Source organism: Streptomyces sp. NPDC091271 (assembly GCF_044757505.1).
Taxonomy (GTDB): Bacteria; Actinomycetota; Actinomycetes; order Streptomycetales; family Streptomycetaceae; genus Streptomyces.
In genome coordinates this window covers 321802-435525 of record NZ_JBIVVD010000004.1, presented here as the reverse complement: position 1 = coordinate 435525, position 113724 = coordinate 321802, and the positions used below count along the sequence as shown (strand labels likewise).

Annotated in this window: 101 protein-coding genes (1 of these 101 only partly in view); 26 read left to right on the top strand and 75 right to left on the bottom strand. The window is 71.1% G+C overall.

Annotation, left to right across the window (positions count from 1 at the left end; all coding sequences use genetic code 11):
* Positions 1–179: 179 nt before the first annotated feature.
* The 6 genes from ACIQM3_RS18530 to ACIQM3_RS18505 form a co-directional block, all read right to left on the bottom strand.
* Positions 180–1946, bottom strand: a complete 1767-nt coding sequence (locus tag ACIQM3_RS18530) for a discoidin domain-containing protein (RefSeq protein WP_401625224.1) — start codon at positions 1944–1946, stop codon at positions 180–182.
* A gap of 87 nt (positions 1947–2033) precedes the next feature.
* On the bottom strand, positions 2034–3167 hold the full coding sequence (locus ACIQM3_RS18525) for a DUF1996 domain-containing protein (RefSeq protein ID WP_401625221.1): 1134 nt from the start codon (positions 3165–3167) through the stop codon (positions 2034–2036).
* A gap of 203 nt (positions 3168–3370) precedes the next feature.
* A complete protein-coding gene (locus ACIQM3_RS18520) occupies positions 3371–4354 on the bottom strand; it encodes a phosphotransferase (RefSeq protein WP_401625219.1) in 984 nt (327 codons plus the stop codon).
* A 211-nt stretch (positions 4355–4565) separates the two neighbouring features.
* On the bottom strand, positions 4566–5027 hold the full coding sequence (locus tag ACIQM3_RS18515) for a hypothetical protein (RefSeq protein ID WP_401625216.1): 462 nt from the start codon (positions 5025–5027) through the stop codon (positions 4566–4568).
* 250 nt (positions 5028–5277) lie between these two features.
* Complete coding sequence (locus ACIQM3_RS18510) at positions 5278–6411, bottom strand: S1 family peptidase (protein ID WP_401626451.1); 1134 nt, start codon at positions 6409–6411, stop codon at positions 5278–5280.
* Positions 6412–6588: 177 nt separating this feature from the next.
* The gene (locus ACIQM3_RS18505) at positions 6589–8103 is read right to left on the bottom strand and encodes a carboxylesterase/lipase family protein (protein WP_401625213.1); all 1515 of its coding nucleotides are present in this window, start codon (positions 8101–8103) and stop codon (positions 6589–6591) included.
* A 211-nt stretch (positions 8104–8314) separates the two neighbouring features.
* On the opposite strand from ACIQM3_RS18505, the gene ACIQM3_RS18500 reads away from it, so the two are divergent.
* Both ACIQM3_RS18500 and ACIQM3_RS18495 read left to right on the top strand, forming a co-directional pair.
* Positions 8315–8962 carry an HD domain-containing protein gene (locus tag ACIQM3_RS18500; RefSeq protein WP_401626448.1) on the top strand — a complete coding sequence of 216 codons (648 nt, stop codon included), beginning with the start codon at positions 8315–8317 and terminating at the stop codon, positions 8960–8962.
* Between the two features lie 79 nt (positions 8963–9041).
* Complete coding sequence (locus tag ACIQM3_RS18495) at positions 9042–9536, top strand: hypothetical protein (RefSeq protein ID WP_401625211.1); 495 nt, start codon at positions 9042–9044, stop codon at positions 9534–9536.
* Here ACIQM3_RS18495 and ACIQM3_RS18490 read toward each other — a convergent pair.
* The 11 genes from ACIQM3_RS18490 to ACIQM3_RS18440 all read right to left on the bottom strand — a co-directional run bounded on the left by ACIQM3_RS18490 (position 9518) and on the right by ACIQM3_RS18440 (position 22565).
* Positions 9518–11020: a UDP-N-acetylmuramoyl-L-alanyl-D-glutamate--2,6-diaminopimelate ligase gene (locus ACIQM3_RS18490; protein ID WP_401625209.1), complete on the bottom strand. Its 1503-nt coding sequence runs from the start codon at positions 11018–11020 to the stop codon at positions 9518–9520. The two genes, ACIQM3_RS18495 and ACIQM3_RS18490, sit on opposite strands and share 19 nt — an antisense overlap.
* A gap of 307 nt (positions 11021–11327) precedes the next feature.
* Entirely contained in the window at positions 11328–12875 is a 1548-nt protein-coding gene (locus ACIQM3_RS18485) for an ABC transporter ATP-binding protein (RefSeq protein WP_401625206.1), read from the bottom strand.
* Positions 12872–13681 carry an ABC transporter permease gene (locus ACIQM3_RS18480; RefSeq protein ID WP_401625203.1) on the bottom strand — a complete coding sequence of 270 codons (810 nt, stop codon included), beginning with the start codon at positions 13679–13681 and terminating at the stop codon, positions 12872–12874. Before ACIQM3_RS18480 ends, ACIQM3_RS18485 begins: the two co-directional genes overlap by 4 nt.
* On the bottom strand, positions 13678–14631 hold the full coding sequence (locus tag ACIQM3_RS18475; RefSeq protein ID WP_401625200.1) for an ABC transporter permease: 954 nt from the start codon (positions 14629–14631) through the stop codon (positions 13678–13680). The genes ACIQM3_RS18480 and ACIQM3_RS18475 overlap by 4 nt, the downstream gene beginning before the upstream one ends.
* Positions 14628–16223, bottom strand: a complete 1596-nt coding sequence (locus tag ACIQM3_RS18470; RefSeq protein ID WP_401625197.1) for an ABC transporter substrate-binding protein — start codon at positions 16221–16223, stop codon at positions 14628–14630. The genes ACIQM3_RS18475 and ACIQM3_RS18470 overlap by 4 nt, the downstream gene beginning before the upstream one ends.
* Positions 16220–17059: a class I SAM-dependent DNA methyltransferase gene (locus ACIQM3_RS18465; RefSeq protein ID WP_401625194.1), complete on the bottom strand. Its 840-nt coding sequence runs from the start codon at positions 17057–17059 to the stop codon at positions 16220–16222. The genes ACIQM3_RS18470 and ACIQM3_RS18465 overlap by 4 nt, the downstream gene beginning before the upstream one ends.
* Positions 17056–18330, bottom strand: coding sequence for an MFS transporter (locus tag ACIQM3_RS18460; protein ID WP_401625191.1), 1275 nt, complete (start codon positions 18328–18330; stop codon positions 17056–17058). Before ACIQM3_RS18460 ends, ACIQM3_RS18465 begins: the two co-directional genes overlap by 4 nt.
* Positions 18327–19394, bottom strand: a complete 1068-nt coding sequence (locus tag ACIQM3_RS18455) for an enolase C-terminal domain-like protein (protein WP_401625188.1) — start codon at positions 19392–19394, stop codon at positions 18327–18329. The genes ACIQM3_RS18460 and ACIQM3_RS18455 overlap by 4 nt, the downstream gene beginning before the upstream one ends.
* The gene (locus ACIQM3_RS18450) at positions 19391–20476 is read right to left on the bottom strand and encodes a PLP-dependent cysteine synthase family protein (protein ID WP_401625185.1); all 1086 of its coding nucleotides are present in this window, start codon (positions 20474–20476) and stop codon (positions 19391–19393) included. Before ACIQM3_RS18450 ends, ACIQM3_RS18455 begins: the two co-directional genes overlap by 4 nt.
* Positions 20473–21312 carry a Rossmann-like domain-containing protein gene (locus ACIQM3_RS18445; RefSeq protein ID WP_401625182.1) on the bottom strand — a complete coding sequence of 280 codons (840 nt, stop codon included), beginning with the start codon at positions 21310–21312 and terminating at the stop codon, positions 20473–20475. Before ACIQM3_RS18445 ends, ACIQM3_RS18450 begins: the two co-directional genes overlap by 4 nt.
* Positions 21309–22565, bottom strand: coding sequence for an ATP-grasp domain-containing protein (locus ACIQM3_RS18440; protein ID WP_401625180.1), 1257 nt, complete (start codon positions 22563–22565; stop codon positions 21309–21311). The genes ACIQM3_RS18445 and ACIQM3_RS18440 overlap by 4 nt, the downstream gene beginning before the upstream one ends.
* A 214-nt stretch (positions 22566–22779) precedes the next feature.
* Between ACIQM3_RS18440 and ACIQM3_RS18435 the strand changes: the two genes are divergently transcribed.
* From ACIQM3_RS18435 to gndA, 3 genes are all read left to right on the top strand, one after another.
* Positions 22780–23256: a DUF5709 domain-containing protein gene (locus ACIQM3_RS18435; protein WP_401625177.1), complete on the top strand. Its 477-nt coding sequence runs from the start codon at positions 22780–22782 to the stop codon at positions 23254–23256.
* A 510-nt stretch (positions 23257–23766) separates the two neighbouring features.
* Complete coding sequence (locus tag ACIQM3_RS18430; protein ID WP_401625174.1) at positions 23767–25599, top strand: ABC transporter ATP-binding protein; 1833 nt, start codon at positions 23767–23769, stop codon at positions 25597–25599.
* Between the two features lie 199 nt (positions 25600–25798).
* The gene (gndA, locus tag ACIQM3_RS18425; RefSeq protein ID WP_401625171.1) at positions 25799–27238 is read left to right on the top strand and encodes an NADP-dependent phosphogluconate dehydrogenase; all 1440 of its coding nucleotides are present in this window, start codon (positions 25799–25801) and stop codon (positions 27236–27238) included.
* A 232-nt stretch (positions 27239–27470) separates the two neighbouring features.
* On the opposite strand, the gene ACIQM3_RS18420 is transcribed toward gndA, so the two are convergent.
* Both ACIQM3_RS18420 and ACIQM3_RS18415 read right to left on the bottom strand, forming a co-directional pair.
* On the bottom strand, positions 27471–28550 hold the full coding sequence (locus ACIQM3_RS18420) for an alcohol dehydrogenase catalytic domain-containing protein (protein WP_401625168.1): 1080 nt from the start codon (positions 28548–28550) through the stop codon (positions 27471–27473).
* A gap of 271 nt (positions 28551–28821) precedes the next feature.
* On the bottom strand, positions 28822–31314 hold the full coding sequence (locus tag ACIQM3_RS18415; protein WP_401625165.1) for an FUSC family protein: 2493 nt from the start codon (positions 31312–31314) through the stop codon (positions 28822–28824).
* Positions 31315–31405: 91 nt separating this feature from the next.
* Here ACIQM3_RS18415 and ACIQM3_RS18410 point away from each other — a divergent pair, with 91 nt between their 5' ends.
* Positions 31406–31873: a MarR family winged helix-turn-helix transcriptional regulator gene (locus tag ACIQM3_RS18410; protein ID WP_401625162.1), complete on the top strand. Its 468-nt coding sequence runs from the start codon at positions 31406–31408 to the stop codon at positions 31871–31873.
* Between the two features lie 59 nt (positions 31874–31932).
* The gene (locus ACIQM3_RS18405; protein ID WP_401625159.1) at positions 31933–32688 is read left to right on the top strand and encodes an SDR family NAD(P)-dependent oxidoreductase; all 756 of its coding nucleotides are present in this window, start codon (positions 31933–31935) and stop codon (positions 32686–32688) included.
* Between the two features lie 537 nt (positions 32689–33225).
* Here the strand turns inward: ACIQM3_RS18405 and ACIQM3_RS18400 are convergent.
* From ACIQM3_RS18400 to ACIQM3_RS18385, 4 genes are read right to left on the bottom strand one after another with little or no spacing between them, the layout of a single operon-like run.
* A complete protein-coding gene (locus ACIQM3_RS18400) occupies positions 33226–34359 on the bottom strand; it encodes an FAD-dependent oxidoreductase (RefSeq protein ID WP_401625156.1) in 1134 nt (377 codons plus the stop codon).
* Entirely contained in the window at positions 34356–35393 is a 1038-nt protein-coding gene (locus ACIQM3_RS18395) for a fumarylacetoacetate hydrolase family protein (protein WP_401625154.1), read from the bottom strand. The genes ACIQM3_RS18400 and ACIQM3_RS18395 overlap by 4 nt, the downstream gene beginning before the upstream one ends.
* A gap of 26 nt (positions 35394–35419) precedes the next feature.
* Positions 35420–35707 (bottom strand): hypothetical protein, encoded by a 288-nt coding sequence (locus ACIQM3_RS18390; RefSeq protein WP_401625151.1) that lies wholly within the window; start codon positions 35705–35707, stop codon positions 35420–35422.
* Positions 35707–36567 (bottom strand): extradiol ring-cleavage dioxygenase, encoded by an 861-nt coding sequence (locus ACIQM3_RS18385; RefSeq protein WP_401626445.1) that lies wholly within the window; start codon positions 36565–36567, stop codon positions 35707–35709. Before ACIQM3_RS18385 ends, ACIQM3_RS18390 begins: the two co-directional genes overlap by 1 nt.
* Before the next feature lie 239 nt (positions 36568–36806).
* On the opposite strand from ACIQM3_RS18385, the gene ACIQM3_RS18380 reads away from it, so the two are divergent.
* A complete protein-coding gene (locus ACIQM3_RS18380) occupies positions 36807–37712 on the top strand; it encodes a LysR family transcriptional regulator (RefSeq protein ID WP_401625148.1) in 906 nt (301 codons plus the stop codon).
* Positions 37713–37889: 177 nt separating this feature from the next.
* On the opposite strand, the gene ACIQM3_RS18375 is transcribed toward ACIQM3_RS18380, so the two are convergent.
* Genes ACIQM3_RS18375 through ACIQM3_RS18360 form a run of 4 tightly spaced genes read right to left on the bottom strand, consistent with a single transcriptional unit; the run spans position 37890 to position 41935 of the window.
* Complete coding sequence (locus ACIQM3_RS18375) at positions 37890–38471, bottom strand: NADPH-dependent FMN reductase (RefSeq protein WP_401625145.1); 582 nt, start codon at positions 38469–38471, stop codon at positions 37890–37892.
* Between the two features lie 5 nt (positions 38472–38476).
* Positions 38477–39475, bottom strand: coding sequence for an amidohydrolase family protein (locus ACIQM3_RS18370; protein ID WP_401625142.1), 999 nt, complete (start codon positions 39473–39475; stop codon positions 38477–38479).
* Between the two features lie 9 nt (positions 39476–39484).
* On the bottom strand, positions 39485–40615 hold the full coding sequence (locus tag ACIQM3_RS18365) for an LLM class flavin-dependent oxidoreductase (RefSeq protein ID WP_401625139.1): 1131 nt from the start codon (positions 40613–40615) through the stop codon (positions 39485–39487).
* Between the two features lie 27 nt (positions 40616–40642).
* Positions 40643–41935, bottom strand: a complete 1293-nt coding sequence (locus ACIQM3_RS18360) for an MFS transporter (protein ID WP_401625136.1) — start codon at positions 41933–41935, stop codon at positions 40643–40645.
* A gap of 143 nt (positions 41936–42078) precedes the next feature.
* On the opposite strand from ACIQM3_RS18360, the gene ACIQM3_RS18355 reads away from it, so the two are divergent.
* Complete coding sequence (locus tag ACIQM3_RS18355) at positions 42079–42990, top strand: LysR family transcriptional regulator (RefSeq protein ID WP_401625133.1); 912 nt, start codon at positions 42079–42081, stop codon at positions 42988–42990.
* Between the two features lie 22 nt (positions 42991–43012).
* On the opposite strand, the gene ACIQM3_RS18350 is transcribed toward ACIQM3_RS18355, so the two are convergent.
* The 3 genes from ACIQM3_RS18350 to ACIQM3_RS18340 form a co-directional block, all read right to left on the bottom strand.
* On the bottom strand, positions 43013–44137 hold the full coding sequence (locus ACIQM3_RS18350) for an LLM class flavin-dependent oxidoreductase (protein WP_401625130.1): 1125 nt from the start codon (positions 44135–44137) through the stop codon (positions 43013–43015).
* A gap of 105 nt (positions 44138–44242) precedes the next feature.
* Positions 44243–45418: an LLM class flavin-dependent oxidoreductase gene (locus tag ACIQM3_RS18345; RefSeq protein WP_401625127.1), complete on the bottom strand. Its 1176-nt coding sequence runs from the start codon at positions 45416–45418 to the stop codon at positions 44243–44245.
* Entirely contained in the window at positions 45418–46350 is a 933-nt protein-coding gene (locus ACIQM3_RS18340) for an amidohydrolase family protein (RefSeq protein WP_401625124.1), read from the bottom strand. Before ACIQM3_RS18340 ends, ACIQM3_RS18345 begins: the two co-directional genes overlap by 1 nt.
* 146 nt (positions 46351–46496) lie before the next feature.
* Here ACIQM3_RS18340 and ACIQM3_RS18335 point away from each other — a divergent pair, with 146 nt between their 5' ends.
* A complete protein-coding gene (locus ACIQM3_RS18335) occupies positions 46497–47150 on the top strand; it encodes a helix-turn-helix domain-containing protein (RefSeq protein WP_401625121.1) in 654 nt (217 codons plus the stop codon).
* A gap of 84 nt (positions 47151–47234) precedes the next feature.
* Here ACIQM3_RS18335 and ACIQM3_RS18330 read toward each other — a convergent pair whose 3' ends face one another.
* From ACIQM3_RS18330 to ACIQM3_RS18315, 4 genes are all read right to left on the bottom strand, one after another.
* Positions 47235–48398: a thiolase gene (locus ACIQM3_RS18330; RefSeq protein WP_401625118.1), complete on the bottom strand. Its 1164-nt coding sequence runs from the start codon at positions 48396–48398 to the stop codon at positions 47235–47237.
* Positions 48395–48772: a Zn-ribbon domain-containing OB-fold protein gene (locus ACIQM3_RS18325; RefSeq protein ID WP_401625115.1), complete on the bottom strand. Its 378-nt coding sequence runs from the start codon at positions 48770–48772 to the stop codon at positions 48395–48397. Before ACIQM3_RS18325 ends, ACIQM3_RS18330 begins: the two co-directional genes overlap by 4 nt.
* Positions 48773–48818: 46 nt before the next feature.
* The gene (locus tag ACIQM3_RS18320; protein ID WP_401625112.1) at positions 48819–49961 is read right to left on the bottom strand and encodes an acyl-CoA dehydrogenase family protein; all 1143 of its coding nucleotides are present in this window, start codon (positions 49959–49961) and stop codon (positions 48819–48821) included.
* Positions 49962–50154: 193 nt separating this feature from the next.
* The gene (locus ACIQM3_RS18315) at positions 50155–51189 is read right to left on the bottom strand and encodes an Lrp/AsnC family transcriptional regulator (protein WP_401625109.1); all 1035 of its coding nucleotides are present in this window, start codon (positions 51187–51189) and stop codon (positions 50155–50157) included.
* Between the two features lie 139 nt (positions 51190–51328).
* Between ACIQM3_RS18315 and ACIQM3_RS18310 the strand changes: the two genes are divergently transcribed.
* Positions 51329–52768, top strand: coding sequence for an MFS transporter (locus tag ACIQM3_RS18310; protein WP_401625107.1), 1440 nt, complete (start codon positions 51329–51331; stop codon positions 52766–52768).
* 33 nt (positions 52769–52801) lie between these two features.
* Positions 52802–53995 carry a M20 family metallopeptidase gene (locus ACIQM3_RS18305; RefSeq protein WP_401625104.1) on the top strand — a complete coding sequence of 398 codons (1194 nt, stop codon included), beginning with the start codon at positions 52802–52804 and terminating at the stop codon, positions 53993–53995.
* A 124-nt stretch (positions 53996–54119) separates the two neighbouring features.
* On the opposite strand, the gene ACIQM3_RS18300 is transcribed toward ACIQM3_RS18305, so the two are convergent.
* Together ACIQM3_RS18300 and ACIQM3_RS18295 are read right to left on the bottom strand one after the other, a co-directional pair.
* Positions 54120–56585 (bottom strand): beta-glucosidase H, encoded by a 2466-nt coding sequence (locus ACIQM3_RS18300; RefSeq protein WP_401625101.1) that lies wholly within the window; start codon positions 56583–56585, stop codon positions 54120–54122.
* Positions 56586–56701: 116 nt separating this feature from the next.
* On the bottom strand, positions 56702–58012 hold the full coding sequence (locus ACIQM3_RS18295; RefSeq protein ID WP_401625098.1) for an MFS transporter: 1311 nt from the start codon (positions 58010–58012) through the stop codon (positions 56702–56704).
* 162 nt (positions 58013–58174) lie between these two features.
* Here ACIQM3_RS18295 and ACIQM3_RS18290 point away from each other — a divergent pair, with 162 nt between their 5' ends.
* Both ACIQM3_RS18290 and ACIQM3_RS18285 read left to right on the top strand, forming a co-directional pair.
* Positions 58175–59185 carry a LacI family DNA-binding transcriptional regulator gene (locus tag ACIQM3_RS18290; RefSeq protein WP_401625095.1) on the top strand — a complete coding sequence of 337 codons (1011 nt, stop codon included), beginning with the start codon at positions 58175–58177 and terminating at the stop codon, positions 59183–59185.
* Positions 59186–59282: 97 nt separating this feature from the next.
* A complete protein-coding gene (locus ACIQM3_RS18285) occupies positions 59283–59936 on the top strand; it encodes a TetR-like C-terminal domain-containing protein (protein ID WP_401625092.1) in 654 nt (217 codons plus the stop codon).
* A 34-nt stretch (positions 59937–59970) separates the two neighbouring features.
* Here the strand turns inward: ACIQM3_RS18285 and ACIQM3_RS18280 are convergent, their stop codons facing one another.
* Positions 59971–60579, bottom strand: a complete 609-nt coding sequence (locus tag ACIQM3_RS18280; RefSeq protein ID WP_401625089.1) for a TetR/AcrR family transcriptional regulator — start codon at positions 60577–60579, stop codon at positions 59971–59973.
* A gap of 146 nt (positions 60580–60725) precedes the next feature.
* On the opposite strand from ACIQM3_RS18280, the gene ACIQM3_RS18275 reads away from it, so the two are divergent.
* Positions 60726–62900, top strand: a complete 2175-nt coding sequence (locus ACIQM3_RS18275; RefSeq protein ID WP_401625086.1) for an acyl-CoA dehydrogenase family protein — start codon at positions 60726–60728, stop codon at positions 62898–62900.
* Between the two features lie 148 nt (positions 62901–63048).
* Here ACIQM3_RS18275 and ACIQM3_RS18270 read toward each other — a convergent pair whose 3' ends face one another.
* Genes ACIQM3_RS18270 through ACIQM3_RS18225 form a run of 10 tightly spaced genes read right to left on the bottom strand, consistent with a single transcriptional unit; the run spans position 63049 to position 72788 of the window.
* Positions 63049–63867 carry an SDR family NAD(P)-dependent oxidoreductase gene (locus ACIQM3_RS18270; RefSeq protein WP_401625084.1) on the bottom strand — a complete coding sequence of 273 codons (819 nt, stop codon included), beginning with the start codon at positions 63865–63867 and terminating at the stop codon, positions 63049–63051.
* Between the two features lie 4 nt (positions 63868–63871).
* Positions 63872–64279, bottom strand: a complete 408-nt coding sequence (locus tag ACIQM3_RS18265) for an aconitase X swivel domain-containing protein (protein ID WP_401517816.1) — start codon at positions 64277–64279, stop codon at positions 63872–63874.
* Entirely contained in the window at positions 64272–65558 is a 1287-nt protein-coding gene (locus tag ACIQM3_RS18260; protein ID WP_401625080.1) for an aconitase X, read from the bottom strand. The genes ACIQM3_RS18265 and ACIQM3_RS18260 overlap by 8 nt, the downstream gene beginning before the upstream one ends.
* A gap of 7 nt (positions 65559–65565) precedes the next feature.
* Positions 65566–66909, bottom strand: coding sequence for an FAD-dependent oxidoreductase (locus ACIQM3_RS18255; protein ID WP_401625077.1), 1344 nt, complete (start codon positions 66907–66909; stop codon positions 65566–65568).
* Complete coding sequence (locus tag ACIQM3_RS18250; RefSeq protein WP_401625074.1) at positions 66906–67682, bottom strand: alpha/beta fold hydrolase; 777 nt, start codon at positions 67680–67682, stop codon at positions 66906–66908. Before ACIQM3_RS18250 ends, ACIQM3_RS18255 begins: the two co-directional genes overlap by 4 nt.
* Entirely contained in the window at positions 67679–68476 is a 798-nt protein-coding gene (locus ACIQM3_RS18245; protein WP_401625071.1) for an ABC transporter ATP-binding protein, read from the bottom strand. The genes ACIQM3_RS18250 and ACIQM3_RS18245 overlap by 4 nt, the downstream gene beginning before the upstream one ends.
* A complete protein-coding gene (locus tag ACIQM3_RS18240; protein ID WP_401625069.1) occupies positions 68476–69252 on the bottom strand; it encodes an ABC transporter permease in 777 nt (258 codons plus the stop codon). Before ACIQM3_RS18240 ends, ACIQM3_RS18245 begins: the two co-directional genes overlap by 1 nt.
* Positions 69252–70088 carry an ABC transporter permease gene (locus ACIQM3_RS18235; protein WP_401625066.1) on the bottom strand — a complete coding sequence of 279 codons (837 nt, stop codon included), beginning with the start codon at positions 70086–70088 and terminating at the stop codon, positions 69252–69254. Before ACIQM3_RS18235 ends, ACIQM3_RS18240 begins: the two co-directional genes overlap by 1 nt.
* Positions 70085–71797, bottom strand: coding sequence for a dihydroxy-acid dehydratase (locus tag ACIQM3_RS18230; RefSeq protein ID WP_401625063.1), 1713 nt, complete (start codon positions 71795–71797; stop codon positions 70085–70087). Before ACIQM3_RS18230 ends, ACIQM3_RS18235 begins: the two co-directional genes overlap by 4 nt.
* A gap of 1 nt (position 71798) precedes the next feature.
* Positions 71799–72788: an ABC transporter substrate-binding protein gene (locus ACIQM3_RS18225; protein ID WP_401517834.1), complete on the bottom strand. Its 990-nt coding sequence runs from the start codon at positions 72786–72788 to the stop codon at positions 71799–71801.
* 211 nt (positions 72789–72999) lie between these two features.
* Between ACIQM3_RS18225 and ACIQM3_RS18220 the strand changes: the two genes are divergently transcribed.
* Entirely contained in the window at positions 73000–73788 is a 789-nt protein-coding gene (locus ACIQM3_RS18220) for an IclR family transcriptional regulator C-terminal domain-containing protein (protein WP_401625060.1), read from the top strand.
* 575 nt (positions 73789–74363) lie between these two features.
* On the opposite strand, the gene ACIQM3_RS18215 is transcribed toward ACIQM3_RS18220, so the two are convergent.
* From ACIQM3_RS18215 to ACIQM3_RS18190, 6 genes are all read right to left on the bottom strand, one after another.
* Positions 74364–75026, bottom strand: coding sequence for a TetR/AcrR family transcriptional regulator (locus ACIQM3_RS18215; protein WP_401625057.1), 663 nt, complete (start codon positions 75024–75026; stop codon positions 74364–74366).
* 127 nt (positions 75027–75153) lie between these two features.
* Positions 75154–75957 (bottom strand): SDR family NAD(P)-dependent oxidoreductase, encoded by an 804-nt coding sequence (locus ACIQM3_RS18210; RefSeq protein ID WP_401625054.1) that lies wholly within the window; start codon positions 75955–75957, stop codon positions 75154–75156.
* Positions 75954–76376, bottom strand: coding sequence for a carboxymuconolactone decarboxylase family protein (locus ACIQM3_RS18205; RefSeq protein WP_401625051.1), 423 nt, complete (start codon positions 76374–76376; stop codon positions 75954–75956). Before ACIQM3_RS18205 ends, ACIQM3_RS18210 begins: the two co-directional genes overlap by 4 nt.
* Positions 76373–77584, bottom strand: a complete 1212-nt coding sequence (locus ACIQM3_RS18200) for a cytochrome P450 (protein ID WP_401625048.1) — start codon at positions 77582–77584, stop codon at positions 76373–76375. The genes ACIQM3_RS18205 and ACIQM3_RS18200 overlap by 4 nt, the downstream gene beginning before the upstream one ends.
* A 35-nt stretch (positions 77585–77619) precedes the next feature.
* Positions 77620–78819, bottom strand: coding sequence for an NAD(P)/FAD-dependent oxidoreductase (locus tag ACIQM3_RS18195; RefSeq protein ID WP_401625045.1), 1200 nt, complete (start codon positions 78817–78819; stop codon positions 77620–77622).
* Positions 78816–79010 (bottom strand): ferredoxin, encoded by a 195-nt coding sequence (locus ACIQM3_RS18190; protein ID WP_401625042.1) that lies wholly within the window; start codon positions 79008–79010, stop codon positions 78816–78818. Before ACIQM3_RS18190 ends, ACIQM3_RS18195 begins: the two co-directional genes overlap by 4 nt.
* Positions 79011–79178: 168 nt before the next feature.
* On the opposite strand from ACIQM3_RS18190, the gene ACIQM3_RS18185 reads away from it, so the two are divergent.
* Positions 79179–79832 carry a TetR/AcrR family transcriptional regulator gene (locus ACIQM3_RS18185; protein ID WP_401625039.1) on the top strand — a complete coding sequence of 218 codons (654 nt, stop codon included), beginning with the start codon at positions 79179–79181 and terminating at the stop codon, positions 79830–79832.
* A gap of 227 nt (positions 79833–80059) precedes the next feature.
* Here ACIQM3_RS18185 and ACIQM3_RS18180 read toward each other — a convergent pair whose 3' ends face one another.
* Together ACIQM3_RS18180 and ACIQM3_RS18175 are read right to left on the bottom strand one after the other, a co-directional pair.
* Positions 80060–80863 (bottom strand): FadR/GntR family transcriptional regulator, encoded by an 804-nt coding sequence (locus tag ACIQM3_RS18180; protein WP_401625036.1) that lies wholly within the window; start codon positions 80861–80863, stop codon positions 80060–80062.
* Positions 80864–80925: 62 nt separating this feature from the next.
* Positions 80926–82122, bottom strand: coding sequence for a CaiB/BaiF CoA transferase family protein (locus ACIQM3_RS18175; protein ID WP_401625034.1), 1197 nt, complete (start codon positions 82120–82122; stop codon positions 80926–80928).
* 235 nt (positions 82123–82357) lie between these two features.
* Between ACIQM3_RS18175 and ACIQM3_RS18170 the strand changes: the two genes are divergently transcribed.
* Both ACIQM3_RS18170 and ACIQM3_RS18165 read left to right on the top strand, forming a co-directional pair.
* Positions 82358–83389, top strand: a complete 1032-nt coding sequence (locus ACIQM3_RS18170) for an LLM class F420-dependent oxidoreductase (RefSeq protein ID WP_401625032.1) — start codon at positions 82358–82360, stop codon at positions 83387–83389.
* A complete protein-coding gene (locus ACIQM3_RS18165; RefSeq protein ID WP_401625029.1) occupies positions 83386–84930 on the top strand; it encodes a class I adenylate-forming enzyme family protein in 1545 nt (514 codons plus the stop codon). The genes ACIQM3_RS18170 and ACIQM3_RS18165 overlap by 4 nt, the downstream gene beginning before the upstream one ends.
* A 79-nt stretch (positions 84931–85009) precedes the next feature.
* Here the strand turns inward: ACIQM3_RS18165 and ACIQM3_RS18160 are convergent, their stop codons facing one another.
* From ACIQM3_RS18160 to ACIQM3_RS18150, 3 genes are all read right to left on the bottom strand, one after another.
* A complete protein-coding gene (locus ACIQM3_RS18160) occupies positions 85010–85687 on the bottom strand; it encodes a TetR/AcrR family transcriptional regulator (protein ID WP_401625026.1) in 678 nt (225 codons plus the stop codon).
* Between the two features lie 139 nt (positions 85688–85826).
* On the bottom strand, positions 85827–87134 hold the full coding sequence (locus ACIQM3_RS18155; protein WP_401625023.1) for a class I adenylate-forming enzyme family protein: 1308 nt from the start codon (positions 87132–87134) through the stop codon (positions 85827–85829).
* A 50-nt stretch (positions 87135–87184) separates the two neighbouring features.
* Positions 87185–88003: an enoyl-CoA hydratase gene (locus ACIQM3_RS18150; protein ID WP_401625020.1), complete on the bottom strand. Its 819-nt coding sequence runs from the start codon at positions 88001–88003 to the stop codon at positions 87185–87187.
* Between the two features lie 211 nt (positions 88004–88214).
* Between ACIQM3_RS18150 and ACIQM3_RS18145 the strand changes: the two genes are divergently transcribed.
* Complete coding sequence (locus ACIQM3_RS18145; RefSeq protein ID WP_401625017.1) at positions 88215–89693, top strand: aldehyde dehydrogenase family protein; 1479 nt, start codon at positions 88215–88217, stop codon at positions 89691–89693.
* A complete protein-coding gene (locus ACIQM3_RS18140; protein ID WP_401625015.1) occupies positions 89690–90472 on the top strand; it encodes an SDR family oxidoreductase in 783 nt (260 codons plus the stop codon). Before ACIQM3_RS18145 ends, ACIQM3_RS18140 begins: the two co-directional genes overlap by 4 nt.
* 118 nt (positions 90473–90590) lie before the next feature.
* Here ACIQM3_RS18140 and ACIQM3_RS18135 read toward each other — a convergent pair whose 3' ends face one another.
* The 8 genes from ACIQM3_RS18135 to ACIQM3_RS18100 form a co-directional block, all read right to left on the bottom strand.
* A complete protein-coding gene (locus ACIQM3_RS18135) occupies positions 90591–90902 on the bottom strand; it encodes a hypothetical protein (protein WP_401625012.1) in 312 nt (103 codons plus the stop codon).
* Positions 90903–91011: 109 nt separating this feature from the next.
* Positions 91012–91785 carry an enoyl-CoA hydratase/isomerase family protein gene (locus tag ACIQM3_RS18130; protein ID WP_401625010.1) on the bottom strand — a complete coding sequence of 258 codons (774 nt, stop codon included), beginning with the start codon at positions 91783–91785 and terminating at the stop codon, positions 91012–91014.
* Positions 91782–92936, bottom strand: a complete 1155-nt coding sequence (locus ACIQM3_RS18125; RefSeq protein WP_401626443.1) for an acyl-CoA dehydrogenase family protein — start codon at positions 92934–92936, stop codon at positions 91782–91784. The genes ACIQM3_RS18130 and ACIQM3_RS18125 overlap by 4 nt, the downstream gene beginning before the upstream one ends.
* Before the next feature lie 84 nt (positions 92937–93020).
* Positions 93021–94076 carry an MBL fold metallo-hydrolase gene (locus tag ACIQM3_RS18120; protein WP_401625007.1) on the bottom strand — a complete coding sequence of 352 codons (1056 nt, stop codon included), beginning with the start codon at positions 94074–94076 and terminating at the stop codon, positions 93021–93023.
* Positions 94073–94633, bottom strand: a complete 561-nt coding sequence (locus ACIQM3_RS18115) for a DoxX family protein (RefSeq protein WP_401625005.1) — start codon at positions 94631–94633, stop codon at positions 94073–94075. The genes ACIQM3_RS18120 and ACIQM3_RS18115 overlap by 4 nt, the downstream gene beginning before the upstream one ends.
* Positions 94630–95511: an enoyl-CoA hydratase-related protein gene (locus ACIQM3_RS18110; protein WP_401625002.1), complete on the bottom strand. Its 882-nt coding sequence runs from the start codon at positions 95509–95511 to the stop codon at positions 94630–94632. The genes ACIQM3_RS18115 and ACIQM3_RS18110 overlap by 4 nt, the downstream gene beginning before the upstream one ends.
* Before the next feature lie 82 nt (positions 95512–95593).
* Complete coding sequence (locus ACIQM3_RS18105; protein WP_401624999.1) at positions 95594–96622, bottom strand: phosphotransferase family protein; 1029 nt, start codon at positions 96620–96622, stop codon at positions 95594–95596.
* A complete protein-coding gene (locus ACIQM3_RS18100) occupies positions 96619–97824 on the bottom strand; it encodes an acyl-CoA dehydrogenase family protein (RefSeq protein WP_401624997.1) in 1206 nt (401 codons plus the stop codon). Before ACIQM3_RS18100 ends, ACIQM3_RS18105 begins: the two co-directional genes overlap by 4 nt.
* Before the next feature lie 205 nt (positions 97825–98029).
* On the opposite strand from ACIQM3_RS18100, the gene ACIQM3_RS18095 reads away from it, so the two are divergent.
* The 4 genes from ACIQM3_RS18095 (at position 98030) to ACIQM3_RS18080 (ending at position 102506) form a co-directional block, all read left to right on the top strand.
* A complete protein-coding gene (locus ACIQM3_RS18095; RefSeq protein WP_401624994.1) occupies positions 98030–98803 on the top strand; it encodes an SDR family NAD(P)-dependent oxidoreductase in 774 nt (257 codons plus the stop codon).
* Positions 98804–98885: 82 nt separating this feature from the next.
* A complete protein-coding gene (locus ACIQM3_RS18090) occupies positions 98886–99515 on the top strand; it encodes a PaaI family thioesterase (protein WP_401624991.1) in 630 nt (209 codons plus the stop codon).
* A 275-nt stretch (positions 99516–99790) separates the two neighbouring features.
* Positions 99791–100897 (top strand): NAD(P)-dependent alcohol dehydrogenase, encoded by a 1107-nt coding sequence (locus tag ACIQM3_RS18085; protein WP_401624988.1) that lies wholly within the window; start codon positions 99791–99793, stop codon positions 100895–100897.
* A 97-nt stretch (positions 100898–100994) separates the two neighbouring features.
* Positions 100995–102506 (top strand): aldehyde dehydrogenase family protein, encoded by a 1512-nt coding sequence (locus tag ACIQM3_RS18080; protein ID WP_401624985.1) that lies wholly within the window; start codon positions 100995–100997, stop codon positions 102504–102506.
* Positions 102507–102621: 115 nt separating this feature from the next.
* On the opposite strand, the gene ACIQM3_RS18075 is transcribed toward ACIQM3_RS18080, so the two are convergent.
* The 3 genes from ACIQM3_RS18075 to ACIQM3_RS18065 form a co-directional block, all read right to left on the bottom strand.
* Positions 102622–103029: a Zn-ribbon domain-containing OB-fold protein gene (locus tag ACIQM3_RS18075; RefSeq protein ID WP_401624982.1), complete on the bottom strand. Its 408-nt coding sequence runs from the start codon at positions 103027–103029 to the stop codon at positions 102622–102624.
* Between the two features lie 61 nt (positions 103030–103090).
* Positions 103091–104272 carry a thiolase family protein gene (locus tag ACIQM3_RS18070; RefSeq protein ID WP_401624979.1) on the bottom strand — a complete coding sequence of 394 codons (1182 nt, stop codon included), beginning with the start codon at positions 104270–104272 and terminating at the stop codon, positions 103091–103093.
* A 63-nt stretch (positions 104273–104335) separates the two neighbouring features.
* Entirely contained in the window at positions 104336–107569 is a 3234-nt protein-coding gene (locus tag ACIQM3_RS18065; protein ID WP_401624977.1) for a crotonase/enoyl-CoA hydratase family protein, read from the bottom strand.
* A gap of 283 nt (positions 107570–107852) precedes the next feature.
* Here ACIQM3_RS18065 and ACIQM3_RS18060 point away from each other — a divergent pair, with 283 nt between their 5' ends.
* The gene (locus ACIQM3_RS18060; protein WP_401624975.1) at positions 107853–108767 is read left to right on the top strand and encodes a LysR family transcriptional regulator; all 915 of its coding nucleotides are present in this window, start codon (positions 107853–107855) and stop codon (positions 108765–108767) included.
* Between the two features lie 57 nt (positions 108768–108824).
* Here the strand turns inward: ACIQM3_RS18060 and ACIQM3_RS18055 are convergent, their stop codons facing one another.
* The 6 genes from ACIQM3_RS18055 to ACIQM3_RS18030 all read right to left on the bottom strand — a co-directional run.
* Positions 108825–109055 carry a biotin/lipoyl-containing protein gene (locus ACIQM3_RS18055; RefSeq protein WP_401624973.1) on the bottom strand — a complete coding sequence of 77 codons (231 nt, stop codon included), beginning with the start codon at positions 109053–109055 and terminating at the stop codon, positions 108825–108827.
* A complete protein-coding gene (locus ACIQM3_RS18050) occupies positions 109052–110074 on the bottom strand; it encodes an alpha-ketoacid dehydrogenase subunit beta (protein WP_401624971.1) in 1023 nt (340 codons plus the stop codon). The genes ACIQM3_RS18055 and ACIQM3_RS18050 overlap by 4 nt, the downstream gene beginning before the upstream one ends.
* Positions 110071–111063 (bottom strand): thiamine pyrophosphate-dependent dehydrogenase E1 component subunit alpha, encoded by a 993-nt coding sequence (locus ACIQM3_RS18045; RefSeq protein ID WP_401517927.1) that lies wholly within the window; start codon positions 111061–111063, stop codon positions 110071–110073. Before ACIQM3_RS18045 ends, ACIQM3_RS18050 begins: the two co-directional genes overlap by 4 nt.
* Positions 111060–112706: an FAD-binding protein gene (locus tag ACIQM3_RS18040; RefSeq protein ID WP_401624967.1), complete on the bottom strand. Its 1647-nt coding sequence runs from the start codon at positions 112704–112706 to the stop codon at positions 111060–111062. The genes ACIQM3_RS18045 and ACIQM3_RS18040 overlap by 4 nt, the downstream gene beginning before the upstream one ends.
* Positions 112707–112786: 80 nt before the next feature.
* A complete protein-coding gene (locus ACIQM3_RS18035) occupies positions 112787–113131 on the bottom strand; it encodes a 2Fe-2S iron-sulfur cluster-binding protein (RefSeq protein ID WP_401624964.1) in 345 nt (114 codons plus the stop codon).
* Positions 113128–113724: the end of an SRPBCC family protein gene (locus ACIQM3_RS18030; protein WP_401517932.1), read on the bottom strand. It continues 738 nt past the right edge of the window; the window shows 597 of its 1335 coding nt (coding positions 739–1335); its start codon lies off the right edge, out of view — the gene reads right to left on this strand; its stop codon occupies positions 113128–113130. The genes ACIQM3_RS18035 and ACIQM3_RS18030 overlap by 4 nt, the downstream gene beginning before the upstream one ends.

The following is a 113724-nucleotide window of genomic DNA, read 5'->3' as shown; positions in this document are numbered from 1 at the left end:
GGCCGGGGGGGGGGGGGCCCCCGGGCGGGGGGCGGGCCCGCCGCCTCCCGCCGCCCCCCCCCCCCCCCCCCCCCCCGCCCCGGGGGGGGGGGGGGCCCCCGCCCCCCCCCCCCCCCCCCCGGACTCCCCGGCCGCACCGACGGCGGGGAGTGGGACGGTGCGGTGGATCCTGCGGGCGGTCAGCTCCGGTAGACGCCGAACTCGTAGAGCGAGTAGCCCCAAGGGGTGCCGCGCACGGTGGTGTTCACCCGCACGTAGCGCGCTTCGCCCGTGACGTCGATGTCGTCGATGCCGCCGTTGCCCTCGGCGACGGTGTGGACGGTGGTCCAGTTCTGGCCGTCGTCCGAGGTCTGGAGGGTGTATCCCTTGGCGTACGCGGTCTCCCAGGCGAGCTGCACATGGTGGAACGCGGTCTTCGCCCCGAGGTCCACCTGGATCCACTGCTGGTCGGCCCAGTCACTGGCCCAGCGGGTGTCGAAGGACCCGTCGACGGCGTTGCCGGCGGGGCAGGGGCAGCCGGTGCTGTCCGGCTGGAAGGTGGACGCGGTGGCCGGCTTGCCCGCCGCCACGTTCGTACCTCCGACCTGGGGCGGGACGACCTGGAAGGACTTCGTCTCGATGCCGACGTTGCCCTTGCCGTCCGAGCTCTTGATGTAGACCTTCCACACGCCGAGGCGGTCGGGAGCGGTGACCTCGAAGGTGCCGTTGCCCTTGTCCGTGAACTGCGCGTCGTTGAGCTGCCCGCCGTCGTCCACGTACTTGCTGCCCAGCAGCACCTGGTGCGTGAGCTGGTCACCGTCGGGGTCGGAGACCGACGCCTTCACGGTGAAGGGCTTGCCGGCCTGGACGACCGAGGCGTTGTCCACCGTCATGCCGGTGATCACGGGCGGTGTGTTGTCGCCCGAGGTGTCGGCCCCGTACGCCTTCTTCACCGCGTAGTACGAGAGCCTCTTCTGGCCCGCCGGGAGCAGGTTGAACCAGACCCCGCCGAAGTCGTACTCGGTGCCGTAGTGGAACAGCGTCGCGCCGAGCGCCACTCCGGTGTGGTCAGTGATGCACTGCCACGCCTTGCCGTAACCCTCAGCCTTCGCGACATCGGTCGGCTCGTCCGGTACGCCGTTGGCGTCGTCGGGCACCTCCCACTCGCCCGCGGGGCCGCCCTCCGTCACGATGTAGGGCTTGTCGAAGCCTCCCTCTTCCCAGGTCTTGCGTATGTCGCACACCGCGCCGTAGGAGTTCACCGCGTAGAGGTCGAGATCGGGCGCGTTCTTCTTGTAGTACGGCCATGCCCCGGTCCACGCGTCGGTCGAGGTGACCGGGTGGTTGGCGTCGACGGCGTGGATCTTCTTCGTGATGTCGTTGACGAACGTCGTGTAGGCGTCGCGCTGCTGTTCGAGGGCGTCACCGCTGTAGCAGTTCTGCAGACCGAGCACGGACTCGTTGCCCACGTTCCACATGAGAACCCCGGGGTGGTCCTTGTAGGTCTCCACCCACTTGGGGAACTCGGCGAGCATGTTGTTCTTGTAATCGGTGTCCGTCAGGTAGTTGACGCACCCGCCGCTGCCGGGGCCGCCGCCGGGCTGCAGCCAGAAGCCGGCGACGACCTTGATGCCGTTGTCGGCCGCGCTGTCCAGCAGCGGCTTCGTCGTGGCGTCGGTGCCCCAGGTCCGGATGGTGTTGACGCCCATCGACTTGACGTCCGGCATGTACTTCCCTGCGTCGGCGACAGCCGGGCCCCAGGTCAGGCCCTTCACGGTGTACGGAGAACCGTCGACGGTCAGCTTCCAGGCGCCCTGCGATCCCTCGACCTTCACCACGCTGCCGGCCGCCTGCGCGGCGGGCACGGGGAGGGTGGCCGCTCCTGCGGCGACAAGGGCGGCGACGGCGAGACGTGCCGTCGTACGTCTGCGGCCACGGGCCGAGGGGGTGGGACGTGACAGTTTCATGGGGGTGACAGCTCCTCGTGGGGGGAGTAGCAGGAGAGCGCTCTCCCTCATGGGCGCGGTACACCCACGAGGGAGAGACGGGGATGGTCAGGGCAGTTCGTAGTTCTCGTCCAGAGCGGCCCCCTCACCGGGGTTGTTCTGGTCGTAACCCCGGGCGTCGCACTGCAGGCCGCCGACGATGCAGTGGTCGACCATGGCGTCCAGGGTCGCGTCGTCCCAGGCGTTGAAGAAGTCGTAGTGGAAGGAGTGGCCGGTGCCGCTGGCCAGCCTCACCTGCGACATGTCACCGTTGACCGGCCAGGCCATCTTGAACTCGATCATCGGCAGGGCGACCGGGTGACTGGCCGGGCAGACGTCCTGGTTGGCCCCCATCACGATCGGGTAGGCCATGTGGGCCTGGTGGTCCGGGGTGTCCAGGTTCTTGCCGTCCCAGCAACTGGGCGCCTGCATGCGGAGGTTGAGCTGCGTGTCCTGACTGGTCGGGCACGTGGCCGGGAACTCGTAGTTGTGGTAGCTCTCGCCGCACTCGTATCCCTCGACCATGCCCGGGTGGTCACGGAACTGCTGGGCGGTCTGCATCGGGCTGCCGACGACGAAGCGCAGCCCCTTGGGGAACGGCCGCACGGTCCGGTAGTCGGTGACACCCGCCTTGTAGTAGATGGTCTGCGGACCGACCGGGCGCACCTCCTGGTCTCCCTTGTAGAGGGTCGGCATCCAGTACGCGGACAGGTCACCGGGCGCCTTGCAGGCCGTGCCGCCCGCACCGAGCGAGGCGGTGGTGCTGTTCTCGTCCGTGGTGTCGTTCCCCATGAACGTGTGGTTGTGGGACTTGCCGGTCTGGCCGGGATAGACGATCGGGTCGACGGATCCGGTGTGGTTGACCGAGCAGTTCGCCTGGAACTCGTGGAAGTACCGGTGGGGCGGGATCTCGGTGGACGGCTCCACCCCGGTGACCGGCGGGTCCGCCGGAATGTATCCGTCGCCGTCGGGGTCGTCCCCCGAAGGGACCGGGACGGCGGCCGCCATGACGTGGCCCTGCGTGTGCTGTGTCCCCTGCATGGCGTGTGACGCCACGGCCGGCTTGCCGGCGGCCTTCGGGGCCGCCCCTGCCGTCGGAGCACCGGCGCTGGTGATCGCCGTGAACCCCATGACGACCAGGGCCAGTGCGGTGGCGACGACGAGCGCGGACACCAGGGTGGTTCTGCTGATTCTTTCGGCCATGCGGACCTCCATGCCGCTCTGCGTCCGCGCACATCGGGTGCGCGGTGGGGGGAGAGTGGAGCTGGATGGTGCGTTGTACGGAACGCTGTACGGAACCTTCGGGAGAGCGCTCTCCCGGCGCGGTGCCAGTGTTACGCCGTGGCTGAGAACATGTCAATAGTTCGTGAACGGAACACACCGCGAGGGGAGTTGACCGGAGGGCGTTACGGGAGCGCGGCCAGCGCCTCACTCAGATTGTGTTCGGCGATCCCCCGCATGAACTCCCGGTCGGGAAAGTCGCCGTCGAGCAACCTGAGGGGACCGGCGACCAGGGAGAGGCGCATGGCCTGGGCGTAGAGGCCGATGCGCAGGGGGTCGAGACCGGGACGGGACAGCGCCGCGTAGCGCCGCCCGAAGCGGATGCGGAGGAAGACGTGCTCCCATTCGACGTCGAAGTACATCAGGCCCTCGATGTCGATGAGGACGGTGTCCCCTTCGGGGCTCACCAGGACGTGGTCGGGGCCGAGTTCTCCATGGACGAGGCCGTACGAGGTGCGGGGGCGCACCATGTCCCGCAGCTCGTCCAGCTGCCGCGCGAGCCGGCCTCGGGCCGCCGCGACCCGTGCGTCGCGTTCCGCCGCTTCCGCGAGATCCCGCAGCGCACGGTCCAGCACTACCTGTTCGCAGGAGCTCCCGGGGGCCACGCCACCTCGCTCCAGCAGGTCCATCCGCCCGTATCGCGACGATTTCTGACGCTGCATCAGGTCAAGGGTGCCGGCCAGGTCGGCCAGCGCGGAAGCGGCGCGCACCGGGTCGGTCCCGAAGAGCTCCTCGAGCGTTCCACCCGTGACGTCCTCGACCACCGCGAAGTCCGTCGCGTCCACCGTGCTGCCCGAGGACAGCACGCGGGGAGCGCGTGCGCCCACCCTGGCCAGCTCGCGCTGTGCGGCCAGGAAAGGCGCCAGGCCCGAGGCGGGGGCGAACGGGTCCGCCGACGGCTGCCCGGCGCCGGTGGCCGGCCAGAAATTCTCCCCCTCGGCCCACCTGTAGACGATCACGCTCGGGACCGGGGATCCGTCGACCCGGACCCGGTACACGCCCTTCTTGCTCCCGCCGCGCAGGCGCTCCACCCCGAGGATGCGGCATCCCGCCCCCAGGGCATCGCGTACGACACCGGACAGGTCCTGGGCCGCCGGGAAATCACGCATCTCGGGTACACCCTCCTCGCGGCCCCCCGCGGGCCCGGTCAGGCGTCCCTTCCGTTGCCTGCGGAAACACGGCAGCGGGTGCGCCAGGGAACGTACGGGCGAGCTGGGACGCGGTGGTCGACCGCCTGATCGTACGCGGGCGAGACACGGCGGCGGGGCCCCCTTCCGGTGGCGTCACGACCCGGAGCGCGCGGCACGCTCGCCCCGGAGATCAGACCGGCGGATCCTTGAGGTCGCCGATGACGAGGTCGGCCGACCGGACCGCGAACCAGACGTCGTGGGTCGCGCCGCTCCCCCACTTCTCGGTCACCACCACGGTGGCGTGGCCGGCGCCACTGCCCTCGTAGCGCGACGACCAGCCGGTGGGCACGTTCTGTGCGCGGAACACAGGGTCCGCGCCGTGCTGCGCCGCCCACGCGTCCAGCCGGGTGTCCAGCTCGGCAGCGAGGTAGCGGGCGCGCACCTGCTCCGGGGTCCGGTCGCCCCGGCCGAGGACAGCCTGACGGTAGGCCCGGAAGAAGGCGTCGACCTGGGCCTCCGCCCGGGTCTCCCGGAGGAACGTGCCGGCCTCCGTCGGCGAGGCGGCTTCGTGGGCGGCCACCTGTCCCGCCGGAGCGGTGACGAGGACGACGGCCGCGGCCGCGAGGGCGGCGAGGGCGGGGCGCAGTTGCACGCGACTCTCCAGGCTCGGGTAACACTTCCGCCACCAGGCAACACCACGGGGCGGGGGCGGTGGCGTTCCGACGCCGCCGCTTCACCCGCACGGGGAGGGGGCATGGCGAGTGGCGACAGCGCCGCGAAGGGCCACGAGCCCGGCACGAGCCGGACTGGAGGCCATGGGTCTGCTGCGGCAGCAGGGGGCCACCCTGCTGCCGCAGCAGACCGGTCGCGTCCCGCCGGGCCGGGGCCCGGCGGGTTCACCGTCAGGCCGTGTGGAGGGTCAGACCGTAGCGGTTGAGGATCTCGTTGATGGGCTGGTGCCAGGTCTCGCCACCGCCGCTGCAGTTGCCCCAGCCGCCCGACGTGACGCCCTGCGCCTGGTCGCCGCTGATGAACGAGCCGCCGGAGTCGCCCGGTTCGGCGCAGACGCTGGTCTTGGTCATCTGGTGCACGGCGCCCTGGCTGTAGTTCACGGTCTCGTTCTTGGCGAGGACGTTGCCGCAGTGCCAGTGGGTGGTGGAACCCGAGCGGCAGATGGACGCGCCGATCGGCGCCTCGTTGGAGCCGCGGACCAGTTGGTCGGACACGGTGCCCCAGCCCAGGACCACGGGCACGGTCCACCAGCCGCTGCCCACGTTCACCCAGGCGTAGTCGTTGTCGGGGAAGGACGAGCCCTGGAACGAGCCGATGGCGGAGTTGTCCCAGCCCCGGACCGCTCCGCCCGCCTGGCCGCAATGGCCCGCCGTGACGAATCCGCCGTGGACCGAGAAGCCTATGGAGCAGCGGACGTTGCCGGTGTAGTACGGGTCGCCGCCGACCGTTCCCGCGGCGAAGGTCTGTGGGGCCTCGGCGGTCTGCTTCACCGTGACGGGGCCTGCCTTGCGCGCCTTCGCGACGAACGCCCGGACATCGTTGTCACCCTCTTCGGAGGCGACGACGCTCACCACGACGCTGTTCGTCCGGGGATCGACGTGCCAGCTGCTGACGCCGCTGGGTGCGGACAGCGCGTCCAGCTTGTTCTTGACCGCGTCGAGCTCGCGCGCCGTGTGACCGACCACCCGGACGTCAACGCCGGTCGCCCGGACGGCGCCGGCCTTGTCGCTGTCCGTGACGGCGACGGTCAGCCGGCCGCTGCCCGCGTCGAACCAGGAGCCGCCGAACGACGTCCCGGCGGCGTCCCGCGCCGTTCCCTGCAGAGCCGTGGCCGCCTTCTCCGCCGTGAGCCGCGCCTCCGCCTGACGTTTCGTCAGCCCGAGGTCGCGCTGCATGGCCGTGATGATTCCGGCCGACGCCTGAGGTTCGGCGGAGGAAGCGGAGTCCGCCGCGGAGGCCTGGGTCAGGCCGGCTGTCGCCCAGGTGCCGATGATGAGCAGTGCGGAGAGACCGGTCCGCACCATCGTCGTGTGTCTCAAGGGAGTGCCCCTTCTGTTGTTCCAGCATCGTGGGGGTGGAACAGGAAGCATCCGAGAGCCGTCTGAGAGCGCTCTCAGAGCTGTCGCCACGGACTGTAGTCCAGTTCGACGGGCAGGTCCATGCCAATGACAGCCTCCGAATGCGGCGGCCGCTCCGCAAGGTCAGGGCGTCAGCAGCGGCAGTCCGGAGGTGCGCCAGGGCGCACGGAACGCATCCCACCGGCCCGCGGGAGCGGTGTCCGTCGAGGTGTCCCAGATCCGCACGGGCCCGCCTCCCGTGGTGAGCGGTGGCCAGCCGGGGTCGCCGGTGGCCGCGAACTCCGCCCAGGCGCGTGTCATGCGTGAGGCTAGTTCGCGGTCGGCTGTTCCCGGAGGCCCTCCGATGAGGAAGTGGACGTGTGCGTCGTCCACGGTGCCGAAGGCGAACGGGATGTCCGCGCAGTGCCAGGCCCTGACCGGCCTCCCCCGGCCGTCGCGCTGCCGGACGAAGCGGGAGAGCCGGCTCCGCCCGCCTCCCCGTGTGTGGGTCTCGGCCAGTCTGCAGCTGTACTCCCCGAACAGCAGATCCCCGTACACGGCCAGGTAGGTGTCGTGTACGGAGGCCCCCGGCTGGAGACCGCGATAACCGTCCAACACGGCTTCCGGGATCCCGAAGTCCGCTGCGAACGCTTTGAGTTGCTCCTTCTCGGTGACGTTCGCACAGCTGCCGACCTCGTCCAGCAGCCGGTACTCCTCCGCGGTGTGACAGACGAGCAGTTCGATCTCGCGGCCGGCGCCGCGGGCGAACGCCGTGAGCGGGTCGAGCGGGAGGGTGGCGCCCCCGGCAACGGGGCCGTAGATCGCAGGGTCGTAGTGCCGCGCTCCGGATCCGGGGTCGCGCCGGTATCGGTCGGTCACCCGGTCGGAGGCATCGACCAGCGCCTTCGGGGAGGCGGACACCAGCTCTCCGTACGTGGCGGAAAGACCGGCCTCGGCGGCGACCTCCGCCGTGGTGCGGGCCGCGGATTCCGGGGAGGCGCAGGCGTTCACAGCGCTGTGCGCGATGGCGCGGCGGAACAGGCCGCGTGCCCTGTCCATCACCATCAGGCAGGCGACCGAGGTCGCTCCGGAGGACTGTCCGGCCACGGTGACACGGCCGGGGTCACCGCCGAACGCGGCGATGTTGTCCTGCACCCACCGCAGAGCGGCGATCTGGTCGAGCAGGCCTCGGTTGTCGGGACAGGGTTCTTCGCCGTCGGCGGGCGGGACATGACCGAACCCCTCGAAGCCCAGACGGTAGTTGAGGGTGACGACCACGAGTCCATGACCCGCCAGGGCCGTTCCGTCAAAGTCCGGCTGGGCGGAGGAGCCGAAGGCGTAGGCGCCGCCGTGGATCCAGACGAGCACGGGGAGCATGTCGCCGCCACCGCCGGTGGTCCAGATGTTGAGGCTGAGGATGTCCTCGTCCCCCGGTGACCAGGCCGGAGATCCGGGCAGCTCGGCGGACTGCGGGGCGACGGGTCCGAATCCGGCGCAGTCCCGGACTCCGTCCCAGGGGGCGGCGGGGCGGGGGGCGCGAAACCTTCCGGCCCCGAACGGGGGCGCGGCGTAGGGAATTCCCCGCAGTGCGACGACCCCCGGAGCACGGCCGGCCCGCCGTCCGGCGACCACTCCGGCCTTCGTCCTGAACTCTTCCATCGGTGCTCCCCGTTCCGCCCCTGTCAGGGCCCCGGTGTCAGCCTCGCACCGGGCGGGCGGTCCGGGCCAACACCTGAACGGCGCCGATCCACACGTCCGCGATGTGAATCAGTCGGGCGATCCACGGCCTGTCGGTACCGGCGCCGCCACCCGAAGAGCCGATCCTGGAGGCGCCCGCCCGACACGTCGCACAGGAGGCTCGGTGACACCCATGGCAAGCGGCCCGGCCCCGGCAGCCGGCGTACACGTACCGGATACGAAGCTCGCGTCCGAGGCTACCGAGCTCGTACGCGACACGACCGGCGAACTCGTCTACCACCACTCGCGCCGGGTCTTCCTCTTCGGCGCTCTGCTGGGACGCCGCCGCGATCTCTCCTTCGATCCGGAACTGCTGTACATCGGCGCCATGTTCCACGACCTGGGGCTCGGTCAACGCTTCCGTTCCAGCGGTCGGCGCTTCGAGGTGGACAGCGCCGACGAGGCGCGTCGTTTCCTTCATTCCCACGGGGTTCCGGAGGACAGTGTGCGGCGGGTGTGGACGGCGATCGCCCTGCACACCACGCCGGGCATCCCGGCCTTCATGGAGCCCGAGGTGGAGCTGGTGACCGCCGGTGTGGAGTACGACGTCCTCGGCATCGGTTACGAGGACGTCTCCGACGCCGACCGCGCGGCGATCGTGGCGCTCCATCCACGGCCGGACTTCAAGCGGCGGATTCTCGCCGCGTTCACCGAAGGGGTCGGCCCGAAGCCGGAGACGACGTTCGGGAACGTCAAGGCCGATGTTCTCCAGCACTACGTTCCCGGCTTCGAGCGCGGGGACTTCGTACGCACCGTTCTCGAATCACCCTGGCCGGAGTGAGGGCCGTCGTGGCAGGCAGAGCATCGGACGTATCCGTGAGAGGGACCAGGACGCGCGGCGTCGGAGCGGAGAGATCGTCATGACCGGGGACAGGCCGGACGCACTGGCACGCCTGGATGTCTTCGTCGGCGAATGGCATCTGGAACCGCGCTTCCCAGAGGGCCGCCCGTCACCGCACGGTCCGGCGCGGCACGGCCCGGGCAGCGAGGTGCCGGCGGCGCGTACCTGGTTCGAGTGGGCCCTCGACGGGCATTTCCTGGTGCAGCGCACGGAGATTCCGGTGCCCGAGGCGCCGGACGGCCTCATGGTCGTACGCGCCGACCCCGGGACCGGCGCGTACACGCAGCACTACTTCGACTCACGCGGCGTGGCCCGCCTCTACGCGATGAGCTTCGACGGCGGGGTGTGGACGCTCACGCGGGAGTCGCCCGACTTCACTCCCCTGGAGTTCCGCCAGCGCTTCACCGGCACGTTCAGCGAGGACGGCGACACCATCACCGGTGCCTGGGAGGTCCGTTTCGACGGCGGTGGGTGGGAACACGACTTCGCCCTGACCTACCGCAGGGCGGGCTGAGTCCGTGCGGCCGGGATGTCGGCGAGTTCCCGCACGGTGGCCATGTCGCTGAAGGGCAGCAGCCGGTCACCGACGATCTGGTAGGGCTCGCTGCCCTTGCCCGCGATCAGGACGATGTCACCGGGTCCGGCTTCCGAGAGCGCGAAGGCGATGGCCCGGCGGCGGTCGGCGAGGCGTTCGTACGGGGTGCCGGTGGACTCGATCCCGGGGGCGACCTGGTCCAGGATGGCCTCGGGGTCCTCGTCGCGCGGGTTGTCCGAGGTGAGGACGCACAGGTCGGAGTAGGTGCCGGCGATCGCACCCATCTCCGCGCGCTTGGTGGTGTCCCTGTCCCCGCCGCAGCCGAAGACGGTGATGACCTTGGACCGGGCGAAGCCGCGGATGGTGCCGAGCACCTTGTTCAGCGAGTCCGGGGAGTGGGCGTAGTCCACGATCACCGAGGTGCCGTCGACGGTCGTCACACGTTCGAAGCGGCCCGGGATCTGCGGCATCCGTTCGAGCGCGGAGACGAGCCCGGCGAGGTCGTGCCCCAGGGTGTGGCAGGCCGCCACCGTGGCCAGCGCGTTGGAGACGGAGAACCTGCCGGGTGCGGGGATCGCGGCCGGGTACTTGCGGCCGTCGTGATGCAGCGTGAAGCGGGTGCCCGAGGCGTCGACGACCAGATCGGTGGCCCGGTAGTCGGCCTCGGTGTCGAGGGCGTACGTGGTCACCGCGCCCGGCATCATCGTCGTGATCCCGGCCCCCACGGGGTCGTCCGCGTTGACCACGGCGTGCTCGCAGAGCCCCTGGAAGAGCCGGAGCTTGGCGTCCCGGTAGTTCTCCATCGTGCCGTGGTCGTCCAGGTGGTCCTGGCTCAGGTTGGTGAAGACCCCCACGTCGACGAACGTGCGGTCGACCCGATGCGTCAGCAGGCCCATGGACGTGGCCTCCAGCACGACGGTGCCGGCACCGCGGTCACGCATGCACCCCAGCAGGTACTGCAGATCGGGGGACTCCGGGGTGGACAGCACCGACCGGGGCATCGGGATCACCTCGTCGCCGATGCGGCTGCCGGCCGTGCCGATGACCCCGGCACTCGCCCCCTCGGAGATCCGCAGCACGGACTCGACCATGTACGAGACGGAGGTCTTGCCGTTGGTGCCGGTGATCGCCACCATGTCCATCCCGCGCCCCGGCTCGCCGTAGTAGCGGGAGGCGGCCACGGCGGCCGCGGCCCGGGTGTCCGGCACCCGCACGACACAGGCGTCATCCGCCGCCGCCGGCAGTACGCAGCCTTCCTCCACCAGGACCGCGACCGCGCCCCGGGCCAGGGCGGGGGCCACCGCTCCGGGGCCGCCCTCCAGGTGTCCCGGCACCGCGATGAAGAGCGATCCCGGCGCCACCCGGTCCACGTCGAACGCCGTTCCGGCGGTGATGCGCGTCCGCTCCGGGTCACCCTGGAGGATGTGGTGGGTCTGTCCGGCCAGCAGCTCGCTCAGCTTCAAGGTGGTCCCTTCGAGGGGTGGCTCGAGCCGTGGTGCGGCCGTCGCCGGAACGCCGCGACGGCGGTACGCCGAAGCTGCGGTGGTGAGGTGGAGCGCGTACGAGGTGGAGACGTGGCGCGTGAGACGCGGACACGGTGGGAGGGCGGGACGGGCGGTGACAACCGCTGAAGGTCGCTAGCCGTGTCCGTGCAGGGCGAGGCGGTAGCTCGCGGGCACACCGGGGGCGGCCTTGTGCAGGCACTTCCCTGTGACGCCGATGTGACCCATGAGCCGAGTGTACGTCCGGACGGGTGGGCACGGTTCCGCTTCAGGGACGCGGGGCGGTCCCCCGTCCCTGCGAGGCACCGAGCAGCGAGACCGTGAACGGGTGCCGGGGAGCGTTCAGTATCTGCTCCCGGGGGCCCTCCTCGACCACCTCTCCGCCGTCCAGCACCGCCACGCGGGTGGCCGGGGCCGCGGTGTCGAGGTCGTGCGTGATCAGCACGACGCTCGGACCGTCCTGGCGGCGGATCGACGTGGCGAGCAGGTCCAGCAGGGTCCGCCTCGCCACCGGGTCCAGCCCCGAGGTGATCTCGTCGCAGACCAGCACCCTGGGGCGCGCGAGGAGGGCTCTGGCGAGGGCGGCACGCTGGAGTTCGCCGCCGGAGAGCCGGCCGGGCCGCCTCCCGACGAGCCCCTCGTCCAGTCCGAGCTCCGTCAGCACGCGCCGGGCCTCCGCTGTCGCCTCCCGGTGTCCGGTTCCGTGCAGTCGTACCGCCGTGCGTGCCACCTGGTCCAGGACCGGCCGGTGTTCGTCGAAGGCCGCCCGGGCGTCCTGGAAGACGTACTGCACGGCGGCGAGCTGCTCGCGGCTGCGGTCCCGCAGGCTGCGCGGCAGCGCGGTGCCGTCGAGCAGGATCTGCCCCGTGTGGTCGCGGTGGAGCCCCGCGAGACAGCGGGCGAGGGTGGTCTTCCCGCTGCCCGAGCGTCCGACGACGGCGAGGCATTCGCCGCTGCGGAGCGAGAGCCGGTCCACGCTCAGCACGGGGACGCGGGCGCCGCGGGTGCGGTGGCGGGCGGTGAGTCCGCTGACGCTCAGCAGCTCCGCACCGACGCGCCCGGGGTCCGCGTACGGCAGGGTCCTCGGTTCGGCGAGGAGCTCCTTGGTCCACGGATGCGTGGGGGCGTCCAGGATCCGGTGGGCTGTTCCCTGCTCCACCACGCGGCCGCCGCGCATCACCACTACCTCGTGGGCCAGTTCGCGCACGACGTCGAGGTCGTGGCTGAGCAGCAGTACGGCGATGCCCCGTGCCGTCACCGCCGCGAGCTGGTCGACGATGCGGCGCTTGGTCAGGGCGTCCTGCCCGGTGGTGGGCTCGTCCGCGACGATGACGCGGGCGCCGAGGAGCAGCGCCTGCGCCAGGACGACACGCTGCTGCTGGCCGCCGGACAGCTGGTGCGGATAGCGGCTCAGCACCTCGTCGCGGCCGTCGAGCTGGGCGTCGGCGAGGGCTCGGGTGACGCGCTGTCGTGCCGCGGCCCGGCGCTGCGGCCGGGGCAGGTCCCGCACCTGCTGACGCGCCATGTCGTGCAGGAGGGCGCCGGTGCGACGGGCCGGGTTGAGGACCGCCGCGGGGTGCTGGGGGACGTAGCCGATCCGGGCGCCGCGCGCGGCCACCTCACCCGTCACTCGGGCGCCCGCGGGGTATTCGCCGAGCAGGGCGAGCCCGGTCGTGGTCTTGCCGCTGCCGGACGCGCCGACCAGGGCGGTGACGGTGCCGGGCCTGATCCGGAGCGAGACCCGGTCGACGAGTGCCCGCCCGTCGACCTCGACGGTCAGCCCGGTGACGGAGGCGATCACGGGGTTCTCGTTCATGGGCGAGGGCCCTTCCGGGGCGGGGTGCGGTTCTCCATGGCGGCGTCGACGAGCAGGTTGCTGCCCATGGTGAGTGCGACGATGAGAAGGGCGGGCACGACGACCGCCCAGGGCTGGATGAGCAGTCCGGTCCGGTTGCGATCCACCATCACGGCCCAGTCGGCGGCGTCCGGGGCGGCCCCGATGCCGAGGAAGGCGGCCGTGGCGACCAGGTAGAGCACGCCGGTCAGCCGGATCCCGGCGTCGGTGGCCAGGGTGCGCAGGATGGACCGCCCGACGTATCCGACGGCTAGGCGCCACCAGCTCTCCCCCTGCATCCGCAGCGCCTCGACGGCGGGCCGGGACGCCGCCTCGGCGGCGGCGGCCCGCACGATCCGGGTGGTGTCCGGGACGGAGACGAAGGCGACCAGCAGCGCGAGTCCCGCCGCACCGGGCGGGAAGACGGCGGCGACCAGCAGGATCATGAGCAGCGAGGGAACGGCGAGCAGTACGTCCAGCGGGCGCATCAGTACTTCCTCCAGCCACCTCCGGTGGGTGAGCGCGCTGATCAGGCCGAGCGGCAGGGCGACGAGGTACGCGAGGACCGTGGCCGCCAGCGCGACGAGGACCACGGGCCGTCCGCCGAGCAGCACCTGGTGAACGACGTCCCGGCCGACGAAGTCCGTGCCCAGCAGATGGCCGCCGCCGAGGGTGAAGGAGGCGGCGCGGGCCGAGGGCTCTCCCACGAGGAACGGGCCGGCCAGGGCGAGGCCGAGCGGGACCGCGGCTACGACGGCCCCGGGTGCGTATCTGCGGAGCCGCTTCACGCCGCCACCACCGAGCGTGGTGCGAGGCGGTGGGTGACGAGGTCGGCCCCGAGGTTGAGCACGACGGTGGCGAGACCGAAGACCACCGCGAGTCCCTGCACGACGGGGATGTCGCGGTCGGCCACGGCGTTCATGAGGACGGTGCCGAGTCCGGGGATCACGAAGAGGGCCTCCACGACGATGACGCCGCACAGCAGCCAGTCGATGGTGCGGGCGAGCTGCTGCGTGGCGGGGGCCAAGGCATTGGGCAGGGCGTGCGCGTAGCGGATGCGGACGCCGGAGATCCCGTACCGCTCGGCATGAGCGGTGTACGGGGCGGCGAGCGCCTCGACCATGCCGGCCCGGACCAGACGTGCCAGCGAGCAGACGGGCCGGGCGAGCAGGACCAGGACGGGCAGGACGAGCACGGAGGGGTGCGCGAGCAGCCCTGTGCTGTACCCGACGGCGGTCGGCGGGAGCCAGCCGAGCCGTAGGGCGAAGACGCTCACCAGCAGTACGCCGAGGGCGAATTCGGGCACCGCGTAGACCCCGAGGGCCGCGGAGCTGATCAGCCGGTCGGTGAACCGCCCTTCGTGGCGGGCGGCGAGGACACCGAGGCCTACCCCGACCGGGACCAGGAGCAGGACGGCGACGGTGGCGAGGAGCAGGGTGGGGCCGAAGCCGTCCGCGAGGAATCGGGCGACGGGCCGGCCGGAGGTGAGCGAGGTGCCGAAGTCGCCGTGGAGCAGCCCCACGACCCAGTCCGCGAGCCGCTCGTGGGCGGGCCGGTCGAGCCCCATCGCCTCGCGGACGGCCGCGATGCGCTGCGGGTCGGGCTGGTCCCCGGCGAAGGCCACCGCGGCGTCGCCCGGCAGCGCCTCGGTGAGTGCGAAGACCAGCAGCACGACGGCCGCGGTCTGCACGGCGCCCAGGAGCAGCCGCCGGGCGACCCAGGAACGCAGTCCGCTCACGCCAGCCAGACCTTGTCGAAGCGCGCCCAGTCCAGGGTGTTGGCGGGCGCTTCGCGCGCGACACCACGCAGGGATCGTGATGTGCCGAGGATCCAGTCGCCGAAGCCCCAGACGAGGAAGCCTCCTTCGGCGTGCAGCTGTCGCTGCATCCGCCCGTAGAGGGCCGCCCGGGCCGTCCTGTCCTTGGTGGACTGGGCCTGCCGGTAGAGCGCGTCGAAGCTCTTGTCCTGCCACCTGGTGGCGTTGGTGGTGGAGTCGGTGAGCAGCCGCTGGGAGATGTGGGACTCGATGGGCATGGCCCCGGACCGGTAGCAGCACAGGGTGCCGGAGTCGAGGATGTCCTTCCAGTAGGAGTCCTTGCTCCCCATCCGCACGTCGACGCTGACTCCGGCGCGTGCCGCCTGGTCCCGGAAGATCCCGGCGGCCTCGGTGAAACCGGCGGCTACGGCGGAGGAGTCGAGTGTGACCTTCAGGTCCTGCGCGCCGGCCTGCTTGAGCAGGCTGCGGGCGCGACCGATGTCCTGTTCGCGTTGCGGGAGTTCGTCGGCGTAGTACTCATATCCCTTACCGAAGAGGTCGTTGCCCTTCTCGCCCGCGCCGGAAAGCGCGCCGTTCACCAGTTCCTCGCGGTCGGCGATGAGGAAGAACGCCTCGCGGACCCGGGGGTCGTCGAAGGGCGGGCGGTCGGTCTTCATGGCGAACGCCTGCATGGCGCTGTTCCGCAGCCGGACGATCTCGACGGCGCCGGCCTTCTCGTGGGCGCGCCCGGTGGCGGGGTTGAGCTCGTGCGCGTACTCGACCTGGCCGCCGAGAAGGGCGTTGATCCGGGCGGACTCCTCGTTGGCGACGACGAACTCGAGCTCGTCGAGGTGCGGGGCGCCCTCCCAGTGGGTGTCGTTGCGGCGCAGGACGGTGGACCGCCCGGGGGCGAAGGAGACGAAGCGGAAGGGGCCGGTGCCGATGGGCTCCCGGTCGAATCCGGTGGCGCCGTCCTGCACGATGAAGGTGCCGAAGGCGGCCATCACGTTGGGGAATTCGGCCGTCGGCCGCTTGAGCACGAACTCGACGGTCCGCTCCCCCGTGGCGCGGCTCGCCTTCAGGTCGATGGGCTCCAGGGAAGCGCGGGCGCGGTACGCCTTCTCCGGGTCGGCGATGCGGCGGTAGCTGTACAGGACGTCGTCGGCCGTCACGGGCTTCCCGTCGTGGAACTCCGCCTGCCTCAGGGTGATGGTCCAGCGGTCGAGGCCGGTGTTCGGTTCCCATGTCTCGGCCAGCCGTGGGACCGCGGCCAGGTCGGCGCCGTAGTCGGCGAGCTTGTCGAAGAGGGCCTTGCCGCGTGCCGCGTCGGCGAAGAGGTTCCCCAGGTGCGGGTCGAGGGTTTCGCTCGCGCCGCCCCCGGCGAAGGCGGCGCGCACCCGTCCGCCGCGCCGGGGGGTGCCGTCGCCCTTGCCGAAGCCGGCCTCGGTGGCGGTGGGTGCGGAGCATCCGGCGAGCGTGAGCGCGCCGAGTCCTGCGGCTCCCCCGGCGGCGGCGAGGAAGCCGCGCCTGCGCAGACCGGGGAAGCGTTCGTGTCTGTCGGCTGATGCGGTCATGGCTGATCTCCCGTTGCTGGATGTGCTGGATTGCCGGTGGATGCCGGTGCCCGTTTCCTCGCGACGACGTGGAGCCGGTCGCCGTCGGCCGCCGTACCGGGGACGGCTCCCGGCTGCCAGGCCGGTTCGGTGCGTGGCCCGGGGCCGTCGTACAGGGCGAGTACGTCGAAGCCGTGCGCGGTGAGGAGGTGGCGCAGTTCCTGGGGCAGGAGCAGCCGCCACGCGGAGTGCTCCTCGACGGGCGGGCCGCCGTCGTCGGTGGTCCAGACGCGTGTGCGCCGCAGGAGCTGTGCGGCTCGGTCGACGCGCAGTGCGGTGGACGAGTGGTAGGTCGTGCCGTGCCAGGTGAAGCGGGAGACGGCGGGCGCGGTGGGGGGTGCGTCCCGGCCGAGGAAGTACGCGCCGTTGCGCATCTCACCGACCAGCAGGCCGCCGGGCACCAGGGTGCGCCGGCAGGACGCCAGGAAGCCGTCGAGCTGCTCGTTCGTGTGGCAGTAGAGCAGCGAACTGTCCAGGCACACCACGGCGTCGAAGACCCGCTGACCGAAATCGAACCGGCTCAGATCGGCCTGTACGTACTCCGGGCCCGGGTGGTGGGCGCGGGCGTGGGCGAGCATGGTGCCGGAGAGGTCGGCGCCGGTGACACGGCGTCCGGCACGGTGGAGGACGGCGGCGTCCCGGCCGGTCCCGCAGCCCAGGTCCAGAACGGCCGGCCCGGCGCCGTGGAGTCGCAGGAGGTCCTCCGCCCAGCGTCCGGCGAGGCGTTCGGGGTCCGGGAATCTGGCCTCGTACAGTTCGGGGCGGTCGGTGAGCAGATTCCCCGTACGGTGCTTCATGCCGTCACCGCCACAGGCGCGGGCTGTGTCCGTGGCAGGGTGCCCTTGCGGTGCAGCCAGGTCACGCCGGCCGCCGAGAGGAGCCCGGCCGCGAGACAGCAGGCCCAGGGAAGCAGCTCGGCCGGACTGTTGTCCCCGCCCCGCCGGGCGGCGTCCATGGCCCAGCCGACAGCCGCGTTGCCGACGGCCGCCGCGATGCCGGAGACCGCGTAGAAGATCCCGAAGTACGTTCCCGTCAGCGCCTGCCGGCCGAAGCCCGGGATCAGCTCCATGACGAAGGGCTGCGCGGTCATGACGCCGAGGTGGAGCAGGAGGGCGCCGGCCAGCACAGGCAGGGCGCGCAGGGTGGCGTCCAGGGCGCCGTCCGGCGGTGTGTCCGTGCCCGCGACGAGCATCGGCGGTACGAAGGCGAGCCCCATCAGCACCATGCCGGTGGCTATCCAGCGTCCTCTGGTGCCCCTGTTCTTGAGTGCGCGGGTGATCCGCAGCTGGAAGGCGATGCCCGCGATCGTCCCCACGAGGAAGACCAGTCCGGCGGCTCCGTCCCAGCCGGTGGCCTGGCGGGCACCGGCCGGCAGCAGCAGGTAGAGCTGGTTCTCCAGGGTGAACATGCCGACCATCGACAGTGCGAAGGCGAGGAATGCGCGGTTGCTGACGGCTTCGCGCCAGTCGGACGTGACGCTGCCCGTGGCCGGTGGCACGTCCCGGGCGGGGAGTACCAGGGCCTGGGCGACGGTGAGCAGGGCGAAGATGCCGGCGGCGGTGAGCGCGGACGCCCGGAAGTCGACCAGCAGCAGGGCGCTGCCCAGGAGCGGTCCGATGAGGGCGCCGGTCGTCGCGAAGACGTTGAACAGGGCGAATGCCTCGGCTCTGCGCTCCCCCGCCTCCTGCGCGAGGTAGGTGCGGACGGCGGGGTTGAACAGGGCCCCGGCCACTCCGCTGAGTACGGAGGCGGCGAGCAGGACGGGCAGTCCGTCACCGAACGCGAAGAGGGCGAAGCCGACGGTGCGTATCGCGCATCCGGCGATGATGACGCCTCGGGCGCCGAGCCGGTCGGCGGCGGACCCGCCGATGAGGAAGAGGCCTTGCTGACTCAGGTTCCGTACGCCGAGGACGATGCCGACGACGGCCGCCGACATGCGCAGGTTGTCGCCGAGGTGGGTGGCGAGGTAGGGGATGAGGAGGTAGAAGCCTGTGTTGACGCCGAGTTGGTTGACCAGCAGCAGCCGGATGGCGAGCGGGAAGCCGCGGATCTCGTGCACGGTCCTCATGAGGCGGCGCTCCGGACCCCGGCTTCGGCGCGGGGCCGTACGCCGAGTCCCGGGAGCCCGTTGGCGGCGACGAAGCCGTCGTCGCCCCCGATCCCGGTCCACGGGTCGTGGGCGAGCAGGAGGTGGCCGTCGAGGTCGGTCCAGCGGGCCCGGTCGGCGATGTGGACGGCGGGGGCGATGCCCAGGGTGCTGGCCGTCAGGCAGCCGAGCATCAGGTCTGTGCCACTGCCCTCGATCAGGGCGGCGATACGGAGTGCTGCGTGGACGCCGCCGCATTTGGCGAGTTTGACGTTGATGCCGTGGACGCGTCCGGCGAGCCGCCGCGCGTCCTCGTAGGTGACCGCGTCCTCGTCGGCGATGACGGGGACGGGCGAGCGGGCGGCGAGCCGCGCGAGGGCCTCCGGGTCACCGGGTGTGAGGGGCTGTTCCACGGCTTCGACACCCAGATCGGCGAACCGGGGCAGGAGCGTGCGTGCCTGTCCCGCCGACCAGGCACCGTTGGGGTCGAGGAGCAGACGGGCGGCGGGGGCGGCGGCGCGGACGGCGCGGACCCGGTCCAGATCGGCTTCCTCGTCCGGGTCGCCCGCCTTGATCTTGATGACGGAGAATCCGGCTTCGGCCAGCCTCCGGGCCTGGGCCGCTGCCCGCCCCGGGGTGGTGAGGGAGATCGTGCGGGCGGTGGCGGCCCTCGGTGCGGCGGGCGAGCCGAGGAAGCGGTGGACGGCGGTGGCGGTGCGCTTGCCGACCAGGTCGAGGAGGGCCGCCTCGGTGGCGGCGGTCACGGCGGCCGGGGTGCCGGGTGGGGTGAGCTCGCCGACGCGCAGGGCGTGCAGGGCGGTCTCCGGTCCGTCGAAGCGGGTGAGCCGCTCTCCGGTACGGGTGGCGAGGCGTTGCAGCGCAGGCGTGTCGAGGCCGTAGAAGACGCTGGTGACGGCCTCTCCATGGCCGCTGAGCCCTTCGTGCTCGACGGTGAGACGCACGGCGTCGCGGGCGGTCATGGTCGATCGCGAGATGCGCAGCGGCTCGGCGAGGACGAGCCGCACGGTGTGCTGGGTCAGTTTCACGGCTGCCTCTCCAGTCGTTCCGCCAGCGGATCGGTGACGGTGGTGCACCTGGACCAGCCCCCGGTCTGCGGGGCGCGCGGGTGCGGGACGTCGACGGGGGTCCCGGCCGCGCGGGCGGGGTCCAGTTGGTGGGCGGTCATGAAGTCGTCGTCGTAGACGGTGGAGAGGTAGCGGTGGGGCCCGTCGGGGAAGACGGTGGCGACGGCGGCCCCGGGGTGGGTGCGGGCCGCCCAGGCGGAGACACGGGCGACGGCGCCGGTGCTCCAGCCACCGCTGACGAAGTTGCCCCGGGCGAGGCGCCGGCAGGCATCGGCGGCTTCGGCCGGGCCGATCCAGTGGACCTCGTCGAAGGCGTCGTACGCGACGTTGCGCGGGTGGATGCTGCTGCCGAGACCGCGCATCAGCCGGGGCGCGGCGGCCTGGCCGAAGATCGTGGATCCGGTGGAGTCCACGGCGACGATGCGCAGGCCGGGCCAGTGTCTGCGCAGCGGTCCGGCGATCCCGGCGCTGTGACCCCCGGTGCCGACGCTGCAGACGAGGATGTCGAGGCGGTCCAGCTGGGTGGCCAGTTCGGCCGCGAGCGAGGCGTAACCCGCGGTGTTGTCAGGGTTGTTGTACTGGTCGGGCCAGTAGGCGCCGGGCAGCCGGCCGAGCAGGTCGTGCAGTCGCTCCAGACGTGCTCCCTGCCAGCCGCCGTGCGCGGCGGGGCGGTCCACGATCTCGAGGCGCGCGCCGTACGAGCGGAGCAACTGCCGCATGGAGGGTTCGAGTTCGCTGTCGCCGACGAGCACGACGGGGTGCCCGAGGGCCTGCCCGGCGAAGGCGAGTCCTATGCCGAGTGTGCCGGAGGTCGATTCCACGACCGGTGCGCCTGGGAGTAGTTGGCCGCGCTCCTCGGCACCCAGGAGCATGGAGACGGCGGCCCGTGCCTTCATCCCGCCGACGGCGTGTCCTTCGAGCTTGGCCCAGAAGCCGGGGTGGGGCAGGGGCAGTCCGGTGGTGATCCTGGCCAGCGGGGTCCGGCCGAGGAGGGAGAGGAGCTCGCGGTTGGGGGCGAGGGCGGGCAGGGATGCCGTGGTCACGAGGTGCCTCCGTCGTCCGCGCGGTAGTGGTGGATGGTTCCGGGCCCGCCGTCGAGCCAGAAGAAGGGATACGGTTCCGCGCAGACGCCGGTCACTCCGGCGCCCAGGAAGCGGGGCAGGACCGCGCTTCCGGTCTGGGCGAACATGACCAGTGGCTTCCCGTGCTCCTGGGAGCTCCGGCGCAGCGGGTCGAAGGTTCCGTTGCCGAGTGTCATACCGGAGGCCAGCACCGCGTCGCAGCGGCCGATCTCCCCGAGGGCGTCCGGCGTGATGGGCTCGCCCCACTCGGTGGTGCCGCCCTTCAGGTCGCAGGGAATTGCAGTGAGGCCGCGCGAACGCAGCTCGGCCAGCAGCGAGTTGACGACCCCGACGACGAGGACGGTGGAGCCGGGCTCCAGGTCCAGCAGGTCGGTCAGGGCGGCGGCCCGCGCCTGCGAACGCTCCAGCGAGCTCCCGGCGGGGATGGTCACCGGCTGCGCGCCGTTGGACGGGGTGTGGGGCATGACGTCCATCAGGTAGGCGTCCAGCGCCGCGACGCGCACGGGCAGCAGCGGGTGGGCGAGGAGTGCGGCCACGTCGGCGCCGGCGCAGTCCTCGACGGTTCCGGCGGGAAGCGCCCCGGGTTCGACCGCGCACGACCCGACGGCGCGGCCGAGCCGGAGGCTGAGGACCTCGTTGCGGTATCCGCCACGCCGCCCGTCGTGCCGTACGGCCTGGGAGGTCGTGAAGGCCACGGCGATGCGGCGGGCCAGGGGGTCCGGGCCGAGTTCGCCGTGGAGTGCCCGCTGGAGGAGGGTGCCGAGACACGGGGCCCGGTCGGGCGAGGCCGTCGTCATGAGCGCACCAGCCGGGGGCGTACGTCCGCGAGCAGCGCCTCGACACGGGCCCGTGCGCCGAGTCCGCCGGCGTCGCCCGCCATGATGTGCCCGAGATACGCGTTGTTGCTGTCCGCCGCCTCCACCGTGCGGCCCGCCTCGGCGAGCTGGACCTCCAGGACCCCGTCGGCGTCCCGCACGCCGTCGGCACCCTCCACGGCCACGAGGGTGCCCGCGCTTCCGGGGACGAGGAACCCGATGGCCGCACTGCGCAGCCCCGTGTCACGGCGGCGGAGGTCGGGTTCCCGGCCGAGCGCCACATCGACGCAGGCCGCGGCGAGGTCGATCCCGGTGACGTGGCGGACCAGCTCGGTGATGCGGTTGCCCGCCGGGCGGGGATTGACCTCCACGACCCGGGGACCGTCGGCCGTCAGCTTGATCTCGGTGTGTGCCACGACGTCGTCGAGCCCCAGCGCCGCCCCGGCGCTCACCGCGGTGCCGGTCGCGGCGGCCACGTCGTCCGGGTCCAGGGCGGCCGGGAACATGTGGCCGGTCTCGACGAAGGCCGGGGCCCCGCCGACGCTCTTGTCCGTGACGCCCACGACGTGCGCGACGCCGCGGCAGGTCACGGTCTCGACGCTCACCTCGGGACCGCGGAGGAACTCCTCGAGCAGGATGTGGGGTGCGCGCCGCTGCCCCCTGGCGTTGCGCGGGAAGCCTGCCAGCGCCTGGCATGCCGCGGCCAGCTGTTCCGCGTCGTCGACCCTGCGTACGAACATGCCCGCACAGAGGTCCACCGGCTTGACCACCAGCGGATAGCCGATGTCCCTGGCGGCCACGGCGGCCTCCGCCCCGTCCGCGCACACCGCGAAGCGGGGGCCGGGGACACCGGCGGCGGCCAGGACGCGACGGGTGGCGTCCTTGCGACAGGCGTTCTCCATGGCTTCGGCCGAGGGACCCGGCAGACCCAGCAGGGCGGCGATCCTCGCTGCGGCCGGCAGGTAGTAGTCACAGGACGTGACCACTCCGTCGAAGCACAGAGCAGCATGCAACCGTTCGACCTGGGGAAGCAGTGTGTCGACGTCATTGGTGGACCCCGTGACGACGTTACGGGCGGTGAGCAGCGGATGTCCTGCCCCCTCCGGTGCCGCTCGGAGGTAGTGGTGCAGATCGCGGGTGAGGAAGGTGAAGTGGTGTCCGCCCTCCCCCAGGGCCCGCGGCAGCAGTCTGCTCATCGATCCGACCCAGCTCTCGACAACCAACAGATGAGCCACGAGCTCCCCCTTCTCACAGTGCAGTTGGGATTGCGGGCAGGCAGGGGTCACCCCTGACGCGGAAGCATCCGGCCCGACCGCACACACGCTATCGACAATCGTTTTCATTGTCATCTAAAACAACGTCACCACTGACGGGAAACGGCTTCCGTTGCGCCCCTCGCCGGACCGGAGTGGAATTGCAAATAGGGGACCCGGAGGAAGGGACCACGCCATGACTGACAGCGACCGGGGGGACGACGTCTACCAGCCGCAGGAGCCGGAGGCCTCCGACCCCGATGACCTGCTGGATCTCGAGGACACCCTGGACACGTCCGCGATCGACGACGTCCTGGACGAGGGCTACTCCCCGCCGGACCGGCCCTGGGTGGTCGACGACGAGGGCACCACCGCCTCGGAGCAGCACACGGGCGAATCCCTCGACAGGCGCCTGACGAGGGAGGTTCCCGAGGACATGGCCCCACCCCAGGACGGTCCGGGGGATCTGGCGGACGGCGACGGGGAGCTCTACGACACCGAGGTGGGGACGGGCCGCGCGGGCCGGCTCACGCAGGAGGGTGACGGGCATGTGCCATCCACCCTCACGGCTCAGGATGTCGGCATCGACGGCGCGGCGGCCTCGGCCGAGGAAGCGGCGATGCACCTGATCCCCGAGGAGAGGGACCTGTTCGGGGAGGAGCCGGCGCGCTGAGGGCACACCGGCGGTTTCGACCCCGGGGCGCCCACGGCACGGCACCGACGAGGCCGGCGCCGAGGCGAGGGAGCCGAATGAGCCGACCCATGGCCGGCTGCCCCACCGCGGCGGCCGGGCAGGGGGGCGGGAACCGGCCACACCGTCTGCTGACCGATGTCCCGGAACCACCCTGTCGACGGGGACGCGCGCGACAGTGACGATCCTCGAAGGGACCGGGTTCACGACCGAGCCCCGCGCCATCGACGGCGGACGCCGGTCGTAACCCGGCTTGCCCGCTTCCCGGCACCCTCGGACCGGCCGGAATGCGCCGCCGCCCTGCCCGTCCCCCCGAAAACACTTGGACGCCGACCGCCCGGCCACGGAAGACTTGCCTCCCCCGGATCTCTCGCCACGGACGGGCGGCGAGCGCTCCGCCCGGTACGGTGCCGCGCCCTTCAGGGCGCAGCCCCCACCGCGGTGAAGCCCGGAGCAACTGCCCGCGAAACGACATAACGACATGAGGTCGGCATGGGATCGCAGCAGTCTCACGGCACCGGACCGCGCAAGGGCCCGGTCCGGCTCGCACTCCGCAACTACTTACGGGAACTGTCCCGCCAGCGCGGACTCTCCGTTCCCGCACTGGCGCTCCCGGCCCTCGGCAACATCGGAATCACATACGTCGCGCCACTGGTGGTCGCGAAACTCGTCGGCCGGATCGCCGACGACGGAGCCATAGGCATCCGCGAGGCGCTCCCGTACGTCGGTGTGTTCGCCGGGGTCCTGCTCCTGGCGGAGACCTTCTGGCGGGCGGGGCTCCACTGCCTCAACCGCGTCGACGCCCGTGGCATCGAGCACCTGTACGTCACTGGCATGGACGAACTGTTCGCCAAGGACGCCTCGTTCTTCCAGGACAACTTCGCCGGATCCCTGACCAAAAGGGTGCTGAGTTACGCCGCCCGCTTCGAGGAGTTCGTCGACACCCTCACGTTCAACGTCGTCGGAAGCCTGGCCCCGCTGCTGTTCGGCACGGTGATCCTGTGGAGTTACGACCCCCTGCTGGTGGCCGGCCTGCTGACGATGATCACGCTGACCGCCGTGTGCGCCGCGCCCCTCATCCGACGCCGCCAGAAGCTGGTCAACCGGCGCGAGGAGGCGATCGCCCGGGTCTCGGGCCACGTGTCCGACGCACTGATGAACATGGACACCGTGCGCGCCTTCGCGGCCGAGGAGCGTGAGGCCGCCGAACACCGGGCACGGGTCGCGGAGTCCCGGCGGCTGACGCTGCGTTCGTGGGACTACGGCAATCTCCGCATCGACACACTCGTCGCACCGCTGTCCGTTCTCACCAACGGACTCGGCCTGCTCCTCGCCGTCGGGATCGGCGCCGGCGGCGGCAGCGTGGAGGCGATCGTGGTCGCCTTCACGTACTACACCGGCTCGACCCGCATCATGTTCGAGTTCAATCAGATCTACCGCCGCCTCGAGAGTTCGATGACCGAGGCGGCCCAGTTCACCGAACTGCTCCTCGTACAGCCCACCGTGACCGACCCCGCGACCCCCGAGCCGCTGGCCCCGAGGGCCGCGGACGTCCGCTTCGAGGGCGTCACCTTCGCGCACGACGGGGGCGACCCGATCTTCGACGGCCTCGAACTGGACGTGCCGAGCGGGGCGAGAATCGGCCTGGTCGGACGGTCGGGCGGCGGCAAGACCACGCTCACCCGGCTGCTGCTGCGGATGGCCGACGTCCGGTCCGGCCGCATCCTGATCGGAGGCCAGGACATCAGCCGCCTGCGCCAGTCGGACCTACGGAGCCTGATCGCGTACGTCCCGCAGGAACCGGCCATGTTCCACCGCACCCTGCGCGAGAACATCCTCTTCGCCCGCCCTGACGCGACCGACGCCGAGATCCGCGCCGCCGCCGACGCGGCCCATGTCACCGAGTTCGCCGACCAGCTCCCGGCGGGCTTCGACACGATGGTCGGGGAACGCGGGGTCAAGCTCTCCGGCGGGCAGCGCCAGCGGGTCGCCCTCGCCCGGGCGATCCTGCGCGACGCGCCGATCCTGCTGCTGGACGAGGCGACCAGTGCGCTCGACTCCGAGAGCGAGACCCTCGTCCAGCAGGCGCTGTGGCAGCTGATGGAGGGCCGCACCGCCCTCGTCGTCGCGCACCGCTTGAGTACGGTCGCCGCCATGGACCACCTCATCGTGCTCGACCACGGCCGCATCGTGGAGCAGGGCACGCACCACGAACTCCTGCTCACCGACGGCGCGTACGCCAAGCTCTGGCACCACCAGTCCGGCGGGTTCCTCGTCGAGTCCGACACCGACGCGCCGACCGCCGCGGCCGAACAGGCGGGATAACGGCGGGGCCGCGGTGCCACACCCGGCCGATCCCTGACCACGGTGGCCGTGGGCGTGTCACGTCCACGGCCACATGGGCGACACCATGGCAGCCTCTCGGCCCGCGATCGTCCGTACCTCGTAAGCTCGGTAACCCGTTCCATCCTGGCGGTCGGCCGAATTGCCGAACACCACGAGACCGGAAGCAGGCATAGCCACAATGAGCAGCACAGCGCAGATCGGTGTCACAGGACTTGCCGTCATGGGACGCAACCTGGCCCGGAATTTCGCACGCAACGGATACACCGTCGCCCTGCACAACCGCACGGCCGCCCGCACCCACGAACTCGTCGAACAGTTCGGCGCCGAGGGTGATTTCATCGCGGCCGAGAGTGCCGAGGACTTCGTGGCAGCCCTGGAAAGGCCACGACGCCTGGTCGTCATGGTGAAGGCCGGAGAGCCCACGGACGCTGTCATCGCGGAGTTCGCGCCTCTCCTGGAACCCGGCGATGTGATCATCGACGGAGGCAACGCGCACTTCGAAGACACGCGCCGCCGGGAGCGCGAGTTGCGCGAGCAGGGCATCCACTTCGTCGGCACCGGCATCTCCGGCGGCGAGGAGGGCGCGCTCAACGGACCGAGCATCATGCCGGGCGGCAGCCAGGAGTCGTACGACTCGCTCGGGCCGATGCTGGAAAAGATCTCGGCGAAGGCCAAGGACGGCACGCCGTGCGTCACGCACATCGGCCCCGACGGCGCCGGACACTTCGTGAAGATGGTGCACAACGGCATCGAGTACGCGGACATGCAGCTCATCGCCGAGGCGTACCACCTGCTCCGCGACGTGGCCGGGTACTCCCCCGCGCAGATCGCGGACGTCTTCCGCACCTGGAACACCGGGCGCCTGGACTCCTACCTGATCGAGATCACCGCAGAAGTGCTCTCGCACGTCGATACGGCGACCGGTAAGCCCTTCGTGGACGTCGTGCTCGACCAGGCGGAGCAGAAGGGCACCGGCCGCTGGACCGTGCAGATCGCCCTCGACCTGGGCGTTCCCGTCTCCGGCATCGCCGAGGCCGTCTTCGCCCGCTCCGTCTCCGGCCACGCCGACCTCCGCGACGCCTCACGCGACCTCGCCGGACCGACCGCCCGCAACCTCGGCAAGGACGAGGCGGCGGCCTTCGCCGACCAGGTCGAACAGGCCCTGTACGCCTCGAAGATCGTCGCCTACACCCAGGGCTTCCACGAGATCTCCGCCGGCAGCGAGCAGTACGACTGGAACATCGACCTCGGCAAGGTCGCCGCGATCTGGCGCGGCGGATGCATCATCCGTGCCGCGTTCCTCGACCGCATCACCAGCGCCTACGAGGCCCAGCCCCACATGGCGAGCCTCCTCGCCGACAAGAGCTTCGCGGAGGAGATCGCCGCTGCCCAGGACGACTGGCGCGCCGTGATCGCCACCGCCGTCACCCAGGGCGTCCCCACCCCGGCCTTCGCCGCCACCCTCGCCTACTACGACTCACTGCGCGCCGAACGCCTCCCCGCCGCCCTCACCCAAGGCCAGCGCGACTACTTCGGCGCGCACACCTACCACCGCACCGACCGCGAGGGCACGTTCCACACCCTCTGGGGCGGCGACAAGACCGAAGTCGAAAGCTGACCCACCCGATGAAAGCCGACGCCGGAGCGGAATCGCCTCAGAGGCGATCGGGAGGCTGAAGCGATCAGAGCAGACGGACGGGGCCACGCTCCCGTCCATCTCACCGCGACACAAGGACGGGGCGCCCGAACCCGTGCCAGCTCGGCTCACCCCCCCGGCCCGCAGACAGCGAACGGGGGGTGAGCCTTTCCTGGAACCGGCGCACGTACTCGGGGTCCTCGGGCCGGGCGGATCAGACTTCGGTGCCGGTGGGGCTCGGGGCGACAGTCAGGACGGCGCGGCCTCGGATCCGCCCCGCTTCCAGTTCTTCGAGGGCCTTGAGGGCCTGGTCGAAGGGGAAGCGCCGCACCTGGGGCCGGATCTTGCCGGCGTGGGCGAGGGCGACGATGTCGGCGAGTTCGCCGATCGTTCCGCTGTAGGGGCGGGTGACGGAGACCTCCCAGGGGAGGTCGGTCACGCCGGAGCCGGCTGTGAAGCGGTAGACGCCGTTCGAGAGGCCGATGAAGCGGATCGCTCCGCCGGGGGCGACCAGACCGGCGGCCAGGGCCATGGTGCTGTCGCGACCGACGAAGTCGAACACCACCTCGGCACCGTAACCGCCGGTCAGAGCCAGCACGTCGGTGACGACCGTGGACGAGTCGGAGCGCAGCGTGGCGTCGACCTCGTCGCGTACGGCGGTGAGGGCGTCGTCGTTGACGTCGAGCGCGATCACCTGTGCGCTGGTAAGGGCGCGCAGGATCTGGGCGGCCATCTGGCCGAGTCCGCCGGCTCCGATGATGACCGCGGTGGAGCCGGGGACCAGCAGGTCCTTGACGGCGTGGACGGAGTGGTAGGGGACCAGCGCGGCGTCTGCGAGGGGCGCGGCGAGAGCCGGGTCGAGATCGCCGATGGGGACCAGGGCCCAGGCGGGTACGGCGACATACTCGGCCATCCCCCCGTCCCGGCTCACTCCGGGGGTGGGTGGAGAGATGAAACGGCCACCGGTCCGTCGGCACATGTTGTGCCGTCCGGCCAGGCACATCCGGCAGGTGCCGCATCCCCAGCAGGGATAGACGACTGCGGCGTCTCCCGGCTCCCAGCCGGTCACGGCGGCCCCCGCCGAGGCCACCTCACCGGCGATCTCGTGCCCGAGGACGGTGCCGCGGGGTACCGCTTCTTCCTCCAGGTGGCGGAAGTGCACATCGGTCTGGCACACACCCGCGGCGCGGACTTTCAACAGCACCTCGGACGGGCCGATCTCGGGGACGGGTACCTCGGTCAGCTCGACCTTGGCGGGTTCCAGCAACTGGACGGCCTTCATGGGTTTCCTCACTCTCTCGTTCTCCTTTCGCCGGAACTCGCTCCCGGTCTCCACGGTGTTCAGCGCCCGGCTGCCCGGACACCGTGCTCCGCCGGAGGCGCCCGAGGACAGGTCCTGCCGGACGACTGGACGCGGCAACCGGGCTGAGTACCCGCCGCCACCGTGGCGCGCGCCCAAGACCGGTCGCGGCGGCGCCGTTCCCGGCCGGGACCGCCGGTGCCGGTTCGGGTGGCCGGGTGGGCACCGTCGACACGGTCGACCCGCCGGGAGCGAGCGGTCGGCGTCATCGCGGATCGTCGACGACGTGCTGACCGGGCCCCGTGTCGTCGCCGGCCGGGTCGAGGACGAAGTCGGCCGTGCCGGGCCGTTCGTGGTCGAGCAGGGCCCAGGTCGCGAGCGGTTCGTGCGCCGGGGCGGACACCGTGATCATGTGGACGCCGGGTGTGTGCGAGCGCAGGCGGTAGAGGCCGTCGGTACCCCCACGGGTGCGCGCCGCGAGTGCCCCGCTGCCGGGGTCCGTGGCGATGACCGTCGCCCCGTCGATGGGTGCGCCGGTGCGGGCCCGTACGTATCCCGACAGCACTGCCCCGTCAGGCCGATCACTGTCCGGGAGGCTGGGGAGCGGGGAACCCGCCGGGAGCGCCGCGTGGAGCAGTTCGGCGATCTGGTGGAGATGGTGCGTCACGGGATTCGGCTCGCCCTTGAGCGGATGCGCGTTCTCGGGACCGCGAGCAGTACGCGGCTCGGCGAGACTGTGCGCGAGGTGCGCGAGGTAACGGATTGCGGCGCCCTCCTGCGAAAAGGCATTCGGCGCTTGGAACAGGGACACCGTCAGCCCGCGCAGCCGGGAGGCGAGTGCGGCATGCCCCTCCAGCCCCGCACGGATCCGCTCCCGGTTCGTCGGCGTCCACGACAGCTGCGCCAGCGGCCGGGCCGCCGCGGTGAGCTGTCGGGCGTGCTCGTCCGCGATGCGCGACCGCATCCCGAGCCGGGCCTCGTCGTGCCACTCCCCGGTCGCCACCGAGGTCTCGATGTCGTCGAGCAGCTGGCCGACGGACCGCAGATACCTCCGGCGTGCGACGTCCGCGATGTCCCGGGCGCTGACGGGCAGGACCAGGGCGGCGACGGCGATCGCGACTGCGGCGCCCAGCGCTGTCTCGGTGATGCGGGTGACCAGCATTCCTGTCTCGTACTGGTGCATGTTCGCGTACAGCTGGAACACGCAGACGGTGATGAAGAAGGCCATGTACGAGTAGGAGAGGTTCACCAGAAAGTGCCCCAGCAGGCAACTGACCAGAGCCACGACGATCACTGCCGCCGTATCGCCGTGGATCAGGTGGTTGACGGGTACCGCCGCGACGACACCGGCCAGCGTGCCCACGACCCGGTCCCGGCCCTTGACCGCGAGTTCCTCCCGGGTCGCCGGGCCCAGGAACACGATGAACACGGCAATCAGCGACCAGTAGCTCTGCGCCGGGGAAACGAGCCTGCCGAGCGGGACCGTGAGGGCCATGGCGACCGTGGTCTGCACGGCCTGCCGCATGGGCAGGCTCAGCGGCTTCCGGCCGAGGCAGCCCAGCAGGCCGGCTCCGCGTGGCCGGATCGCGGCCGCCGGCCCGGCGGCTCCGGGCAGCGCGCCACTCGCGGCCACGGCCACCACCGGCGTGAACCGGGCAGCCTCGGCCGCTTCCCGCAGGGCCCCTGTTCCATCGGCTCGCGCGGCTTCCGCGTCGGCCAACGCGATGACCGCCGTCGACAGTCTCCGTAGGTCACCACAGGTGTCCTCGTGTGTGTCCGGATGCTGCGACAGCAGGTCCAGGAGGCGCAGTGCACCGCGCCGGGCTCCGCGGTGATCCGACTGTGCGAGGCGGCGCAGCGTCTCCACCGCGGCACGGACGCCGGGGTCGTCGGGGGACGCTTTCCTGCCTGCGACGGTCAGGGACAGCACCGAGGCCACGATGGTGTCGATGGCCGACTGGCTGCCGATCAGACGGTGGCGGGCCAGAACGGCCGATTCGTTCGCGTCGGCCCCCGGATCGGCGAGCCACCCCTCGACGACGAGCGCGGTGTGGGCCAGACGCCCGTGCCGTGACGCCAGCCCGTCGCGTCGGCGCGCACCCGGTTCGTCCAACAACCGCTCGGCGCGGCGGAACACCGCCGCGGCCTGTGCGTGCCAGGCACGCAGCACATGGCGCAACGACGCACGAGGCCGGTGCCGGAAGAGCACCAGCGCCAGTGCACCGGCGCACACCCCGGAGACCGCTTCCGCCGACAGCAGGAACGGCAGGTCCGACAGCGGTGGCGCGAAGATGGTGGCGATGTAGAACCCGGCCCATCCCATCAGTCCCAGCACGCTGAATGCCGGCCCGAACCGGCGGACGGCCACCGCCGGGAAGGTCGCCACCACCAGAGCGCAGTCGAGCTGCCAGCCGCTGCCGAACGCGGCATGTGCGAGAACCCCCGCCGAAAGGCCCGCACCGGCCGCCACCGGCTGTGTCAGCCCGAAACGCAGCCGCGCCGCCGCAGACCTCTGCAGGACCAGGGCGGACCCCTGCATCGCGGCGACCGCACCGAGCAGCATGGCCGTCTGCGCGCTCCGCCCGGGGAAGGCCAGGCGCACGTACGCGAACTCGACCGCGAGCGCGACGCCCATGCTCACCGTGGCCGCCCAGGCCACACGCCACCGGGCGAGGCCCGGGTCCATGGCCGCCAGCCGTTTGGCGAGACGCGCGGCCCACCCGGCCGCAGCACCCGACGTCGCGTTCGTGGAACTCACCGCGAGCGCCCCTTCCAATAGATGCATCATACCTGTATTTAGATGTACGATACCTGTAAATGACAGGATGTCGAAGGCGCGAGGGAACACCGTGATCAGTGAACGAATCGACCAGGCGGGCTGGGATCCGATGGATGTGGTCGAGTTCCAGACCGCGATGCTGGTACGCAACCTGGAGCTGATCCGGCGGCGCGCGGACTTCTACCTGGAGGTCGACCGGGCCGGGTACCTCTTGCTGCGCGCGCTCGACGTGCTCGGCCCCACGGATATCGCGACCCTGGCGGCCGAGCTCGGACTGGACGCGTCGACGGCCGCCCGCCAAGTGGCGGCCATGGCGAAGGCGGGATTCGCCACCCGTGCGACCGATCCCGACGACCGCCGCCGCACCGTCGTGACACCGACCGCTGAGGGGCGGGACGCGATGGAGGCGGTCCGCCGACGACGCCGTATCGGCACCGCGGAGATGCTGGCCGACTGGTCCGAGGACGACCGCCACGCGATCGCCGGGATGTTCGCCCGCTACAACCAGGCCATCACCGACCGGTACCTGTCACCGTGAGCCCGCCGGGATCACCGACGGCATCGGTCCGATACGCAACAAGCAAAAGGGAATTGGAGATGACCATGCAACTCGCAGGCAAGAAGATCATCGTGACCGGCGCCGCACAGGGGATGGGCGCCTCGACGGTACGGGCCTACGCCGCCGAAGGCGCCGAGGTCGCCGCGGTGGACGTCAAGGACGACCTGGGCCGACGGGTCGCGGAGGAGGCCACGCTCCAAGGGCCGGGGAAGGTGACGTACCACCATGCGAACGTCACCGACCGCGCCGAGGTCGACGCGGCCTTCTCCGCCGCGGTCGTTGATCTGGGCGGTCTCGACGTGCTGGTCAACATCGCGGGCGTGCAGCGTGCCCGCCCTGCCGCAGAGTTCACCGATGAGGACCTGGATTTCGTCCTCGGGATCAACCTGCGCGGCACGATCTTGACCAATCAGGCGGCCTACCGGACGATGCGCGAGGCGGGATCGGGCGTTGTGCTCAACTTCGGCTCCGACGCCGGCCTGACGGCCATGCCGGGGCTGGGCGCCTACGCGGCTTCCAAGGGAGGCGTCATGGCCTGGACGCGGACCATCGCCGGCGAATGGGGGCCCGAGGGCATCCGGGCCAACTCGGTGGTGCCCGCCGTTCAGACCCCGATGACCGCCAATGGCGCCCAGGAACGCGGAGACATCTACTCCAGCATCCCCCTCGGCGGCCGACTCGGCGACCCCGAGCGCGACTTCGCGCCGGTCATGGTCTTCCTCGCCAGTGACGGAGCCCGCTTCATCACCGGCCAGATCATCTCCGTCAACGGAGGGCTCGGCATGGTCCGCTGACCATGCCGACAGCGGGTCTCCGCGCCAGGAAGTACGTCAACAGGACTGTGGAAGAACCCGGTCGGGCCGGGGTGCGTGGCGCGGTGTGAGGACCTGTAGGTCGCGTGTCTGGCCGCGTGCGAAGTACGGAGCCCCGTCGCAGCCGAGAGGCCGGGTCGGTAATGCACGCAGAACTCCCGGGCCGTGACCCGGACGATCGTGAGCTGTCCCGGCGGCTGACGGGCCGTAGAGCGAGCCGGTGGCGGCGCTCGGACGGGGCCGCCTCGTCACGCCGCGAACGGCAGGCACCCCTGTACGACAATCCCTCGCTCAGCCTGCCTACTGGTTCTGGTGCGGCGCCGATCCAGGGGACAGGGTCCAGATCCGGCCCCAGCCAGGCCTGGGCCCCTGTCCGGCTCGTCCCGCTCGTCTTCATCCGGGAGCTACACCTGCCACCGCACCGACCGCAGAGGCACCTTCCACACCCTCTGGGGTGGCGACAAAACCGAAACCGAAAGCTGAACGGACACCTTCCTCGGCGCAGTGCCGGGGAGCATGTCAGTAGGGCGCTGACAGCGCCCCCAAAGCCTCCCCCCGGACCTTGCCCATGGCGCGTGGCCCCGCGTGTTCGCGTTCCATACGCATGAGTTCCACGCTGGTCTCCACCACGTTGCGGACGCGGTCGGCACGCCGGGCCGCGAACCGGTCCAGCGCTTCGGCAACGGTGGCGGCGCGCGCGATCTCCTGGCCGAGAACGGCGGCGTCCTCCAGAGCCATGCCGCCGCCGGACGACAGGTGGGCCGTCGTGGCGTGGGCGGCGTCGCCGATCAAGGTCACCCGCCCGCGGTGCCAGGGCTGCGGCACGAGGATCCACTCGTAGGGGCGGGCCAGCACGATCGCGTCGTCCGTGAGCCGTTCGGCGATCTCACGGACGAAGGGAGCCTTGTACTGCGCCAGTCGGCCGCGCAGCAGCGCACGCGCCTCCTCGTCCCCGACGTGGGTGCGGGGGTGGTCGCAACCGGTGGAGACGTAGACGGTCCGTGGCGGCAGAAGACCGAAGATCACCGTGCCCTGGGGGCCGTGGTAGAAGCCGGGGCGGCTGTCACTCACGTCGGGTACCAGCCATCGCAGACTCATGTGACCCGTGTACTGGGGTTCGAGATCCTCATGGATCTGTCCTCGGGTCCAGGATCCGACGCCGTCGGCACCCACCACCAACCCGTACACGCCCTCGGAGCCGTCGGTGAAGGTGACGTTCACATGGGCCGGGTGCCGTTCCAGCGCGGTGACGGTCGTCCGGGTACGCAGCCGGGCTCCCGCCCGCAGCGCGTGGGTGCGCAGGATGTCGGCGAGTTCCGCGCGGTGGATGACGACCGCGCCGGGTCTGCCGGTCCCGCCCGGCGGCGGGGGCATGGGCGGGACGGGCAGCGGGGTGCCCTCGGCGTCGTACATGCGGTCGAAGACGGTGCCGTGCAGAACGTTGCCGCGGGCCGCGCAGTCCTCAAGCAGTCCGAGTTCGTCCAGCGCGTCGACGGCGCGGCCGGTGAGGCCGATGGATGCCCCTTCGGGCCGGTCATCGCGTTCGACGACGTCGACCGCGGCGCCGGCGGCACGCAGGGCGACGGCCGCGGCGAGTCCGGCGATCCCGCCGCCGATGATGAGGATGTCGTCGACCGCAGGGCGGACGTTCATGCGCGGACCTCGTTCTTCCATGCGCCGTAGACGGGCTCGCGGTCGGCGTGCTCGTTCCGGCAGCGGTTGCGCTGGCGGCCCAGCCCGGTGATCTCGCTGTCGATGATGTCGCCGTCGGTCAGAAATCGGCCGTGGTGCATACCGTTCCCGGGCGGGGAGCCGGCGATGAGGATGTCTCCCGGCATCAGCCGCACGCGCTCGCTGGCGTACGCGACCAGCCGGGGGAAGTCGAAGACCATGTCGTTGGCGGGCCAGTTCTGCATCACCTCGCCGTTGAGCCGCAGCCGGATGCGGACCTGGTCGACGTCGACGAACGGCGCGGGGACGATGAACGGGCCGGCGGGCTTGAAGCCCGGCTGGTGCTTGGCGATCCAGTCGTAGCCCCACGGGATGTCGGTGCGACGGAACAGGTCGACCGTGCCGAGGTCGTTGACCATCAGGTAGCCGGCGATCAGGCCGGCGGCTGCGGAGGGCGTCGCGTTGCGCGCGCCCCCGGAGAGGACGACGCCGATCTCCAGCTCCCAGTCGTGCTGTACGCCGACGCCGGGCAGCACGATGTCGTCGTCCGCTCCCGCCAGCGAGGAATGGAGACCGGTCCAGAGGAAGGGTGTGCCGTCGTCCGCCCGCTTCTCCATCATCGCGTAGTTGCGCCGGTAGAAGTCCTCGTCGCTCTCACCCGGGAGCCGGTTGTGCTGGTTGAAGGCGTTCTTGGTGAGCATCTCGGCTACGTGCTGTTTGTAATTGGCTCCGGCACACAGCAGGTTGGGCCGGGCCAGCGGCGGCAGGGCCCGGATGTCCTCGATCCGGTGGGTGGGCTCCTCCCCGGAGGCGAGTCGCGTCAGCTCACCGAAGGCTCGCTCCCAGTCGTCGAACACCGCGTGGGTGTCCGCGAATCTGGCGGAGATGTCGATGACCGAGCCGTCGGGGTGCACGAGAGCGGGGAAGGCCAGGGCGGAATCGGTGAAGGTACCGATTCCGAACGTGCCGGGCAGAAGACCGGTCCTGGGGTGAGGCTGCGGGTACGGGTGGTTCAAGGGTGTCTCCTTCGTCCCGGAGGTGGTCAGGTGGTGTAGTCCCCGGTGGTGAGTCCTCGAAGTTTCGCCACGTAGTCCAAGACGAAAGGCATGCTGAAACCACCCGCCAGGCGCAGAGCGAAGTTGTAGACGAGGAAGGGGTGCGCGCCGCCGACGGTGAGAGACCGGACATCCCTGGCGACGAGCGCGTCGCGTTCGCCGTCGAGAAGGTCGCGGCCCGCGAGAAAGCCCGCAGGGTCGGCCGTGAACGCCGCGGCGGCGTCGGGGTCGCGGTAGACGTCCCAGAGCACTTTGTCGGTCTCGTACCGGGACATCAGCCCGCCTTCGCCATGAGGTCGCTCTCGCTCCAGCGCAGGAATCCGGCGGGAGGCTGGGTGGGTCCGGAGATCAGCCGGGACCAGGTGGCACGGGCGTCGCCGACGAGGCCGAGCGAGAAGACGTAGTCCAGGAATCCCGGCGTACCGTTGCCCTCCTTGCTCAGCCGTTCGAAGGTGGCACCGGCGACGAGTTCCGCGATGTCGCCGGTGTGCAGGGTCTCCCATGTGGCCGTGTCCCACGGCGTGAGGGGCTCACGCACGAAGTCCGTCATCCGAGGCCCTCCGATGGCGTTCGACATGTGTCCGCTGGTGACCACGGCGACCCTGCTGTCCTCGTCGAACGACTCGATGAGCTCACGCACGGCCTGCCCGAGCTGGAAGAAGCGGCTGCCGGGCGCCACCGGCGGGGCCATGACGTTGGTGAACACCGGCACCACAGGCACGTCCTGTTCGGGGCGGAGCAGACCGAGCGGGACGACGAAGCCGTGATCGAGTGTGAACTCGTCGGAGTACGCGAGGTCGAAGTGCCCGTCCAGCCCCCGGTCGAGGAGGTGCCGGGCGAGCGCCCCGTCGACCCGGGTGTCGTACGGCTCCAGTCCGAACAGTTCCCGCTCGTGCGCGAACGGCCCCTGTGCCCGCGGCGCCTTGCCGATCAGGAACTGGGGCATCTGGTGCATGAACCACTGGTTCAGGTGGTCTCCGGCCACCATGACGATGACGTCGGGCCGAGCCGCGTCCAGTCGGCCCCGCAGATGCGCGAAGGCGTCGCGTGTCTCGGCCGCCGCGACCGGAAGTTCGGCTCCCGACCGCAACGCGGCGGGGATCGTCGGGTCGTGCGGCACACACATGACTTCCACCAACCGGGCCACCTCATCCCCCGCTTCCGGTTGCTGAGGCCGAGCTGAGTCGTCCGGACATCGCGGTCTGCTCCTGTCGTCGTCGGCGCCTCGGAGAGCGGCACTCCACCTCGGCCGGCGCGCGGCCGGCACGCGTGGCCGATGCCCTCTTGCGTCCAGTCCACTGTGGCGGTCGACGAAATATCAGGGAAGATGATGCTGCTTATAGTCGATATAACCAACTCGGATATGGGGGCGGCATGCCGCGCGAAGTCGACTACAACCTCCTTCGGGCTCTCCAGGCGCTGCTGGAGGAGCGCAGTGTGACGCGGGCGGCCGAACGTCTGCGGGTGAGCCAGCCCGCCGCGAGCGCCGCGCTCGCCAAGCTCCGTCGGCACTTCGCCGACGACCTCCTCGTCCGGTCCGGCAACGGTTACGAGCGGACTCCGCTGGCTGCTCGGCTGCTGGAGCGTGCCGCGCGCGCTGTCGGCTCCGCGGACCATGTCTTCTCGCTTCAGCCCGACTTCGACGCAGCCACGTCCGAGCGCGCTTTCACGCTGATGCTGTCCGACTACTCCATCGCGGTACTCGGCGGTCCGCTGTCACACCTGCTCGCCGCTCAGGCTCCCCGGGTGCGGCTCCACCTTCGGCAGGTGACCGCCGAGGCGGTCGACTCGGCCTCGGAGGCCCTCGGCCGGATCGACGCCTTCCTGCTGCCGCACGGTTTCCTGACTTCGCTCCCCTACGAGGACCTTCTCCAGGACGAGTGGGCATGCCTGGTCTCCACCGACAATCAGGTCGTGGGCGACGAACTGACCCGGCACGACCTGGGTGCGCTTCCGTGGGTGTCCGTCTTCCATCGCCCCACGGCCTTCACCACCGCGATCCGCGAGCTGCGCATGCACGGGATCGAGCCGGACGTCCAACTCGTCACGGAGAGCTACAGCACTCTCCCGGCGCTGATCGCGGGGACGAACCGCATCACGCTCATCCAGCGCCGCCTGACCGCGGGGCTCGACCTGGCCGAGAATTTCCGGGTGCTCCCCTGCCCCGTACCGCTGGCCTCGCTGAATCTCGCGATGTGGTGGCACCCGACCCACACGGCCGACGCCGGCCACCAGTGGCTGCGCGCCCTCGTCGGAGCCGCGGCGGAACGCAGCGGCTGAGGGCCGACCGGTGTCCCGTGGGGTGCATCGTGGGGCGCGTGGCCGACGAGGTGAGGGTGTGAAACGGGTGCGGTGCCGGTTCGAGGCGCACCGGTCGAACGGACCACGCCGCCGGAAGGCAGTCGAGACGGAGGCCTTCCGGCAGTGCGGTCAGGGGCCCTTGCGTTCGTATGAGGGCTACCCGGCCGGTACGCGGCGCCGCAGGCCTATCAGCTCGCTGAAGTCGGCGACCTCGTTCGCCAGTTCGGTGAGGCGGGCGGCGGTCGCCCGGTCGGTGCAGTCGCCGTCCGGGGTGAAGAGCGGGGTGCCGCCGGTGTTGAGGGTGACGCCGAGCGGGGTGGGCCAACCGCGCATGGCGTGGACGACGGAGCGCAGCGAGGTGAGAGTGGTTCCGCATGCCTGCCAGCCGGCCGCCGTGACGACGCATCCGACAGGACGGCCCTGGAAGTAGGGGCGGGGGTCGTCCCGCAGGTCTTCGAGGAGATCGAGGGCGTTCTTGACGAGGGCCGAGATTCCGCCGTGGTAACCGGGCGTGCCGATGATGATGCCGTCGGCCCGGCGGACCATGTCCACGAAACCGAGCTGGGCCTCGGTGCGTGCCGGCTGCTCGGGCCGGTAGTGGGGCAGGGAGGCGAGGAACGAGCCGTCGAAGTGCCTCGTGTCCGCGCCGTGTGCGGCGGCGGCACGCAGCGTGGTGACGATGGCCAGTTCGCTGGAGGAATGGGGGCGGGTGGTTCCGCCGATTCCGACGATGAGCATGTGGATCACACGTCCTGGGAGGAGGTGAGAGCCAGCATGCGGGCGGCGTTGTGGTCCAGGACGGCTTCCTTCTCGGCTGCGGTGAGGTCGGGTGACTCCTTGATCATCCGGACGGACTCGGTGAGCGAGGCGAAGATCGCGTCGCTGCCGAGCAGCATGCGGTCGGCACCGACCGTGTTCCTGGTCAGGCGCAGGGCCTCGGGGATGTCCTGGACCGAGGTGTCGTACCAGAAATTCCGCAGCAGGCCCATCGGGTCGTCGGGGTCGAGCGGCAGCTTCTTGATCCAGTCGAAGAAGCCGCCGCCGACGGCGGCTGTGGCACTCATTTCGATGCCACGCCGCAGGTTGCGTTCGTAGCGGTGCCACAGGTAGGGCAAAGTGCCGCCGCACAGGGCGAAGACGAAGCGGAGACCGGGGTGCCGGGTGGAGAGTCCGGACAGCGCGATGCGCAGGGGCGCCAGGGCGACCTGTGTGGGGCTGCCGAGGGCGAACTGGAGCCCGAAGGCGTCGAGCCCGGGGTGACAGACGGAGTCGGAGCCGACGGGGTGGACGTAGACGACGGCGTCGCGTTCCGCGAGGTGGGTCCAGAAGGGCTCGTGGTCGCGGTGGTCCAAGGGGCGTCCGCCGACGATGCAGGGCAGGGCCACACCGGCGAAGCCGAGCTCGTCGAAGATGCGGTCGGTCTCGGCGACGGCCCGGTCGACATGGTGGAGCGGGACCGAGCCGAAGGCGTTGAACCGGCCGGGGTGTTTGTCGATGACCTCGGCGTAGACGTCGTTGATGTGACGGGCCGCCGCGGTCGCTCCCTCCGGGTCGGCGACCTCGGTGTTCAGGCCGACCGCCGACAGGATCTGCAGGTCGACCTCCGCCTCGTCCATTTCGGCGAGGCGAGTGGTGAAGTCGTCGCTCTGCCGGCCGGCGGACACCAGATCGGTCCGGCCGAGGGAGACCAGGAGGTCGAGGTAGGAGGCGGGCCAGTAATGGGCGTGGACGTCGATGCGCACGCGGTCTCCTCAGAGGGTGGGGTCGGCCAGCTGGTGTTCCGCCGCGATCTGCGCGGGGCGGAGCGGCGGGAAGAGTTCGTTGTCGATGTCAGGCAGGACGTGCTTGGCGAACAGGTCGAAGGAACGGTTGGCCAGTTCGGGCTGGTACGGGCCCACCAGGAAGCGGACGTTGAGGTGGCGGACGCCGAGCCGGTCGTAGGCGCGAATCCGGTCGGTCACCTGTTCCGGTGTGCCGGCCAGGATCCAGGACGCCACCCACCGGGTGTGGGCGGGGAAAGGGTCCCGCTCCCACGCCTCGGGAGGTACCGACGCCAGTTCACGCAGAGGGCGCGGGTCGGCCTTGCGGTCGAGCATCGGGACGCGGCCGGCCATCGCTTCGGCCATGTCCCAGGCTTCGTCCTCACTGGATCCGACGAAGATGTGCCGGGTGACCAGCGACTTGCGGGTGACGTCGTCGATGACGGCGGCGTCGTGGCCGCTCCTCTCCAGTTCCGCGCGGTGTTGGGCCAGGAGTTCGGCGGCCTCCGAGGGAGGGCAGGGGCCGAGGAACACGGGGAAGCCGCGCCGGGCGGCGTCCAGCACCTTGGCGGGGGTGTTGGTGCCGATGGCGAGCTGCGCCCCGTCGCGCCGGTAGGAGACGGGCATGATGCGTCCGGTCAGCGAACCATGGTCCCAGTCGGTGTCCATGACGATCGGGGGTCTGCCGGCGCACTGCCGCTGCGCACGCCGCAGCAGGTCCAGCTTGCTCGCGAAGATCTCGTCGCGACGCCTGGGGTCCAGTCCGAAGTTCTCGAAGTCGGGCGAGAACCCGACCCGGCCGGCGGACATCCCCAGCAGGAACCGGCCGCGCAGCAGCAGGTCGACGAGGTTGGAGTCCTCCGCCAGTCGCAGCGGGTGGTGGAGGACCAGTGGAACGATGGTGGTGCCGAAGTACGTCTCCCCCAGGTGCGGGGCGAGGCGTGCGGCCATCAGCAGGGGGTTGCTGTAGGGCTCGTAGCCGTTGAAGTGCTGCTCACCGAAGGTGACCATGGCGAAGCCCTGGTCGGCGCAGCGGATCGACTGTTCTACGCACAGGTCGATCAAAGGGCGGTCCTGCTCGGGCGAGTAGGCCATCGGGCCCATGAAGACAGAGATGTGCACGGTGTTTCCTCGGGTGGGTGACTCGGGTCAGCGGACGCCGCGGATGGGTGCGATGCACACGGCGCTGAGAACGGCGAAGAGGGCTCCGACGGCGAAGAGCATCAGGTAGTTGCTCCCGGGCTCGCTCGACAGGGTCCCGAAGCCGATGGTGAGGAAGACGGGAGCCATGGCCGGGGCGAGCGACTGGGGCAGGAGGTTGGCCACGTTGATCACCCCGAGGTCCTTCGCGGCATCCCGCTCGCGGTCCGGGAGGACGTCGGTGACCAGGGCCATGTCGACGGCGAAATAGATGCCCTGGCCGAGGCCGATGAGCACCATGCCGGCGAAGTAGACCGGGAGTGCGGTGGCCAGGGCGAGTACGAGCAGTCCCGCGGCGGCGACCCCCGCGGCGGCGATCACGAAGACCTTGCGGCGGCCTGTGCGGTCGGACAGCGGACCGAACACCGCGCTTCCCGCCACGACCACCACTGTCTGCACCATCACTCCCAGCGGGATGATCCTGGTGGCATGCCCCTCGACCAGACCGAGTTGATCGGTGAGGTAGAAGAGCTGGTAGTTCAGGACCGCCGAGATCGCCATGAAGATCGCGAATCGGCTGAGCCAGGCCCAGGCGAAGTCGGGATGACGACGAGGGCTGAAGGTGAAGCTGCGCATCAGGTCGCCCCAGTTCAGCGGCGTCCGTTCAGCAGCTGGCAGGACCCGGTCCCTCAGCGTCAGGCACATCACGGTCACGGCCACGACCATCACGGAGCCGGGCACGAGAACGGCAGCGGCGGTCGACACCTCGCTGAGCGCCCCGCCGACGGTGGCACCCGCTGTGGCGGCCAGCGCCTGGGCGACACCGAGCAGCCCCGACACCCGGCCCCGGGCCCCCTGAGGCACATGGTCGGGCATCAACGCCATCAAGGCAGCCAGGACGGCGTTGCACCCGATCTGCGCCAGCGACCAGCCGATCAGCAGCATCGGGACGCCGCCCGCCACGGCGACGAGGAGGAGGCCGGCGAAACCGAGGAGGGCACCGGCCAGCAGGATGGGGCGCCGCATGCCCAGGCGCCACGTACAGCGGTCCGACAGCCGGCCGGCCACCGGGTTGGCGAGGAGACCGAAGACCGCGCCGACTCCGAGCACCAGGGAGAGGGTGCCGCTCTTGCTGTCCGGAGCGATCTCCTCCGCCCGGATCTGAAGTATCAGCATGACGGGCGTCAGAAAGCCCAGCCACAGCCCGAAGTAGCCGAACCCGAAGGAGAGGACGAAGCGTGCGCCCAGGCGTGGTGTGTCCCCCGGCGGCCCTGGCTTGCGTATGACGGGTGAAGCGGTCACGGCGGCTCTCCTATGACCAGGAATGGGGTGAAGTCCGGGCTCTCGACGGCCCGTTGGTGGTACCTTCCCGCGACGTCACGTCATCGGGAATACCGAATTTCCGATTGCCGCTATCGCCTTGGTCTATATCCGGTGGAGCTCTCATGGATCTGCGGAGCATCGATCTCAACCTCCTTGTCGCTCTGGACGCTCTGCTCAAAGAGCGCGGGGTGAGCCGTGCCGCTCAGCGCCTGGCGCTGAGCCAGCCGACCCTGTCGGCGTCACTGGCCCGGTTGCGACGGCACTTCAACGACGAACTGCTGCACCGGGTCGGCAATCAGTACGTGCTCACGCCGCTGGCCGAACGCCTCGCCGCGATGACAGGGGACACGCTGAACGGCGCCGAGCGGATCTTCACGAGCCAGGCTTCCTTCGACCCCGCCACCTCACAGCGACTCTTCACCCTGCTCACCACGGACTACGGGCTCGCCGAAGCAGCGTCGGCCGTGTGCTCGGCCATCGAACGCGAAGGACCGCGCATGAGGGTGCGTCTGCGCCACATCACACCGGAGTTCGCCGAACGGGGAGCGGAGGGCCTGCGCAGCGTGGACGGCCTGCTGATGCCCCACGGTTACCTCCCCGACCTGCCGCACCTGGACCTCTATCAGGACCGCTGGGTGTGCGTCGTCTCCGCGGACAACGCCCAGGTCGGCGACGAGCTGACCATGCACGACCTCGTTACGCTCCCGTGGGTGGACGCGTTCGGAGGGCCGGGCGGAAGCACCCCGGCCGCCCGCCAACTGCGGTTGCTCGGAGTCGAACCCACCGTGATGGTCTTCGCCGACAGCTTCCTCGGCGTACCGTTCCTCGTCGCCGGCACCAACCGGGCGGCCCTGCTGCAGGAGCGTGTCGCCCGGCGCATCGCGGACCGTCCCGACCTGCGCACGCTCGAGTGTCCCTTCGACGCCGTCCCGCTGACGGAGGCGTTCTGGTGGCACCCGGTCTACACGCACGATCTGGAACACGTCTGGTTGCGGGGCCTCCTGACGGAGATGTTCCCGCAGCCCGCTCAGTAGGGCCGCCGACGATGCACACGCTTCACCCCTGCCCCTCACCGGGCGCGGTCATGGTGTCGACGCCCACCCGCGGCATGGCCTCGTCGGTGAACAGGCGGAACGAGCGGCGGAAGACGTCGGGATCGTCGAGGGGGCCGAAGATGAAGCGCAGGTGTACGTGCGGCAGCCCGGCGTCCCGGTAAGCGGCCAGCTCGGCGGCGACCGTCTCCGGGCTGCCGATGACCATCGTGCGCCGCAGATAGGCCCCCTGGCTCTCCGGTGCCCCCATCGCGGGGGCGAACTCGCCGGGGTCCGCCTCGTAGATCTTCCGCAGCGGCCAGCCGTCCTGACCGGGATCGCGACGGACCCACGGCGCGATGACCATGGGGCCGGTGAGCAGGTGCTCCGCCACCTTCCACGCTTCGTCGTCGGTCTCGCCGACGAGGACGAGCTTGGTGTGGACGAGCCAGCCCAGGTTCTCCTCGATCAGGGCGGCCGGGTGTCCGGCCTCCTGCATGCTCGTACGGTAGAGCGTGGCGAGGCGGGCGGCGCCGACGGGATCGAACGGCCCGAGGTGGACCTTCTGCCCCCGCCGTCCCGCCTCGGCGATCTTCGCCGGAGTGTTCGTACCGATGGCGTACAGGGGGTGCGGCCGACGGTACGAGGCCGGCATCATGCGGCCCTCCATGACGCCGTGCTCGTCGTCGGTGGCGAACTCCAGCGGCCCGTCCGACGCCCGGTGCGCCCACGCTCTCAGCATCACCTCCAGCTTCTGGTCGAACAGCCTGGCGCGCTGCGCCGGCGCCAGGTCGTGCTTGTGCCATGCCTTGCCCTCCCGGGGCCGCCCGCTCGACATACCGAGGATGAAACGGCCGCCGGTGAGCTGGTCCAGCAGGTTGGCCCGTTCCGCCACGAACAACGGGTGGTGCAGTACCAGGGGGATGACGCTGGTCCCCAGGTAGGCCCGGCGCAGGCGGCCCGCCAGGAAGGCGGCCATGGTCAGGCCGTCGGCATAGGGTTCGTAGTTGTTGAAGTGCTGTTCGCCGACGTAGACGGCGGTGAAGCCTGCCGCGTCGGCCGCGATCGCCTGCTCGATACCGAGGGTGATGGCCCGCCGGTCCTCGTGCGGGCCGCGCACGCCGGGGCCGAGGAACAGGGAGAAGTACATGGCGCTCCGATCAGCTGGCCGGGCGTGCGGCTGCGTGTGGGCGCCGAACGCCCGCAGGTGGTGTGTCGGCGGGGCGCCGTCGCGCCGCCGCCCGTAGCGGGAAACTCACTGGAACAGCTCCGCCAGCCCTGAGTGCCCGGCGCCGGTGCCGAGGTGCTCGGGACGGATCCGCTCGGGCGCCGGCCCCGGGATCTGCCGGGCGTCGACCAACGGCATGACCTTCTCGGCGAAGAGGTTGAAGCCGCGCCAGGCCTCGGCCGCGTCGAAATCGCCGTACACGAAACGGGCGTTGATGCCCTCGATGCCCGCGTCGGCGTACTCCAGCAGCTGGCGGGCCACGGTCTCCGGGCTGCCGACGATGGCCGACGCCTGTATCCACTCGGGCGCGGTGAAGGTGCTGTTGGCGATGTCGACGGGCCCGTCGACGGTGTCGTCCCACAGTTCCTTCATGGAGCGGGTGTCCTCCAGCGTGCGCCGGGTGGCGACGGAGTAGGTGAAGTTCATGAAGCCCCGCAGCTGCCGCTCCGCGATCTCCCACGCCTCCTCATCCGTGTCGGCGATGACGATCGCCTTCGTCACGCTGGACAGGGCGAGGCATTGCGTGTGCACGTCGTCCGGGTGCCCTGCGGCGTCGAGCGCGGCCCGGTAGACCGCCGTCTTGCGGGCGGCCTCGGCCAGGTTGTAGCGCCCCAGTGCGACCGGCCATCCCTGCGTGCCCGCGTGCGAGATGGTGGCGTCGGTATTGGTGGCGAACCCGATGACCGGGTGTTCCTTGCGGTACCCGACCGGCATGATCCGTAGCGCGAGGACGCCCTCCTCGAGGTCCGTCCGCCACGCCAGCGGCTTGTCTCCGGGCTCCTTGGCCCATGCCCGCAGGGCTACGTCGATGCGTTGCAGCGCCACGTCCTTGCTGTAGGAGGCGGGGACTCCCCACTGCGACGCGATGAAGGGGAGATGGCCGGTGGAGAGGCCGATGAAGCACTTGCCCCGGGTGAGCAGATCGATGAGGTTGGCCTGCTCGGCCAGCGCGATCGGGTTGTGGTAGGCGAGATTCACCACGGTGGTGCCGAACCACGCTCGTTCGAGGTGCCGGGCCACCTGCGCGCCCATCATGAACGGCGAGCTGTAGGGCTCGTAACCGGTGAAGTGCTGCTCACCGACGTTGACCAGGGCGAAGCCGGCCTTGTCGGCGGCGAGCGCCATGTCGTAACAGAAGTCGATCAGCGGCAGGTCGTCCGCCGGGCCGCGGCCGGTGGGACCGAGAAAACAACCGATGTACATCAGTGCGCCTTCCCTTCCAGGAGGTCCGCTCCCCGAGCGAGCACCGCGTCCGCCTCGGGCGGGGACAGGCGGCTCCGGAGTTCGTCTGTGACCCGCGTGGCGGTGCCCCACGGGCTGTCCGACCCGAACACGAGCCGGTCGATCGCGTCGGCCCGCCGGGCGGCCAGCGTCAGCACGGGGTCGATCGACGAGGTGTCGAACCACAGGCTGTCCAAGGCCGACAGCACCTCGGACGCCTCGAAGCGATCGCCGTGCTGCGCCCCACGCTCGAGGCTCTCGGCGAGTTTCGCCCGGGCCACGAGCAGGTTCCCGCCCATGCCTCCGATCAGCAGCCGAACGCGAGGGAACCGCGTCATGACCCCGGCGAGCGCGAGCCTGGTGACGGCGATCGCCTCCTCGGCCGGTGACCCGAACACCGGGCCGAGCAGCATCGGATACTCCGCCACGCCCACCCCGAGGTTGTTCGCGACGCCCGGATGGAGGTGGACCACGGCAGAACGGGCATCCAACTCCGCCCAGAACGGGTCGAACCGCGGCTCGTCGAGCGGGACACCGTCGGCCGAGCAGCCCAGGCCGATCCCGGCGAACAGCAGATCGTCGAGGCAGCGGATCGCTTCGGCGACCGCGTCGTCCGTGTGCGGCAGCGGCACGGCGCCGAAGGCGCGGAGCCGGCCGCCGTGGTCGGCGACGGTGCGGGCGTACAGATCGTTGGCGAACCGCGCCCCGTCGACGGCGGCCCCACGATCGGGCCAGTACGGCTGCACCGCGCCGAGGCCCAGCACCTGCTGGTCCACACCCGCGCGGTCGAGGTCCGCGATGCGCCGGGACTGGTCCTCGGAGTGCCTGAGCGGGTACGGCCTGCCTGACAGCTCGGTGAAGCGTTCACCCAGCACGGCAGGCAGGTGATGTGCGTGCACATCGACGGTGACCACGTGTCTCCTCCACGGTCGGGGAAAACAAGACTGGACCGGTCTAGTTTGGTCTGTCAAGATGTATCCACGACCACCGCCGAGTCGGCACCGAGACGTTCACCCGCCCCGCACGCCGCACCGTCGACGCACCCCTGAGGAGCCATCACATGGCTGACGCACTCCGCGCACCACAGCAGGACCGGAGCCGCGACAAGCTGGAACGCATCTACGAGGTGAGTGTGGAGCTGCTCGTCGAAGGCGGCTGGGACGCCGTCACCGTCGGGAGCGTCGAGCGCCGCTCCGGTGTCAGCCGCGGGGCGTTCTACCTTCGCTTCCCCAACCGCGAAGCGCTGCTCGACTACACCCGGAAACGCCTCATCGCCACGGTGGGCAAGGATCAGGACGCGGCTTTCGAACGAGCCCGGACCGCAGGGGCCGAGACCCTCGACGTCGCGGTGGTCGCCGCTGTGGAGGCCATCGCCCACGTCTTCCGGCGGCACGGCCCGGCCCTGCTGCGCCTGGACCGCCAGGACGCGGAGCGCGAGGCCGAGAAGAGTGCGGGCGCCAAGGCGATGAACCGGCTCAGCCAGGAGTTCCGCTCCGTCCTGGAACCCCTCACCGGGACGGATCAGGCGTGGCGAACGCATCTGGAGTTCGCGACGGAGATCGTCTTCTCGATGCTCGTGCTCAGGTCCCGCCCCCGCGTCACGTTCTCCGAACACACCCGACGTGACTGGGACACGTTCATCCACGACGTGTCGGACGCCGTCACCGACTACCTCGGCGCCCGCATCCCGCCGGCGGCCCGGGGAGAGGCCTGACCACGCGCGGGAGAACGGGAGCCGTGCTGACGAAGACGTGCTCCGGGGCGTGGATCAGCGCCTCCCCCTAGGGGGCCGTGCCGGTCACCCAAGGGCCTCCGCGGTGCCGAGAAGAGCGGTGGCCTGGCTGGAGAGGACCCCGCCGTTCCCGTTGACGAGCGCGACGCGGGCGTGCGGCTGCTGTCGCGCCCCGCCCTCCCCTCGTAGCTGCCTGACCGCTTCGATGATGAGGAAGATGCCGTACATGCCGGGATGGCAGTAGGACAGACCACCCCCGTTGGTGTTGACGGGGAGTTCACCACCGGGCGCTATGCGTCCCCCGGATACGAAGGACCCGCCTTCGCCCTTCTCGCAGAACCCGAGGTCCTCCAGAAAGAGAAGCGTGTTGATGGTGAAGGCGTCGTACAGCTGCACCACGTCGACGTCGGACGGCTTGAGTCCGGCCATCCCGTACGCCCGCCGCCCCGAGTCCACCGCCGCGGTCGTCGTGAGATCGGGCATCTGGGACATGGAGCGATGCCAGGTGGCCTCGCCCCCACCGAGGAAGTACGCGGGCGCGGCCTTGAGATCACGCGCACGCTCCGCGCTGGTCATGATCACGGCTCCGCCGCCGTCCGTGACGAGGCAGCAGTCCTTGGACGTCAGCGGATAGCTGATCATCTGTGAGGACAGGACGTCCTCGACGGTGAGCCGGCCGCGTCCGTAGGTGAACGCCATCGGGTTGAGCTGCGCCCAGTCGCGGGCGGCCACGGCGATCTCGGCGAGTTGTTCGCGTGTGGTCCCGTACTCGTACATGTGGCGGGACGCGGCCAGTGCGTACATCGACACGGGGTACCGCGGCCTGTAGGCCTCCTCCCAGGGCAGGAGTTTCGTCGGCGAGACGAGGCGCCCGCCGTCGGAACGCTGTGTGGAGCCGTAGGCGATGAGTGCGGTGGTGCACAGGCCGGCCTCGATCGCCATCGCGGCGTGCAGCAGGTGCGCCACGAAGGAACTGCCCCCGACATTGGTGGAGTCGGCGTAGACGGGACGGATCCCGAGGTACTCGGCGACGTCCAGGGTAGGGAACGGCAGGTACGACGACGCACAGAAGAAGCCGTCGATGTCGGACTTCTTCAGGCCCGCGTCCTCGATCGCGCGGGCGGTCGCCTGTCCCATGAGGTCGAAGTGGGTCAGTCCCGGAGCCACTTGTCCGAGGTCGGACTCCGCGACGCCGACGACTGCGGCCTTCCCACGAAGATCCGCGCTCATGACCGCACCTCCAGCGGGCGGAAGACCGCGAGGGCCTCGCCGTCCTCACCGGTGACGACGTCGAGCCGTACGGGTGAGCCGATGGCCACGTCCTCGGGGGGTACTCCCTCGATCCGGCTCATCATGCGAAATCCCTCGTCGAGGTCGACGAGCGCGACGTTGTACGGGTCGGTTCCGCGCTTGTGCAGCACCGTCGACGCGTAGACGACTCCCCGCCCCGAACTCGTGCGCCAGGAGAGAGCGTCGTCGGCTCCGCAGTGGGGGCACAGGACACGCGGGTAGAACACCGCCCGGTCGCAGGCCGCGCAGTGCTGGAAGCGGAGTTCGCCGGCGGCCAGGCCCTCGGCGTACCCGGTGGCGGGTGCCGCGTTCATGAGCGGCCACCGTGGCGGACGAGGGCTATTCCAGTCATGGCCATGGTTACTTGGCCCCCTTCAGCAGAGCGCGCCCGATGATCAGCTTCTGGATCTCGCTGGTGCCCTCGTAGATACGGAACAGCCGGGCGTCGCGGAAGCATCGTTCGACCACGGTGCCGCGCATGTAGCCCATGCCACCGTGGATCTGTACGCCCAGATCGGCGGCACGGGAGACCATCTCGGAGCAGTAGAGCTTGACCGCGGAGGGCCCGATCCTGCGGTCCTCGCCCGAGTCGTACCGGCGCGCAGCCTCCAGGACCGCGGCCCGCCCGGTGTAGGCGCCGGTCTGGATCTCGGCCAGCATCGCCTGCACGAGCTGGAAGTCGCCGAGGGGACGGCCGCCCTGCTTGCCGGCGGCGGCGTACGCCACGGACTCCTCCAGAATCCGCTCGGCCATGCCCACGCACATGGCCGCGATGTGGACCCGGCCACGGACGAGCGACTTCATCGCCTCACCGAAGCCGGCGCCCTCCTCCGCGCCGATGAGTGCGTCCTTGCCGACCCGTACGCCGTCGAGGAAGACCTCGGCCGTCCAGGCGCCGGCCTGGCCCGTCTTGTGGTCCTTGGGGCCGATCGAGACTCCGGGACGGTCCGCCTCGACGAGGAAGACGGAGATACCCTTGGTGCCGTACGATTCCTCGCCCGTGCGGGCGAAGACGACGAACAGGTCGGCGAGCGGCGCGTTCGTGATGAAGCGCTTGGCGCCGGAGATGACGTAGTCGTCGCCGTCACGGACCGCGCGGGTGGTCAGGCCGGACGGGTCCGATCCCGCCTCCGCCTCGGTGAGCGCGAACGAGGCGACCGCACCGGCGGCGAGCTTCGGAAGCCAGTGGTCGCGCTGGTCCCGGGTGCCGGCGCTGACGAGGACCTTGCCGGCGATGCCGTTGTTCGTACCGAACATCGACCTGAAAGCCGGTGTCGTGTACCCGAACTCGAAGGCGAGCTGCACGTCCTCGGTGAGGTTCAGCCCGAGGCCGCCATGCTCCTCGGGAAGGGTGTATCCGAACAGGCCCATGTCGACGGCCTTGCGCCGGATGTCCTGCGGGATCGCGTCGGTCTCCTCGATCTCGTCCTCGCGCGGCACGACGTCCTCGCGCACGAGGCGGCGAACCGCTTCCCTGACGGCTGTGAAGTCGGCGGGGTCCATGTCCGTTGTCCCTTCTGGGGTGCGGGGCGGTGACGGGGGCGGCACGAGGCCGTCCCCTGCCCGCAGCGGGCCCACTTGTAACTTACCTAGTTATCTATGTCTACAGGACCGGGGAACGCCGCGCTACTTCGTGTACCGAAGTGGAGTCGGAGGGACGAAGAGAGACGTGCCCTGCCGATTGAAGGCCCGGGCCTCAACGCGCTTCAGCCGAGTCCGCCCAGATGTCGACCGGAACGAAGCCTCTGGCTCTTCCCTGTTCGTTCAGCAGCCGCCCCACGTGCTTGGTCCTGCGCAGGCAGACGGAGCGGTCGGCGATCCGCAGGTGCGGCAGGGCACTCGCGAGGCGTACCTCCAGCAGGTGTACGTCCACGAGTGACGCGACCCAGGCGGTGGCCAGCAGGTTATGCGGGCCTGCTACGCCGACGCACAGGCGGATCTCCGGAAAGCGGGCGATGGCGCGGGCTGTCGAGTTCAGGTGCTCGGATGCCACCGAGGCGAAGAACGTCACGCAGACGGGTGAGCCGGACAGCTGCGGGGCGAGGTCGCAACGCAGGACGAGGCTGCCGGAGTCGACCAACCGCTTCAGCCTGCGCGAAGCCGTGTTGACGCTCACGTCGAGACAGGCGGCAAGGTCTGTCAGCGATGCGCGGCCGTCCTCCCCCAGGGCGAGCATCAGCGCCCGGTGGTTTCCGGAGGGAGTGCCTCCCTGGTCACGGGTCGAGCGTCGAGAGCCGGTGAGGGCCTTCTTCTGCGCGGGGGTCAGGCTGGGCAGCCGCCACGCGCTGCCTTCGGCGTAGGCACCTCCCGTGACGAGGTGCACGCGGGTCGAGGTGATCCCGGGCAGGACACCTACGCGGTCGAGGACGAAGCTGGTCAGCGACGTGTAGTCCCTGGCGATCGCGGTGACGAGCAGGTCGCGCCCGCCCGCGGTGAGTTCGACCGTGGCCGCCATGGGCTCCTGAGCCAGCGCTTCGGCGACGGCGCGGCCCTGGCCAGGTGCGCAGTCCACCTCGATCAGCGCGCCGCTGCCGAATTCGTCGTAGGGATAGGCCGTCACCCAGGCATAGCCGCCGGCTCGCAGACGCTCCCAGCGCCGGGCAGCCGTGGCCGCGTCGACGCCGAGAGCGCCGGCGATCTCGGTCCAGGGGGCGCGAGGACTGATCTGGAGCGCGTTGACCAGAGCAAGGTCCAACTCGTCGAGCGGGGAGAGCGGAGCCGCGTCACGCACGACCGCCCTCCGCGGTGGGAGAATCCAGCATTTGATCTTGCTCCATGAAAAATCGCGGCGATCCGGTGTGGCCGCTCATGGCGAATTTAGCGTGCGTCCAGAGCTGCGAAACCTCTGGTCCTCATTCCTATGGAGCCACATGACTCAGCCCGGCCCTCCCTCCCCCGTACCGAGAAGCCTCGCCGTCGTCGGCTTCCTTGTGTTCGTCGAGCTCGTCAGCGGCCTCGTGCAGGGCATGATGCCGGCCCTGCTCCCACGTATCGGGACGGAGCTGCATGTCAGCGCGGGAAACCTGAACTGGGTCAGCAGCGCCCAGTTGCTCTCCTCAGCCGTGTGCGTGCCACTGTTCGCGCGTCTCGGCGACATGTACGGGCACCGCAGGCTGCTGCGTGTCGCCGTCGTGACGCTGGCTGCCGGCTCGGTGCTCGTCGCCTGGGCACCCACCTATGCGGTACTCCTGTTCGGCCGTGTGCTTCAAGGTGCGCTGGCCGCGCTGTTGCCGCTGGAGATCGGCCTGGTCCGCGACCGCCTCAGCCCGGAGCGTGCAAGGGGCGCGGTCGCGTTTCTGGTCGGGTCGCTCACCCTCGGGGCCAGCGCCGGGCTGGTGCTGTCGGGCGTCCTGGGCGAGGCGATATCCGGTATGCGGGGCATCCTCTGGATCCCGGCGGTGGCCGCCCTCCTCTGCGTGGGGGTGGTGTTCTTCCTCGTACCCGAGTCGGTGACCCGCGCGGCCGGAAGGGTGGACTGGGCCGGGGCGGCCCTGCTCAGCTGCGGACTTGCCGCGTTGCTGCTCGGTATCGCCGAAGGGCCGCGGCTGGGCTGGCTCGACGCCCGCACCCTCGGGCTGTTCGCCGTCGCCCTGGCCGCCGCGGCGGCGTGGGTCCGTGTCGAACTGCGCGTGGCCGAACCCATCGTGGACCTGCGCCTGACCGTGCGCCGCGAGCTGCTCCCCGTCTACGTCGCGGCTTTCATGCTCGGCACCGCGACGTTCGGCGCGCAGACCGCCGCTGCCGTCTTCGTGGCCAGTCCGCCTTCCCAGCTCGGGTACGGGTTCGGGTACGACACCCTCGGCATCGCCTGGCTCATGCTGCCGAACGGCTTGATGGCCTTCGCCGCAGCCACCGCCGCCGGGCGCCTGATCCGTCGGGTCGGTCCCCGTATCGTGCTCGCCACCGGCGGCGGGCTGATGACCGCCGGATACGCGGCGCTCGTCCTCGCGCACGGCGAACCCTGGCAGTTCGTCGTCGCCAACGGCATGATCGGCTTCGCCACCGGGCTGTGCATCAGTGCGATGCCCGCCCTGATCATGGACGCCAGCCCCGCCGACCGCACCGGAATCGCCACGGGCCTGCACAACACCGCCAAGACCTTGGGTGGCAGCGTCGCCGGCGCCGTGTTCGCCGCCGTCCTCACCGCGGTCACCCTGCAGGGCACCGACGTGCCCACGGAGAACGCCTACCGCGTCGTCTGGGCCTGTTGTGCCGCCGTGGCCGTGCTGATCGCCCTGGCCGCCATGACCGTCCGCCCCGTCGGCGTCGTCCGCCCGGCAGCTGAAGCCCTCCCGGTCACCACCGGCTGACGCCTCACATCATCGATCAAGGAGCTGGAATCCATGACCCCCTACCGACAGCAGGCCGAATCGATGGCGGCAGAACTCATCGAACTACGTCACTCCTTGCACCGCGAACCCGAGACCGGCCTGCAACTTCCGCTCACCCAGGCCAAGGTGCTCGAGGCGTTGAGCGGACTGCCCCTGGACATCACCACCGGCAAGCAGCTGTCGTCCGTCACCGCGGTCCTGCGCGGAGGCAGGCCCGGCCCTGCTGTGCTTCTGCGCGGGGACATGGACGCACTGCCGGTGCAGGAACTGACCGACGTGCCGTACGTATCGCAGGTCGAGGGCGCCATGCACGCCTGCGGGCACGACCAGCACACCGCCATGCTCGTGGGCGCCGCCCGACTGCTGTCGGCGCGGCGTTCCGAGCTGCCCGGCACCGTCGTCTTCATGTTCCAGCCCGGTGAGGAGGGCCACGACGGCGCGGGCCTGATGATCGACGAGGGGGTGCTGGAGGCCGCCGGGCAGCCGCTGGTGGGCGCGTACTCGGTGCATGTGGCCTCCAACGGGGTTCCGCTGGGCATGATGGGAGGACGTGCCGGGACGGCGACGGCGAGCAGCGCCGAACTCCACGTCACCGTCCGCGGGCGGGGCGGCCATGGTTCCAACCCGCATCAGGCGGCGGACCCTTTGCCGGTGGCCGCGGAGATGGTCACCGCGTTGCAGACCCTGGTCACCAGGACCGCGAACGCCTTCGACCCGGTGGTCATCACGGTGGGGACCTTCCACGCCGGTACGAAAGTGAACGTGATCCCCGCCGACGCCACGTTCGGCGCCACGGTGCGAGCGACCTCCGAGAAGGGCATGACAGCTTTCCTCGGCCGGGCCGAAGCCCTGTGCGGGGGCATCGCCACCGCACACGGACTGACCGCCGACGTCCGCAGTGAGGTCCAGTATCCGGCCCTGGTCTGCGCCCCCGAGGCGGTGGATCTCGGGGAGGAGGCGGCGCACGCGCTGTACGGCCCCGACTCCTTCCTGCGGATACCGACCGCGAACATGGCCTCGGAGGACTTCGCCCGGGTCGCCGCGGAAGTGCCGGCCGCCCAGTACATGGTGGGCGCGCGTCCGTCGAACGCCGCACCCGACGCCGCCTTCAACCACTCCCCGTACGCCGTCTTCGACGACGGTGCGATCCCGGTCGGTACCGCGCTCCTCGCAGAGGTGGCCGAGCGCAGGCTACGGCAGGGCTGATTCCGGCGCCCCGGGCCGACCACCGGTCCCCGTCACCGTCGATGTGGTGCGGCGCCGGACCCGGCGCCGCACCTCGTGTTCCTCGCACGCTCCGGAACGGCCGCGCCACCCGCCCGAAGCCCGGTTACCGCTGGGGACGGACCTCGCCGTTCAGTGCCAGAACGTCGGCCGAGGAACCGACGTGGACATCGAAGGTTCCGGGTTCGGTCTGCCAGTCGTGGGTCATGACGTCCCAGTGGGCGAACACCCGGGCGGGCAGGGCGATCCGTACCTGGACGGTCTCCCCGGGGAGCGCTGTCGCGGCTGCGTAGCCCGCGAACCACCGCACCGGCCGCTCGACGGCAGACCCCGGTCGGCCGAGGTATGCCTGGACGACCTCCCGGCCGGGCCGCGTCCCGGTGTTGGTCACCTCGACGAGCAACTCGCAGCCGCCGTCGGTGTCCTGGCGGACGGTGAGGGCGTCGTAGGACCAGGTGGTGTAGCCGAGACCGTGGCCGAACCAGAAGGCCGGCCGCGTGCCGCCGCGCAGCCATGCCCGGTGGCCCATGTGCAGGCCCTCGCGGTAGCTGAGCACTCCTTCGGCAGGAGTGACGTCGATGACCGGGACGTCTTCCTGGCGCGCGGCCCAGGTGGTGGGCAGCCGGCCGCCGGGCTCGCGGTGGCCGAGCAGGACGTCGGCCAGGGCGTTGCCGTACTCCTGGCCGGGGAACCAGTTGAGGAGCAGCGCCGGTGCCTGGTCGGCCCAGGGCATCAGGACCGGCCCGCCTGAGTTGATGGCGACCACGGTGTTCGGGGCTACGGCCAGGATGCGCGTGGCGAGTTCGTCCTGTCCGTCGGGGAGGGCGAGGGTGGTGCGGTCGTAGCCCTCGCTCTCGACCTGCTCGTTCGTGCCCAGCACCAGCACCACGGCGTCGGCGGAGGCGGCCAGTTCGACGGCGTGGCCGATCTCGGCCTCGGCGTTCCGGCGCGGGGTGCGCAGCCCGGCGGTCAGGATGACCGCGCCGAAGCCGCTGCTGACCGTGGTGTGGACCAGCCGGTAGGCCACCTCCTGCCCGGCGTCCAGGTGTGTCTCGACGTAACGCTGCGGGGGGTTGAGGAAGGCCTCGACCGGGTCGCCGGTCTCCAGGGCGACGGCCTCGTCGATGCGGACCTCACCGTCGATCTCCAGCCGCATCGGACCGGCTCCGGCCAGGCCGATCCGGTGGACGCCGGATTCCTCCGCACGCAGGCGCGCGGTGACCTCGACCGTTGCGGTGCGCTCCAGGGCGTCGACGCCCAGGTAGACGAGGCGACCGCTGGTGCGGTGTTCACTGAGGAGTTCCCCGCCGTCGGCGTCCAGCAGCCGGGCCCGCAGTCCGGGCAGCCCGGTGACCGGGTCGAGGACCTGGTCGGGGGTGAAGGGGGACAGGGCCGTGGTGGCGTAGGTACCGGGCGTGTGGACGACCTCGACGCCATGGGCGGACAGCGCGTCGGTGATGCCCTGGAGCGGGGAGACCGCGTAGGGGGCGTTGACGGTGGCACTCCCGCCGCCCTGAATGCGGGCGTGGGCGGCGTTGGGGCCGATCACTGCGACCTTGCGCAGGGTGTCCGGATTCCACGGGAGGGTCTGGGACTCGTTGCGCAGGAGGACCGTGCCCGCGGCTGCCGCTTCGCGGAGCTGAGCGGCGATGTCCGGCTCGGCCACGGGCTCGGGGGCCGGGGCTGCCGGGGCGAAGCCGTCCAGGGCACCGACGCGTGCGGCGAGGTGGAGCAGCCGGCGTACCTTGTCGTCGATCGCCGCCTGCGGGACACGCCCCTCGCGCACGGCGGTCACCAGGGCGTCGCCCCAGGGTCCGGCGGGTCCGGGCATGGCCAGGTCGTTGCCCGCGGCTCCTGCGGCGTCGGTGGATCGCACCGCGGTCCAGTCGGAGACGACCGCGCCGTCGAAGCCCCACTCCGCCTTGAGGACATCGTTGATCAGCGGGTTCTCGGTCATGGTGGGGCCGTTGACGGAGTTGTACGAGGACATCACGAGCCAAGGCCCGGCGTCGGCGACGATCTGTTCGAACGGGGCGAGGTAGAGCTCCCGCAGGGTGCGCTCGTCGGCTCGGACGTCGACGGTCATCCGGTCGGTCTCGGAGTCGTTGCCGACGAAGTGCTTCGGCGTGGCGGCGACGCCGTGCTCCTGCACTCCGTTGACATAGGCCGAACCGATGAGGGCGGTGAGCAGCGGGTCCTCGGAGTAGCACTCGAAGTGGCGGCCGCCCAGGGGGCTGCGGTGCAGGTTGACGGTCGGGCCGAGCAGGACGTCCACGCCCTTGCGGCGGGCCTCGGCCGCCAGCAGCGCTCCGAGCCGGCGGACCAGTTCCTGGTCCCAGGTCGCCGCGACGGCGGTGGGAGAGGGAAGGTTGACGGAGGTGTCACGCTCGTCCCACGCCTCGCCGCGGACACCGGCCGGGCCGTCCGAGAGCACCATGCGGCGGAGGCCGACCGCCGCTTCGGAGTGGGTGCTCCACATTCCCTCCCCGGTCAGCAGCCGGACCTTGCCTTCGAGGTCGAGTCGGGTGAGCAGTTCTTCGATACGGGCTTCGACGGCCTCGGGGTGCTGCATGGGATCTCCTTGCGGTGGTGCGGGACCCGCCGCCGACCGGAATCAGGTGCGGGCGGGTACTCGGGGAAGGGGGCAGCCGGAGTGGCAGCCTTCCCTCCCGGTTCGGGGGACGACGGTCAGCGGACCGAGCGGATCGGCCGCACGCTCACCGCGGCGGCCACGACCAGGACGATCGCGACGGCGAACAGCGGGCGGTACCCGCCGAGCAGGCCGATGACGGCGGCGGACAGGGCCGGGGCCAGGGCCTGGGGTGCGGAGTTGGCGATGTTGAGGACGCCCATGTCCTTGGCGGCGTCCCCCTGGTTGGGCAGGACCTGGGTCATCAGGGCTGTGTCCACGGCCATATAGGTACCGAAGGAGAGTCCCGCGATCACGGCGAAGGCGAACATGGCCCCCTGCGAGCGCACGATGAACGGCACGACCAGGGCGAGTGCCATGCCGAGGGACGCGGCGATGATGAAGGGCTTGCGGCGGCCGATGCGGTCCGACAGCGGACCCATCACCACGATCATGATGATCATGCCGGGCAGCATGGCGACGCTGAGAAGCGGCAGCAGGTCATGGGCGCGGTCGTGGCTCAGGCCGATGTAGTCCTCCAGGATGTAGAGCTGGTAGGACGAGACGCTGTAGTAACCCAGGATCATCAGGAAGCGGCCCAGGAAGGCCCAGGCGAAGTCCGGGTGGCGGCGCGGGCTGACCCAGAAACCGGCCAGGAACGTCTTCAGGCGGAACTGGGTGGCGGGTGCGTCGGCAGTGGACGGTTCCCGGTTGAGCAGGAGGAACACCGCCGTACCGGCGATGACCAGCAGGCCGAATACGGCGAATCCGAGATCCAGCGCGTCGGCGAAACCCGCCGCGAGCGCCGTGCCGGCAGTGGCGCCGATCATCTGGGCCAGCCCCGCGGCCGAGGAGAACACCCCGCGCCGGTGCACGGGGGTGCGGTCGGGGACGACCGCGGTCAGCGGTGCCTGCAGGCCGTTGAAGAATATCTGCGCCAGGGTCCAGGCGACGGCGATCCACAGGAGGTTGTTGCCCGACCCGACCGCGATCAGCGACAGTCCACCCAGCAGTGCTCCGCCCGCCATCCACGGCGCGCGGCGTCCGAAGCGGCTGCGGGTGCGGTCGGACAGAGCCCCGGCGATCGGGTTGGCCAGCAGCGCGGCGATCGCGCCGACGGCGCTGATGACACCCAGCGCGGTGGACTTGTTGTCGGGATCCACCTCCCCGACCAGGTCGGCGAGCAGTACGGCCGGCACGGCGCCGTAGACGGCGTACAGCGCGACGCTGTTGGCCATGAGGCCGCCCAGCAGGCGGCGTTCACCGGACGGGCGTCCGCGTCCGGTGCCGGACTCGTCCACGGGCTCGGTGCCGGAGCCGGCACGGTGCCCGGATCTGGAAGTGATCACGGTGACCTCGTTGTCAGTCATGTGGAGGGCGTCGGCGTCCTGGCGCGGTTCGCGTGGTTCGTACGGCCCCTGAGAAAACTGCTCACACGTGTGAGCAGCTGTCCCCGATGTTCACACGTGTCAGCAGATTTGTGAAGCCCCCGCTAGGATCGGGACCGGAACCACAGATCTCAGGAGATGCCCGTGAACTCAGCCGCCGGACGGGCACCCACCAGCGCGGATGTCGCGCGGCTGGCAGGGGTCTCGCGTTCCACGGTCTCGCTCGTCGTCAACGACGTCCCGAACTCGCGCATCGCGCAACCCACACGGGAACGTGTCCTCGCTGCCGTGCAGGAGCTCGGCTACGCTCCCGACGTCTCCGCGCGCCAGCTGCGGGCGGGGACCAGCCGTCTGGTGTTGATGCCGCTCCCCCGGCTCCCCCGCGGCATGATGGTCGACACCACTGTCGAACATCTCTCGGAGAAACTCGGTGACAGCGGCCTTACGCTGCTCGTGCACGGGGATCGCCGAAGCACCGGCATGGCGGCGGCGCGCATGTGGGCGGAACTTCGCCCGGCGGCGGTCCTCGTGGCAGCCGACCGGTGCACGAAGTCCTCGGTCGCCCTGCTGCGCCGCGCCGGGACCGAGGTCCTGATGATCGCCGACCGCCCCCTGCCCTGGGCCGACACCCTGGAGTTCGACCAAGGGCGGGTCGGTGAGGCAGCGGCAGCACACCTGCTTGCCGCCGGCCACCGGCGCCTTGCGGCGATCGTTCCCGCCGGGGCCCTGGAGGGCCTGGGGCACGCCCGTGCCGCAGGGCTGGACACCGCTGCTCGTGCGGCCGGCGCGCACAGCGAGGCGATCGTCATGGAGGCCACGCACGAGTCGGCTGCGGCCGCGGCCGCGGCCGTGCGGCGGCCCGGCGGTCCGACCGCGGTGTTCACCTACAACGACGAGTACGGGGCACTGCTGCACCGCGCACTGGGCGACCAGGGGACGACGATGCCGGACGACATCGCACTCGTGGGCGCCGACAACCTGCCCATCGCCACCTACCTGCGGCCGGCGCTCTCCTCGGTCGCGCTCGATCCCGTGGAGATGGCCGACCACATGTGCCACGCGATCCGCTCCCTGCTGGAGCGGCCCGCTCGCTCGGAAGCGCTCGTAGCGGGTGTGCTGGCGACCCCCCTGCTGGTGCGCCGCGAGACGTCCTGAGCTGTCGCGCCCCGTCCACCGGCCGGCGCGACGGGGCAGCCGCTCGCTCCCTCTCGCACGCACGCTTGCGCCCGCCGCATCTGCGAGAATCCGGCCCATGACCGCACGGACCGACACCGCCTCGGCACAGCGCAGAGCCGCCGGGCGCCCCCGCGACCCCGGCGTGGAGGAACGTGCGCTGACAGCCGCACTGGACGTGTACGCGGAGGCCGGCTGGTCCGGATTCACCTTCGACACGGTCGCGCGGCGGGCCGCGGCCGGCAAGGCGGCCCTGTACCGCCGCTGGCAGAACAAGGAGGAGCTGCTGCTGGCAGCCCTGGACGCGCACGCACTGGTCATCGAGCCCATCGACACGGGAAACATCCACGACGACCTGCTCGCCCTGGCCCGGGAGCTGCTCGCCTTCCACCTGAGCGGATCGGCCGGGCTCGCGGGGCTGCGCCTGTTCGTCGAGGCCCGGGCGCATCCCGAGTTGCTGGCCAAGTCGTGGAGCGAGATCAACACCGCGCGGGTGAAGTCGGCGCGTACCATCGTCCACCGTGCCGTCGAGCGCGGCGACCTTCCGCCGGACACATCGACGACGGTCCTGCTCGAAGCCGTCAGCGGCGGAGTGGTCGGCCACGTGCTGGCCACACCCGCCGGTCCGGACCGCGGCCCCGACGAGCGCGACCAGCGTTTCGCGGCCGATCTGGTGGCTCTCGTCCTACGGGGAGCCCGCTGCCGCTGTGCGCGACCCGGCTGCGAGCCGTAACAGCCCCTCGACCGCCACGGCGGCCAGGGGACGGCTACGCGTTGTCCGCCAGCACGGAAGCCAGTACGAAGTCGACGAACCTTTCCGCGTACTCCGCGGCGGCTTCCGGCAGGACGGGCCTGAGCGACAGCGGCACGGTCAGCGCGTGATTCATCGCGCCGCCGCACAGTGCGTCGAGGAGAAACGTGACCGACGTGTCCCCCGGTAGCTCGCCGCGCGCGATCCCTCGGCGTACGACGGCCCGCGCGGCCTGGATCTGCGCCTGCGCCAGCTCCTCGTAGCACTCGACGAGCCGTGGGATGCCGAGCGCTTCGAGGCCGAGACGCAGAGCGGCCGGGCCGCCCTCCCCCGTATAGAGCCCCAGCAGCTGGCCGACGAGTCGCACAAGATCACCGCGGACCGTGCCGGTGTCGACGTCCGAGACGCGGCCGAGCCTCAGGGTCAGGGCCTCGACGAGCAGCTCCTCCTTGTTCCGCCAGCGCAGATAGACGGAAGCCTTGCCGACGCCCGCGCGACGCGCCACCGCCTCGATGCTGAAGGACGCCCAGCCGTTCTCCCCGTACAGGGCGACCGCGGCGTCGGCCACCCGTCGGTCCACCTGGTCGTCGCGCGGCCTTCCCGGCGCGGCCCTCGAAGTCGTCATGGCGCCATATTCCTCCATCGATGAGCCTATGGCTATTGCTGAACGGCATCCGTCCGTTTTACAGTGCGATTGCGGACGTATTCCGTTCCGTTAATGGGCACCTGCCCCTCAGGTGCTCGTATCCACGCCGACGCTCCGAGGAACTCATGTCTGCCGACACAGCCTTCACCCCCATGGACACCGACGAGGTCGCGGCCTTCGCCGACAGCGTGCGCGGAACCCTGGCACGCCTCTGGCCGGCCCCCACCTCCGCTGCCGACGGTGATCTGGCCAAGCTGTGGCATACCTCCGCCGAGCTCGGCTGGCTGGAGCTCGGCGGCGACGGGGCCATCGCCGCGGCCGTCGCCGCCGTACGCGAACTCGGGCGTGTGGCGTGCCCGCTCCCCGTGATGGACGCCTTCGTCACCACCCGCCTCTTCCCGCACGACGGCGAACTGCGCGACGGCATCGCCGCGGGGGAGATCCGCGTCGTCGCCTCGGTCGACGACGGCACGGGGGCGCGGATCCGCCATCTCGACGCCGCGCAGCAGGCGACCCACCTCCTGACATTCCCCGCGTCCGGCGGCACCGCGCTGCTGCGCCCGCTCCAGGAGGCGGAGGAGACGGCCGGACTCGCCGTCCCCGCCTGGTCCCGCGTGACGCCGGGCGCCCCGGAGACCTCCGTGGAGGTCGATGCGGCGACCGCCGACGAGGCCGTGGTCCTGTTGCGGCTCCAGCTCGCCGTACGGGCCCTGGGCGCGGCCGAGCGGGCCCATGAGATGGCCGTGGCCCACGCCAAGGAGCGCCGCCAGTTCGGCAAGGTCATCGGTTCCTTCGGAGCCGTCCAGCAGCGTGTCGCGACCTGTCAGATCGACGTGGGCGCCGGCAATCTGCTGGTCACCGACGCCGTACGCGCCCTTGAGGAGAACACCCCGGACCGACTGCTGGCGGCCGAGATCGCCGTGGCACACGCCGCGGCCTCCGCTCCGCGTGTTCAGCTCGGCGCCCAGCACACCCTCGCCGCCATCGGCTACTTCGAGGAGCACGACGCCCCCTGGCTCTTCCGTCGTGTCCACGGTGATGTCACCCGGCTGAGGACCCTGCCGCGCGCCGCCGGAGACGTCGGCGACGTCCTGGTGGAGGGCACCGGTTCGCTCCCGGTGGCCGACCTGGGCGAGACCGGTGAGGCGTTCCGCGCCGAGGTGCGCGCGCTCTTCGACACGTTCGCCGACCGGCTGGGCGGCAGCACCATGGACCTGGACCGCGAACTGGTGCAGGCGGTCGCCGACCGTGGCTGGCTCGGCTTCGCCTGGCCCGAGTCGAAGGGCGGCCGTGGCGCCACGCTGGCCGAGCAGGTCGTGCTCAACGAGGAGACCGCGTACCGCCGCGCGCCGATCAGCAAGGCACTCGGCGCCGTGATGCTGCTCGGCAACTCGATCCTCAAGCACGGCACCCAGGAACAGCAGGACACCTTCCTGCCGCTGATCCGCCGCGGCGAGCTGTCCTTCTGCCTCGGCTACAGCGAACCGGAGGCCGGGTCCGACCTCGCCTCGCTGCGCACCCGTGCGGTGCGCGAGGAAGGGACCGCCTCCGGCTCGAACGAAGCCGGAAGCGGGGGGCACTGGGTGATCAACGGTCAGAAGCTGTGGACGACCGGCGGGCACACCTCGGACTGGGTCTGGCTGGCGGTGCGCACCGATCCGGACGCCTCTCCCCGGCACGCGGGCATCACCATGTTCCTGATCCCCATGGACACCCCCGGTATCACCGTGCAGCAGCACCGCGCGCTGTCCGGTGAGATCTCCTGCACCGTCTTCTACGACGACGTCCGGGTGCCCGACAGCATGCGGGTAGGCGCGGTCGACGGCGGCTGGAAGGTCATCACCGACGCGCTCGCCGGCGAGCGCATCACCATGGGCAACATCGCCGCCGCTCTGCACCGCCAGCTCGACGACCTCCTCACCCACGTCCGCGAGAACCCGGAGGGGACGGTCGGACCCCGTGGCTCGCACGCCCGTGCCCTGGTGACGGAGCTGGCCGTCGGGGTACAGGCCACCCGCGCGCTGGTCGCTTCCGCGATCGGCGCGACCTCGCAGGGCGCCGGAGCCCGCCTGGCCCCGCCGATGGCGGGCGTCCTCGGCGGCGAGCTCGCGGAGCGGTTCGGTGAAGCAGTCCTGGACATCCTCGGGCCCGACGCGGCGCTGTCCGCCGAGGTGCCGGGCGTGCCCGGCGGCGGAGCGTTCGAGTACGGGCTGCGGCTGTCCGTCATGTACGTCGTCGGAGGCGGCACCAACGACATCCAGCGCGGCCTCATCGCCCGCGCCCTCGGCCTGCCCCGCTGATCCTCCGCCGTCCCGCCGGCGAGCACCGGACCGGCAGGTGCGTCCCGCTCTCTCGGGGGCCGTGCCCCAGCTCACCGGCGGGACGTCCGCGCCCCGGCCGACCGTCAGCACCGTTTCCGCTGCTGCCGCGAGGCGACGCCGCGCTACGTCAGGCAGTCCCGGACCCGGGGGCCGGGAGCATCTCGCTCGGGACCTGGGTGAGGGCCGAGGCGCCGCCGTCCACGACGTGGACTCCTCCGGTCATCCAGGACGAAGCGTCGGAAGCGAGCAGGAGCGCGGCTCCCGTGATGTCGTCGGGCCTTCCCCAGCGCCGCATCGGGACGGAGTTCTCCCACGCGGCGACGGCGGCCTCGGGCCGGGGGCCCGGGCCGCCGATGTTGGTGACCACCGGTCCCGGGGCCAGGGCGTTGACGCGGACGCCGAAGCGGGCGAGTTCCAGCGAGGCCTGGCGGACCAGGCCGACGACGGCGGACTTGGACGCGACGTACGGGTAGCTGACGCGTGGTTCGGCACGCAGGCCCGCCGTGGAGGCGGTGACCACGATGCTCCCTGACCGCTGCTGCTTCATGACCCGGGCACAGTGCTGGAGGCAGTGGAACAGCCCGTCCAGGTTGACGTCCATGACCCTCCGCCATGCTTCGAAGGGCAGCTCGTCGATCGCCCCGCCGGGCTGGAGCGGGGAAGGTACGCCGTTGACCCCCGCGTTCAGGAAGGCGACGTCGAGGCGGCCCGAAGCGGCCACGACACCGTCCACGAGGGCGCGGACCGCGTCCGGGTCCGTCACGTCGCACACGTGTGACGTGACGGACCCGGTCAGTTTCCCGGCCGCTTCGTGGACGTCGTCCGACACGTCGGCGAGGTGCACCGTGGCGCCTTCGTCCGCGCAGGCGCGGGCGATCGCGTGACCGATCCCGCTCGCCGCGCCGGTCACCAGCACCACCCGTCGGTCGATGCGCAGGGTGTCCATCAGATCAGCCTTTCTTTCGTACCAGTACGGTGCCCGCGGTCCCGTCGACCTCCACCACGTCACCGGTGTGGATCGTCCCGGTGGTGTCCAGGCCCGTCACCGCCGGGACGTGGAGGACGACAAGGCCCAGGGCGAGCTTGCTGTTCATCCGCGTGAACACGATGGCGCACGGCGCGGTGCCCTGCAGTTTGGCGAGGTGGAACTGCCCGGACCAGCCCGAGGACCCTTTGGCCCCGGGCAGCACCAGCACGGTTCCGGCCACACTGGCCCCGTGCTGGGGGTGGCGGCTCTCCACGATGATGCCGGTCCGTGGGTCGATTCCGCCCCACCCCGACACCGGTGCGGTGCACACCAGGGCGGGTCCGCAGGCCCGCCCGGCGACTACGCCCGTGCCACACAGCAGCTCAGGCATCGGGCCACCGCCCTTCCAAGGCCGCGGTGACACAGGTCCGTACGCTCCCGAACCAGCCCTGTACGCCCGTGATGGCCGGCAGGTAGTGCGCCTGCTTCGCGGAGTCGGTGGCGAACACGCGCGTGCCGGGCGGCAGGAACTGTCCGATCGCCGGGCAGGTGTCGGACAGCACGCGTGCGCCGGCCTTCTCGATGGTCTCGACGTAGCCGCTGCGTTCGGCCATCGTGCGCAGGGTGCGAGGAGTGAACACCCACAAGGTGGTGGAGTCCGCGAGGTGGCGGCCCTCCAGCAGCTCGGCGACCTCGCGTACCTGTTCCAGTGAGGCGTGCGGGCAGCCGATCATCACGAAGTCCACCTCGCGGTCGACGGCCGTCCGGCTCAGCGATGCCACGGTCCCCGCGTGCGCGGCGGCGTCGAACACCGAGACCGCGTCGGGTTCCCGCCCGGCCAGCGCCTGTTCCACCGTCCGGGCCTCCGGTGTGACACCGGGCAGGTGATACATCTCGACATCGCCGGAGGAGGCGGCGGCCGCGCCGAACTGCTTGAGCTGCACCGGGGTCGGTGCACCCGCCCCGTGGGTGAGCCCTGGTCCGGTGAGGACCGGGACGGCTTCCTGGACCTGCTCCCCCACCCAGTAGCCGAGAACGTTCCAGTCCTCCGTGGTGACGACCGGGTGCCGTACCTCGACCAGATGTGTGGCGCGGCGGTGTCCGTCCAGGTGGTAGCCGCAGTAGGGAGTGCGGCCGGTGAGCATGGAGGCGGCCGAGGACTCGCGGCCCTCGGTATTGGTCCGGGCTCCGAGCACGGAGTTGATGTAGACGACCGCGGAGGACTCCATCCACGCGCAGTGCTCACCGAACCGGGGCACGTTGCCCACCTGGTAGGGGGTGCAGGTCGACAGGAGGTCCACGCCCTTGTCCACGAGGTAGCGCTCGCTGTCGTCCATCGCGGCGGCGTCCACGGGTGCGACGCCCTGGAGGTCCCACCGGTCCCGGTCGCGGGGGCCGATGAGCTGACAGCTGTGCGCACGGAACGGCGGGACGTCGACCGTCTCGGCGAGGTCGAGGGAGAATCGCGAGAAGAGGGCGGCCGGATCGGTGGTGCCGAGGACCCGGGCGTGGCGCGGTCCGAAGAGGTTGGCGCCGCACACGTTGTCGGTGTCGATGAGGCGTTCGGCGCCCATCAACTCGCCGTATCGGACGAGGAGTTCCAGGGCGGCGCGGACCGCTGGGCCCTCCTCGCCGGCCAGCATGCGTTCGTCGGCGGGGGTCAGCAGCACGAGTTCCTCACAGTGTCAGGCACGCTCCCTCTCCTTCCAGTTCGTCGCGCAGCTGCGCGACGTCGACCTCGGCGGCCGTGACGTGGTCCTTGAGTGCCAGGTGGGCGGCCGTGCCGGCGGCCTGCCCCATGGCGAAGCACGGCCCGGCGACACGGGCGGCGGACTGGCCGCCGTGGGTCATGGAGGCGCAGCGCCCGGCGACGAGCAGGTTCCCGGGGCCTTCGGCGGGAACGAGCATGCGGTACGGCAGCTGGTTGTAGCCCGCCGGGTCGTCCCCGTAGGGCCAGCGGATGTCGAGGTCTCCGTCGACGTGGGCCTCCACCGGCCAGCCGTTGAGGCCGATGGAGTCCTCGAAGCGGGCACAGGAGCGGACGTCTTCCTCGGTGAGGAGGTAGCGGCCGAGCAGGCGTCGGGTTTCGCGGATGCCGATCTCGGGGCCGATGTCGACGATGTAGGACCGTTCGAAGCCGGGAAGGTTCTCGCGGATGAAGCCGAACACCTCCTGGGCCTGTGCGCGGCCCTGCACCTCGCCGTGGGTGAGCTGCCAGACGTCGGTGCCGTCCACCGCGCTGCCGTCGGTGTTGCGCAACTGGGTGGCGTTGGCCCGCCACTCGATGGCGTCGCGCTGGGGGCGGACGATCGCGCCGCGGCGCGGGAAGCGGGGACGGCCGGCGGCGACGGCCTCGTCCATCAGGCGCGGCAGCGTCTTCCACGCGGGCCCGGCGCGCTCGTCGTCCACGGCGTTGATGCGGAACATGGTGGACGGATAGAGCATGTCGCCGTGCGGGTCGGCCTTCTCGTGGCTCGTCCCGGTCCAGGCCAGCAGGTCGCCGTCGCCGGAGCAGTCGATGAACACCTGGCCGCGCAGGATGCCGCGGCCCGACTTCGATTCGACGACGACGGCCTCGACGCCCGCCGGGCCGGTGATCGCGCCCACCGCGAAGGCGTGGTACAGGAGTTGGGCTCCGGCGGACAGGACGTGGTCGTCGGCGGCGCTGCGGTAGGCCGGGATGTCGTAGGCCTGTGCCTGGATGCGGTCGGCGAAGGACAGGTGGGGGGCGCGGAGTCCGCCGAGACGGTCGATGCGCTCCAGGAGTTCGGTGGCGTGTCCTCGGACGGTGAGGACGTGTTCGCCGTGGACGTTGGAGTACATGCCGCAGAAGGTGGACAGGCCACCGCCGGTGCCGGCGCCGCCGAGGTATCCGCTCTTCTCCACCAGCAGGGTGGTGCGTCCGGTCCGGGCGGCCGCGGTGGCCGCGGCGAGTCCGGAGGGGCCGCCGCCGAGGACGACGACCTCCCATTCGCCGAACACCGGTGTCTCACGGGTGGGTTCCGTGACGTAGCTGTTCACGGGGTGGCCTTTCTGTCGGCTGCGGCGGTGGTCCAGTGGTCCGTCAGCAGTGTGTGGAGCCGGTCGGGGATCTCCTGGCTCAGCAGGTGGCCCGCGCCGGGGAGCGTGATCTGCCGGGCGCCGGGCACGGCGGCCGCGATCGTCCGCGCGTGGTGGGCCGGGACGACGGCGTCCGCGAGCCCGTTCACCGCGAGCACGGGGCACCGGATGCCGGCCAGCCGGTCCCGTAGGTCGGCGCCCGCGATGGCTTCGCAGCAGGCCGCGTAGCCCGCGGGGTCGAGCCGCCCGACGCCGTCGACGGTGTCCCGCACCAGGGCCGACGGTGCCTGCGCTACGGCGGGGGCGTACCAGCGGTCCAGCAGGCCCGAGGTGGCCACCGCCATGCCCTGTTCACGGACCGCCGCGGCGCGGCGCCGCCAGAAGACCGGGTCGTCCGCGAACGCGGGCGCGTTGAGGGTGACGAGGCTGCGTACCCGGTCAGGGTGTTCCGCGGCCAGGGCGAGCCCGACCGTGCCGCCGAGGCTGATCCCCACGACGTCGGCGGACTCGATCTCCAGCGAGTCGAGCAGGGTGACGGCGTCGTGGACCAGGTCGGCGAGGTCGTACGGTCCCGGGGGCCCCGGGTCGGCGCCGTGCCCGCGGTGGTCGTACGCGATCACTCGCCGCACTGTGCGCAGACGTGCGCGCTGGGGTGCCCACATCGCGGCCGTCGTGCCCAGGGAGGCGGAGAGCAGGACCGGGTCGCCGGACCCCTCGTCGGTGAAAGCGGTCATGCGGCGGCTCCCGCGCGGCGGCCGGCCTTCGCCTCCTGGATGCCCCGGTGGACGCGGGTGCGCAGCTCGGCGAACTCCGCCGTCGAACGGCTCGTGACCTGGTCGCGTTCGGCCGGGAGTCCGATGGGGACGTCGTCGAGGACGTGGGTGGGGGAAGCGGACAGGACCAGGACGCGTTCGCCGAGGTACACGGCCTCGTCGACGTCGTGGGTGACGAACAGCGTGGTGATGCCCAGGGACCGCCACAGTGACCGGACGAGGTCCTCGAGGTCGGCTCGGGTCTGTGCGTCGACAGCGGCGAAGGGTTCGTCCATGAGCAGCACCTGCGGCTCGTAGGCGACGGCCCGGGCGATGGCGACGCGCTGCTGCATACCGCCGGAGAGCTGCCAGGGGTAGGCGTCGCCGGAGGCGGCGAGTCCGACTGCGGCGAGGGAGTCGCCGACCAGCCGGTCGCGTTCGGCGCGGCGCAGGCCCTTCTGCCGCAACGGGAGGTCGATGTTCTGCCGCACGGTCTTCCAGGGGAAGAGGCTGCGGCCGTACTCCTGGAACACCACGGCCATGCCGGGCGGTGGCCCGGTCACGGGGGCGCCGTCGAGCAGTACCTCCCCCGCCGTGGGGGCGAGCAGTCCGGCCAGGCATTTCAGCAGGGTCGTCTTGCCCGCGCCGGAGGGGCCGACGATGCACGCGAACTCGCCGCGGGCGACGGAGAAGGTGATGTCGCCGATCGCCTCCACCCGGTGCCCGGCGGACTCGTACACCTTGTTGAGGCCCTTGACCTCGACCATGTCTGTCATCAGCCGTTCTTCCTCTGCGACTCGCGCAGGCCCAGGTACCAGCCCAGGGCCCGCTTCTCGACGACGGTGAACAGCGCGGACAGCGCGAATCCGATGAGGCCGAGCAGGATGATGCCGCTCCACATCTGGGGGATCGCGAAGGTGCGCTGGAACTGCACGATGCTGAAGCCGAGACCGTTGGTGGCGGCGAACATCTCGCCGATGACCATGAGGATCAGCCCGACGGAGAGCGCCTGGCGGATTCCGGCCGCGATCTGCGGGCTCGCCGCGGGCAGCACCATGTGACGCAGCTTCGCGCCGCGGGTGATGCCGTAGGTGCGGCAGGTGTCGACCATGACCTCGTCGGCACCGCGTACGCCCTCGACGGTGTTCAGCAGGACCGGCCAGACGCAGCCGGAGACGATGACCAGCACCTTCGGGCCGTCCCCGATGCCGGCGACGATCGCGATGACCGGCACGAGCACGGTCGGCGGGAGGGCGCGCAGGAACTCCAGCACCGGTTCGGCCCCACGCCGCAGCGCGTCGGTCAGGCCGAGGACGACGCCCAGGGCCACACCGAGGACGGCGGAGAGGGCGAAGCCGGTGAGGAGCCGGAGCAGGCTGGGCACGACGTCATCAACGAACCGGGACGACAGCCACAGTTCCCCGAACCGGTCGAAGATGTCGGGCAGGGGCGGGTAGTAGTAGCTGGTGCTGTTGACGCTGGTGATCCACCACAGCGCGACGAGGACGGCGGGCAGCCCGAGCGCGAACAGGGTGCGGCGCAGGACGTTCATCAGGAACCTGCCGATCGCCGGACGGATGGGTGCCAGCCGAGCGTGGCCCGTTCGGCGTACCGGAAGCCCACGTTGACCAGGACGCCCAGGACTCCGGTGAGCAGTACGAGCGCGAACATCTCGGTCGTCGCCCCGCTGCTCTGCGCGACGGAGATGAGCTGGCCGATGCCCTGGGTGCCGATGACCAGTTCGCCGGTGATGGCCAGGACCAGGGCGACCGAGGCGGCCAGCCTGATGCCGGTGAACACGAACGGCAGGGCGGTCGGCCAGATGACGTGCCGGACGCGGGCCCACAGGCCGAAACGGTAGGAACGGGCGGTGTCGTAGGCGACCGGGTCGATGTCCTGGACGCCGTAGAGCACCTGCACCAGCACCTGCCAGAAACCGGCGTAGACGATGAGGACCACACCGGACTCGTAGCCGGTGCCGAAGATGAGGATGACCGCGGGGATGAGGGCCACCGAGGGGATCGGGCGCAGGAACTCCACAGTGGAGGCGGTGAGTGCGCGCAGCACCGGCACGAGCCCGATGGCCACGCCGACAACCACTCCTGCGGCGACGGCGACCACCAGTCCGACGGCCCAGGTGCGGACCGTGCTGCCCAGAGCCTCCCACAGCGCGCCGTCGGCCGATTCCCGGCCGAGCTCGGCCAGGACGGCGCTGAGCGGGGGCAGCGCACCGTCCGCGACGAGGCCGGTACGCGGGACGAGTTCGGCCACGAGTACGGCGACAGCGATGCCGACCAGAGGAGCGATACGGGGCCGGGGCCTGCGGACGCGCGGCGGAGAAGCGAGCGGCGGGGCTTCGGTCGGCCGGGTGACTTCGAGCACTTTCATCGGACTTCTCCCAAAGATTGCCCGCACACGCTCGCGCAGGCCCCCCGGGCCAGGACGGAGCCGCAGGCGGGGCTGGTGACGGTGCGGTCGTACACGGACAGCCAGCCAGGGGTACGGACGGTCTCCGCGGCGGCGGTCTCGCGGCCGGCCAGGGTGTCCGGATCGACCTCCAGGTCCACCGTGCGGGTGGTGAGATCGATGCTGATCAGGTCGCCGTCGTGGATCCGGCCGAGCGGGCCGCCGACGGCTGCCTCGGGAGAGACCTCGCCGACGACGATGCCTTTGTTGACCAGTCCGGAGAGCTGGCCGTCGGTGACCACCGCTACCTTCTCGCCGAGTCCGGCGCCGTCGAGGGCGAATACGAACGCCGAGGCCATCGCCATGCCGGGACCGCCGTGGAGTCCCATGCCGCGCAGTACGACCACGTCTCCGGCCTGGACCTCTCCCGCGGCGAGAGCGTCGACGGCCGCTTCCCTGGAGGGGTAGCAGCGGGCCGGACCGCGGAAGGCGGTGGGCCGGTCCTCGTCGGCGGGCAGTTTGACGATCGCCCCCTCGGCCGCCAGGGACCCTCGCAGGACGACGATCGAGGGTGTACGGGAGAACGGGTCGTCCAGCGGCCTGATGAACTGCGGGTCGGACTCCGGTGCCTCGGCGAGGAGTTCACCGAGCGGTCGTCCGGTGGCCCCGACAGCGGTGAGGTCCAGCAGCGGTGCCAGCGCGGCGAGGACACCGCGGGTGCCGCCGGCGTCGTCGAGCTGCTCGATGAGATGGGGGCCGTTGGGCCGTACCGCCGTGATCACAGGGACCCGGTCGGCCAGTTCCTCGTAGGTCCGCCACACGTCGACGTCCAGTCCGGCCTCGACGGCGACGGCCTGGAGGTGCTTGACGGAGTTGATCGAGCCGCCGACCGCGAGCATGACGGTGACCGCGTTGCGGATCGCCTGTGGGGTGAGCACCGTTCGCGCGGTCCGCCCCTCGTGCACCATCTCCACGATGCGCCGGCCGGCCGAGCGGACGGCGTCCCACATCGCAGGGCCGTCGGCTCGGGTCGGGGTGGTGCCGGGCAGTGCCATGCCGAGCGCCTCGGCGGCCATGTGCATGGTGTTGGCGGTGCCCATCCCCGCGCACACTCCGGGGCCGCGGATGGCGTCCTCGGACATGGCGAGCAGGTCCTCGGCGGAGGTGCGGCCCAGAGCGGTGTGGCCTGCGTGCAGGAAGACGTCCTCGATGTCGGCGCCGCCGTCCTCGTGCAGGGCGCTGCGCTGGTAGCCGCAGGCGACGAGCAGGGTGGGCACGTCGAGCCTGCCACCCGCCATCATGTGGGCGGGTGCGGTCTTGTCGCACGAGCTGAGGCACACCATGCCGTCGAGCAGGGCGCCCTCCACCACGACCTCGATGTCGTTGACGATGAGGTCGCGGGTGGGCAGCACGTACCGCCCTCCGGCGCCGGCGCTGGTCACGAAGTCGGCCGGAGCCGCGGTACGGATCTCGAAGGGCAGGCCGCCCGCCCGGCGTATCGCTTCCTTGAGCACCGGGACGATGTCGTCGAGGTGGGCGAAGCAAGCGGCCAGGTCCGAGGAGGAGTTGACGATGGCTATCTTGGGCCGGGCCATCTCCTCGTCGGTGATGCCCAGTGAGCGCCACTGGGCCCGTCGGACGGCCCAGCGGGAACTGCCTGCCGGCAGGTCGCTTCGGAGAGAGGTGGTCACGTCAGTCGGCCGTTCCCGACCACACCAGGTCGTCGTAGGAGATGTCGTCGTCGTCGATCAGGCCGTACGCGCTGGCGGTCTTGACGAACGTCTCGACGGAGGCCGGCTTGATCTCGGGTGCGAAGGTCGGCAGGGTCACCTTCTGGGCCACCGCGGGGTCGATCTTCATGAACGAGGAGAGCTGTGCCCGGGTCTCCCGGGGGTGTGCCTGCGCGTAGGCCAGTGATTCGTCGATGGCGGCCTTCACGGCGGTGAAGAGTTCAGGGTTCTTCTTCAGCTGTGCCTCGGAGGTGAAGTACACCGACGTGGTCAGGCTGGTCTCGGCCAGGTCGAGGTAGGGCGATGAGATGACCCGGGTGCCCGCGTCCGCGGCGATGGTGTCGAACGGCTCGGCGGTGACCATGGCGTCGATGTCGCCCTTGCCGAGCGCGGTGACCGCGTCGGGGAAGGGCATTTCGACGAACTCGACCGTCTCCGAATCGCCCCTGTCCGCGTCCACTCCGGCCTGGCCCAGCATCTGGAGGAGGTTGTTGAGCGTGTTGACGCTGACCTTCTTGCCCGCGAGGTCGGCCGCCGACTTGATCGGGCTGTCCTTGGGGACTCTGATCATCGTCACGTCCTTGCCTTCGGTACCCGTGGAATTGGATCCGGAGGCGATCACCTTCAGGGGCAGGCCCTGGCCGCGGGCCGAGAGGACCGAGACGATGTTGCTGAACGCGAACTGGTACTGCCCGCTGACCACCGGCGGCACGAGGGCCGCGCCGCCCTGGGCGGTCTTGATGTCGAGCTTGATTCCGCGCTCGGAGAAGAATCCCTGCTTCTCCCCCAGGTAGAGCGCGGCCACGTCGATGACCGGGATGAAACCGGCCTGCACGGTCACCGGCGTCTTGGACGAGGGGACCAGCCCCCCTCCCGACGACTCTCCGCTGCCGCAGGCGGTGAGCGACAGAGCCAGTCCGGCTGCGGCCGCCAGCGCCGTCCTTCTGCGCATGATCGGGAACTCCATCGTTCCTCCACGAGACAGGGGCCCGGCGAACCGGACCAGATGTGCGTGAGGAGGACCATACATATCTGAACACCCGTGCGCTAGACGCACGCACAACCGTTCGCTGTGCGTACACTGCTGTTCGTGTCCGACGGCGAAACCCTCCGACGGATGTGGGAAGGTGGTCGCCGCCACCGCCGGGACTGGGAGACAAGACATGGAACTGCTCGAAGACGGGCCTGGGGACACGGACTTCGTCCAGTCACTGGCGCGCGGGCTCGAAGTGATCAGAGCCTTCGACGCCGACCATCCGGCCCGCTCGCTCAGCGACGTCGCCAAGGCGACCGGTCTGTCCCGCGCCTCGGCTCGGCGCTCGCTGCTGACGCTGCTCAAGCTCGGTTACGTACGCAGCGAGGGAGCGCTCTTCGGCCTCACCCCCAAGACCCTCGAACTCGGGCACGCGTACCTGCGGGCACTGTCCACGCCCCAGATCGCCGAACCGCACCTGACGAGCCTGATGCGCGAGGTGCGCGAGACGACGGCACTGTCCGTGCTCGACGGCGATCACGTGGTGCACGTGGCCCGGGTTCCGGCCGGCGGGGTGATCAGCGTGTCCATCAACGTGGGTTCCCGGTTCCCCGCCTACGCCACGGCCATGGGCCGGGTGCTGCTCGCAGGTCTGCCCGAGGACGCCTTCCTGGCCTACCTGGACCGGATCGAGCTCCAGCCCCTGACCGGCCGCACGCTCCGCAGCGCCGACGAGCTGCGCGCGGTCATAGAGACGGCCAGGGCCGACGGCTTCTGCCTCGCCGATCAGGAACTCAACCAGGGGCTGCGAGCCGTGGCCGCCCCCGTGCGTGACCGGTCGGGAGCCGTTATCGCCGCGGCCAACATCGCCGCGAGCGCGGGCATGCGCAGCCTCGACGAACTCCGTGCCATGGTGCCTCGGCTCCAGGAATGCGCCGCCGCCATCGAAACCGACCTGCACCGGGTCACCGGCCCCTGACCGTCCGGCGTGCGGCATGGCTGCGCCGCAGTGAAGAACCGCTGCCCGGCCATGCCGCATGCCCGAGGGCGGGATCAACCGCCTCAAGCGCAACCGGCCGTGGCCACACGGTTCGACAAGCTCGCAGTGCCCTTCGAGGCCACCGTCCTGATCGCTGCTATCGGTGAATGGTTCTGACCTGCCAGCGCTGTCGGAGCAGGTGATGCACCGGGGCCACGGACTGCGCGACCTCGCCTACCTCTTCCTCAGCGCGGCCGACGAGACTCTGCGCAAGTACGAGGGCGAGGTCTTCCACCACTGTCCGGCAAGCCTGGAGAGCCACGGAGTCGACATCGGCCCTGCCGTGGCGTGGAAGAACTACTGCCTGTTTCGCTCGATGCCGTGGACGCGACCATCAAGACGCTCGCCAGGGGCGGCTACGGCCATTCGACCACCGCGCGCGCGGACATCAGAAGACGACCCTGACCAGTTCGATCGTGGAGAACGGCGTCATCGATCTGCTGGACAAGGTGCTCCGCGACGGGTCGTCGTGACGCATGCGCCGGCCCTGAACCGAGGGCCCCGCACAGGACCTCTCAGAGCGGCAGCCCGCGCACTGCCACCGCCACCGCGCTCCGCAGGGCGTCCGCCAAGGTGCCGCCGTCGTCCTCGCCGGGCCGGCGCCAGGCGAAGTCCCTGACTGCCACATGTATGGCCGCCAGCAGCATGCCCGCCTGCACGTTGTCCTCCATCGCGGGCCGCTCCCGCCCGGCACGCTCGGCGAGCACCTCCGCGACCGCCGGTTGCGCTGCGAATGTCTGCCGCATCCACACCGTCTGCAGACTCGGCTCCGTCCGGGTCAGCCGCATCAGATCGAGGACGAGCCGCGCGGTGTCCGGGCCCTCCGCCGCGATCCAATCCTCCCGTTGCAGCGCCTCCAGCAACGGCTTGTCCGTCGGCCAGTCCCCCAGCTGCTGGACGAGTCGTCGGACACCCAGCGCCAGGAGCGGTGCGACGCACTCCTCCTTGGACGGGAAGTAGCGCCACAGCGTACGGGTGGAGATGCTCACCGACTCGGCGATGTCGGCGGCGGAAACCCCCTCCACGCCGCGCTCCGCGAAGAGCTCCACAGCCGCCCGGGCGATGTCCAGGCGTGCGTTCTCCTTACGCCGCTCGGTGAGCGGAGGCCGCCCCGCGCGGGTGCGTCGCGCCCGGCCCGCGTCCTGCTCGGCGCCGGCCGCATCGTCCACGCCAGCCATGACCTGCTCCCCGTTCCGACCACCGACGAAAGCGGAATTGTCTCACGGGGCGCTCGGGGCATCGTGTGCCGACATGTGATCGCCCTGTCCCCGCCGACGTCGGCGGGGACAGGGCGATCACGTTCGTCTACTGCACGCCGGCCCTGAGGGTGAATCCGCCGTCTACGGCCAGGACGGCTCCGGTCACGAAGGCCGACTCCCCGGATGCCAGGAACAGGGCCGCGTTCGCAACGTCCCAACTCGTTCCCTGATGCCCCATGGGCACCATCGCGGCGCGGCGCGCCGCGACCTCCGAGCGGGCCACCCCTCCGGCGCGGGCCGTCGCGTCCACTCCCATCGGGGTGTCCATCATGCCCGGGGCGACACAGTTCACCCTGACGCCGTGCGGGGCGTACTCCAGCGCCAAGTTCCTCGTCAGGGCGTGGACCGCCGCCTTGGAGGTGCTGTACGCGATGGTCTCGCCGCCGGCGAGCAGGCCCGCCATCGAGGAGATGTTGACAATGGTTCCGCTGCCCCGTTCCCGCATGTGCGGAAGCACGGCCTTGCAGGTCAGCCACATACCGGTGAGGTTCACCTCGAAGCCCTGCCGCCAGCGTTCGACCGGCAGGTCCTCAGTGCGGCCGGCCGGGACGATGCCGACGTTGTTGTGGAGGATGTCGACGTGCCCGAGTGCCTCCAGCGCCGCGTCCATGATGCCGGCGCAGTCGGCCTCCGACGTGATGTCGGCCCGGTGGGCCGTCGCGGTCCCGCCTTCCTTCCGTACGAGCTCCGCCGTCTCCTCCGCCGACTCCAGCACCCTGTCCACGACGAGGATGTCGGCACCTTCGCGGGCGAAGGTGAGGGCGACCGCCCGTCCGTTGCCGGTGGTGGTGCCGGGCGTCTGGCCGCCTCCCACCACGATGGCGCGCTTTCCTTCGAGTCTGCTGGTCACAGGTCCTCCACTTCCGTCTTCTTGCCGGTGGCCTTGTCGACGGACCATTCGAAGGACGTGGCAACCGGCCAGCCCGCGTAGTAGGCGATCTGTGCCGCCATCTCCCGCAGTTCCTCCTCGGTCAGGTCACCGCTCTTCAGCGCCGCCCTGATGTGCAGCGGAGCGTGCACCTGGTTGGACTGGAGCACGGCCAGGACGGTGAGCGTGATGATGCGCCGTTCCCGTACCGACAGTCCGGGCCTGTTCCAGAGGTCACCGAAGATGACCTTGGTGGCCAGGTCGCTCACGGAGCCCGGATCGTTCTCGATCACCTCGGCAGGGAAACCCATCACTTCGGCCTGTGTGGCACGGCCGATGTCGTCGAGGTGCGCGAAGTTGTCGGCCTGCTCCGCGCCCGCTCTTCCGCCGGGCGCGTTCACCAGGTGGCCGGAAGGGACTCGAGCCCGTAGGTCAGGGCGTCGTCGTGGAAGTGCAGTTCGCTCTCGTCCACCGCGAGCCGCAGGGTGGGGATCCGCTCGAAGAGCCGGACCCAGGCGACCTGCATCTCGACGCGGGAGAGGTTTTGGCCGAGGCACTGGTGGATGCCGTAGCCGAATCCCATGTGCTTGCGCTCGACGCGGGTCACGTCCAGCTTCTCGGGCTCGGCGAACACCAGCGGGTCGCGGTTGGCGGCGGGCAGGTTGCAGATGATGCCCTCGCCCGCCTTGAGCAGGACGCCGCCCACCTCCATGTCACCGGTGAGGACTCGGCGCGGCTCGGTCTGCACCATGCTCCAGTAGCGCATCATCTCCTCGACGCACGTCGAGGCGCACTTCGCCGGGTCGGAGAGCAGGATCGACCGCTGCTCCGGCTCGCGCAGCAGCGCGAGGATGCCGAGGCCGATCATGTTGGCCGTGGTCTCGTGGCCTGCGCCGATCACCAGCGTGCCGAGGCCCACGGCCTCGTCGAACGTCAGGTCGCCCTTCTCGTCCACGTGCACGTTGACCAGCCGGGACAGCAGCTTGTCGTCGGGGTGACTGCGCTTGTGCTCCATGTGCTTGCTGAGGTTGGCCGTCATCGCGGCGTGCGCGGCCATCTTCTCGTCGTGCGGAAGGCTGAGCTGGACGATCTTCTTCGACGCCTCGTGGATCGCGTGGCGCTCCTGGTAAGGCACGCCCAGCACCTCGCAGATCACGACCGTGGGCAGCGCCAGCGCGAAGTGCTCGATCAGATCCACCGGCCCGTCCATCGCGAGCAGGTCGTCGATGAGCTGGTCGGTGAGTTCGGAGAGGCGCGGGCGCAGTGCTTCGGAGCGCTTGGCCGTGAAGTCCGGGTTGAGGATGCGCCGGATCGGCAGATGCTGGTCGCCGTCCTTGCGGAAGAAGATGTTGCCTTCGACGGCGGGCTGCGCGGAGCTCGTGCTGGGGAAGCCGGGGTCGGTGACGTCGGCGCTGACCGGGGCGCTCGCGCCGAGGATCTGCTGGACGTGGTCGTGGCGGGTGATCAGCCACGGGGTGCTGCCGTTCCAGATCGTGACCCGCTGCGGGGCGCCCGTCTCACGGAAGGCGGTGGCGGTCTCGGGAGGGGCGAAGGGGCAGCCGCGCGTCAGAGGGAAAGCGGGTGTCTCTTCGGGTGCGGAGAGGGTCATGGGGGGTCTCCTAGCTCTGATGTTCTGCGGAGGGGCTATGCGGCGACCGGGACGGACGCCCAGTCGGCGCGGTCGGCGACCAGCGGGCGCAGGGCGCGCAGCGGGCGGACCATGTTGACGCCCACGGCGGCGGTGACTCGTCCCTCCCGGCCGAAGAGGGCGGTGAACCTACGCGACGCGAGGTCACCGTCGACGATCCGCACGGGGTCCGCTCCCCGGGTACGGCCGTAGATCTGGATCTTCATGTCGTACTGGTCGGACCACACGTAGGGCACCGAGGTGAAGGCGCTCGCCTTCCCGGGACCGGCGAGTATGTTGCGGGCCACGGCGAGTCCCTGCTCCGACGCGTTGGTGCGGTGTTCGATGCGCAGCCGGTCCCCGGTGACGGGGTCCGGCCAGGAGGCCACGTCACCGGCCGCCCAGACGTCCGGTGCCGCACACAGTGTGGTGTCGCACAGGACGCCGTTGCCGACGGCCAGGCCGCTGCCCTCGAGCCACTCCACGTTGGGCCGGGCGCCGATCCCGATGAGCACGGTGTCCGCGTGCAGGATCCGGCCGTCGGCGAGCTTCACGCCCGTGGCGCGGACGCCGTCGGACACGACGGCCTCGACCAGCGCCTCCGTCTCCATAAGTACGCCGTGCTCGCGGTGGGCTTCCGTCAGCATGCCGCCGATGTCGGCGCCGACCGCGTCGGCGAGCGGTACCCGCTGGTCCGTCACCATCACGACGTCGCAGCCGAGCCCGGAGGCGACCGCTGCCGCCTCGGCCCCGATGAACCCGCCGCCGACGATGACCAGGCGCGGGCGTGCTGCCAGCTCCGTGGTGAGCGCGAGTGCGTCGTCCAGGGTGCGCAGGACATGGACGCCCCCGATGCCCTCGGTCCCGGGCAGGGTCCGGGCCCGTACGCCCGTGGCGACGACGACCTGGTCGTAGTCGAGGAAGGTCCCGTCCGCCAGCCCGACCCGGTGGCCGGCGACATCCAGGGACCCGGCCGGGGTACCGAGCCTCAGCTCGACGTCGAGCTCTTCGTACGCGGCAGCGGTACGCAGCTGGAGCTTGTCGCGGTCCCACTCACCGGACAGCAGCTGCTTCGACAGCGGCGGCCGGTCGTAGGGGAGGTGCGGCTCGTCCCCGACCAGGACGATCCGGTCGCCGTGACCGAAGCGGCGCAGCCCCTCGACGGCGGCCAGACCGGCGGCGGAAGCGCCGACGACCACGACGCCGTGGGACGTCACGCCCGGACCTCGATGGCTGCCGCGGGGCAGACGGCGGCGGCCTCCTGGACGGCGTCGAACAGTCCGGCCGGCGGGGCCGGGTCCAGGAGGACGACGACTCCGTCGTCGTCACGCTGGTCGAAGACGTCCGGGGCTACCAGGACGCACTGCCCGGCGCCGCAGCACTTGGCCTCGTCGATGGTGATCTGCATGGTGCTCCAATCCCGGCAGGCACGGCGAGATACCGAGCCGCGCCCACCACTAAGTGAACGCTTATGTATATACACCCGTTTACCGATGGAAGGCCAACTCGTCCCGAGTCGCGGACCGTGAGACAGACCACGCGCCTTCCGCGACCGCCCGTGTGTCAGGCTGCGTGCATGCCCAGACATCCCGAAAAGCCCAGCTCGGCTGCGTCGGCTCCGGCCAGAGCCCGGTCACGCAACGTCCGGGGCGAGGGCGAGAAACTGCGGTCGGAGATTCTCGACGCGATGCTTCGCCTGATGGGGGACGAGGCGCGGATGCAGCCCGTCCCGCTGTCGCTGCGAGAGGTCGCTCGCGAGGCGGGCATCACAGCCCCGGCCATCTACCGGCACTTCCCGGACAAGCAGTCACTCAGCCGAGCCGCGTTCGCCCTGCTCTTCGAAGAACTTCTCGGCGCCATGGACCGGGCGGACGCCGAGTCCGCGACACTGCCGCCCGGCGAGCGCCTGGCCGCCCTGGCCCACGCGTACTGCCGGTTCGCTCAGGGCAACACGGCGAGTTTCCGCATCATGTTCGGCGCGTCGGAGCTCGTCGGATCCGGCCCGGACGAAGTCGGGCAGCGGTGGCGCCGCGCAGTCGCCCGGTTGGCCGGAACCGGCATGCGGCTCTCCCAGACCCCGGAAGAGGCAGCGCTCTCCGTCTGGTCGTCGGTACACGGGCGGATCCTCCTCGGGCGCCCCCTCAGCGGCGACGGTCCGGACGACGGCGTACACGACTTCATCGACGCACTCACCCGCTCACTGACCACCACCGACCTGAGGACGGCCTGAACGGCCGGGCTCCGGCCGGGGGCGGCCCCTGCGACGAACCGATCAGCGGTCGATCGGTGGTGCCGCCCGGCCGGAAGGCATGGCCCGGTGCCGGCGTCACAGAAAGCGCGCATGACGCACGAAGCCCCGGCCCACCGTGCGGTGTACCGGGACTTCGGCTTCGGCCGGGGGACGCCGCGTCCGCCGGGCGAGACGCGCGAGCTCCGCCCGGTCGGCGTCCCTCGGTGTCAGTCCAGCACGTCCAGCACGCGGGTCGCCTCGTGGCCTGCGAGGACCAGTTGGTCGGAGGCGTCCAGGTGCCGGCGCCAGTACCCTTCGGCGGCCTCTCCGTCGCCCGCGCGCACCAGCTTCACCAGCTTCGCGTAGGCACGCAGAGCCCGCTCGTACGAGGCCTCGGCGTCGGGCGCGGCCTGGTTACGTGAACTCGCCCTCACCGCAGTCTGGGTCTGGCGCAGGATGATCTCGTGGATCATGCCGGCCATCAGGGCCAGCGTCTGGTTGCCGCACAGTTCGACCAGCCGCAGGTGGAAGCGGGCGGACGCGGCTGCGAAGAGGTCCACTTCGCCGAGCCGGCTCCGGGTCTCCTCAAGGGCGGCCTCCAGGGCGTCGTACGCCTCGCCGTCGCCGCTCTCCGCCAGCAGCCTGGCGGACAACGGCTCGATGGCGCCACGCGCGACGTACACGTCCGCGAGCGTCGCACCCCCCAACTGCAGCTGCAGGCCCGCCGGTTTGGCAACGGCCTCCGCGCCGGGGAAGGTGACCCGGGCGCCGGTGCGTGAGCCGCGGCGCAGTTCCACCAGCCCTTCGGACTCCAGGACCCGGACCGCCTCACGCAGCGTCGGCCGGGAGACTCCGAAGTGCTCGACGAGAGCCGCCTCGTAGGGCAGCGAGTCACCTTCCTTCAGCTCCCCCTCGACGATCATGCGCCGGAGACGGCGCGCGACGAGCTCCCCCGTCTTGGGCGGCCGGATCGCGGTCTGCGGCTCCGCGAGCGGCCGTTCCTGCTTGCTCGCCGGCTCGGACCGGGCCATGGCTGCTCCTCTGTGAATCGACATGGATTACTGAACCACCGAGGATAGTCAGGTCAGCCCGCTCATCGCGCCCCGGTGACACCCACGCGGCCCGACTCCCCCGCTCCCTCGACACCCCAGTCGTTCAGCACGTCCCGGTCACCCGGGTCGGGTTGCGCCAGCCGCCCGGGCGTCCTGGAGAAGCGCGGAGCCGGTGCCGGGACGGTGTGTCCGTCGGTACGGGCGTGTGTGTCGCGGGCCCGCAGGTGAGCGTCCTGTTCCGCCTCGGCCCAGTCCAGCACGGGTGTCGCGCAGGCATCCGTACCGGAGAAGACCTCGTCCCAGGCGGCGCGGGTGCGGGTGGCGAACCTGGCGGCGAACGCCTCGCGCATCCCTTCCCACCCGGCCCGGTCGTGCTGCTTGTCGCCCCACTCCGGCGCCCCGAGGAGTTCCGTGAACTGCCGGTAGAACTGCGGCTCCAGCGCGCCGACCGCGTACCACCCGCCGTCGGCGGTCTCGTACACGTCGTAGAAGGGCGCCCCGGTGTCGAGGATGTTGCTGCCGCGTTCGTCGCGCCAGCCGTTGTGGTGGCGCTCGGACCAGATCATCGACGACAGATGGGTCACGCCGTCGACGATGGCCGCGTCCACCACCTGGCCCTCTCCGGTGGCCCTGGCGTGGTGCAGGGCCGCGAGGACTCCGGTGACCAGGTAGAGGGAGCCGCCGCCGAAGTCGCCCAGCAGGTTCAGCGGCACCTGCGGCGGCCCGCCCGCGCGGCCGATGGCGGCCAGCGCCCCGGTGATCGACAGGTAGTTGATGTCGTGGCCCGCGGAGGTGGCACGCGGTCCGTGCTGGCCCCATCCGGTCATCCGGCCGTAGACCAGTGCGGGGTTGCGCTCCAGGACCCGGTCCGGCCCGAGGCCGAGGCGTTCGGTGACGCCCGGCCGGTAGCCCTCCAGCAGGACGTCGGCACGGGCGGCCAGACCCAGGACCGTCTCCACGCCCTGGGGCTGCTTGAGGTCGACGACCAGCTCACGCTTTCCGCGTGCCAGCAGGTCGGGCAGGACCTGCCCGGACGGGCGCGCGATCCGGACGACGTCGGCGCCGAGTTCGGCGAGGAGCATCCCCGCCATCGGCGCAGGGCCGATGCCGGCCAGCTCGACGACGCGCACCCCGCGCAGGGGCCCCCGGGGCGCGTCTCCTGGTCCTGTTCCGGCGGCGCCCGCCGCCCCCTCCCGGTCCGATCCTGCCGCCGCCTGCCACGGCTGTTCGCGCTCCATGACGTCTCCTTCCGGTCCGGCCGAAGGCGCAGCAGCGCCTGCGGTATCACTCCCACATTTCCTCTAGTCGCTAACCTAGTAAGCGATGTAGCGTATGCGGAAGCCCGCGGGGAACATCGGGCCGACGGGGATACCCGGTGGCGAGCCTTCCCGGCGCGGCGCAGACGATCAGCGCCCGCGGTGACGGCCGAACACCGGACCCTCGACGCGCGTTCTGACAAGGGAGTCGGTTCCGATGCAGCTCAGCACCACCCTTCAATACGCCCGTGATCCACGGGAGACGGCCGCGGAGGCCGTCGCGATGGAGCAGGCGGGACTGGACGCCGCCTGGGTCGCGGAGGCGTACGGCTTCGACGCCCCCACGCTGATGGGATACCTCGCCGCCCGCACCGACCGGCTCCTCATCGGCAGCGGCATCGTCAACGTCTACTCGCGCACGCCTGCCCTTCTCGCGCAGACCGCCGGCGGGCTCGACGCCCTCTCGGACGGTCGCGCACTGCTGGGCCTCGGGGCTTCCGGTCCGCAGGTCGTGGAGGGATGGCACGGCCTCCCGTACGAGAAGCCGCTGGCCCGCACCCGGGAGACGGTCGAGGTCGTACGGGCCGCACTGCGTCGCGAGACGGTCGTCCACGACGGGCGTACGGTGACCATTCCGCTGCCCGCCGAGCGGGGAACCGGGCTGGGCAAGCCGCTGAAGATGATCACTCGTCCCGTGCGGCCCGCCGTGCCGGTCTTCCTCGCGGCGCTGGGCGACCGTAACGTACGGCTCACCGCCGAGATCGCGGACGGCTGGCTGTCGCTGTTCTACCTGCCCGAGCGGGCGGCCGAGGTGTGGGGCCCCTCCCTGGCGGCCGGACGCGCCGAGCGGTCGTCGGACCTCGGCGAACTGCGCGTCGTGGCCGGAGGGATCCTGGCCATCGGTGAGGACAGGGCCGCTCTGCGCGACCTGGCCCGCCCGCAACTCGCCCTCTACATAGGAGGGATGGGTGCGCGCGGCAAGAACTTCTACAACGAACTGGTGTGCCGCTACGGCTACGAGAAGGAGGCGGAGGTGATCCAGGACCTCTATCTCGCGGGCCGCAAGCGCGAAGCCGAAGCCGCCGTACCCGACGATCTCATCGACCGGACGAACCTGCTCGGCCCGGAGGGCTTCGTCCGGGAGCGCATCGCCGCCTACCGCGAGTCGGGCGTGACGATGCTGAACGTGGAACCGGGAGCGGGCACCGACCCCGTCGCCCTGGTGGAGAAGGTGAAGGGGTGGCTGTGAGCAGGGGTATCACGACACTGGGCGCGCGCATCGCGGAGGCGGCCGTCGAACACGCGGGAGCCCTCATGGTCTTCCACACGCCCGAAGGCACCCGGGAACTGACTCTCACCGACGTGCACGAGCAGGCCACCGCAGCCGCTGCGGGGCTCGCGAGGCTCGGCGTGGAGCCCGGCGACGTGGTGGTGGTGCAGCTCCCGAACGGGGTGGAGAGCCTCGTCGCCCACGCGGCCGTGCTGTTGCGCGGCGCGGTCCTGCTGCCCGTCGTCACGATCTACGGACCGCGGGAACTGGGTTTCATCCTGCGGCAATCGGGCGCCAAGGCCCTCATCGCGACCGCCGACCGGGTACGGGAGCGGGCGGCCGGGGAGACCGACGACGGCCTCCGGGTCGTGGCGGTCGGGGACCGGTCCCCCGGCACCGGAGCCGTGCCCTGGAGCGCTCTGGCGGCTTCGCCCTCCGGACCCGGCGCGCCGTCCGCCGCGGCGGACGACATCGCCGCGCTGGTGTACACCTCGGGTACGACAGGCGACCCCAAGGGCGTGCAGCACACGCACCGTTCGCTGCTGTCGGAGATCGGGAACATGCCCGGATCGCGCCAGGGGCTGGTCTACCTCAACCCCTTCCCCCCGGGTCACATCGCCTCGCTCGGGGTGATGCTGCGCGCGCTGATTCTCGGCACGCCGACCGTGTTCATGCAGAAGTGGGACCCCGAAGCGGCGCTGGACCTCATCAGCGCGCACGGGGTGACCGCCTCGGCCGGGGTGCCGTTCCACCTGGCGGGCCTCCTGGACGCCGCGGAACGGTCCGGGCGGAGCCTGGGCACCCTGTGCGACTACCTCGTCGGCGCGGCGAGCGTCGCTCCGGTACTGGTGGAGCGGGCGCATCGGGCGGGTATCGCCGCCTACCGCGCCTACGGGTCCAGCGAACACCCCACCATCACCTCGGGCCGCCCGGACGACCCGGTGGCCTGGCGTGCGTACACGGACGGCCGTCCGATGCCCGGATGCGAGATACGGATCGTCGGTCCCGACGGCCGGGACGTGCCGCCCGGGCAGGACGGCGAGGTCTTCTCACGCGGCCCCGAACTGTTCGCGGGGTACCGTGACGCGTCGTTGAACGAGGGAGCGCTGGCCGAGGGCGGCTGGCTGCGCACCGGGGACGCGGGCCGGGTGGACGCCGACGGCTGCCTCACGATCACGGACCGGCTCAAGGACATCATCGTGCGCGGCGGCGAGAAGATCTCGTCCAAGGAGGTCGAGGACGTCCTCGCCTCCCATCCGTCGGTCGCCGAGGCCGCGGCCGTCGCCGAGCCGGACGCGCGCTACGGCGAGCGGGTGTGCGCGTTCGTCGTGCCCCGGGACGGCACGGAATTCGGTCTGTCCGACGTGGCGGCACACTTCGCGGCGTCCGGGCTCGCCCGGCAGAAGACGCCGGAACGCCTGATCGTCGTGCGGGAGCTACCGCGCACTCCCGCCGGAAAGATCCTCAAGCAGCAGCTGCGTGTGCGTCTCAACGAGGCGTCCGAGGGCGCAACCGGCTGAGCCCCGAGGGCCGGCCCACACGGCGTCAGCCGCACCGTGGGCCGGCCCTCGGCGTGCCGTCATCCAGGGAAGGGCGGCGTCAGAGGCTTTCCGCACGCTCCGGCCGCGCGGCTGTGATCGCGTCGGTCCCGCCGGGCGACGCCCCCAGCGCGCGCAGAGCGAAATCCACCACACGGTCGGCGGATTCCTGCGCGGACACGTTCGCCGCCCCGCTGATCTGCTCGTCGAACGCCTGCCGCACCAGCGCACAGATGGCCCGCGCGTCGGCGCCGGGGTCCTTCGCCCACGGAAAGGCCCCTCCCTCACGGCCCTGTTCGAGAACGAGCGCCACGACGGCCTCCTGCCCCACCTGGGAGCGGGTGCGTTCCGCCGCGTAGCCGCGGGCCCGCATGGCCTGCTCGGAGGTCATGACAAGCACCCGCTGCCTGCGACGGCGGTCGGCCGCCAGATGGAGGGTGCCGTCGACGAATCGGCGCAGTGCGTCCTCCGGCGTGGGCGCGGAGGCGATGGAGCTCTGCAGCTCGGCCATCACACGGTCCGTGTCCCGCCGGAACATCGCGAGCACCAGGTCGTCCTTCGATCCGAAGTGCCGGTAGAAGGCACGGGTCGAGAGCCCCGCTTCGGCCAGGATGTCGCCCACCGACGCGGACGCGCCCTCGCTCGCGGCCAGCACCCGGTAGGCGGCGTCGATGATGCACGCGCGCTCGGCCGCCTGCTCCCGGCCGCGAGAACCTGATTGCCGCGTTTCACGCTTCATGGCGTCTCAGCCTAGTCCCTGAGCAGACGGCGTGCGCCTGCCCCGAAGCCTTGACCAGACCATCGCCCGGGACGCAAGGCGAAAGGGCGACTTTCACACCGCTTGTGACGGCCGGCCCGTCGAGGGCTGGAGTGGGCACTCAGGCGACACGCGTGAGGGCGGAGCCCGCACGCCCGGTGACCGTCAGGAACCCCTCGGCGTCCAGCCGCCCGGCGTCGCCCGTCCTGAGCCATCCGTCCGCGGTCAGATCGGGCTCCCCGCGCTCCGGAAGCCAGTAGCGGAGGAAGCGGTCGGGGCCGCGCGTCTGGATCTCGCCCTCGTGTCCCGCGCACACCACGCCGCCCTCCGCGTCCACGATCCGCACCTCGTTGCCGGGCATAGGCCGGCCGTCGGTCGTGGCCCTCTTGTCCGGCGGCATGGAGGCGGTGCCCGCGGTGACCGTCGGATGCTCGACGGAGCCGTATGCGCGGCAGACGCTCACCCCGGCACGGTCGGCGCGTTCCAGCAGCCCCGGGGGCACCGGACCACGGCCGACGAGATAGTCCGTGAGCGTCCCCACTCCGCGCGCGTCGCTTTCCGCCGCGTCCAGCAGCGCCATCAGCTGGGCAGGCGTACCGGCCGACGAGGTCACGCGCCTGCCATGGATCAGCTCCAACGCCGTGTCCGCGTTCCACCGTTCCAGGAGTACGAGCGACGTACCGTGCAGCAGTGCGTCCAGCAGGGCTGTGAGACCCGCGACGTGCCCGGGCGGGAACGGGTCGAGATGGGTGGTCCGGCTCGACCCGCGCCACACCCTGGTGTGCAGGGTCGCCACCTCGGACAGGACCGAACGGTGGGTGTGGACGACGCCCTTGGCCCCGTCGGCGCCATGGGTGCGGACGAGCACGCCCGGGTCGTCCGGGCGCACGACCGCGTCCGGACGCAGCGGACGGAACGCCTCCAGTGCGGCCCAGTCCACGGCGTCCGACGGCACACCGGCGGCCGGCCACGTCCCCGATACGGCGATCACCCGGCGTAGCGGCGACGGCCCGTCGGACGCGCGGCGTCCGCGCAGCGCGTCGTGGGAGCGCCAGGCCGTGGTGATCAGTGCCGAGGCCCCGGAGCGCTGGAGCGCGAACCGCGTCTCCGCCGCTCCGGTCGTCGAGAGCAGTGGCAGCAGCACCGCACCGCGCAGCAGCACGGCCGCGTGAGCGACCGCGGTGGGGAGGCCGCCGGGCAACTGGACGGCCACCACGTCGCCTGCCCGTACGCCGATGGCCGCCAGGCCCGTCGCCACCCGCAGCGCCCGCTCGTGGATCTCCGCCAGGGACACCTGCCAGACGCCGGTCGGGTCGCGGAACGTCAGCGGTGTCGAGGGGTGGGCCGCCGCGCCGGCGGCCAACGCCGCCGGCAGCACATCCACCGCTTCGCCGGCCGGCACGTGGATGGGACTCGAAGGTGCGAGCATTTCGATCACTCCGATGCGTACAGATGCCTCCGGCGGTCCGGCGGCGGTTTTCACGTTTCGTCTTCGGTCCCGCCCGCGAGCTGGCCGCGTCCCCGCTCCAGGACGGCCAGGCGGCGGGACGCGACGGCCTGCTGGTCACCCACGGCCTCGCCCCGCTCCCAGATCACCCGCTCCCCCGCCCCCGCCGCGCCCGCGCCTTCCTCGGCGGCCGCGTCGTACAGGGTGCGGACCGTGGCCAGCACGTGCGGGTCGACCGTGGCCGCCGACTCGGCCAGCCGGAGCGCGGTGTCCAGCAACCGGCTGTCCGGGACGACTGAGTTGACCAGTCCGATGCGTTCGGCGGTGTGCGCGTCCACGTAGTCCCCGGTGGCCGACATCTGGCGGGCCCACCCCTGCCCGACCGCCAGAGGCAGGCGGGCCGTCAGGCCCCAGCCGGGCACGATGCCGACCCGGGCATGGGTGTCGGCGAACCGGGCGCTCTCGCCGGCGACCAGGAAGTCGCAGGCCAGCGCGATCTCAAGACCACCGGTCACCGCGGGTCCGTTGACGGCGCCGATCACCGGTACGCCGACCGAGGTGAGGGCGGTGACCACGTCGAGCTCGCGCACGTCGGGCGGGCCCTGCTCGGCGACCTCGGTGAGGTCGAGGCCGGCGCAGAACGCCGTGCCTGCGCCGGTGACGACCACCGCCCGTACCTCCCCGTTCGAGGCCTCGGCCCGCAGTCGGGTGAACGCGTCGACGAGCAGGCCGAGGAATTGCCGGGTGAGGGCGTTGCGCCGGCTGGGCCGGTTGAGCAGGACAAGGGCCACGCCGCCGGCCGGCCGGGACACGGCTACGAGAGGCCCCTCGTCGCGGGCAACAGCGGTCACGCGCTCTCCTCCAGAGATTGGTGGCGGGCCATCCGTCGAATCAGAGCCTCGCACCTCTCTCATTTAGTAACATGATTAAACCACCGGAACAAGAGCCGTGCCTCCGGTCCGATGTGTACCGGGCCGAGGCGCACACGGTGGTTCTCGACCGAGCGAGGGACCGCCCATGTGTCGGGAGACCTCCCGGCACACGTCGAACGAAGGGGCAGCCGTGACCACAGCCATCGACCGGACACCACCCGCCGTACACCTGCGGATCGGCGACAGTCGCCGCTCCGAGGGCACGGGCGGCACATTCGACCACGTCAACCCCGTGACGGGTACCGTGGATTCGGCGATTCCGCTGGCCGGTCCCGCCGAGGTCGAGGAGGCGGTGCGGGAGGCCCACGAGGCGTTCCGGGCCTGGCGCCTCACCCGTCCCTCGGAGCGCCGGGCAAAGCTGCTGAAGCTGGCCGGCCTGATCGAGGAGAACGGGGAGGAGTTCGCCCGGCGGGGCACCCTCGACAACGGAACACCCTTCGCGCTGGGTGCGCACTTCGTCGAGACGTCCGCCGAGTGGACGCGGTACTACGCGGGCTGGGCCGACAAGTCGGAGAGCCAGGTCACCTCGATGTTCGCGGCGGACGGCGAGTTCGCATACACCCTGGCGCAGCCGTACGGGGTGATCGGGGTGATCATCACGTGGAACGGCCCGCTGATCTCGCTGGCCATGAAGATCCCGGCGGCGCTGGCCGCCGGCAACACCGTCGTGGTCAAGCCCTCCGAACTCACATCCTACTCCGCGGAGTTGTTCGCCGACCTGGTCGAGGAAGCGGGCTTCCCGCCTGGCGTGGTCAACATCCTCCCCGGCACCGCGGCGGCCGGTGAAGCTCTGGTGTCCCACCCTCTCGTGGAGAAGGTGTCCTTCACCGGCGGCCCGGACACCGCGCGCAAGATCCTGCGCAGCTGCGCGGAGACGATGAAGCCGACGGTGCTCGAACTGGGCGGCAAGTCCGCCAACATCCTGCTGGAGGACGCGGATCTGGACACTGCCTGCACCCTGGGCACCCTCATGTCCGTGGGGACGCTCACCGGCCAGGGATGCGCCTTCCCGACGCGGATGCTGGTGCAGCGCCAAATCTACGAAGCCGCCCTGGAGAAGGTGGCCCAGGTCGCGGCGACGATCACCAGCGGTGATCCGTTCGATCCCACGACGGTCTCGGGGCCACTGATCAACGAGGCCGCCCTCACCCGCGTACTCGGCGTGATCGAGAAGGCGAAGTCCGACGGAGCTCGACTCGTCACCGGCGGATCGCGCGTCGAAGGGGATCTCGCCGGCGGTTATTTCCTCCGGCCTACCGTGTTCGCCGACGTGGACCCTTACAGCGACCTGGCGCAACGAGAAGTGTTCGGACCGGTGCTCGCCGTCATACCGTTCGACACGGACGACGAGGCCGTCGAGATCGCCAACAGCACCCCCTACGGTCTCTCCGCCTACCTCCACACCCAGCAACTGAGCCGCGCGCACCGCATCGCGGAGGAGCTGGTGACGGGGGAAGTCCTCGTCAACGGCGCCGCCAACCTGGCAGTGGGCCGGCCGTTCGGCGGCTGGGGCATCAGCGGGGTCGGCAAGGAAGGCGGACGCCAGGGCTTCGAGGAGTTCCTGCGCACCAAGAGCGTGGCCATCGGCGGGAACGGAGCATCGGCATGAGCGGCACGACATCGGTGAACTGGTCGCTGGACGGCAAGGTGGCGATCGTCACCGGCGCCGCGCCGGGCGGCATCGGCGAGACCTACGCCCGCACACTCGCCGCCGCCGGCGCGGCCGTAATCTGCGCCGACATCCGTGAGGAAGGCGCCGCGAAGGTGGCCGCCGGGCTGGAGGCGGAGGGACACCGGGCGATCGGTGTCGGGGTCGACATCACCGATCCGGACTCGGTGGAGTCGATGACCAGCGCCGCCGCGTCCGCGTTCGGTGGAGTCGACGTCCTGGTCAACAACGCGGCGCTGATGGCCACCGTGCATCCGGGGCCGGTGCTGGAGTGCGACTACGACCACTGGAAGCACGTCATGGACGTCAACCTCAACGGCGCTTACCTGTGCAGCCGCAGCGTCGTCCCGTACATGCGGGAACGCGGCGGCGGCCGGATCGTCAACCAGACGTCCGGCGGCGCGTACCCGCCCAGCACCCTGTACGGCATCACGAAGCTGGCGCTGGTCGGCCTCACCACCACCCTGGCCCGCGACCTGGGCCCCTCACGGATCACCGCCAACGCCATCGCGCCGGGGATGGTCGAGAGCGACGCCGGCAAGGGACTCGTCCCTGAGGGCTCGGCGTTCCGCGAGATGATCAGCCAGGTCGCCGCCATGCAGCCGTTCGCCGAGCCGGAGGAGCTGGCCGGAACCCTCCTGCTGCTCACGACCCCGGCGGGCAACTGGATCACCGGCCAGGTCATCCACGTCGACGGCGGCTGGATCCTGCGGCCCTGAGAACGCGGGAGTGTGGCCGGCGGCATCCGCCGGCCACACTCCCGGGCCGCGATTCAGGCGGTGTCGGCGTCCGCGACCAGGCGTTGGACCACGTGGCGCCGCACCGCTTCCGGATGGGTCAGTCGGATGCGGGAAGCGGCTTGGCACCCTTGACCGGAAGGAGGGCCCCGTCCACAGCCAGGGCGCCGTCACCGGCCTTGGTGCAGAGCAGTTCCAGGCCGAGACCGTCGTCGGCGTAACGCTTGCCCAGCAGGGTTCCCGTCATCCATGCCGGGTCGGACACGCCGTTCCCGCTCTCACCGCCCGCCCGGAGATCGACCATCGCAGCGCCGCCGCAGGTGAGCGTGACCTCCTGCTGCGGTGCCCGGACCACGATGACCGTCGTGGTGTCGACCGTGCTGGAGAGGGTCTGTCCGACTCGTGGCTTCATCTGGAAGCTCCTTCGCTGGGCGTCGCGCGGGATGGCCTTGCCGTCGGCCGTGCCGAGCTCTGGTTAGGGGCCCCCGGGGCTTGGAATGTATAACTGAATTAGCCACGACTCAAGAGGTGCGGCGCCGGCTGAACGCGGCCGCCGCCGCGCGGAACTCCGGCGAGGTGAGCAGACCGCCCTGAATGGCGCCGAGCACCGCCAGCTCGCTCTCGAAATCGGCACCCAGAGCCCGCCGCAGGGCCGCCTTGCTGCTGTACAGCGCCGGCCGGGAGAGCTCCGCCAGGGCCTCCGCCCGCTCCAGGGCCCGCGCGATCAGCCGCTCCGGCTCGACCACCTCGCCGACGAGTCCCCATCCGAGAGCCTCCTCGGCGGTGACACGCCGTCCCGTGAGGACGAGTTCCGCGGCCCGGGTACTGCCGACGGCCCGGGTGAGGAGATGCGCTCCGCCCATGCCGGGCACCAGTCCGGCGCCGATCCAGGAACTGGCGAAGACGGCGTCGGTGCTCGCACAGCGCAGGTCACAGGAGAGCGCCAGATCGAGACCGGCACCCAGCGCGGGGCCGTTCACCGCCGCGATCACGGGAACCGGCGCGGCGGCCAGCGCCCTCACCAGTCGGTGGAATTGACCGTAGACCGTATCGGTCACCGCCCGTGCGCCGCCCTCCGCCACCGCTGACAGCGCGACGAGATCGCCGCCCGCGCAGAAGGCGGAGCCCTCGCCGGTGATCACCACAGCGGCGACGCCCGAGTCGTCACCGGCCTCGCCGACCGCGTCCGCCAAGCGACCCACGAGTTCGGGCGTGAGGGCGTTGCGGCGCTCCGGACGGTCGAGAGTGAGCAGGGCGGCCGGACCCCGGCGCTCGACGCGGAGCCCCGCGCTCATCGCATGCCCGTGAGGTCGCGGGCGATGATGGTGCGCATGACTTCGGACGTGCCGCCGTAGATGGTCTGCACGCGGGCGTCGATGTAGGCACGGGTGACGGGGTACTCCATCATGTAGCCGTATCCGCCGAAGAGCTGGACACAGCGGTCGACGATCCGGCGCTGGGCCTCCGTGGTGGCCAGCTTGCCCTGGGCCGCTTCCACCGCGCTCAGTTCACCGTCGTTGAGCGCGAGCATCGAGGCGTCCACGTACGCCTGGAGCACGTCGGTCTCGGTCTTCATGTCGGCGAGTTCGAACTGGGTGTTCTGGAACTGGGCGAGCGGCTTGCCGAAGGCGGTGCGCTCCTTGGTGTACGCGACGGTCCAAGACAGGACGGCCTGAGCGCCGTACAGGGCCTGGAGCGTGATGCCGAGCCGCTCCCGCGGCAGGCGCTCCATGAGGTGGAGGAAGCCGCGGCCCTCGGTGCCGAGCAGGTTGCGGTCCGGGACGCGCACGTCGTCGAAGAAGAGCTCGGCGGTGTCCTGCGCGTGCAGACCCATCTTCTCGAGCTTCCGCCCGCGGGTGAAGCCCGGCATGCCACGCTCCACCACGAACAGGCTCAGTCCTCGTGAGCCGCCCTCCGGGTCGCTGCGCGCGACGACGATGACGAGGTCGGAGGCGATTCCGTTCGTGATGAAGGTCTTGGCGCCGTTGAGTACCCAGTCGCTTCCGTCCCGCACGGCAGTGGTCCGGATGCCTTGCAGGTCGCTGCCCGCTCCCGGTTCCGTCATCGCGATGGCGCCGATCAGCTCGCCGGCGGCGAGTCCGGGCAGCCATCGCTTCTTCTGCTCCGGCGTCGCCAGGTCCATCAGGTACGGCAAGGTGATGTCGTCCTGAAGGCCGAATCCGGAGTTCAGGGAGGCGGCTCCCACCCGTGCCAGCTCCTCGATGACGACGCTGCGGTAACGGATGTCGTCCACCCCGCTGCCGCCGTGCTCCTCGGGTACCGCGAGACCGATCACGCCTTGCCGGCCCGCCGCCAGCCAGGTGGAGCGGTCCACCATGCGCTCGGCCTCCCACCGCGCCTGATGCGGGACCACCTCCCGCTCGACGAACTCACGGACCGTTGACCGGTATTGCTCGTGCTCCGGTTCGTAGAGCCTGCGCCGCATGCGTACCTCCCCGACAGTAGCCACCCAGCTATTCAATCTAAGTTAAAACAGTAAGACGATAAACTCAAGGAATGCGGCGGCCACTCACTTCCGGCCGGCGGCGGCGCGGCCGAGCTGCTGGGCGCCCCGGTCCGTCAACACCCATCCGGCCGGCGGGCCGGAGAGCTCCCGCGCGAGTCCCTGCGCCCGCAGCCGCGCCAGCAGGGATGTCGCACGGCTGACGGTCGCGTGCAGCGGGAAGCCCCGCAGCCCATCGAGGGTGCCGCGCTTGCGCAGCAGCCCGGCGATCTCCCATGCGGTCGCGGGGCCCCGGGCGAGGATCGCGACGGTGTCCGACAGACGCCCCGCGTGGTACGCGCGGATCTGCGTCAGCCTGCCGGGGAGGTCGGTGTACCGCTCCTCGTGCGCCGGAAGCACCTCGGCGGGTTCCAGCAGTTCCAGCCGGTCCAGGGATTCGAGGTAGCGGCCGAGCGGGTCGTCCCCGGCGCGGCGCGGTTCCTGGACCGCCACGACCGTGCGCGCGAGCACCTGGTCGCCGGCGAAGAGCAGCCGGTGCCGGGCGTCCCAGAAGCAGAGGTGACCAGGGCTGTGCCCGGGTGTCCAGACCGCGGTCAGCTCCCGGCCGGGGATCTCCGGCCGCTGCCCGTCCTCGATCAGTACGTCCGGGCCGCCGACCCGGTGCCCGCTGTGCAGCCCCACTTCGGCGAGGACCGCGTCCATGGCGTCCTGCGGCGCCCCGGCCCTTCCCAGCAGCGCCGCGAGGCGTTCCGCCGGGTCGGTGCGGTAGTGCCGCAGCTCCGTCGCGTCCAGGGGGTGGAGGCCGACCCAGGCTCCTGACGCCTCGCGGATGCGGGGCGCCAGACCGTAGTGGTCCATGTGGGAGTGGCTGACCGCGATTCCGCGTACGTCCTCCACCCGGGTGCCCAGCAGGGCGAGCCCGCCGACCAGTGCGGACCAGCACTCGTCGGTGTCCCAGCCGGCGTCGATGAGGTACGGGCCGGCGTCGCTCTCCACCACGTAGACGGTCACGGTGCCCGGCGCGGCGGGCAGCGGCAGGGTGAGGGCCCACAGCCCGGGCCGGATCAGCACCGGGACCGCCGCCCCTCCCCCGGCCCGGCCGGGCTCGCCCGCGTCCGTCACGCCGGATCCCCGTCCGCCGGCCCGCTGTTCGCCTCTCCCTCGGGGCGGTAGCAGACCTTGAGCAGCAGGGCGGCAGCCGCCGCGCCGACTCCTGCGGCGAGCGCCGCCTGACGGGGCCCCTCGGCGCGCCGGCCGACGAGCGCGTCCAGCGAGTGGCGGCCGTTCCCGAGGGCGGCGAGCGAGACAGCGGCGCCCGCGACGACGGCCGTGTACTCCCAGCCGCCCTTGAAGACGAAAAAGCCCTTGCCCCGGTGGTCGGTGCGGGCGGCAACGGCCATGAGGCCCACGGCCGCGGCTGCGGGCAGCGGCGCGGCGACACCGAGGACCAGGCCCGCGCCCGCCGCCAGCTCGGAAGCGGCAGCCATCCGCGCGTGCGCGGCGGCGGGCCGGAGCCCCAGGGACTCGAACCACGAGGTGGTGCCCCGCAGCCCGCCGGGCCCCTTGATCTTGTTCCAGCCGTGGGCGAGGAGCATCGGGCCGAGTGTGGCGCGCAGGACCAGGGCCGCCGCGTCGCGGCCCGTCGTCCCGGCCCGGGGTGAGGATGTCGGTGTGGTCACGGAGTCAGCCTTCCTTGCGGTACGTCGTCGTTCTCGGTGGTGGCACGGGTCGGGGGCAGCGGCGTGAACACCGGGCGGCGCTTCTCGGAGCGGGCCGCCAGAGCTTCCGCCAGGTCCGGGCCGTCGAAGGAGGTGTCCATCAGGGCGAACGCGCGCCGGACGGCGTCGTCGCGGGGCCGGTCCAGGTCCCCCCACACCTGGGCCTTGATCGCGGCCAGCGAGGCCGGCGAACAGCTCTCCGCCAGTTCGGTGGCGTGCGCGAGGGCTCGCGTGAGTGCCTCGCCGGGCTCGGTCACGTGCTGCACCAGCCCGATGCGGGCGGCCTCCTCGGCGCTGACGGTGCCGCCCGAGAAGAGCAGTTCGAGGGCGTGGGTGGTTCCCACGACGCGGGGAAGCAGCCAGGACACCCCGTACTCGGCGACCAGCCCCAGCCGGGCGAAACTGCTGCTGATGGTCGCGGTGGAGGCCGCGTACCGGATGTCGCTGCCCAGCAGGTAGGCGAAGCCGATCCCGGCGACCGGTCCGTTGATCGCCGCTATCACCGGTTTCCGCAGCCGGAGCGCGAGATCGGGCAGGTCCTCGGCCCGCGGCACGAACCGATGGATGGCGTCCGGCCCCTGGCGGAGCACGGCCAGATCCGCTCCCGCGCAGAAGCCGCGTCCCGCTCCGGTGACGACGATCGCGCGCACGGCCGGGTCGGCGTCGGCGGCGCGCAGCGCGTCCGCGTAAGCCGTCGCCATGGGCAGGGTCATGGCGTTGAGGACCTTCGGGCGGTTCAGGGTGATGACCGCCACGTGGCCCACCTGGCTCACCAGGACGGGAGGCGCATCCTCTTCGGACGTGGTTGATTCGGAGGTCGTGGTGCCTGTGCTCTGCATGGAGCCGCCTTTCTCGGTGCGACGCACGGTGGTGGGTGACCTTGGGCCCGGCCGGCCTCTTTCGCCGCCGGGCCGGAACCGGTCAGGGGGTCCGGCCGGTCAGCGCCGCGAGTCCGGCGGCCGCGAGGCGGGGGACGGCGGACCCGACAGTTTCGAAGCCGTCGCCGACGGTGAGGCCGTCGGCGTAGCGGGCGTGGATGCCTTCCGCGATGACGGCGATCTTGAAGTAGCCGAGCCCGAGGTAGAAGTCCAGCGGGCCGAGGTCCCGTCCGGAGACCCGGGCATACCGCTCGGCCAAGGCGGCGGGGGCCGGGAAGCGGTCGCTCACCGAGGCCGCCGAGCCACCCAGCACCGGCTCAAACGCCTCGTCCCGGTAGACGAGGTGGAGGGCCAGGTCCGCGAGCGGGTCGCCGAGGGTCGCCATCTCCCAGTCCACGAGTGCCCGTACGCGGCTCGGGTCGTCCGGGTCGAGGATGGCGTTGTCCACGCGTACGTCCCCGTGCACGATCGCCGCGGCCGACTCGGTGGGCAGGCGCTGGGCCAGGAGGCCGTGCAGGCGCATCAGGTCGGGCAGTTCACGGGTGGCGACCCGGTCCCACTGGTCGCGCCACCGGCTCACCTGGCGCCCGAGATACCCCTCGGGCCTGCCGAACCGCCCGAGACCGATCTCGTCGTACGGTACGGCGTGCAGGGAGGCCATCGCGTCCACGAGGGCGTACGCGCACGCTTCGGCGCCCGCACGCGGCAGGCGTTCGAGGTCCGCGCGGCTGCGTACGACCGTGCCGGCCACGTGTTCCACGACGGAGAACGGCACACCGAGCACATCCGGGTCCTCGCACAGGGCGACCGCACGCGCCACCGGGACGTCCGTGCCCCACAGCGCCCGGACGACCCGGAACTCGCGCCCCATGTCGTGGGCGGACGGCGTCAGTCCGCCGAGCGGCGGCCTGCGCAGCACCCACGAGCCGGCCGGACCGTCGATGCGGAACGTGAGGTTGGACCGGCCTCCGTGCAGGAGTTCAGCGGTGACCGGGCCGTCGATCTCCGGGGCGTGACGCTCGAACCAGTGCCGCAGGGCGGTCAGGTCGAGTCCCTGCGCGGTCGTGCTCATGTCGTCCCTCCGGCGGCGCGCACCTGGCGGCCCACGACGCGCTTGGCGATGGCCCAGCGGTGCGTCTCGGACGGGCCGTCGTAGATGCGGAAGGGGCGGACCTCGTTCAGGTACCGGCCGAGCAGGACGTCGCCCGAGATGCCGAGGGCGCCGCAGATCTGCACGGCGCGGTCCACCACCCGCCAGACCGCCTCCGCGGTGAACGTCTTGGCGACGGCGGTGGCCTGGGCGGCCGGCTCCCCCTGGTCCAGCTCCCAGCACGCGCGCAGCACCAGTCCGCGGGACGCCGCGATGTCGATCTCGGAGTCGGCGATCATCCCCTGGACCATGCCCAGTTCCCCGAGGCGCGCGCCGAACAGCCGCCGCTCAGCGGCCCGTTCGACGGCGATCTCCTGTGCGCGCCGTGCGATGCCGAGCCACCGCATGCAGTGCGTCATCCGCGCGGGGCCGAGCCGGACCTGGGCATAGCGGAAGCCTTCGTCCACCTCTCCGAGCACCGCCTCGTCGGGTACGAAGCAGTCCTCGAAGAGCACTTCCGCGTGGCCCGCGAACAGTGCCTTGTCCAGGGTGTCGATGTGCCGGACGATCTTCATTCCGGGGTTCTCCGCGTCGACCAGGAACATGGTCGCGCCGCCCCGGTCGCCCGCTTCGCCCGAGGTGCGCGCGAAGCAGACGGCGAACGCGGCGCCGTCCGCGCCGGTGATGAACCACTTGCTGCCGTTGATCCGCCAGCCGCCGGGCACCCGTACGGCACGGGTGTTCAGGGCGGCGGGGTCGGCCCCCGCGCCGGGCGCGGGTTCGGTCATCGCGAAGCAGGACCGGACGTCGCCGGCGGCCAGCGGGCGGAGGTAGCGTTCCTTCTGCTCACTGGAGGCGATCACCTCCAGCATGTGGATGTTGCCCTCGTCCGGAGCCGCGATGTTGAGGGCCAGCGGCCCGAAGAGCGACCAGCCCGCCTCCTCGAAGACGGTGGCCCTGCCGCACATGTCCAGGCCGTGTCCGCCGTACTCCACGGCGGCGTGCGGGGCGAAGACTCCGGCTTCCTTGGCCGCGGCCTGAAGGTTCAGCCGCATCGGATCGCCGCCGGCGGCGGCCACCCCCGCGTGGCGTATCTCCTCCGGGACCACCACCGTGCGTACGAATTCGGCTGTGCGCCGGGCGAGTTCCGCCACTTCGGTTCCGGGGCTCAGATCGATGGACAAGCGAACCTCCTAGGGAGCCGCCCCGCTCTCCGGCGTCGCACGCCGTCGAGGGAGGGCTCGCAGCGGCCGTCCCGTTTTCGGACCGGCACTCCACATCCGTTCGACTTTCAGGCAACATAGCTTACCTAGTTGCATGATGTTTCGGCAAAGGCACCGGGCACCGTACAGTCGGCGCTCAGCCGAGCCGCGAGCGAAAGGAAGGCCCATGGCCCCCTCCCTGCTGGACCTGCACGACCGGACCGCCCTCGTGACGGGAGGCAACAGCGGCATCGGCCTCGGCATGGCGGACGCGCTGGCGGCGGCGGGCGCCCACGTAGCCGTCTGGGGCACCAACCAGGAGCGCAACGCCGCCGCCGTGGAACACCTCTCCCGGCACGGCCGCAAGGCCGTGGCAGTGCGCTGCGACGTCGGCGACCCCGCACAGGTCACCTCCGCGATGGCGGAAACGCTGGAAGCCCTGGGCCGGCTGGACACCTGTATCGCCAACGCCGGGGTGGGCGGCCACTACGACCGCTTCCTCGACCTCACACCGGACGAATGGCACCGTGTGCTGCGCGTCAACCTCGACGGTGTGTTCTACACCTTCCAGGCCGCCGCCCGGCACATGAAGGAACGCGGCGAGGGAGGCAGCCTCGTCGCCGTGTCGAGCATCGTCGGCACCACCAAGGGCGAGTCCAGGACCCAGGCGTACGCCACGAGCAAGGCGGGGCTGACCGGCCTGGTCCACTCCTGCGCGGCCGAGCTCGGGCGCTACGGCATCAGGGTCAACGCCATCCGTCCCGGCTGGATCGAGACACCCCTCGCCCAGGACCTCCTCGACGACGAGCGCTTCGCCGACCGGGCCCTGCACCGCATCCCGTCCCGGCGCTGGGGACGCCCCGAGGACCTCGGCGGCGTCGCCGTCTACCTGGCCTCGGACGCCTCGCGCTACCACACGGCCGACGAGCTGGTCGTCGACGGCGGCTTCGTGGCGGGCTGACGGGGCGGCGGGGCTTCCACCCGCCCGCACGGCCTTTCCTGACGGCACCCACGCACAGCAGACACGGATGGTGACTCAGCTCATGACCAAGCCCACACCGACCACGACCGACGAGTCACCGCACGGCGGCTGGAACGACGGGACGAACGCCTCCTCGGGCGGGGCCGCCTTCGCCGGGCTCATCGACGCGCTCAGGCTCGCGCAGGACCGCATCGCTGAGGCGGCCGCCCCCGACGACGTCGTACGGGAGGCGACCCGTTCGCTCCAGGACGTCGCGGCAGCCCTCGCGCCGTACAGCGTCCCCGGGAGCGAGCAGATCACCGGCCACCGACTCGATCTCCCCGGACGCGGACAGGCCCTCGTGCCGGCGTTCCACGTGGACGAGTGGGACGAGGAGCACGCGACCGGCAGGTTCCGGCTGGGCCGTTACTACCTCGGCGGGAACGGAGCCGCCCACGGCGGGGTGATCCCGCTGGTGTTCGACGAGGTGCTGGGCCGCCTCGCCAACACCGGCCGGCGCCGGGCCCGCACCGCCTTCCTGCACGTGAATTTCCGCAGCGTCACTCCCATCGGCCCCGAGCTGCGGCTCACCGCGCGCTTCTCGCGCGAGGAGGGCCGCAAGCGCTACCTCACGGCGACGATCCACCACGGCGACGTGCTCACGGCCGACGCGGAGGCACTCTTCGTGGCCCTCCGGCCGGGTCAGCCCTGAGGAGCCCGTCAAGGCCCCGTCCCTTCGGCGGCACATGACGCAGACAGACACGTGCACATGCGGAAATGGGCAATGGACCTGGCGCCTCCGAGGTGCGAGCATCCAATGACCAGGCACTTCACGCGGTTGTCACAGAAGCCGACCGTCGCGGACGGCCGGCGGGCCATGCCCGCGCGCGCCGCCGCACACACAGCGGTTCTCCACCGAGCAACCGACGCGACCACGGGCGACGGCCGCACTCCCGTGCCGTGGAACGTCGAAGGAGAACACCTCCCATGAACATCACCGCAGCACTGTCGCGCGGCCCGAAGACCCCGTTCACCCTGGAGACCATCACGATGGCTCCGCTGCGGGACGACGAGGTACGGGTGCGTCTCGTCGCGGCCGGCATGTGCCACACCGACCTGGTTTCCAAGGCCGGCATGCCCGCCGAGCCCGGCGCCGTCTTCGGACACGAGGGCGCGGGGATCGTCGAGGCCGTGGGCGCCGGTATTTCGGGAGTGAACGTCGGGGACAAGGTGCTGCTCACCTTCCGCAGCTGCGGAAAGTGCCACGCCTGCGCCCAGGGCAAGCCCGGATACTGCGAAAAGTTCGTGGCCCTCAACTCGTCGGGCTTGCGGGCGGACGGGTCGGTGACGCTGACGCAGGACGGGGAGCCGCTGCGCGGTTCGTTCTTCGGCCAGTCGAGCTTCGCCACCCACGCGATCGCCAGCCAGGACAACGTCGTGGTCGTGGACCCGGACACCGACCTCGCGGCGGTGGCCCCGTTCGCCTGCGGGTTCATGACGGGCGCCGGAGCCGTGGTGAACGTACTCGCGCCGGACCCCGAAGCCCGGGTGATCGTCTACGGTGCCGGCGGCGTGGGCATGGCGGCCGTCATGGCGGCCGCCGCCCTCGGCGTCCGGACGATCGTCGCCGTCGACCTGTCCGAGGAACGCCGCGAGGCGGCACTGGCCCTCGGCGCCACGGCCGTCGTCGACGGCCGGTCGGACGACCTCGTGAAGCTGCTGGCCGAGGCCACCGGCGGTGGCGCGACGCACGCCGTGGACACCACCGCGGTGCCCTCCGTCATCAGCTCGGCCGTCGCCGCGCTCGCTCCGCAGGGCACGCTGGTCCTGCTGGGCCTGGGCGCGCCGGAGGTCACCTTCAACGTGATGGACCTGATCACCGCGGGCAAGACGGTGCGCGGCTGCATCGAGGGCGACGCCGATCCTCACGTCTTCATCCCGCAGCTCGTCCGCTGGCACGCGGAAGGGAAGTTCCCGCTCGAGAAGATCGTCCGGCGGTACGCGTTCGCCGACATCAACACGGCCATGGCGGACTCCGTCTCCGGCTCGGCGATCAAGCCGGTCCTCGTCTTCGACGAGCCCTCCGCGCGATGAGCTCTGCCGGGATCGCGTCCGCGCCCCGTTTCGGCGGCGGACGGACACGGCGCCCGGCCTCCTGCTCCACCCTCTTCATCGCATTCCAGGAAGAAGCATGACCTTGACCAGTCCCCGCACCACCCCTGTAGCCCAGGTGCCCGAAGAGGGCATCACCGCCGCCGCGCTGAGTGAACTCCTCGCAGCCCAGCAGCGCGCGTTCCTCACCGAGGGGCCGCCGAGCGCGGCGGTCCGCATCGACCGCATCGACCGGCTCACCGCGGCGCTCCTGGAGCACGCGGACGAGCTGACCGCGGCACTGAACGCCGACTTCGGCAACCGCCCCGAAGCGAACTCCCTCAGCAGCGACATCCTCGGTGCGATGAGCGACGTGACCGACGTCCGCGAGAACCTCGAAGCGTGGATGGCCGACGTCGAGATCCCCGCGGCCGCCGCCAAGGGCCTGCCCACCCACATCCAGAACCGGCCCAAGGGTGTCGTCGGCATCATCGGCCCCTGGAACTTCCCCGTCTCCCTCGTGTTCCAGCCTGCCGTCGAGGCCTTCGCCGCCGGCAACCGCGTCATGATCAAGTTCTCGGAGGTGCCCTCCCGCACGGCCGAGGTGTTCGCCCGAGCGGTCGCCACCCGCTTCCCGCAGGACGAAGCGGTGGTTGTCCGAGGCGGCACGGAGACCTCCGTCGCCTTCTCCGAACTCCCCTTCGACCACCTCTTCTTCACCGGATCGCCCGGTGTGGGACGCCATGTCGCCGCAGCCGCCGGCCGCAACCTCACGCCGGTCACCCTCGAACTCGGCGGCAAGAACCCCGTCGTCGTCGGCCCCGACGCCGACGTCCAGGTCGCCGCGGAGCGCGTCTCCGCCGCCCGCATGATGAACGGTGGCCAGCTCTGCCTGTGCCCCGACTACGTTCTCGTACCCGAGGACAAGGTCGAGGCGTTCGTCGGCGCGTTCCGCACCGCCATGCGGGGCTACTTCCCGGCTTACCGCGAGAACCCGGACGTCGTCACCCTCGTCGACGACCGCAACTTCGCGCGGGTCAAGGGGCTGGTGGACGACGCACGTGCCAAGGGCGCGGAGGTCATCACCATGGTCCCGGAGGACGAGCAGGCGGCGCTCCCGGACGCGGCAACCCGCCGTATGCCTCCCACGCTGCTCCTCGGCGTCACCGACGAGATGACCATCGCGCACGAAGAGGTCTTCGGTCCCGTCATCAGCGTCCTGCCGTACGGCACGGTGCGCGAGGCCATCGACTACATCACCGCCAAGCCCCACCCGCTGGCGGCGTACTGGTACGGCGATGACACCGCGGAGTTCCGCGAGTTCGTGCGGCGCACCACCTCCGGCGGCGTGACCCGCAACGACATGGCCCTCCACTTCGGCATCGAGGGCGCCCCCTTCGGCGGCGTCGGCCAGAGCGGTTCCGGCGCGTACCACGGCAAGGCCGGCTTCGACACGTTCAGCCACCAGCGCACCATCACCCAGAGCGCGCTCCCGTTCGGCGTGGCGCCGTCAGCCATGCCCCCGTACACGGCGGAGAAGCGGGACCAGCTCCGGGGCGCCGTCGCGCAGGCCCTCACCGCGGTCAGGAAGCAGCTGGGCGAGTCGGACTGATCCCTGTCGGCGGCGGGGCCTCGCTCCGCCGCCGGTACGCCCCATGAACGAGTGAAGCCCGCAGTCACCTGCGGGCTTCACTCGTTGCGCGGATGATGTCACCGCCCGGTTCGGTTCACGGGCTCGGCCGGAACACCGGCACGGCTTCCCCGTCCCCGTCCGCCGGGCGGGCGAACTCCACGGTCACGGGCGCCCCCGAGGACGGCGCGTCGTCGTCCACGCCGACGACCCGGGCGTACAGCCAAGGGCCTTCGGTCAGTTCGACGAGGCCGATCGTCGTGCGGGGTGCCGGAACGCCGTCCTTGGGACGGGGCTGCGTCGCGGTCCAGGACACGAGCGTTCCGGTACCCAGGGCGGGGACCCAGGAGAGCTCCGCCTTACCGCAGGCGGGGCAGGCGGTCTCCTGGGGTGCCCCGTGGCCGCCGCACGCGGCGCAGTGCCGGATCAGCAGTTCGCCCCGGCCCGTGCCGTCGAAGAAGGCTTCGGTGGCGGCATCTCGCCGGACTGCGGGAACGGTGGTCATGGCGGACCCTTTCTGTGGTGAACGGCCGGGCGGCCGAGGGAGACGACGGGCGGGCGGCGCGTCAGGCGTGCGCGTGCGGGCTGAGGATCAGCGTCGAGTGGTGGTCGAGGATGCCCCCGTTGCCGCTGACGAGCACGGTGTCGTGGCGCGGCACCTGCCGTTCCCCTGCCTCTCCGCGCGCTTGCAGGACGGCCTCGGAGAGCGGCGTCATGCCCCACAGGTAGTACGAGGAGAGCTGTCCACCGCCGGTGTTGACCGGCAGCGTCCCCTTCGGACCGAGCGCCCCGCCGGCGACGAACTCGCCGCCCTCCCCCTTGGCGCAGAAGCCGTAGTCCTCCAGGGAGATCAGGGCCGTGAAGGTGTAGCAGTCGTAGAGCTCGACCACATCGATGTCGCCGACGGTGACGCCTGCCATCTTCATGGCCGCGGGGCCCGAGGTGGCGGCGCCGCTGACCAGCCCGAAGTCGCTGCCGCGGGCCATGGGGTAACCGGGGTGGGACTGGCCCCAGCCCAGGACGTGCACCGGAGGCTTGCGCAGGTTCGCCGCGCGTTCGGCGGTGGTGACGATGACGGCGATGCCGCCGTTGGTCACGAGGCAGCAGTCGAGCAGCCGGAAGGGATCGGCGATCGGGCGGGACGCCTGGTGGTCCTCCACGGTGATGGGCGTACGCATCTGGGCGAGCGGGTTCATCACCGCCCAGTCGCGCTGCGCGACAGCGATGTAGGCGAGCTGGTCGCTCGTGGTGCCGTACGTGTCCATGTGGCGGCGGGCCGCCATCGCGTAGAGCGGGTTGGCCCCAGCGATGCCCGCCGCGGCGTTCAGCCCCCGCCAGCCGGCGGGGGCGCGCCCCGCACCGGCGTAGGCCGCGCCCGCCGACGACTTCTCCTTCAGCGGCGCGTCGGCGAAGACGCAGGCGACGGCCTCCGCCATGCCCGACTGCACCGCCATGGCGGCGTACTGCACCATGGCGCCGGCGGTGGAGCCGTATGCCTGCACCTCGGAGAGCATCCGCAGGTCGCGCAGGCCGAGGTCACGCTGGAGCCCGAGGCCGACGCCACCGCCGACGCCCTGGCTGGTGAGCAGCCCGTCGATGTCGGTGAGGGCGAGACCCGCGTCCTCGGCCGCGCGGCGTACGGCGTCCGCGGCGAAGTCCGCGGCGGTACGCCCGTACACCTTGCCCATGTCGGTGATGCCCAGCCCGGCGATGGCCGGACCGCGCCCCCCGCGCTCAGTGGTACTCACGTGATGTCAACTGCCTTTCGGGGCACGTTCGATGATGTCTTGCTGAGGGGTGCGCACGCCGGCTCAGCGGGCCTGCCAGACGGGGGCGCGCTTCTCGGCGAAGGCGCGCGGGCCCTCCTTGGCGTCGTCCGAGCCCATGACCGCGCGGGCCTCGGACCAGGAGAGGTCCCAGCGCTGCTGCTCCTGTGCGACGGCGCCGTCCGCGATGCCCAGCGCGATGCGCTTGCTGGCCTGGACCGCCAGCGGCGCGTTGGCGGCGATCCGCTCCGCGAGCAGCACGGCCTCTTCCCTCACCCGGTCCTGCGGCACGACGCGGTTGACGAGTCCCAGGTCCTTGGCAGCCGCCGCGTCGAGGGTGTCGCCGGTCAGCAGCAGCTCCATGGCCACCTTCTGCGGCAGCTGCGCCGCCAGCCGGAAGGCGCCGCCGGCCGCCGCGATGATGCCCCGCTTCACCTCGGGGAGGCCGAACCGCGCGGTGTCGGCGGCCACCACCAGGTCGCTGGCGAGCGCGATCTCCGTGCCGCCGCCGAGGGCGAAGCCGTTGACGGCCGCGATGGTCGGCTTACCGATGTGGTGACTCACGTAGCCGGCGAATCCCCAGGCCTCGCGGCCCTGCGGCATGATGTTCTCGCCGCGCGCCACGGCCTTGAGGTCGGCTCCGGCGCAGAACGCCTTGTCGCCCGCTCCGGTGATGACCACGGCCCGGACACCCGGGTCCTTGTCGGCCTCGTCCAGAGCCTCGCCGAGCAGCCGGGACAGCTCCTCGTTGACGGCGTTGCGTGCCTCGGGCCGGTTCAGGGTGATGATCCGGACGTGGCCTTCATCCGCCACCAGGACCGGCCTCGCGGCGCGCTCCATCGCCTCTTGGTGCTTGGGTTCCATCGTCTCCAGCACGCCTTCCTCGATTAGCTTCTCGGTCTGCTCCGTGTCGAGTCCCAGGAGTTCACCGGCCAGCTCGCGGGTGTGCTGGCCCGGCAGAGGGGCGGGGCGGACCGGCGGGTCCGCCAGGCCCAGGGAGTGCGCGGGCCTCGCTTCCGTCGGCAGCGGCTCATCCATCGTGGGCTGGCTCAGCCGGGCGAAGTACCGGCGCTCTTCGAGGTGCGGGTCCGTGAGCAGCTCGCCGACCCGCAGCATCGCACCGGCCGGCACACCGGCCGCCTGCAACAGGTTCATGGCGTCACGGGGAGCGCGCTGCGTCGTCCAGGCCTCCACAGCCTGCCGGATCCGGTCGCGGTGCGCGAGCCGGCCGGCCGCGTCGGCCAGTGCCGGGTCCGCCGCGAGGTCTTCCCGGCCGATGGCCGCGCAGAGCCGCAGCCATTCGCCGTCGTCCCGTACGGACACCACGCACCACTCGTCGTCGCCCGCGCACGGGAACACGCCGTCGGGTGCGTCGAAGGTGATCTGACCGGCCGTCATCGAGCCGGGCCGCAGCCACTCGGCGAGCAGCAGGTCCGCCATGGCTTCCAGGATGATCTCCGCCTGCGAGATGCTGACGGTGCCGCCGGTGCCGGTGCGGTGCAGCTTGATCAGCTGGGCCATGACGGAGGCTGCGCCGACCCGGCCGACCACGTGGTCCGGGTAGATCGTGATGCCGTCGCTGTGCCCCTCCCCCGGCGTGTCCGGGTAACGCCAGAGGTCGGTCAGGCCGGCGGCCGCCCGGACCAGCGGGCCGTAGCCCATGCGCTTGCTCCAGGGGCCGCTCGCGCCCAGCGCGCTGCTGTCCACCATGACGATGCGGGGGTTGATCTCCCGGAGGGAGTCGTAACCGAGGCCGAGGGATTGGAGGGTGCCCGGCTTGAAGTTGGACAGCACCACGTCCGTGTCCGCCGCCAGTTGCCTGAACAGCGCGATGCCTTCGGGGGAACGCAGATTGAGGCCGAGGCTGCGCTTGTTGCGGTGGCCCCAGGCGGTGGAGGCGGTGAGCACTTCGCCGGTACGCGACTGGCGCCCGCCGTCGGGGAACGCCCGGGCTTCCACCTTGATGACGTCCGCACCATGGTCGGCGAGAAGTCGGCCCAGCTCGGCGCCGGCGACGATGACACCGAGGTCGAGAACCCGCAGCCCGGCCAGGGGGTGGACGCGCCCGGGGACGGGCGGCGTCGCGGCGTCCGGCGTCGGACGCGGGTCGGTGGCGGTGCCCTCCAGCACCTCCGGGTTGTGTTCGCCGAGCTGGGGCGCGCGCCTGCGTCGGCCCACCCGGTGACCGTCGACCTCCAGGAACCCGTTGGGTATCCGGGCGTCCAGGCCGGGGGCGACCTCGATGTCCTCCAGCGCACCCCGCTCCAGGTAGTGGTCGGCGCGCAGGACCTCGCCGGCGTCCAGGACAGCCGCGATCGGTACGCCGTACTGCTGTCCCGCGGCGACCAGGTCGTCGCGGTTCCGGCCGCTGAAGAACTCACCGATGTGCGCGTAGACGCGGTTCGCCTCCTTGAAGCGGACGTCCAGCCGTTCGTACCGGGGGTCGGCGAACTCCTCGGGCTCGCCGAGCCAGGCGCGCATGCCGCGCCACTGCCGCGGGCTGAGCACGCAGATCCGGACCAGGCCGTCCGCGCACGGGAAGATCGGGTAGAGATGGCCGGCGGAGGGCCGTCCGCGGGGCAGATCGACGGCGCGCAGCCCGCCCGTCGCGGAGCCTCCGACGCCGAAGCCGGGGTCGAGTACCTGGGTGACCGCCTCGTGCACCGAGAAGTCTATGTGGTCGCCGTGGCCCGTCGTGATGCTGGAGAAGTGGGCGAGCAGCGCGACCCAGGCGGCCTGGAGCGAGGCCGCTTCGGTGGCCAGCGAGCCGGGGGGCGGCAGCGGGGGACGGCCGGGAAGCCCGGACCGGCACAGGCCGCCGGACAGCGCGGAGTGCACGGCGTCCGAGGCCAGGTGGTCCCGGTAGGGGCCGGTGAGCCCGAAATCGGTGACGGTGAGCAGGACGAGCCTGGGGTTGCGCCGCGACACGGAGGCGTAGTCGAGGCCTTCGCCCTTGCTGCCGGTGGGGCGCTGCGACTCGATCCAGATGTCGGCGCGGTCCAGCAGACGGAGAAGGGCGGTCCGGCCCTCGGTGGTCTCCAGGTCCAGCGTCACGCCGCGCTTGTTGGCGTTGCGGGTGAGGAAGGAGAGGCTCACCCCGTCGTGCAGCGGGCCGCGCCGACGCGCCGACGCGCCCTCCGGCGGCTCCACCAGGATGACGTCGGCTCCGAGATCGGCCAGGAATCGCCCCGCGGTCTCCCCGCGCCCGTCCGTCGTGTCCACGACGGTCATGCCGTCCAGCGGGCCGGTCCCCGCGCCGTCGCGTGCTGTCTCTGTCATCCGTGTCTCCAGGCATGCCGGGCGACGCACCGGTCCGGCTCACCGGGCCGCGCGCCGCTGTACAAGACGTGATGAGGCGTGGTCGCCGCGGGACGTCACCCACGTGCTGCGCACTCGTGACACGCGGATCAATGTGAACGCCGCGTTACTTCTTCAGGTTGGACTCATGTCGCACCGTCTGTACATGTCCAATTCCGTGACGTCGGCGTGTTCGCTACGGCAATGAGTCCGGCGCGGCCTCCCCGCTCCTCGTGGCGGGCGCGGCTGATGATGTACTGACCACGTGGACATCCAGCAGGTTCGTTACTTCCTCGCCGTCGCGGAAGAACTCCACTTCGGGCGGGCGGCCGAGCGCTTGCACATCACGCCGTCGCCGCTCAGCCGGCGGATCCGGGAGCTCGAACAGGAGCTGGGCCGTGACCTCTTCGTACGCGAACACCATCACGTCGAGCTGACGCCGTTCGGCGACACGTTCCGGGGCCGGGCGGCCGAAGCGGTACGTGTGTTCGACGCCCTGCGACAGCTGCCCGCCGAGTACCAGGGAATCGCCCGGTGCCGTCTCGGAGCGGCGCCGTTGGCTCCGCCCGTCGTGCTGGACCTGCTCCTGGACACCTATCGCCAGGTGTCTCCGGACACGCAGCTGCCCCTGGTGCTGGCTCCGTCCGCGGAGTCTCTCGTCATGCTCGGGGCCGACCGGATCGATCTCGCCGTGGTACATCTGCCCCTCGGCACGGACAGCGCGCAGAGCCTGACGCTGGCCTACGGGCCCTACGGCGTCGCGATGCGCCCGGACGACGAACTCGCCGACCGCCCCTCGCTGGAACTCACCGATCTCCACGACCGGCAGGTCCTCGTCACGTCCCCCAAGGTGCACCCGCTGGTCATGGGAGAGACCCGCCAAGCGCTGTTGGAAGCCGGAGTCACCCAGCTCGTACACCTGCCGCACAACGACACGCTGCAGGTGGCCGCGCATGTGCTGCGGACCAGGGCGCTGGCTCTGACGGTGGCGGCGGACAACTCACCGGGCGCCCAGATCTTCACCGCGCCGCAGTTCAAGGTCGTCCCACTACGGGACGAGTCGCTCACTCTCCGGGTCGGCGTGGCGTGGCGGCCCGGCTCCGAGGACAGGGTGCCGGGGCTGCGGGCCGTGCTGGACGCGCTGCGCGCCCGGTACGACACCCGGCCGATGCGTCTGTGAATCCGTGCGGCGGAGGCCCGCTGCGGAAGGGTGCTCCGCAGCGGGCCTCTGCCCTGCTCAGGAGATGAGGCCGATCACCGTTCCCACCTCGTACGTCTTCTCGAGCTCACCGAGGACCTCGATGGTGCCCGCGGCCGGTGACTCGATCTCCGTCTCCGTCTTGTCGGTGGCCAGGACGTAGAGCACCTGCCCCTCCGTCACGGTGTCGCCGGTCTCGACCATCCACTCGGTGATCTCACCCTCGCTCATGGTCACTCCGAGCTGGGGGACGCGCAGTTCGTGACTCACTTGAGCCCCCGGACGGCCGTCTCGATGCGCTGGACGCCGGGGAGATAGGCGTCCTCCAGCGACTTGGCGTACGGCACCGGCGTGTCCGGAGCCGCGATCCTCCTGACGGGGGAGCTGAGCTCGCCGAACAGCTCCTCGTGCACCGTGGCCGCCAGCTCCGCGCCGAACCCGCCCCGCCGCACGGCCTCGTGCACGACGACGGCCCGGCCGGTCCTGGCCACGGAGGTGAGGACGGTCTCGATGTCCAGCGGATACAGCGTGCGCAAGTCGATGACCTCCACGTCGATGCCTTCGGCCGCGAGGTTCGCGGCGGCGGTCATGCTGTCCACGACCTGCCGCCCGTACGTCAGAAGCGTGACGTCCGAGCCCGGCCGCGCGATGCGGGCCTTGCCGAGCGGGACCCGGTAGTCGCCCCGGGGGACGTCGCCCTTGGCGGAGAAGTACAGCCCGGTCATCTCGACGAAGACGCACGGGTCGTCGTCGAAGATCGCGGAGAGGAGCAGCCCCTTCGCGTCCGCCGCATTGCTCGGCACGATCACCTTCAGGCCGGGGGTGTGGGCCAGCGGCCCCTCCAGCATGTCGGAGTGCTGGGCGCCGAATCCGCCGCCTGTGCCGGTGGCGGTGCGGACGGTCAGCGGGACCGGGGTGCGGCCGCCGGACATGTAGCGCAGTTTCGCGGCGTGGTTGACGAGCTGGTCCGCGCAGACGTGCACGAAGTTCATCAGCATGATCTCGGCCACCGGGCGCATCCCGGAGATGGCGGCGCCGATCGCCGCGCCCATGATGGCCTGCTCGGAGATGGGCGTGTGCCGGATCCGTGAGGCTCCGTACTTGTTGCCCAGGCCCTGGTGGATGCCGAAGCCTCCGCCTGACGGCTCCTGGATGTCCTCGCCGAGGGCGAAGACCGAGTCGTCCAGCCCCAGGGCGACGTCGAGGGCTTCGTTGATGGCCTTGACCATGCCGATCTTGCGGGGCGCGGCCGCCTCGGTCTCAGCCGGTTTCATACGGGTGTCCGTCATCGTGCCGCCACCTCCGGGGCGTAGACGTCGGTGGTGAGTTCCTCGATGCCGGGCAGATCGGCGGCGAGCGCGAACTCGGCCGCGTCGAGTACTTCGGCCGCTGCCTTCTCCTCCACCTCCGCGAGTTGCGCCTCGGTGGCCACCCCGTCCGCGAGCAGTTTCGCCCGGAAGCGGGGCACGGGGTCGGCGGCCATCGCGTCGGAGAGCAGCTGCTTCGGCATGTACTTCTGCTGGTCTCCCATGACATGGCCGTGGAAGCGGAACGTCTCCGCCTCCAGCAGCGTGGGGCCGTCACCGCGCCGCGCGCGGTCGATCGCCTCGCCCGCTGCCTGCCACGTGGCGACCGGGTCGTTGCCGTTCACCCTGACGCCCGGCATCGAGTAGGCGGCGGCCCGGTCGGCGATGTGTTCCACCGCGGTGCCTTCCGCGAGCGGGGTGTACTCGGCGAAGAGGTTGTTCTGGCACACGAAGATCACCGGCAGCTGCCAGACCGAGGCGAGGTTCATCGACTCGTGGAAGGCCCCGATGTTGGAGGCACCGTCGCCGAAGTTCACCACCGTGACCTGGTCGGTGCCACGCATGCGGGCCGACAGGCCGAGCCCGGTGGCTATCGGCATTCCGGAGCCGACGACCCCGGTCGTCACCATGAGACCGTGTTCCGGCGAGGTGACGTGCATCGGGCCGCCCTTGCCCTTGCAGGTGCCGGCCGCCTTGCCGAGATACTCGGCCCACAGCTCCCTCAGGGGGACGCCCTTGGCTATCTGGTCGTGCAGGCCGCGGTAGATGGTGACCACGTAGTCGTCCGCGCGCAGGTGCTGGGCGACCGAGACGGCCGCGAACTCCTGACCGCGCGGCGAGTAGTACATGCCGCCGATCTGCCCGGCGGCCATCAGCGACCGGTACTTCTCGTCGAACAGTTTGATCCGGGTCGCTGTCGTGAACATCTCCAGCTGCACGTCGGCGCTCGGCACGGCGGGCCGGGTACTCATGCGGTCTCCTTCTCGGAGTTCGTGGACTGCCGTGCGCTCAGGGCGGCGTGCTCGCCGGCCCGGCGCCCGGAGAAGACGGCGTCGGCCAGGGAGAGGCCTGATACGTAACTCTGACTGCAGATGCCGACGGCGGAACGCCCGGCCGCGTACAGGCCGGGGATCGCCTCGCCGTCCTCCCGCTTCGACTCACCCGTGCGTTCGTCGACGACGAGCCCGCCCAGCGTGATGAAGGAGATCGGGTAGAAGACGGGCGAGGCGTCGGGCGAGATGTCGACGGCGTAGTAGGGGCCCTTGGCCAGGCTGTGACGGTGTTCGTCGTCCTTGCCGAAGGCGTCGGGCTCCCCCGCCGTGACAGCCGCGTCGTGCTCGGCGGCCGCCTCGACGAGGCCGGAGGCGTCGATCCCGCAGGCATGTGCCAGCTTCGCGAGACTGTCGGCCTTGCGGTGGCCGAACGGGCTGAATATATAAGCCAGTTGAGGCACGTGGAAGAAGGCCGCCTGGGTGCGCAGCTGGGACCGCGCCAGACGCCAGGTCTCGGCGTCCAGGATTACGAAGCCCCGTCCGCCGTGTTCCTCGATCAGCGGCTTCGTCATGGTCGCGCCGTAGAGCTGTTCGTTGGTGAACCGCCGCCCCTGGGCGTTCACGACGATGCCCTTCATGAAGGCGGCCGGCGGGCAGATGAAGCGCCATCCCGAGATGGAGTCCATCCGGTCGGTGGCGGCGCCCACCTGCGCACCCAGCTTGACCGCGGAACCGGTCTCTCCGCCGGGGCCGAGGGGATTGATGTCGACGTAACGGGGTGCGTGCCGGCGGATCATCTCCTTGTCGAAGCCGAATCCCCCGGTGGCGAGGACGACGCCGCCCCTGGCCCGCGCCTGGTACGTACGGGAGCGGCGACGCTGGACCTTGTCGGCGGCCCGGCTCAGGCGACTGCCCACCGGCTGGTAGTAGATCGTCAGCTTCCCGGCGGCCTTGGCGAGCTTCTCGTGCCAGTGGCCGGGCTCCCGGCCGCGTTCCGGCGCGTCGAACTCGACGCCCACGACCTTGCCGTCCTCGGTGATCAGACGGCGTACGTCGGCCAGCGGGCGCACCGTGACGCCCTTCTCCAGGGCGGAGCGGCGCAGGCGCTCGTAGTAGACGGCGCCGGTGAAGTTCTTGGCGTGCGTCCGGTGTCCACGGGCGGCGGGCCGGGCGACGTCGGCGAACTCGGGGACGAGTTCGTTCCCGGAGTAGTACAGGTAGTGGCGGTTCGTCGGGTACGACGTCTTGTAGTCGCAGAGGCTGCTGTCGAACTCCAGGCCTTGCTTGCGCAGCCAGCCGATCATCCCCGGGCTGCCGTCGGCGAAGGCGCGCAGCGTCTCGTCGGCGACGGCCCCCTGGGTCTCCTTCTTCAGGTACGCGAACATCTGGTCGGTGGTGTCGGCGACGCCGGCCCCTCGCTGCACTTCGGTGCCGCCGCCCGCGTAGACGACGCCGCCGGAGTGTGCGGTGGAGCCGCCTCCGTAGGAGCGCTCCAGGACGAGGACGGAGGCCCCGGTCTCCGCGGCGGCGATCGCCGCACATGCCCCTGCTCCGCCGAATCCGACCACGATCACGTCGTAGGTCTCGTCCGCCGGTGGGCCGTGATGGTGCTGAACTGCCATCTGGTCGTTCCTTGGTTTCGGTTCGGCGTGTCAACGCCGATGTGTTGATGCCGGAGTGCGGCTTCTTGTGGTCCCGGCCGTCACAGCGAGGCGGCAGGATCGTCGTCCGTGGGCTTCGCGCCCTTCTTCTCGACGGTGACCGCTCCGGTCACGGTGAGCCGGCACGCCAGCCGGGTGTCACGGACGGACCCTCGGCGGCGCTGGGCCAACTGCCGCAGCACGCCCTGCTCTTCGGGGCCCACCGGGTCCGCGGCGGGGTGCCCGTCCAGCACCTCGAGGGCGCAGGCGGTACAGCGGGCCTGCCCGTAGCAGATGGTGGGCCAGGTGAGCCCCTGCCGGAGAGCCGCCTCGAACACGGACTCCCCGGACCGCACGTCCAGTTCGACGCCGGCGGGCTCGACGCGCACCCGGGCCGTCGCGCTCACGGCCGCGTCAGGTAGGTGTCGATGGCCCGGTGGTTGTTCACGATCATCGCCTCGTACTGCTCGGAGAGGATCAGGTCGTCCAGCCCCTGGGTGCGGATGCCCTTCTGCTGGGCGATGACGTTGCGGTAGTCCTCCTTGAAGATCTGCGGCCACTCCTCGACCGGGACGGGGCCCTCCAGTTCGGGGCGTTCCGGCTCGCCGGCGTCGGCGGTCGGGATCTGCACGGCCCACACCTCGAAGAGGCAGCTCTCGGGGTCGTCGCCGTTGGGGCGTACCCGGTAGATGATCGAGTTGCCGTAGGCGGGGAGGAAGGTGAGGTTGGGGAAGATGTGGCCGTACCCGGTGGTGGCGGTCGGCGGCGGGGGCAGGGCGATGCCGGCGCCCTCGGCGTACGCGTACAGCGCCTCGAAGAACTTGGCGGGGAACTCCTCGGCGGGGATGTCGCGTTCCATGAGGCCCTGCTGGATGAAGGCCTCGCGGTCCGTCGTGTACGCGTCGGTGCCGAAGTAGAGCGCGTTGTTGAACTGGATGAAGTAGTCCGCCATGGACATGCCCTTGACGGGCGAGGCGCCGCCCTCGGCGGGTGTCGAGTG

Bases quoted from the DNA above. Each gene is read 5' to 3' on its own strand.
- ACIQM3_RS18530 (WP_401625224.1), bottom strand. From the start codon at position 1,946: ATGAAACTGTCACGTCCCACCCCCTCGGCCCGTGGCCGCAGACGTACG.
- ACIQM3_RS18525 (WP_401625221.1), bottom strand. From the start codon at position 3,167: ATGGCCGAAAGAATCAGCAGAACCACCCTGGTGTCCGCGCTCGTCGTC.
- ACIQM3_RS18520 (WP_401625219.1), bottom strand. From the start codon at position 4,354: ATGCGTGATTTCCCGGCGGCCCAGGACCTGTCCGGTGTCGTACGCGAT.
- ACIQM3_RS18510 (WP_401626451.1), bottom strand. From the start codon at position 6,411: ATGGTGCGGACCGGTCTCTCCGCACTGCTCATCATCGGCACCTGGGCG.
- ACIQM3_RS18505 (WP_401625213.1), bottom strand. From the start codon at position 8,103: ATGGAAGAGTTCAGGACGAAGGCCGGAGTGGTCGCCGGACGGCGGGCC.
- ACIQM3_RS18500 (WP_401626448.1), top strand. From the start codon at position 8,315: ATGGCAAGCGGCCCGGCCCCGGCAGCCGGCGTACACGTACCGGATACG.
- ACIQM3_RS18495 (WP_401625211.1), top strand. From the start codon at position 9,042: ATGACCGGGGACAGGCCGGACGCACTGGCACGCCTGGATGTCTTCGTC.
- ACIQM3_RS18485 (WP_401625206.1), bottom strand. From the start codon at position 12,875: ATGAACGAGAACCCCGTGATCGCCTCCGTCACCGGGCTGACCGTCGAG.
- ACIQM3_RS18470 (WP_401625197.1), bottom strand. From the start codon at position 16,223: ATGACCGCATCAGCCGACAGACACGAACGCTTCCCCGGTCTGCGCAGG.
- ACIQM3_RS18465 (WP_401625194.1), bottom strand. From the start codon at position 17,059: ATGAAGCACCGTACGGGGAATCTGCTCACCGACCGCCCCGAACTGTAC.
- ACIQM3_RS18460 (WP_401625191.1), bottom strand. From the start codon at position 18,330: ATGAGGACCGTGCACGAGATCCGCGGCTTCCCGCTCGCCATCCGGCTG.
- ACIQM3_RS18445 (WP_401625182.1), bottom strand. From the start codon at position 21,312: ATGACGACGGCCTCGCCCGACCGGGCCCCGTGTCTCGGCACCCTCCTC.
- ACIQM3_RS18435 (WP_401625177.1), top strand. From the start codon at position 22,780: ATGACTGACAGCGACCGGGGGGACGACGTCTACCAGCCGCAGGAGCCG.
- ACIQM3_RS18430 (WP_401625174.1), top strand. From the start codon at position 23,767: ATGGGATCGCAGCAGTCTCACGGCACCGGACCGCGCAAGGGCCCGGTC.
- gndA (WP_401625171.1), top strand. From the start codon at position 25,799: ATGAGCAGCACAGCGCAGATCGGTGTCACAGGACTTGCCGTCATGGGA.
- ACIQM3_RS18405 (WP_401625159.1), top strand. From the start codon at position 31,933: ATGACCATGCAACTCGCAGGCAAGAAGATCATCGTGACCGGCGCCGCA.
- ACIQM3_RS18400 (WP_401625156.1), bottom strand. From the start codon at position 34,359: ATGAACGTCCGCCCTGCGGTCGACGACATCCTCATCATCGGCGGCGGG.
- ACIQM3_RS18390 (WP_401625151.1), bottom strand. From the start codon at position 35,707: ATGTCCCGGTACGAGACCGACAAAGTGCTCTGGGACGTCTACCGCGAC.
- ACIQM3_RS18380 (WP_401625148.1), top strand. From the start codon at position 36,807: ATGCCGCGCGAAGTCGACTACAACCTCCTTCGGGCTCTCCAGGCGCTG.
- ACIQM3_RS18375 (WP_401625145.1), bottom strand. From the start codon at position 38,471: ATGCTCATCGTCGGAATCGGCGGAACCACCCGCCCCCATTCCTCCAGC.
- ACIQM3_RS18355 (WP_401625133.1), top strand. From the start codon at position 42,079: ATGGATCTGCGGAGCATCGATCTCAACCTCCTTGTCGCTCTGGACGCT.
- ACIQM3_RS18350 (WP_401625130.1), bottom strand. From the start codon at position 44,137: ATGTACTTCTCCCTGTTCCTCGGCCCCGGCGTGCGCGGCCCGCACGAG.
- ACIQM3_RS18345 (WP_401625127.1), bottom strand. From the start codon at position 45,418: ATGTACATCGGTTGTTTTCTCGGTCCCACCGGCCGCGGCCCGGCGGAC.
- ACIQM3_RS18335 (WP_401625121.1), top strand. From the start codon at position 46,497: ATGGCTGACGCACTCCGCGCACCACAGCAGGACCGGAGCCGCGACAAG.
- ACIQM3_RS18330 (WP_401625118.1), bottom strand. From the start codon at position 48,398: ATGAGCGCGGATCTTCGTGGGAAGGCCGCAGTCGTCGGCGTCGCGGAG.
- ACIQM3_RS18325 (WP_401625115.1), bottom strand. From the start codon at position 48,772: ATGAACGCGGCACCCGCCACCGGGTACGCCGAGGGCCTGGCCGCCGGC.
- ACIQM3_RS18320 (WP_401625112.1), bottom strand. From the start codon at position 49,961: ATGGACCCCGCCGACTTCACAGCCGTCAGGGAAGCGGTTCGCCGCCTC.
- ACIQM3_RS18310 (WP_401625107.1), top strand. From the start codon at position 51,329: ATGACTCAGCCCGGCCCTCCCTCCCCCGTACCGAGAAGCCTCGCCGTC.
- ACIQM3_RS18305 (WP_401625104.1), top strand. From the start codon at position 52,802: ATGACCCCCTACCGACAGCAGGCCGAATCGATGGCGGCAGAACTCATC.
- ACIQM3_RS18300 (WP_401625101.1), bottom strand. From the start codon at position 56,585: ATGCAGCACCCCGAGGCCGTCGAAGCCCGTATCGAAGAACTGCTCACC.
- ACIQM3_RS18295 (WP_401625098.1), bottom strand. From the start codon at position 58,012: ATGACTGACAACGAGGTCACCGTGATCACTTCCAGATCCGGGCACCGT.
- ACIQM3_RS18285 (WP_401625092.1), top strand. From the start codon at position 59,283: ATGACCGCACGGACCGACACCGCCTCGGCACAGCGCAGAGCCGCCGGG.
- ACIQM3_RS18280 (WP_401625089.1), bottom strand. From the start codon at position 60,579: ATGACGACTTCGAGGGCCGCGCCGGGAAGGCCGCGCGACGACCAGGTG.
- ACIQM3_RS18275 (WP_401625086.1), top strand. From the start codon at position 60,726: ATGTCTGCCGACACAGCCTTCACCCCCATGGACACCGACGAGGTCGCG.
- ACIQM3_RS18270 (WP_401625084.1), bottom strand. From the start codon at position 63,867: ATGGACACCCTGCGCATCGACCGACGGGTGGTGCTGGTGACCGGCGCG.
- ACIQM3_RS18265 (WP_401517816.1), bottom strand. From the start codon at position 64,279: ATGCCTGAGCTGCTGTGTGGCACGGGCGTAGTCGCCGGGCGGGCCTGC.
- ACIQM3_RS18250 (WP_401625074.1), bottom strand. From the start codon at position 67,682: ATGACCGCTTTCACCGACGAGGGGTCCGGCGACCCGGTCCTGCTCTCC.
- ACIQM3_RS18245 (WP_401625071.1), bottom strand. From the start codon at position 68,476: ATGACAGACATGGTCGAGGTCAAGGGCCTCAACAAGGTGTACGAGTCC.
- ACIQM3_RS18240 (WP_401625069.1), bottom strand. From the start codon at position 69,252: ATGAACGTCCTGCGCCGCACCCTGTTCGCGCTCGGGCTGCCCGCCGTC.
- ACIQM3_RS18235 (WP_401625066.1), bottom strand. From the start codon at position 70,088: ATGAAAGTGCTCGAAGTCACCCGGCCGACCGAAGCCCCGCCGCTCGCT.
- ACIQM3_RS18225 (WP_401517834.1), bottom strand. From the start codon at position 72,788: ATGCGCAGAAGGACGGCGCTGGCGGCCGCAGCCGGACTGGCTCTGTCG.
- ACIQM3_RS18220 (WP_401625060.1), top strand. From the start codon at position 73,000: ATGGAACTGCTCGAAGACGGGCCTGGGGACACGGACTTCGTCCAGTCA.
- ACIQM3_RS18215 (WP_401625057.1), bottom strand. From the start codon at position 75,026: ATGGCTGGCGTGGACGATGCGGCCGGCGCCGAGCAGGACGCGGGCCGG.
- ACIQM3_RS18200 (WP_401625048.1), bottom strand. From the start codon at position 77,584: ATGACCCTCTCCGCACCCGAAGAGACACCCGCTTTCCCTCTGACGCGC.
- ACIQM3_RS18190 (WP_401625042.1), bottom strand. From the start codon at position 79,010: ATGCAGATCACCATCGACGAGGCCAAGTGCTGCGGCGCCGGGCAGTGC.
- ACIQM3_RS18185 (WP_401625039.1), top strand. From the start codon at position 79,179: ATGCCCAGACATCCCGAAAAGCCCAGCTCGGCTGCGTCGGCTCCGGCC.
- ACIQM3_RS18180 (WP_401625036.1), bottom strand. From the start codon at position 80,863: ATGGCCCGGTCCGAGCCGGCGAGCAAGCAGGAACGGCCGCTCGCGGAG.
- ACIQM3_RS18175 (WP_401625034.1), bottom strand. From the start codon at position 82,122: ATGGAGCGCGAACAGCCGTGGCAGGCGGCGGCAGGATCGGACCGGGAG.
- ACIQM3_RS18170 (WP_401625032.1), top strand. From the start codon at position 82,358: ATGCAGCTCAGCACCACCCTTCAATACGCCCGTGATCCACGGGAGACG.
- ACIQM3_RS18160 (WP_401625026.1), bottom strand. From the start codon at position 85,687: ATGAAGCGTGAAACGCGGCAATCAGGTTCTCGCGGCCGGGAGCAGGCG.
- ACIQM3_RS18155 (WP_401625023.1), bottom strand. From the start codon at position 87,134: ATGCTCGCACCTTCGAGTCCCATCCACGTGCCGGCCGGCGAAGCGGTG.
- ACIQM3_RS18140 (WP_401625015.1), top strand. From the start codon at position 89,690: ATGAGCGGCACGACATCGGTGAACTGGTCGCTGGACGGCAAGGTGGCG.
- ACIQM3_RS18135 (WP_401625012.1), bottom strand. From the start codon at position 90,902: ATGAAGCCACGAGTCGGACAGACCCTCTCCAGCACGGTCGACACCACG.
- ACIQM3_RS18130 (WP_401625010.1), bottom strand. From the start codon at position 91,785: ATGAGCGCGGGGCTCCGCGTCGAGCGCCGGGGTCCGGCCGCCCTGCTC.
- ACIQM3_RS18125 (WP_401626443.1), bottom strand. From the start codon at position 92,936: ATGCGGCGCAGGCTCTACGAACCGGAGCACGAGCAATACCGGTCAACG.
- ACIQM3_RS18110 (WP_401625002.1), bottom strand. From the start codon at position 95,511: ATGCAGAGCACAGGCACCACGACCTCCGAATCAACCACGTCCGAAGAG.
- ACIQM3_RS18105 (WP_401624999.1), bottom strand. From the start codon at position 96,622: ATGAGCACGACCGCGCAGGGACTCGACCTGACCGCCCTGCGGCACTGG.
- ACIQM3_RS18095 (WP_401624994.1), top strand. From the start codon at position 98,030: ATGGCCCCCTCCCTGCTGGACCTGCACGACCGGACCGCCCTCGTGACG.
- ACIQM3_RS18090 (WP_401624991.1), top strand. From the start codon at position 98,886: ATGACCAAGCCCACACCGACCACGACCGACGAGTCACCGCACGGCGGC.
- ACIQM3_RS18085 (WP_401624988.1), top strand. From the start codon at position 99,791: ATGAACATCACCGCAGCACTGTCGCGCGGCCCGAAGACCCCGTTCACC.
- ACIQM3_RS18080 (WP_401624985.1), top strand. From the start codon at position 100,995: ATGACCTTGACCAGTCCCCGCACCACCCCTGTAGCCCAGGTGCCCGAA.
- ACIQM3_RS18075 (WP_401624982.1), bottom strand. From the start codon at position 103,029: ATGACCACCGTTCCCGCAGTCCGGCGAGATGCCGCCACCGAAGCCTTC.
- ACIQM3_RS18065 (WP_401624977.1), bottom strand. From the start codon at position 107,569: ATGACAGAGACAGCACGCGACGGCGCGGGGACCGGCCCGCTGGACGGC.
- ACIQM3_RS18050 (WP_401624971.1), bottom strand. From the start codon at position 110,074: ATGACGGACACCCGTATGAAACCGGCTGAGACCGAGGCGGCCGCGCCC.
- ACIQM3_RS18045 (WP_401517927.1), bottom strand. From the start codon at position 111,063: ATGAGTACCCGGCCCGCCGTGCCGAGCGCCGACGTGCAGCTGGAGATG.
- ACIQM3_RS18040 (WP_401624967.1), bottom strand. From the start codon at position 112,706: ATGGCAGTTCAGCACCATCACGGCCCACCGGCGGACGAGACCTACGAC.